96 protein-coding genes (2 of these 96 only partly in view) are annotated in these 115343 nt (G+C 65.2%); 37 read left to right on the top strand and 59 right to left on the bottom strand.

Going from position 1 to position 115343, the window contains the following annotated elements; all coding sequences use genetic code 11:
* Together KT882_RS15995 and KT882_RS15990 are read right to left on the bottom strand one after the other, a co-directional pair.
* Positions 1-2275 carry the 5' portion of an efflux RND transporter permease subunit gene (locus KT882_RS15995; RefSeq protein ID WP_228892479.1) on the bottom strand. It extends 812 nt beyond the left edge of the window, so 2275 of the gene's 3087 nt are visible here — the first part of the coding sequence; the start codon lies at positions 2273-2275; the stop codon falls past the left edge of the window.
* Positions 2272-3426, bottom strand: coding sequence for an efflux RND transporter periplasmic adaptor subunit (locus KT882_RS15990; RefSeq protein ID WP_228892478.1), 1155 nt, complete (start codon positions 3424-3426; stop codon positions 2272-2274). Before KT882_RS15990 ends, KT882_RS15995 begins: the two co-directional genes overlap by 4 nt.
* A 151-nt stretch (positions 3427-3577) precedes the next feature.
* Here KT882_RS15990 and hpnC point away from each other — a divergent pair, with 151 nt between their 5' ends.
* The 6 genes from hpnC (at position 3578) to KT882_RS15965 (ending at position 8653) form a co-directional block, all read left to right on the top strand.
* Positions 3578-4444: a squalene synthase HpnC gene (gene hpnC / locus KT882_RS15985; RefSeq protein ID WP_161073447.1), complete on the top strand. Its 867-nt coding sequence runs from the start codon at positions 3578-3580 to the stop codon at positions 4442-4444.
* Positions 4445-4478: 34 nt separating this feature from the next.
* Entirely contained in the window at positions 4479-5312 is an 834-nt protein-coding gene (hpnD, locus tag KT882_RS15980) for a presqualene diphosphate synthase HpnD (RefSeq protein ID WP_161073446.1), read from the top strand.
* Positions 5313-5315: 3 nt separating this feature from the next.
* Complete coding sequence (hpnE, locus tag KT882_RS15975; protein ID WP_228892477.1) at positions 5316-6728, top strand: hydroxysqualene dehydroxylase HpnE; 1413 nt, start codon at positions 5316-5318, stop codon at positions 6726-6728.
* 137 nt (positions 6729-6865) lie between these two features.
* A complete protein-coding gene (locus KT882_RS30660; RefSeq protein WP_260048834.1) occupies positions 6866-6991 on the top strand; it encodes a hypothetical protein in 126 nt (41 codons plus the stop codon).
* 15 nt (positions 6992-7006) lie between these two features.
* Positions 7007-7825 (top strand): DUF1700 domain-containing protein, encoded by an 819-nt coding sequence (locus KT882_RS15970; RefSeq protein ID WP_228892476.1) that lies wholly within the window; start codon positions 7007-7009, stop codon positions 7823-7825.
* A gap of 18 nt (positions 7826-7843) precedes the next feature.
* A complete protein-coding gene (locus tag KT882_RS15965) occupies positions 7844-8653 on the top strand; it encodes a head GIN domain-containing protein (RefSeq protein ID WP_228892475.1) in 810 nt (269 codons plus the stop codon).
* Here the strand turns inward: KT882_RS15965 and KT882_RS15960 are convergent.
* Complete coding sequence (locus KT882_RS15960) at positions 8647-9909, bottom strand: TIGR03862 family flavoprotein (protein WP_161073442.1); 1263 nt, start codon at positions 9907-9909, stop codon at positions 8647-8649. The genes KT882_RS15965 and KT882_RS15960 overlap by 7 nt on opposite strands.
* 79 nt (positions 9910-9988) lie before the next feature.
* On the opposite strand from KT882_RS15960, the gene KT882_RS15955 reads away from it, so the two are divergent.
* Positions 9989-10222, top strand: a complete 234-nt coding sequence (locus KT882_RS15955; protein WP_228892474.1) for a hypothetical protein — start codon at positions 9989-9991, stop codon at positions 10220-10222.
* Between the two features lie 101 nt (positions 10223-10323).
* Here the strand turns inward: KT882_RS15955 and moaD are convergent, their stop codons facing one another.
* From moaD to thrC, 3 genes are read right to left on the bottom strand one after another with little or no spacing between them, the layout of a single operon-like run.
* On the bottom strand, positions 10324-10581 hold the full coding sequence (gene moaD, locus KT882_RS15950) for a molybdopterin converting factor subunit 1 (protein WP_161073440.1): 258 nt from the start codon (positions 10579-10581) through the stop codon (positions 10324-10326).
* A gap of 4 nt (positions 10582-10585) precedes the next feature.
* Positions 10586-11794 (bottom strand): molybdopterin molybdotransferase MoeA, encoded by a 1209-nt coding sequence (locus tag KT882_RS15945; protein WP_228892473.1) that lies wholly within the window; start codon positions 11792-11794, stop codon positions 10586-10588.
* A gap of 3 nt (positions 11795-11797) precedes the next feature.
* Positions 11798-13273: a threonine synthase gene (gene thrC / locus KT882_RS15940; protein WP_228892472.1), complete on the bottom strand. Its 1476-nt coding sequence runs from the start codon at positions 13271-13273 to the stop codon at positions 11798-11800.
* A 159-nt stretch (positions 13274-13432) separates the two neighbouring features.
* Here thrC and KT882_RS15935 point away from each other — a divergent pair, with 159 nt between their 5' ends.
* Positions 13433-17863, top strand: a complete 4431-nt coding sequence (locus KT882_RS15935) for a DEAD/DEAH box helicase (protein WP_228892471.1) — start codon at positions 13433-13435, stop codon at positions 17861-17863.
* A 123-nt stretch (positions 17864-17986) separates the two neighbouring features.
* Positions 17987-18868, top strand: a complete 882-nt coding sequence (locus tag KT882_RS15930; protein ID WP_228892470.1) for a PEP-CTERM sorting domain-containing protein — start codon at positions 17987-17989, stop codon at positions 18866-18868.
* On the opposite strand, the gene KT882_RS15925 is transcribed toward KT882_RS15930, so the two are convergent.
* Genes KT882_RS15925 through kbl form a run of 3 tightly spaced genes read right to left on the bottom strand, consistent with a single transcriptional unit; the run spans position 18849 to position 22475 of the window.
* On the bottom strand, positions 18849-20228 hold the full coding sequence (locus KT882_RS15925; RefSeq protein ID WP_228892469.1) for an L-serine ammonia-lyase: 1380 nt from the start codon (positions 20226-20228) through the stop codon (positions 18849-18851). The two genes, KT882_RS15930 and KT882_RS15925, sit on opposite strands and share 20 nt — an antisense overlap.
* Before the next feature lie 56 nt (positions 20229-20284).
* On the bottom strand, positions 20285-21247 hold the full coding sequence (locus KT882_RS15920; RefSeq protein ID WP_228892468.1) for an NAD-dependent epimerase/dehydratase family protein: 963 nt from the start codon (positions 21245-21247) through the stop codon (positions 20285-20287).
* 22 nt (positions 21248-21269) lie between these two features.
* The gene (gene kbl / locus KT882_RS15915) at positions 21270-22475 is read right to left on the bottom strand and encodes a glycine C-acetyltransferase (RefSeq protein WP_228892467.1); all 1206 of its coding nucleotides are present in this window, start codon (positions 22473-22475) and stop codon (positions 21270-21272) included.
* A 174-nt stretch (positions 22476-22649) separates the two neighbouring features.
* On the opposite strand from kbl, the gene KT882_RS15910 reads away from it, so the two are divergent.
* On the top strand, positions 22650-23225 hold the full coding sequence (locus tag KT882_RS15910) for a helix-turn-helix domain-containing protein (RefSeq protein WP_161073435.1): 576 nt from the start codon (positions 22650-22652) through the stop codon (positions 23223-23225).
* Positions 23226-23249: 24 nt separating this feature from the next.
* On the opposite strand, the gene KT882_RS15905 is transcribed toward KT882_RS15910, so the two are convergent.
* Positions 23250-24743: a M20 family peptidase gene (locus KT882_RS15905; protein WP_228892466.1), complete on the bottom strand. Its 1494-nt coding sequence runs from the start codon at positions 24741-24743 to the stop codon at positions 23250-23252.
* Between the two features lie 13 nt (positions 24744-24756).
* Positions 24757-27201, bottom strand: coding sequence for a TonB-dependent receptor (locus KT882_RS15900; RefSeq protein WP_228892465.1), 2445 nt, complete (start codon positions 27199-27201; stop codon positions 24757-24759).
* A gap of 98 nt (positions 27202-27299) precedes the next feature.
* On the opposite strand from KT882_RS15900, the gene KT882_RS15895 reads away from it, so the two are divergent.
* A complete protein-coding gene (locus KT882_RS15895) occupies positions 27300-28364 on the top strand; it encodes a GlxA family transcriptional regulator (RefSeq protein ID WP_228892464.1) in 1065 nt (354 codons plus the stop codon).
* On the opposite strand, the gene KT882_RS15890 is transcribed toward KT882_RS15895, so the two are convergent.
* Complete coding sequence (locus KT882_RS15890; protein WP_228892463.1) at positions 28353-29555, bottom strand: ammonium transporter; 1203 nt, start codon at positions 29553-29555, stop codon at positions 28353-28355. The genes KT882_RS15895 and KT882_RS15890 overlap by 12 nt on opposite strands.
* Before the next feature lie 242 nt (positions 29556-29797).
* Between KT882_RS15890 and KT882_RS15885 the strand changes: the two genes are divergently transcribed.
* Complete coding sequence (locus KT882_RS15885) at positions 29798-31075, top strand: hypothetical protein (RefSeq protein ID WP_228892462.1); 1278 nt, start codon at positions 29798-29800, stop codon at positions 31073-31075.
* Between the two features lie 498 nt (positions 31076-31573).
* On the opposite strand, the gene KT882_RS15880 is transcribed toward KT882_RS15885, so the two are convergent.
* On the bottom strand, positions 31574-32293 hold the full coding sequence (locus KT882_RS15880; RefSeq protein WP_228892461.1) for a DsbC family protein: 720 nt from the start codon (positions 32291-32293) through the stop codon (positions 31574-31576).
* 60 nt (positions 32294-32353) lie between these two features.
* The gene (locus KT882_RS15875; RefSeq protein WP_228892460.1) at positions 32354-33178 is read right to left on the bottom strand and encodes a hypothetical protein; all 825 of its coding nucleotides are present in this window, start codon (positions 33176-33178) and stop codon (positions 32354-32356) included.
* Between the two features lie 633 nt (positions 33179-33811).
* On the opposite strand from KT882_RS15875, the gene KT882_RS30895 reads away from it, so the two are divergent.
* On the top strand, positions 33812-34255 hold the full coding sequence (locus tag KT882_RS30895) for a DUF5625 family protein (RefSeq protein ID WP_407682050.1): 444 nt from the start codon (positions 33812-33814) through the stop codon (positions 34253-34255).
* Positions 34256-34347: 92 nt separating this feature from the next.
* Here KT882_RS30895 and KT882_RS15865 read toward each other — a convergent pair whose 3' ends face one another.
* The 3 genes from KT882_RS15865 to KT882_RS15855 all read right to left on the bottom strand — a co-directional run bounded on the left by KT882_RS15865 (position 34348) and on the right by KT882_RS15855 (position 39695).
* Complete coding sequence (locus KT882_RS15865; RefSeq protein ID WP_228892458.1) at positions 34348-36519, bottom strand: prolyl oligopeptidase family serine peptidase; 2172 nt, start codon at positions 36517-36519, stop codon at positions 34348-34350.
* Between the two features lie 111 nt (positions 36520-36630).
* On the bottom strand, positions 36631-39042 hold the full coding sequence (locus KT882_RS15860) for a bifunctional diguanylate cyclase/phosphodiesterase (protein ID WP_161073427.1): 2412 nt from the start codon (positions 39040-39042) through the stop codon (positions 36631-36633).
* A gap of 8 nt (positions 39043-39050) precedes the next feature.
* Positions 39051-39695, bottom strand: coding sequence for a methylamine utilization protein (locus tag KT882_RS15855; protein WP_228892457.1), 645 nt, complete (start codon positions 39693-39695; stop codon positions 39051-39053).
* Between the two features lie 126 nt (positions 39696-39821).
* Between KT882_RS15855 and KT882_RS15850 the strand changes: the two genes are divergently transcribed.
* Positions 39822-41633, top strand: coding sequence for a GGDEF domain-containing protein (locus KT882_RS15850; protein WP_161073426.1), 1812 nt, complete (start codon positions 39822-39824; stop codon positions 41631-41633).
* Here the strand turns inward: KT882_RS15850 and KT882_RS15845 are convergent.
* From KT882_RS15845 to KT882_RS15835, 3 genes are all read right to left on the bottom strand, one after another.
* On the bottom strand, positions 41630-43033 hold the full coding sequence (locus tag KT882_RS15845; RefSeq protein WP_161073425.1) for an SEL1-like repeat protein: 1404 nt from the start codon (positions 43031-43033) through the stop codon (positions 41630-41632). The two genes, KT882_RS15850 and KT882_RS15845, sit on opposite strands and share 4 nt — an antisense overlap.
* Positions 43034-43159: 126 nt before the next feature.
* A complete protein-coding gene (locus KT882_RS15840; protein ID WP_228892456.1) occupies positions 43160-43786 on the bottom strand; it encodes a 3'-5' exonuclease in 627 nt (208 codons plus the stop codon).
* Entirely contained in the window at positions 43786-45042 is a 1257-nt protein-coding gene (locus KT882_RS15835) for an Hsp70 family protein (RefSeq protein ID WP_161073424.1), read from the bottom strand. Before KT882_RS15835 ends, KT882_RS15840 begins: the two co-directional genes overlap by 1 nt.
* Before the next feature lie 169 nt (positions 45043-45211).
* Here KT882_RS15835 and KT882_RS15830 point away from each other — a divergent pair, with 169 nt between their 5' ends.
* Entirely contained in the window at positions 45212-46306 is a 1095-nt protein-coding gene (locus KT882_RS15830) for a LacI family DNA-binding transcriptional regulator (RefSeq protein WP_161073423.1), read from the top strand.
* On the opposite strand, the gene KT882_RS15825 is transcribed toward KT882_RS15830, so the two are convergent.
* Positions 46292-46780, bottom strand: coding sequence for a hypothetical protein (locus tag KT882_RS15825; RefSeq protein WP_161073422.1), 489 nt, complete (start codon positions 46778-46780; stop codon positions 46292-46294). The two genes, KT882_RS15830 and KT882_RS15825, sit on opposite strands and share 15 nt — an antisense overlap.
* An 86-nt stretch (positions 46781-46866) precedes the next feature.
* Positions 46867-47223, bottom strand: coding sequence for an iron chaperone (locus KT882_RS15820; protein ID WP_228892455.1), 357 nt, complete (start codon positions 47221-47223; stop codon positions 46867-46869).
* 232 nt (positions 47224-47455) lie between these two features.
* Between KT882_RS15820 and KT882_RS15815 the strand changes: the two genes are divergently transcribed.
* Positions 47456-48472, top strand: coding sequence for an IS30 family transposase (locus tag KT882_RS15815; RefSeq protein ID WP_267478614.1), 1017 nt, complete (start codon positions 47456-47458; stop codon positions 48470-48472).
* A gap of 108 nt (positions 48473-48580) precedes the next feature.
* Here the strand turns inward: KT882_RS15815 and KT882_RS15810 are convergent, their stop codons facing one another.
* From KT882_RS15810 to KT882_RS15795, 4 genes are all read right to left on the bottom strand, one after another.
* Positions 48581-49165: a YdcF family protein gene (locus KT882_RS15810; RefSeq protein ID WP_161075265.1), complete on the bottom strand. Its 585-nt coding sequence runs from the start codon at positions 49163-49165 to the stop codon at positions 48581-48583.
* A gap of 11 nt (positions 49166-49176) precedes the next feature.
* Positions 49177-49536, bottom strand: coding sequence for an MmcQ/YjbR family DNA-binding protein (locus tag KT882_RS15805; RefSeq protein WP_161075266.1), 360 nt, complete (start codon positions 49534-49536; stop codon positions 49177-49179).
* A 122-nt stretch (positions 49537-49658) separates the two neighbouring features.
* Positions 49659-52229, bottom strand: coding sequence for a cyanophycin synthetase (gene cphA / locus KT882_RS15800; protein WP_161075267.1), 2571 nt, complete (start codon positions 52227-52229; stop codon positions 49659-49661).
* A 41-nt stretch (positions 52230-52270) separates the two neighbouring features.
* Positions 52271-54436 carry a cyanophycin synthetase gene (locus KT882_RS15795; protein ID WP_161075268.1) on the bottom strand — a complete coding sequence of 722 codons (2166 nt, stop codon included), beginning with the start codon at positions 54434-54436 and terminating at the stop codon, positions 52271-52273.
* A gap of 225 nt (positions 54437-54661) precedes the next feature.
* Here KT882_RS15795 and KT882_RS15790 point away from each other — a divergent pair, with 225 nt between their 5' ends.
* The 4 genes from KT882_RS15790 (at position 54662) to KT882_RS15775 (ending at position 58505) form a co-directional block, all read left to right on the top strand.
* Positions 54662-56944, top strand: a complete 2283-nt coding sequence (locus tag KT882_RS15790) for a cyanophycin metabolism-associated ABC transporter (RefSeq protein WP_161075269.1) — start codon at positions 54662-54664, stop codon at positions 56942-56944.
* Positions 56934-57419, top strand: a complete 486-nt coding sequence (locus KT882_RS15785) for a cyanophycin metabolism-associated DUF1854 family protein (protein WP_161075270.1) — start codon at positions 56934-56936, stop codon at positions 57417-57419. Before KT882_RS15790 ends, KT882_RS15785 begins: the two co-directional genes overlap by 11 nt.
* Complete coding sequence (locus tag KT882_RS15780) at positions 57419-57856, top strand: NUDIX domain-containing protein (protein ID WP_161075271.1); 438 nt, start codon at positions 57419-57421, stop codon at positions 57854-57856. Before KT882_RS15785 ends, KT882_RS15780 begins: the two co-directional genes overlap by 1 nt.
* A 151-nt stretch (positions 57857-58007) precedes the next feature.
* Positions 58008-58505 carry a hypothetical protein gene (locus KT882_RS15775; RefSeq protein ID WP_161075272.1) on the top strand — a complete coding sequence of 166 codons (498 nt, stop codon included), beginning with the start codon at positions 58008-58010 and terminating at the stop codon, positions 58503-58505.
* Positions 58506-58510: 5 nt separating this feature from the next.
* Here the strand turns inward: KT882_RS15775 and KT882_RS15770 are convergent, their stop codons facing one another.
* The 3 genes from KT882_RS15770 to KT882_RS15760 are packed head-to-tail and all read right to left on the bottom strand — an operon-like array spanning position 58511 to position 60932.
* Positions 58511-59266 carry a LytR/AlgR family response regulator transcription factor gene (locus tag KT882_RS15770; RefSeq protein ID WP_161075273.1) on the bottom strand — a complete coding sequence of 252 codons (756 nt, stop codon included), beginning with the start codon at positions 59264-59266 and terminating at the stop codon, positions 58511-58513.
* Positions 59263-60360, bottom strand: a complete 1098-nt coding sequence (locus tag KT882_RS15765) for a sensor histidine kinase (protein ID WP_228892453.1) — start codon at positions 60358-60360, stop codon at positions 59263-59265. The genes KT882_RS15770 and KT882_RS15765 overlap by 4 nt, the downstream gene beginning before the upstream one ends.
* Complete coding sequence (locus tag KT882_RS15760) at positions 60360-60932, bottom strand: transcriptional regulator (protein WP_228892452.1); 573 nt, start codon at positions 60930-60932, stop codon at positions 60360-60362. Before KT882_RS15760 ends, KT882_RS15765 begins: the two co-directional genes overlap by 1 nt.
* 161 nt (positions 60933-61093) lie before the next feature.
* Here KT882_RS15760 and KT882_RS15755 point away from each other — a divergent pair, with 161 nt between their 5' ends.
* Complete coding sequence (locus KT882_RS15755; protein ID WP_228892451.1) at positions 61094-62134, top strand: alpha/beta fold hydrolase; 1041 nt, start codon at positions 61094-61096, stop codon at positions 62132-62134.
* Between the two features lie 6 nt (positions 62135-62140).
* Here KT882_RS15755 and KT882_RS15750 read toward each other — a convergent pair whose 3' ends face one another.
* The 3 genes from KT882_RS15750 to KT882_RS15740 form a co-directional block, all read right to left on the bottom strand.
* Positions 62141-64270, bottom strand: a complete 2130-nt coding sequence (locus KT882_RS15750) for a TonB-dependent receptor plug domain-containing protein (protein ID WP_228892450.1) — start codon at positions 64268-64270, stop codon at positions 62141-62143.
* A 71-nt stretch (positions 64271-64341) separates the two neighbouring features.
* Positions 64342-65943, bottom strand: a complete 1602-nt coding sequence (locus KT882_RS15745; RefSeq protein WP_228892449.1) for a M56 family metallopeptidase — start codon at positions 65941-65943, stop codon at positions 64342-64344.
* 2 nt (positions 65944-65945) lie between these two features.
* Positions 65946-66320: a BlaI/MecI/CopY family transcriptional regulator gene (locus tag KT882_RS15740; protein WP_161075278.1), complete on the bottom strand. Its 375-nt coding sequence runs from the start codon at positions 66318-66320 to the stop codon at positions 65946-65948.
* Positions 66321-66507: 187 nt separating this feature from the next.
* On the opposite strand from KT882_RS15740, the gene KT882_RS15735 reads away from it, so the two are divergent.
* A complete protein-coding gene (locus KT882_RS15735; protein ID WP_228892448.1) occupies positions 66508-67002 on the top strand; it encodes a hemerythrin domain-containing protein in 495 nt (164 codons plus the stop codon).
* 33 nt (positions 67003-67035) lie between these two features.
* On the opposite strand, the gene KT882_RS15730 is transcribed toward KT882_RS15735, so the two are convergent.
* The gene (locus tag KT882_RS15730) at positions 67036-67458 is read right to left on the bottom strand and encodes a YbaN family protein (protein WP_228892447.1); all 423 of its coding nucleotides are present in this window, start codon (positions 67456-67458) and stop codon (positions 67036-67038) included.
* Between the two features lie 217 nt (positions 67459-67675).
* Between KT882_RS15730 and KT882_RS15725 the strand changes: the two genes are divergently transcribed.
* The 3 genes from KT882_RS15725 to KT882_RS15715 all read left to right on the top strand — a co-directional run bounded on the left by KT882_RS15725 (position 67676) and on the right by KT882_RS15715 (position 74467).
* Complete coding sequence (locus KT882_RS15725; protein ID WP_228892446.1) at positions 67676-68569, top strand: polysaccharide deacetylase family protein; 894 nt, start codon at positions 67676-67678, stop codon at positions 68567-68569.
* A 109-nt stretch (positions 68570-68678) separates the two neighbouring features.
* Positions 68679-71525 carry a glycosyl hydrolase 115 family protein gene (locus KT882_RS15720; RefSeq protein WP_228892445.1) on the top strand — a complete coding sequence of 949 codons (2847 nt, stop codon included), beginning with the start codon at positions 68679-68681 and terminating at the stop codon, positions 71523-71525.
* Positions 71522-74467, top strand: coding sequence for a glycoside hydrolase family 2 protein (locus KT882_RS15715; protein ID WP_228892444.1), 2946 nt, complete (start codon positions 71522-71524; stop codon positions 74465-74467). Before KT882_RS15720 ends, KT882_RS15715 begins: the two co-directional genes overlap by 4 nt.
* A gap of 98 nt (positions 74468-74565) precedes the next feature.
* Here the strand turns inward: KT882_RS15715 and KT882_RS15710 are convergent, their stop codons facing one another.
* Positions 74566-75270, bottom strand: a complete 705-nt coding sequence (locus KT882_RS15710; protein WP_161075283.1) for a GntR family transcriptional regulator — start codon at positions 75268-75270, stop codon at positions 74566-74568.
* A gap of 53 nt (positions 75271-75323) precedes the next feature.
* A complete protein-coding gene (locus KT882_RS15705; RefSeq protein WP_228892443.1) occupies positions 75324-77621 on the bottom strand; it encodes a TonB-dependent receptor domain-containing protein in 2298 nt (765 codons plus the stop codon).
* Positions 77622-77821: 200 nt separating this feature from the next.
* Between KT882_RS15705 and KT882_RS15700 the strand changes: the two genes are divergently transcribed.
* Together KT882_RS15700 and KT882_RS15695 are read left to right on the top strand one after the other, a co-directional pair.
* Positions 77822-79216 (top strand): hypothetical protein, encoded by a 1395-nt coding sequence (locus tag KT882_RS15700; RefSeq protein WP_228892442.1) that lies wholly within the window; start codon positions 77822-77824, stop codon positions 79214-79216.
* A 55-nt stretch (positions 79217-79271) separates the two neighbouring features.
* A complete protein-coding gene (locus KT882_RS15695; protein ID WP_161075286.1) occupies positions 79272-79784 on the top strand; it encodes a hypothetical protein in 513 nt (170 codons plus the stop codon).
* Between the two features lie 137 nt (positions 79785-79921).
* On the opposite strand, the gene KT882_RS15690 is transcribed toward KT882_RS15695, so the two are convergent.
* The 3 genes from KT882_RS15690 to KT882_RS15680 form a co-directional block, all read right to left on the bottom strand.
* Positions 79922-81493, bottom strand: coding sequence for a methyl-accepting chemotaxis protein (locus tag KT882_RS15690; RefSeq protein WP_228892441.1), 1572 nt, complete (start codon positions 81491-81493; stop codon positions 79922-79924).
* Between the two features lie 93 nt (positions 81494-81586).
* Complete coding sequence (locus KT882_RS15685) at positions 81587-82000, bottom strand: hemerythrin domain-containing protein (RefSeq protein WP_161074429.1); 414 nt, start codon at positions 81998-82000, stop codon at positions 81587-81589.
* 1 nt (position 82001) lies between these two features.
* Positions 82002-83222 (bottom strand): NnrS family protein, encoded by a 1221-nt coding sequence (locus tag KT882_RS15680; protein WP_228892440.1) that lies wholly within the window; start codon positions 83220-83222, stop codon positions 82002-82004.
* A 183-nt stretch (positions 83223-83405) separates the two neighbouring features.
* On the opposite strand from KT882_RS15680, the gene KT882_RS15675 reads away from it, so the two are divergent.
* Positions 83406-83657 carry a heavy-metal-associated domain-containing protein gene (locus tag KT882_RS15675; RefSeq protein WP_161074431.1) on the top strand — a complete coding sequence of 84 codons (252 nt, stop codon included), beginning with the start codon at positions 83406-83408 and terminating at the stop codon, positions 83655-83657.
* 16 nt (positions 83658-83673) lie between these two features.
* Here the strand turns inward: KT882_RS15675 and KT882_RS15670 are convergent, their stop codons facing one another.
* The 9 genes from KT882_RS15670 to KT882_RS15630 all read right to left on the bottom strand — a co-directional run bounded on the left by KT882_RS15670 (position 83674) and on the right by KT882_RS15630 (position 95445).
* Complete coding sequence (locus KT882_RS15670; RefSeq protein ID WP_161074432.1) at positions 83674-84336, bottom strand: response regulator; 663 nt, start codon at positions 84334-84336, stop codon at positions 83674-83676.
* A gap of 26 nt (positions 84337-84362) precedes the next feature.
* Positions 84363-86357 carry a type IV pili methyl-accepting chemotaxis transducer N-terminal domain-containing protein gene (locus KT882_RS15665; RefSeq protein ID WP_161074433.1) on the bottom strand — a complete coding sequence of 665 codons (1995 nt, stop codon included), beginning with the start codon at positions 86355-86357 and terminating at the stop codon, positions 84363-84365.
* Between the two features lie 60 nt (positions 86358-86417).
* Positions 86418-87392, bottom strand: coding sequence for a GTP 3',8-cyclase MoaA (gene moaA / locus KT882_RS15660; protein WP_161074486.1), 975 nt, complete (start codon positions 87390-87392; stop codon positions 86418-86420).
* A gap of 110 nt (positions 87393-87502) precedes the next feature.
* Positions 87503-88267 (bottom strand): peptidylprolyl isomerase, encoded by a 765-nt coding sequence (locus KT882_RS15655; protein ID WP_228892439.1) that lies wholly within the window; start codon positions 88265-88267, stop codon positions 87503-87505.
* Between the two features lie 12 nt (positions 88268-88279).
* A complete protein-coding gene (gene narI / locus KT882_RS15650) occupies positions 88280-88963 on the bottom strand; it encodes a respiratory nitrate reductase subunit gamma (RefSeq protein ID WP_161074435.1) in 684 nt (227 codons plus the stop codon).
* A 10-nt stretch (positions 88964-88973) separates the two neighbouring features.
* Positions 88974-89675, bottom strand: coding sequence for a nitrate reductase molybdenum cofactor assembly chaperone (gene narJ / locus KT882_RS15645; RefSeq protein WP_161074436.1), 702 nt, complete (start codon positions 89673-89675; stop codon positions 88974-88976).
* Entirely contained in the window at positions 89668-91224 is a 1557-nt protein-coding gene (narH, locus tag KT882_RS15640; RefSeq protein ID WP_161074437.1) for a nitrate reductase subunit beta, read from the bottom strand. The genes narJ and narH overlap by 8 nt, the downstream gene beginning before the upstream one ends.
* Entirely contained in the window at positions 91221-94928 is a 3708-nt protein-coding gene (locus KT882_RS15635) for a nitrate reductase subunit alpha (protein WP_228892438.1), read from the bottom strand. Before KT882_RS15635 ends, narH begins: the two co-directional genes overlap by 4 nt.
* A 154-nt stretch (positions 94929-95082) precedes the next feature.
* Positions 95083-95445 carry a hypothetical protein gene (locus KT882_RS15630; protein ID WP_228892437.1) on the bottom strand — a complete coding sequence of 121 codons (363 nt, stop codon included), beginning with the start codon at positions 95443-95445 and terminating at the stop codon, positions 95083-95085.
* Positions 95446-95666: 221 nt separating this feature from the next.
* Here KT882_RS15630 and KT882_RS15625 point away from each other — a divergent pair, with 221 nt between their 5' ends.
* Complete coding sequence (locus KT882_RS15625; RefSeq protein ID WP_161074440.1) at positions 95667-96056, top strand: hypothetical protein; 390 nt, start codon at positions 95667-95669, stop codon at positions 96054-96056.
* Here the strand turns inward: KT882_RS15625 and KT882_RS15620 are convergent.
* From KT882_RS15620 to KT882_RS15595, 6 genes are all read right to left on the bottom strand, one after another.
* Positions 96053-96700, bottom strand: coding sequence for a carbonic anhydrase (locus tag KT882_RS15620; protein ID WP_161074441.1), 648 nt, complete (start codon positions 96698-96700; stop codon positions 96053-96055). The two genes, KT882_RS15625 and KT882_RS15620, sit on opposite strands and share 4 nt — an antisense overlap.
* Positions 96701-96710: 10 nt before the next feature.
* Positions 96711-97397, bottom strand: coding sequence for a Crp/Fnr family transcriptional regulator (locus KT882_RS15615; protein ID WP_161074442.1), 687 nt, complete (start codon positions 97395-97397; stop codon positions 96711-96713).
* 18 nt (positions 97398-97415) lie between these two features.
* Positions 97416-98855 (bottom strand): oxygen-independent coproporphyrinogen III oxidase, encoded by a 1440-nt coding sequence (gene hemN, locus KT882_RS15610; protein WP_161074443.1) that lies wholly within the window; start codon positions 98853-98855, stop codon positions 97416-97418.
* Positions 98849-100234, bottom strand: a complete 1386-nt coding sequence (locus KT882_RS15605; protein WP_228892436.1) for a NarK family nitrate/nitrite MFS transporter — start codon at positions 100232-100234, stop codon at positions 98849-98851. The genes hemN and KT882_RS15605 overlap by 7 nt, the downstream gene beginning before the upstream one ends.
* 21 nt (positions 100235-100255) lie before the next feature.
* A complete protein-coding gene (locus KT882_RS15600) occupies positions 100256-101518 on the bottom strand; it encodes an MFS transporter (RefSeq protein WP_161074445.1) in 1263 nt (420 codons plus the stop codon).
* 75 nt (positions 101519-101593) lie between these two features.
* A complete protein-coding gene (locus KT882_RS15595) occupies positions 101594-102046 on the bottom strand; it encodes an RrF2 family transcriptional regulator (RefSeq protein ID WP_161074446.1) in 453 nt (150 codons plus the stop codon).
* Between the two features lie 149 nt (positions 102047-102195).
* Between KT882_RS15595 and KT882_RS15590 the strand changes: the two genes are divergently transcribed.
* The 6 genes from KT882_RS15590 (at position 102196) to KT882_RS15565 (ending at position 107975) form a co-directional block, all read left to right on the top strand.
* Positions 102196-104487 carry a nitric-oxide reductase large subunit gene (locus KT882_RS15590; protein ID WP_161074447.1) on the top strand — a complete coding sequence of 764 codons (2292 nt, stop codon included), beginning with the start codon at positions 102196-102198 and terminating at the stop codon, positions 104485-104487.
* A 26-nt stretch (positions 104488-104513) separates the two neighbouring features.
* Complete coding sequence (locus KT882_RS15585; protein WP_161074448.1) at positions 104514-104780, top strand: DUF2249 domain-containing protein; 267 nt, start codon at positions 104514-104516, stop codon at positions 104778-104780.
* Between the two features lie 19 nt (positions 104781-104799).
* Positions 104800-105177: a SirB2 family protein gene (locus KT882_RS15580; protein ID WP_228892435.1), complete on the top strand. Its 378-nt coding sequence runs from the start codon at positions 104800-104802 to the stop codon at positions 105175-105177.
* 119 nt (positions 105178-105296) lie between these two features.
* Positions 105297-107045, top strand: a complete 1749-nt coding sequence (locus KT882_RS15575; protein WP_161074487.1) for a ribonucleoside triphosphate reductase — start codon at positions 105297-105299, stop codon at positions 107043-107045.
* 35 nt (positions 107046-107080) lie between these two features.
* Positions 107081-107266 (top strand): anaerobic ribonucleoside-triphosphate reductase, encoded by a 186-nt coding sequence (nrdD, locus tag KT882_RS15570; protein WP_161074450.1) that lies wholly within the window; start codon positions 107081-107083, stop codon positions 107264-107266.
* Between the two features lies 1 nt (position 107267).
* A complete protein-coding gene (locus KT882_RS15565) occupies positions 107268-107975 on the top strand; it encodes an anaerobic ribonucleoside-triphosphate reductase activating protein (RefSeq protein ID WP_161074451.1) in 708 nt (235 codons plus the stop codon).
* A 107-nt stretch (positions 107976-108082) separates the two neighbouring features.
* Here KT882_RS15565 and ipdC read toward each other — a convergent pair whose 3' ends face one another.
* Genes ipdC through ubiU form a run of 5 tightly spaced genes read right to left on the bottom strand, consistent with a single transcriptional unit; the run spans position 108083 to position 112591 of the window.
* Positions 108083-109711 (bottom strand): indolepyruvate/phenylpyruvate decarboxylase, encoded by a 1629-nt coding sequence (gene ipdC, locus KT882_RS15560; protein ID WP_228892434.1) that lies wholly within the window; start codon positions 109709-109711, stop codon positions 108083-108085.
* Positions 109708-110103 carry a putative zinc-binding protein gene (locus tag KT882_RS15555; RefSeq protein WP_161074453.1) on the bottom strand — a complete coding sequence of 132 codons (396 nt, stop codon included), beginning with the start codon at positions 110101-110103 and terminating at the stop codon, positions 109708-109710. Before KT882_RS15555 ends, ipdC begins: the two co-directional genes overlap by 4 nt.
* 22 nt (positions 110104-110125) lie before the next feature.
* A complete protein-coding gene (gene ubiT, locus KT882_RS15550; protein WP_161074454.1) occupies positions 110126-110644 on the bottom strand; it encodes a ubiquinone anaerobic biosynthesis accessory factor UbiT in 519 nt (172 codons plus the stop codon).
* Complete coding sequence (locus KT882_RS15545; RefSeq protein WP_228892433.1) at positions 110641-111546, bottom strand: U32 family peptidase; 906 nt, start codon at positions 111544-111546, stop codon at positions 110641-110643. The genes ubiT and KT882_RS15545 overlap by 4 nt, the downstream gene beginning before the upstream one ends.
* Before the next feature lie 10 nt (positions 111547-111556).
* Positions 111557-112591 (bottom strand): ubiquinone anaerobic biosynthesis protein UbiU, encoded by a 1035-nt coding sequence (ubiU, locus tag KT882_RS15540; protein WP_161074456.1) that lies wholly within the window; start codon positions 112589-112591, stop codon positions 111557-111559.
* A gap of 152 nt (positions 112592-112743) precedes the next feature.
* Between ubiU and KT882_RS15535 the strand changes: the two genes are divergently transcribed.
* Complete coding sequence (locus KT882_RS15535; RefSeq protein ID WP_161074457.1) at positions 112744-113004, top strand: DUF2249 domain-containing protein; 261 nt, start codon at positions 112744-112746, stop codon at positions 113002-113004.
* 12 nt (positions 113005-113016) lie between these two features.
* Complete coding sequence (locus tag KT882_RS15530; RefSeq protein WP_228892432.1) at positions 113017-114330, top strand: permease; 1314 nt, start codon at positions 113017-113019, stop codon at positions 114328-114330.
* A 45-nt stretch (positions 114331-114375) separates the two neighbouring features.
* Here the strand turns inward: KT882_RS15530 and KT882_RS15525 are convergent, their stop codons facing one another.
* Positions 114376-115343 carry the 3' portion of an FAD:protein FMN transferase gene (locus KT882_RS15525; RefSeq protein ID WP_228892431.1) on the bottom strand. The gene runs 100 nt beyond the window's last position, so the window shows 968 of its 1068 coding nt (coding positions 101-1068); its start codon lies beyond the right edge, outside the window; it ends in the stop codon at positions 114376-114378.

Raw genomic sequence — 115343 nt, 5'->3', positions numbered from 1 at the left:
TGATGCCGTCGCGGAACTGGCCCACCGTGGTGCCGGACAGGATGGTGTTCGCCGCGCGCATCACCGTTTGCGAGGTCACGCCCAGCGCGCGCATCTTGTCCTGGTCCAGGTCCATGCGCAGCACTTTCACGGATTCGTTCCAGTTGTCGTTCACGCCCAGCGTGTTCGGATTGGTGCGCATGATGTCCTTCACCTGGTCGGCAATGGCGCGCACTTTCTCCACTTCGCCGCCGCTCACGCGGAACTGCACCGGATACGGCACGGGCGGGCCGTTAGGCAGCAGCTTCACGCGGCCGCGCACTTCGGGGAAGTCCACCTTGAACAGCTCGGTGATCTTCTGGCGCAGCGCCTCGCGCGCTTTCAGATCCTTGGGCAGCACCACGAATTGCGACACGTTCGTTTGCGGGAAGATCTGGTCCAGCGGCAGGTAGAAACGCGGGCTACCGGTGCCGACGTAGCTGGTCACGCTGACCACGCCTTCCTGCTTCTGGATATAGGCTTCGAATTTCTTGACCTGCTTTTCATTGGCGGCGAAGGACGTCCCCTCCGGCATCCAGATCTCGACCATCAACTCGGGGCGGCTGGAGTCCGGGAAGAACTGCTTCTCGATAAAGCCGAAGCCGTACACGCCCAGGAAGAAGATGGCAAGGGTGGCGGCGATGGTGGTCTTGCGCCAGTCCACGCACCAGTTCACCACGGCGCGGAATTTGCGGTAGCCGGGGGTATCGAACAGCTCGTGGTGGCCGTCGCCATGGGGCTGCACCTTCAGCAGCAGGTAGCCGATGTAGGGCGTGAAGATCACCGCCACGAACCAGGAAATGATCAGCGCCAGCGCGTTCACCGAAAACAGCGTGAAGGTGTACTCGCCCGCCGCCGATTTGGCCAGGCCGATGGGCAGGAAGCCCGCCACGGTAATCAGCGTGCCGGTCAGCATGGGCAGCGCGGTGGACGTGTAGGCGAAGGTGGCCGCGTCGAAGCGCGAGAAGCCCTCCTCCATTTTGCGCACCATCATTTCCACGGCGATGATGGCGTCATCCACCAGCAGGCCGAGGGCGATAATCAGCGCGCCCAGCGAAATCTTGTGCAGGTCGATGGAAAGCATGCGCATGAACAGGAAGGTCACGGCCAGCACCAGCGGTATGGTCAGCGCCACCACCAGGCCGGGACGCGCATCCAGGCGGAACTTGGGCTTGGTGTGCATGCCCAGCGAGACGAAGCTCACCGCCAGCACGATCAGCACCGCCTCGATCAGCGTATGCACGAACTCACCCACCGAGGCCTTGACCGCCTCCGGCTGATCGGACACGCGCTGCAGCTCGATACCGACCGGCAGCTTGGCCTTCATCTCGGCCACGGTCTTCTCCATGCTCTGGCCCATCTTGATGATGTTGCCGCCCTTCTCCATCGACACGCCCAGGCCTATCACTTCCTTGCCGTTGAAGCGCATCTTCTCGGTCGGAGGGTCGTCGTATTCGCGCTTGATGGTGGCGAAGTCGCCCAGGCGGAAGGTGGTGCCGTTGGCGCGCAGTTCCAGCTCCTCGAGATCCTTGACGGTCTTGAAGGCGCCGCTGACGCGCACTTGCAGGTTGTCGGTCGGCGTCACCAGCACGCCGGACGATTCGACCGTGTTCTGCGCGGCGATCTGGCTGACGATGGCCTCGAAAGGTATGCCCAGCTGGGCAAACTTCTTGTGCGAGAACTCGATATTGACCTTTTCGTCCTGCACGCCGAACAGTTCGACCTTGGACACCTGCGACACGCCCAGCAACTGCTGGCGAACGAAGTCCGCGTAGTCCTTCATTTCGGCGTAGGTGAAGCCGTCGCCGGACAGGGCGAAGATGGAACCGTAGGTGTCGCCGAATTCGTCGTTGAAGAACGGCCCCTGCACGCCTTGCGGCAAGGTGCCCTTGATGTCGCCTATCTTCTTGCGCACCTGGTACCAGGCCTCGGCCGTCTCGCTCGGCGGCGCGGACTCGCGCAGCTTCACCATGATCAGCGTTTCGCCGGGCTTGGAGTAGCTGCTGATTTCGTCGATATGCGGCGTTTCCTGGAGCTTCTTTTCCAGCTTGTCGGTCACCTGCTGCGCCATCTGCAGCGAGGTCGCGCCCGGCCAGAAAGCGCGCACCACCATCACGCGGAAGGTGAACGGCGGGTCTTCGTCCTGGCCCAGGTTGGCGTAGCTCAGCATGCCGCCCAGCAGCAGCACAGCCATCAGGTAGCGCGTCAGCGGAATGTGCTCAAGCGCCCAGCGTGAGAGGTTGAAGCCGTCCTTCATTTGGAAGCTCCGGCGGCCGCATTGGCCGCTACGGGCTTGCTCAACTCAGGCTTGCTCAATTCGTCGCCCAGTATCCGGACCTTCTGGCCCGGCTTGAGCACGTTCACACCCGCCGTCACCACGGTCTGGCCGGCCTTCACGCCGGAAGCCAGCACAATGTCGTTGCCCGCCACGCCGGCCGGTACCACCGGCACCAGCTTCACTGCGCCGTTCTCCACCACCCACACCGAGGTGGTGGATTTTTCATAATGCAGCGCCGTCAGCGGCACCTTGATCTGCGGTTGCGCGGTCTTGGAGGCGAATTGCACCACGGCGGTCATGCCCAGCTTGGCCTCGCCCAAGCTGGCGGGGATGGTGACTTTGACGGCGTAAGTGCGGGTGGCAGGGTCGGCGGCCGGCGAAATCTCGCGGATCTTGCCGGGCACCGCGTGCTGCGGGCTGGCCCACAAGCGCACCTGCACATCCGAAATGGCTTTCAGCGCATCGACCTTGTCTTCGGGGATGCCGATGACGATTTCCTTGTCGCCCGACTTCGCCACGCGCACAACCGGCGTGCCGGCCGCCACCACCTGGCCCGCTTCCGCGTCCACCGCCGTCACCACGCCGTCCACGTCGGACACCAGCGCTGCGTAGCCGGCCTGGTTGGCCTGCGCGCGGTACGCAGCCTGGGCCGCGTCGACATTGGCCTGCGCCGATTTATACGCCGAGTCCTTGCCGTCCAAAATGGTCTGGGCGACGAAATTCTGCGCCTTCAGGTCCTGGTAGCGCTTCAGCTCCGCCTTGGCGAAGTCGCGCGAGGTTTCCGCCGCCCGCAGCGCGGCCAGCGCCTGCGCCTGCGACAGCTTCAAATCCTGCGGGTCCAGCTGCATCAGCTGCTGGCCCTTCTTCACCACCGAACCCACGTCCACGCTGCGCGACACAATCTTACCCGGCACGCGGAAGCCCAGGCGCGACTCCACGCGCGCCCTCACCTCGCCGGAAAACTCGGCGTTCACATCGATGTCGCTGCTTTGCAGCACAATGGCGCGCACCGGGCGGATGTCTTCGGTCTTTTCGGCCGGCTTGCCACAGCCTGCCAGCAGGACGGCGGCGGCGCACAACGTGAGCCCGGCAAGGGCGTGGGAGGGACGCAATTTTTTCAGGGAGTACACAATAATTCCTTTTGCTGTGGATTGCGGTGATAGCACTTTGCCACTATGATGGTTCCGGCCAGAAAGTAAATGACTTTCCGTTAATTAAAATTATAAGCCGTGACACAATCTTTGCAAATGACTTTGGCGTCATTTACTTGAATATCCCACTATGTCAGTAGACCATTACGAGAACTTCCCCGTTGCATCCATCCTGCTGCCGCGCCGCCTGGCGCCGGCGGTGGAGGCGATTTACGCCTTCGCGCGCAGCGCCGACGACATCGCCGACGAAGGCGACGCCACGCCCGAACAGCGCCTGGCCGCGCTGGACGCCTACGAGCAGGCGCTGGACCGCATCGAGGCCGGGGAAGCCCATACCGACCCGATGTTCACCCGCCTGGCCGCGACCATCGCCCAGCACGACCTGCCGCTGCGGCCCTTCCGCGACCTGCTTTCCGCCTTCAAGCAGGACGTGAGCGTGACCCGCTACGCCACCTACGACAGCCTGCTGGACTATTGCGCCCGCTCGGCCAACCCGGTCGGCCTGCTGATGCTGTCGCTGTACGGCCAGGCGGACGAGGACAATGTGCGCGATTCGAACGCCATCTGTTCAGCATTACAGATTATCAACTTTTTGCAGGACGTGGCCATCGATCTGCATAAAGAGCGTATTTATTTGCCCATGGAAGACCTGGCGCGCTACGCGGTGTCGCCCGCCGCGCTGGACCACCCCGGCGGCACCGCCAAGTGGCGCGCGCTGATGAAGTTCGAGGTGACGCGCGCGCGCGCCCTGATGCTGTCCGGCGCGCCGCTGGCCGTGCGCCTGCGCGGCCGCATAGGCCTGGAGCTGCGCATGGTGGTGCAAGGCGGCTTGCGCATCCTGGAGTCGATCGAGGAAGTGGACTACGACGTGTTCCGCCGCCGCCCCAAGCTCACCCGCAAGGACTGGATGAAGGTGATCTGGCGCGGCCTGCGGATGAAGGCGCGCATGAAAGCGGCCATGAAAAGCCCCCCGGCTGCGGCGCTTCCCTTAGAATAGCGGCTTCGATCGCCTCACCCTTGCTTTTTTGACCATGTCACCAGACGAATACTGCCAGCAAAAAGCCGCCGCCAGCGGGTCCAGTTTCTACTACAGCTTCCTGTTCCTGCCGCAGGAACGGCGCCGCGCCATCATGGCGCTGTACGCTTTCTGCCGCGAAGTGGACGACACGGTGGACGAATGCACCGACGAATCCGTGGCGCGCGTGAAGCTGGCCTGGTGGCGCAAGGAGATCTCCGGCATGTACGAGGGCAAGCAGGCGCACCCGGTCACGCAGGCATTGCAGCCGCACCTGGCCACCTACAATCTGAAGCAGGAGCATCTGCAGGCCATTATCGATGGCATGGAGATGGACCTGAACCAGACCCGCTACCTCGATTACGTGGGCATGTCCAAATATTGCTGGCACGTGGCCAGCGTGGTCGGCATCCTGTCGGCCAGCATTTTCGGCATGAGCAATCCGCAGACCTTGCAGTTCGCCGAGAAACTGGGCCATGCCTTCCAGCTGACCAATATCATCCGCGACGTGGGCGAAGACGCGCGCAAAGGCCGCATCTACCTGCCGGTGAACGAGCTGCAGCAGTTCAACGTGACCGCCGCCGACCTGCTCAATGCGCGCCACAGCGAGAACTTCGAGAACCTGATGAAGTTCCAGATCGCCCGCGCGCAAAAGGCCTACGACGAGGCCTTCGCCCTGCTGCCGAAAGAAGACCGCCGCGCCCAGCGTCCCGGCCTGATGATGGCGGCCATCTACCGCACCCTGCTGACGGAGATCGAGAACGACGGCTACCATGTGCTGACCCAGCGCATCTCGCTGACGCCGCTGCGCAAGCTGTGGCTGGCCTGGAAAACCTACATCCGTGGGTAAAAAGTGAAGGCGCGCAGGGTTGCCGTCGCCGGCGGCGGCTGGGCTGGATGCGCAGCGGCCGTGGAGCTGGCGCGCGCCGGCTGCGAGGTGACGCTGCTGGAGTCCGCCCGCACCCTGGGCGGCCGCGCGCGCCGCGTGGAGCTGGATGGACGGCAGGTGGACAACGGCCAGCACATCATGCTGGGCGCGTATTCCGAATCGCTGCGCGTGATGAAACTGGCCGGCGTGGACATCCAGTCCGCCGTACTGTCGCTGCCGCTGCAGATGCGCTATGCGCCCGGCGCCGGCGGCATGGACTTCCTGGCGCCACGCCTGCCCGCGCCGCTGCATCTCCTGGGCGCGCTGCTGCGCGCATCAGGCCTCGAACGCGAGGACAAAATGGCGCTGGCGCGCTTTTCCACCACGGCGCGCTGGATGGACTGGCGCCTGAACACCGATTGCAGCGTGGACGAACTGCTGGCGCGCTTCGACCAGACGCCGCGCCTGATCCAGCTCATGTGGCGCCCGCTGTGCCTCGCCGCGCTGAACACCCCCACCGAGCGCGCCTCGGCGCAGGTATTCCTGAACGTGCTGCGCGACAGCCTGGGCTCGCGCCGCAAAGCGTCCGACATGCTGATACCCCGCGCCGACCTGAGCGCCCTGTTCCCCGACGCCGCCGCTGCTTACATCGCGCGCCACGGCGGCAAAGTACACACCGGCGCCAAAGTCACCGGCCTGGCGCCCCTGCCCGGCCAGCGCTGGCAGCTCACCGCTACCGGCAGTGCGCTTGGCGGCGCGTCCGCCGGCGCCGCCCAGTCCCCACGCGGCGCGCCCTGGACAGCCGAATTCGACGCCGTCATCCTGGCCCATGGCGCGCCCGCAACCGCCGCCCTGCTGCGCACCTTGCAGCTGGACGCGGCGGGCGAGCAGCTGGCAACGCAGCTGGAAGCGTTCACACCGGAAGCCATCACCACCTGCTATCTGCAATACGGCGCCGATGTGCGGCTCGACATTCCGTTTTACGCCCTGCTGGACAACCCGGCCACCGGGCACTGGGGCCAGTTCGTCTTCGACCGCGGCCAGCTGGACGCGAAGCAGGCTGGCCTGCTGGCAGTCGTCATCAGCGCCTCCGGCGCGGCGGCGGAGCTGGGCCAGGCAGCGCTGAGCGCGGCCATCGCCGCGCAACTGGCCGCCGTGCTGCGCCGCCCGGAACTGGCGCAGCCGTCCTGGAGCCGCGTCATCACCGAAAAGCGCGCCACCTATGCCTGCAGCCCCGGCCTGGCCCGCCCGGCCAACGCCCTGCCCGGCCAGAGCAGCCTGGCCGGCCTGTACCTGGCGGGCGACTACACCGCAGGCGACTACCCCGCCACGCTGGAAAGCGCCGTGCGCAGCGGCGTGGCAGCCGCCAAAACCTTGCTCGCCAGCAAACATGCCTGATTTGAAGCCAGTCCCCGGCTATCCCCGCATTGCGTCGTCTGCCCCGTCATTTATGCATCCTGTCGCACACCAGTGGTCTGTACAAGTTCGTTTGCGTACAGTTGCATCATCGGTAGTGACTCAATATGGAGCAGGAAATGACAATCGGACTGACTTTGAAAACCCTGGCAATCGTGGCGTTGGTAGCCGCCAGCACGGTCATCATCGTGCTGAACGAACATGCCGGCATGGCAATTTCCCTGTCGCAACACGCCGCGTTTTAACCGCAGGAGTTTTTAATGGATAAGCAGGCCTACCTGGACGCGCTGCACAAGGCCCTGGCGGGACTCCCGCCGGAGACGATCGCCAAGACGCTGGCCTACTACGAGCAGCGCTTTGTCGACGGCGCGATGAGCGGACGCACGGAGCAGGAGATCGCCTCCGAGCTGGGCGAGCCGCGCAAAATCGCCATGACGCTGCGCGCCAACGTCCACATGTCCGCCTTCGAGCAGAAGAAAACCCCGGTGAATGCGGCGCGGATGGCCGTGTCGCTGGTCGGCCTGGCCATCTTCAACCTGTTCATGGTGGTGCCGGCCATGGTCTACGCCGCGCTGCTGGGCACCATCTACGTGTGCGCATTCGCCTTCTACCTGAGCGGCATCGTGATCACCGCCAGCGGCCTGTCGGGCACCAATGAACTGGTGCTGGACGGCCCGCTGCGCGAAATGATCCAGTTCGACCACGACGATCACGACGGCCAGCGCACCCAGACCAAAGTCGCCATCGGCCACGACGGCATCCAGGTCTACCAGGAACCAATGGACGGCTACAATGCTCCGCCTACCGCCGACAACGCCGGCGAAGACCAGGACAACGGCGACGGCTCCAGCAGCCGCTCCGGCAAGATTATCGAGAAAGCCGAGCGCATGGCCAGCAGCACGGTGCACATCACCACGGAGCTGGACGGCGAATCGCGCACCACCCAGTCGGTGCTGGGCATGACGCTGGTGATCGTCGGCATCCTGCTAAGCCTGATCAGCCTGGTAGTCACCAAGTACACCATCATGGGCGTCAAGCGCTACATCCAGATGAACTTTTCCCTGTTGCGGGGCCGCTAAGGCGGACGGGAGCAAAACATGAAAGCCTTGTTCAAAGTCGGTATCAGCATGTTCCTGATGGCGTGCGTGCTGATCGCCATTTCCTACAGCATGCTGCGGGCGCACGGCGCCACCAACCCCTCCAGCGCGCAAGGCCGCGCGCCGGCCAGCGAAACGCGCGACATCGGCAACGGCATCACGTCGGTGGAGCTGAGCGGACCGATAGACCTGACCCTGCGCCAGGGCGATAAACCCTCCCTCAAAGTGCGCGGCGAGCAGCGCCTGCTGGGCAACGTGGAGACCGAGCAGGAAGGCGACACGCTGCACATCGGCACCAAGGGCATGCTGTTCCACCATCGCCGCCCCTTGCAGGTGGAGCTGGTGCTGCCATCGCTGTCCGGTATCGAAGTGCATGGCAGCGGCGACAGCACGGTGAACGGCTTTAGCGGCGAGAAGCTGTCGGTGCAGATACACGGGCCGGGCAATCTGAATTTCAACGGCCGCTTCAAGAAAGTCGAAGCCGGCGTGCATGGCAGCGGCGACCTGACGCTGAACACCGGCGCCAGTGAGGTTGTGACGCTGGAGATGGTGGGCTCGGGCCAGATCCGCAGCAGCGGCAGCTGCAAGACGCTGAACGCCGAGCTGTCCGGTTCGGGCGACCTCGATGCGCAGCATCTCGCGTCGGATCAGGTGGTGGTGAGTTTGCGCGGCTCGGGCACCACCAATGTGTTTGCCCGCAAATCGGCCGAGCTCACGCTGAACGGCAGCGGCGACATCCGCGTGTTCGGCAACCCGGACAACCGCAACGTGAGCCGCACCGGGTCAGGCGAAGTAAGCTGGGATCATTGAGGCGGCCGAGCGAGCCAGCGCAGCACATCCTCGCCCGCCTCCTGCCCGCTCGCCAGGCAAGCCGTCAGCAGATACCCGCCGGTGGGCGCCTCCCAATCCACCATCTCCCCCGCCACAAACACACCCGGCTTCGCCGCCAGCATCATCCCCTGCATGGCCTCAAACCGCACGCCGCCGCCGGTGCTGATGGCCTCGTCCACCGGCCTGGGCGCACGCAGGCGCACCGGCAGCATCTTCAGCACTTCCGCCAAACGCGCAGGATCTGCATACTGCTCCGCGCTGGCGCATTCTCGCAGCAACCCCGCCTTTACGCCCTTGATGCCCAAACGGCTTTGCAGATGGCTGGCCATGGAACGCGAACCGCGCGGCCGGCTGAGCTCATCCAGCACCCGCTCGGCGCTCAGGTCCGGCAGCAGATCCAGGTAAATCACCGCGCTGCCATCGGCCGCGATCTGATCGCGCAAGGCTGCGGACAGCGCATAAATCAGGCTGCCCTCGACCCCGCTCGCCGTCACCACAAACTGCCCCTGTTTGCGGAACGGCAGTCCGTCCGCGCCGGTGGAAGTAATGGCCACGGTAGTCAGCGGCTCGCCCGCATGCTTTGCGCTGAAATGCGCGCTCCAGTCCACGTCGAAGCCGCAATTGGCGGCCACCAGCGGCGCCACTTCCACACCCTGCCCCTCCAGCACCGGCACCCACGCACCGTCCGAGCCCAGACGTGCCCAGCTGGCCCCGCCCAGCGCCAGAATGGTGGCGTCGGCCTGCACGGCCAGTTCGCCGTCGGGCGTATCGAGCAGCAGCGCACCGTCCGCGCGCCAGCCGGTCCAGCGGTGCCGCTGGTGGAACTGCACGCCCAGCTCGCGCAGGCGGTGCAGCCAGGCGCGCAGCAGTGGCGCAGCCTTCATCTCGGTTGGGAACACGCGGCCCGAAGTACCGACAAAGGTTTCTATGCCCAGGCCACGCACCCAGTCGCGCACGTGCTGCGGGCCGAACGCGTCCAGCATGGGACGCAGCTCGGCGGCGCGCTTGCCGTAGCGCGTGACGAAAGTCTCGTATGGTTCGGCGTGGGTGATGTTCATGCCTCCGCGGCCGGCGAGCAGGAATTTGCGGCCCACCGAAGGCATGGCGTCGTAGACGTCGACCTGCAAGGTACTGTTGGCGGCGGCGTGCTGGGCCAGCGTCTGCGCGGCCATCAGGCCGGCCGGTCCGCCGCCGATGACGGCGACGCGGAAGCTATTTTTATTCTGAGACTGCATGGGGAATCCGGGTGAAATATTGAGGCAATCCGGCATTCTAGGGCATACTGGCACGCATAGACCAATTTGGGAGGCAGTCATGGGCGCAGCATTCTGGATCAAGCGGTATTTGCTGGCGGCGGTGCCGCTGTTCGCCATCCTGGCGATCGTGGAATACGTGAAGGGATCGACCGCAACGGCGGACTTCCTGAGCGCGGCCTTGTGGGCCGCGATTGCTGCCGGGATTTTTGTGTTCACGCAGTTCCGGCGCTACCGCAAGGGCCTGGAATGCGCGGCTTGCGATGCGGTGGGCAAAAACACCAAGCAGCCTTAGAGGCGAACTGGCGGGTTACGCCTACGGCTAACCCGCCCTACGGCCTGCGGCATTGACATTTCGTAGGGCGGGTTAGCGCGCAGCGCGTAACCCGCCAAACATCAACCGCCAGTCACCGGCGGAAAGAACGCCACCTCCGCACCATCCTGCACCGCAGTCTCCGGCTGGCACATCACCTGATTGCAGGCCATGCGCAAGGCACGGCCCTCGCCCAGCGCCTGCGCCCAGGCGCCGCCGCGCGCGACGAGCAGCGCGCGTATCGCCGCCACCGTCGCCACGCCTGCCGGCAATTCCAGCACTTCGGTGGAAGTACCCACCGCTTCGCGCACACTGGCGAAGAATTTCAGCGTTACATTCATATCGTCAAACCAATTCGGAAAACGGAATAAAGCGCACGACGTCGCCAGCCTGGATGGCCTGGCCGGGCGGATTGTCTATCAGCCCATCGCCCCAGACGGTGGACGTCAGCACGCCGGAGCTCTGGTTGCTGAACAGCTCCAGCCCGCCCTGCTGGTTCAGCCGCGCGCGCAGGAACTCATTGCGGCGGTCGGCCTTCGGCCAGTTGAAGTCGGCGCGCAGCTGGTAGGCCTTGGGCGCCAGCGCGGCCGGGTCGCCCACGCCTTGCAGGCGCAGGATAAACGGCCGCACGAACAGCAGGAAGGTGACAAAGCTCGACACCGGATTGCCCGGCAGTCCAAGGAAGAAAGCGTCCTTCACTTCGCCGAAGGCCAGCGGCTTGCCCGGCTTGACGGCGATCTGCCACATATTCAGCTTGCCCTCCGCCTCCACCGCAGGCTTGATATGGTCTTCCTCGCCGACGGACACGCCACCGGAGGTGATGATCAGGTCATTGCCCTCGGCGGCCTCGCGCAGCACCGAGCGGGTGGCGTCCAGCGAGTCCGGCACGATGCCGAAGTCGCTGATCTCGCAGCCCAGGTTTTCCAGCAGCGCGCGGATCGTGAAACGGTTGGAGTTGTAGATGGCGCCGGGCGCCAGCGGCTCGCCCGGCATGGCCAGTTCGTCGCCGGTGAAGAACACCGCCACGCGCAGCTTGCGCCGCACCGGCAGTTCGGCCAGGCCGACCGAAGCGGCCAGGCCCAGCTCCTGGCTGCGCAAGCGCGTGCCGGCCGGCAGGATCACACTGCCGTTGGTAATGTCCTCACCAGCGCGGCGTATCCACTCGCCGGACTTGGGTGTGTGCTTGACGGTGACAACGGTGCCGGCCAGTTCGCACTGCTCCTGCATCACCACCGCGTCCGCGCCCTCGGGAATCAGGGCGCCGGTGAAGATGCGCGCCGCCGTGCCGGGCAGCAGCGGCTGGCCGACATGGCCGGCCGGAATCCGCTGCGACACAGTCAGCGTGGCCGCGCCGCTGGCGCAGTCGGCCGCGCGCACGGCGTAGCCGTCCATCTGGGTGTTGTCGTGCGTCGGCACGTTCATGCCGGACACCTGCGCCTGCGCCAGCACGCGGCGGTTGGCCGCCAGCGTGGACAGCGTTTCAACCTCCGCCACGGGACGCGCGGCGGCCAGCATGAAGTCCAGCGCCTCGCGCACCGGCATGAGAGGTTTCATGGCTTACAGTCCCGTGTTGGTGGCGATGTAATCCTTCATCTTCGCCACGTCGGACGACATGACGACGAAACGCTGCGGCAGCGCTTCGATGTTCTCGAAACCGGCCGGACGCTCGGCGTCCTCGCCCAGCGCTTCCAGGATGGTTTCGTTGAACTTGGCCGCCAGCGCGGTTTCCAGCACGATCATGGTCACGCCCGGCTCCAGGTTCTCGCGCGCCACCTTGATGCCGTCTGCGGTGTGGGTGTCGATCACGATGCCATAGTCGTCGGCCACGTCACGGATGGTGTCGAGGCGGTCCTGGTGGGTGGACTTGCCGGACTTGAAGCCGTACTGAGCCACCTTGGTGAACTCGTCGCCGTCGCTGCCGGGGTAGCCGGACAGGTCGAAGCCGCCGTGGGTTTCCACCTTGGTGAACAGCGCGCGGGTGCGCTCTGCGTCGCGGCCCACCAGGTCGTAGATGAAGCGCTCGAAGTTGGAGGCCTTGGAGATATCCATCGACGGGCTGCTGGTGTGGTAGGTCTCGGCGGACTTGCGCACGCGGTACACGCCGGTGCGGAAGAATTCGTCCAGCACGTCGTTTTCATTGGTGGCGGCCACCAGTTTCGCGATCGGCAGGCCCATCATGCGGGCGATATGGCCGGCGCAGATATTGCCGAAATTGCCAGACGGGACGGTGAACGACACTTTCTGGTCGTTGCTGGTGGTGGCGGCCAGGTAGCCGCGGAAGTAGTACACCACCTGCGCCACGACGCGCGCCCAGTTGATGGAGTTGACGGTGCCGATCTTCTGTTTGGCCTTGAACGGCAGGTCGTTGGAGACGGCTTTGACCATGTCCTGGCAGTCGTCGAACACGCCTTCGACGGCGATGTTGAAGATGTTCGGATCCTGCAGGCTGAACATCTGCGCGGTCTGGAAGGCGCTCATCTTCTTGTGCGGCGACAGCATGAAGACGCGGATGCCCTTCTTGCCGCGCATGGCGTATTCGGCGGCGCTGCCGGTGTCGCCCGAGGTGGCGCCGAAAATGTTCAGCTCAGCGTCCTTCTTGGCCAGCGCGTATTCAAACAGGTTGCCCAGCAATTGCATGGCCATGTCCTTGAACGCCAGCGTGGGGCCGTTCGACAGCGCCTGCAGCACCAGCTTCTTGCCCTTGGACTCTTCCAGCACGCGCAGCGGCGTAATGTCGGCAGCGGCTTCGCCTTCGCGCGCGTTGCGGTACACATCGGCGGTGTAGGTCTTGGCGGTGAGCGCCTTCAGGTCCGCTTCCGGAATGTCGGTGGCGAACTTCTTCAGGATCTCGAAAGCCAGTTCCGCATAGGACAGCTTGCGCCATGCATCCAGCTCGGCGCCCGTCACTTGCGGGTATTCGGTGGGCAGATACAGGCCGCCGTCGGGGGCGAGGCCGCCCAGCAGGATATCGGAGAACTGTTGTGGAGACTGCGATGCGGCCGACGCTGCGGCGCGGGTAGACACATATTGCATAGATGAGAAAGTCCGGTTGGCGTGCGAAATCGAGCGTCTATTATAGTGCGGCTCGGGTATCGGTGTTATATCGCATTGTTTTATGTATATTTCGAATATAGGCGGCTCAGCGGGCGCTTGGCAAAAAGACCATCTGCTATGATCGGTTTTTGCAGCCGAATGCGGCCCGATTCCATGAACAAGCGCGCGCCCCTGAGCACTTTTGCCGGAGATTTCCACCCTGCCGTGGCGGCGTGGTTCGGCGCGGCCTTTCCGGCCGCCACCGAGGCGCAGCTGCGCGCCTGGCCGCTGATCCAGTCCGGCCGGCCCACGCTGGTGGCTGCCCCCACCGGCTCGGGCAAGACACTCACCGCCTTCCTGGCCGCCATCGACGCACTGGTGCGCGAAAGCAGCGCGGGGCCGCTGCCGGATGAAACCCGGGTGCTGTACGTGTCGCCGCTGAAGGCGCTGTCGAACGATATCCGCCTGAACCTGGAGGCGCCGCTCGAAGGCATAGGCGGGCAACTGGCGGCCATGGGCATGCCGCCGCACGGCATCCGCGCCGCCGTGCGCACCGGCGATACCACGCAGGCCGAACGCAACGCCATGCGCAAGCGGGCGCCGCACATTCTCGTCACCACGCCCGAATCGCTGTATGTGTTGCTCGGGTCGGACAGCGGGCGCGCCATGCTGGCGAGCGTGCGTACCGTGATCGTGGACGAGATCCACGCCGTAGCGGGCGGCAAGCGGGGCAGCCATCTTGCCCTCAGCCTGGAACGGCTGGACGCCTTGTGCGCGCAGCCGCCTGTGCGGGTAGGGTTATCGGCAACTCAGAAGCCCTTGTCCGCCGTTGCGGATTTCCTGGTCGGAGGCGGTGGCAAAGCCGGCGGCGCCGATTGCGCCGTAGTGGACGTGGGCCACGTTCGGGCGCGCGACCTCGCGCTGGAGCTGCCGCCGGTGCCGCTGGAAGCCGTGATGGCGAACGAGGTGTGGGACCGCGTTTACGACCGCATGGCCGAACTGGTGGTGCTGCACCGGACCACCCTCATTTTCGTCAACACGCGCCGCCTGTCCGAGCGCATTGCGCGCCACCTGGGCGACCGGCTCGGCGCGGAGCACGTGGCCGCGCACCACGGCAGCCTGGCCAAGGAATACCGCCTGGCCGCCGAACAGCGCCTCAAAAACGGCGAGCTGCGGGTGCTGATCGCCACCGCATCGCTGGAACTGGGCATAGACATAGGCGACGTGGACCTGGTCTGCCAGGTGGGTTCGCCGCGCAATATCGCGGCGCTGCTGCAGCGCGTGGGGCGCTCCGGCCACCATGTGGGCGGCGTGCCCAAGGGCCGCTTGTTCCCGACGTCGCGCGACGACCTGATTGAATGCGCGGCCTTGCTCGACTGCGTGCGGCGCGGAGAACTCGATGCGCTGCGCATACCGGTGGCGCCGCTGGACGTGCTGGCGCAGCAGATCGTGGCCGAGGTGGCGAGCCGGGAATGGGGCGAGGACGAGCTGTTTGCGCTGGTGCGCCGTGCGCAGCCCTATGCGCAACTGGAACGCAGCCGCTACGACGAGGTGCTGCGCATGCTGGCCGAGGGCTACACCACGCGCAACGGCGTGCGCGGCTCGTATCTGCACCGCGACGCGGCCAGCCGTTCGCTGCGCGGGCGGCGCGGCGGCAAGCTGGCCGCCGTCACCTCGGGCGGCACCATACCGGACAACGCGGACTACACCGTGCTGTTGGAGCCGCAGGGGCAATCCGTGGGCACCGTCAATGAGGACTTCGCGGTCGAAAGCCTGGCGGGGGACGTTTTCCAGCTTGGGAATACCTCCTACCGCATAATCAGGATCGAGGCGGGCAAGGTGCGGGTGGAGGATGCGCACGGCGCGGCGCCCAATATCCCGTTCTGGCTGGGCGAGGCGCCCGGCCGAAGCGACGAGCTGTCCGCCGGCGTCGCGCGGCTGCGCGGCGAGATAGGCAGGCAGTTGGCGGGGCCGGCCAATGCGGATGGCGAGGCAGGCGGGGATGGAGCCTTGGCGCTGGACCGCGCCGTGGCCTGGCTGGAGGAACATCTGGGCATGCACGATGCCGCCGCGCGCCAGATCGTGGACTATCTGGCGGTCGCGCGCGCCGCCCTGGGGGAGCTGCCGACGCAGGACACGCTGGTGATGGAGCGTTTCTTCGACGAGTCGGGCGGCATGCAGCTGGTCATCCACTCGCCCTACGGCAGCCGCGTGAACCGCGCCTGGGGGCTGGCGCTGCGCAAGCGCTTCTGCCGCACCTTCAACTTCGAGCTTCAGGCGGCAGCCACCGAGGACGCCATCATCCTCTCCCTATCCACCAGCCACAGCTTCCCGCTGGACGAAGTATGGCGCTATCTGCGCTCAGCCACCGCCGAGCCGATACTTGTGCAAGCCCTGCTGGACGCGCCGCTGTTCAATGTGCGCTGGCGCTGGAACGCGACCACTGCGCTGGCCCTGCCGCGCTTCACCGGCGGCCGCAAAGTCGCGCCGCAGCTGCAACGCATGAAAAGCGACGACCTGCTCGCATCCGTATTCCCGGACCAGGCGGCCTGCCTGGAAAACATTGTCGGCGAGCGCGAACTGCCCAGCCACCCGCTGGTGGACCAGACCCTGGACGACTGCCTGCACGACGCAATGGACAGCGAAGGCTGGCTGGCGCTGCTGCGGCGCATGGAGGCGGGGGACGTAAAGCTCATCGAGCGCGACCTGCCCGCGCCCTCGCCGCTCGCCATGGAAATCCTCAACGCGCGTCCCTACGCCTTCCTCGACGACGCGCCGCTGGAAGAGCGCCGCACGCAGGCCGTCATGGCGCGCCGCTGGACCGATCCCGCCTCCGCCGGCGACCTGGGAGCGCTCGACGCGGACGCCATCGCCGGCGTGGCCGATGAAGCCTGGCCCACCGCGCGCAACGAGGACGAACTCCAGGAAGCACTGGTGGCCCTGGCCTGCCTGAGCAACGAGGAAGCGCTGCGGCAGGAAGGCTGGCCCGCAATGCTCGCCGCGCTGGCCAAGCAAGGCCGCGCCACCCGCCTGCGTGCTGGCGGCGCCGACATCTGGGTCGCACTGGAGCGCCTGGACTGCCTGCAAGCGGCCTACCCCGGCGCCTCGGCATCCCCAGTCCTGGCCATCCCCGACAGCCATCGGGGCAACGGTGCGGAAGACTGGACGCGCGACGCCGCGCTGACCGAACTGATGCGCGCCCGCCTCACCGGCTTCGGCCCGCAGCCGCTGTCCGCCATCGCCCAGCCGCTGGCGCTGTCCGAAAGCACCGCCGCCATCGCCCTGGCGCAGCTGGAAAGCGAAGGCTACGTCATGCGCGGCCACTTCACGCCCGGCGTGGCGGACGAGGAATGGTGCGAACGCCACCTGCTGGCCCGCATCCACCGCTACACCATCAAACGCTTGCGGCGCGAGATCGAGCCCGTCGAACAGCAGGACTTCATGCGTTTCCTGTTCGACTGGCAGCACCTCACGGAAGACACGCAGTTGCAAGGCCAGGAGGCGCTGCCGCAAGTCCTGGCCCAGCTCGAAGGCTACGAGGCCGCTGCGGGCGCTTGGGAAAGCGACCTGCTGGCGCTGCGGATGCGCGACTACTCCATCCTGTGGCTGGACGACCTGTGCCGCGCGGGCAAAACGGTCTGGACCCGCGTGGGCGCCCCGCGCTCGGCGGCGAGCGGCCCTGTGCGCAGCACGCCCATCGTGCTGCTGCCGCGCAGGCAGACCGCGTTATGGCACGAGCTGGCCCCCGATACGGGCGCGCCCGAAATCTCCCCGCGCGCCGCCGACGTGCTGGCGCTGCTGCAGCGCCACGGCGCCATGTTCTTCGACGAATTGCAGCACGACGTGCGCATGCTGCCGGTGGAATTGGAGAACGCGCTGGGCGAGCTGGTGGCAACGGGCCTGGTCAATGCGGACAGCTTCGCCGGCATGCGCGCCATGCTGCTGCCCGCGTCCAAGCGCGCCAGCAACGACAAGCGCCGCCGCCGTGGCGCAGGCCCCACCATGGAAGAAGCCGGACGATGGGCGCTGGTGCGGCGCGGCAGTGCCGAACCGGCCAGCCCGCCAGTTCCAGCACCGGCCCCGGCGTCCGGCAAGCCGGCCCGCAAGCCGCGCACCGATCCGGCCACGCTGGAGCACGTGGCCATGACGCTGCTGCGCCGCTACGGGGTGATGTTCTGGCGCTTGCTGGAGCGCGAAGCGGCATGGCTGCCGTCGTGGCGGGAGCTGCTGCCGGTCTACCACCGGCTGGAGGCGCGCGGTGAAATCCGTGGCGGGCGCTTCGTGGCGGGCTATTCGGGCGAGCAATTCGCCCTGCCCGAAGCCATTCCGCTGCTGCGCGATGTGCGGCGCCGTCCGCACAGCGGCAGCCTCGTGTGCATTTCCGGCGTCGACCCGCTCAATCTGTGCGGCACGCTTCTGCCCGGCATTAAGGTGCCCGCCGTGGCTGGCAACCGCATCCTGTTCCGCGAAGGAGCCCCTGCCGCCACCATCGTCGCGGGCGAAATCAGCTACCTTTTCCCGCCCGGGGCCGAGCGCGAGCTATTGCACGGCCGTCTGGTCGGCAGATACCAGGGGCAGCTTTCATCATAGTAGTGTTGCAAGAAAGGCCAGTTCTATTGGTGATACAGCCATGCTTGTAGCCAAGATGCTAGAATCCGCCGACGCAGTTTGATGTCATTTTTACATCTGGAGGCATGCATGCGCCGTCTACTCTTGGCACTTCCCCTGTTGAGCGTACTGGGCATTGCTCCAGTACACGCCACCCCCACCCAAACCAGTTTTGCCGCAGACGGCTACTCCTCGACCTGGGACTGCCGCTACAGGGCGGACATGTCGCGGTGCAATCCCGTCAACCCAACGCTCAACGGCTCCACCACACACTGGCCGGGCGGCGCCAGTTCCAGCGCCGCCAGCGCGCGCGGCGAAGCCTGGTCGCTGGCGGTAGCGGACCCGGGCGCATACTTGCCGATCCTGAAAACCTACGCGTCCAGCAACCCGAACTATGTACCAGCCGCGCCGAATGGCGACACGTCCATGGCCGACGCCAACATTTGGGGCGTGCAAGGCTACCGCTACACCGGGGCGACACCGTTCGAACTGACGGTGAGCGTGACGCTGGACTCGCAGTTCTCGCCTGCTGTTTCCGGAGCAGGCTACAACCACTCGTTCTTCGCGGTGAGCCTCTTCGACACCGAAGGCTACACTTTCGACTACAACCTGAACGCACAAAGCGGCAGCAGTTGCCCTATCCTGCGAACCGCATCGGGACCGGGCTGCGCGAACCTGCCCGAGATCTTTGCGCGCGACCAGAGGTTCCTGTATGACACCGGTTCCGTGACCACCACGGTGTCGTACATGCTCCATCCCGGCCAGACCTTCTATGTCGGAGCTTACCTGGATGCGAACGTATGCTGCGGCGGCGTGGTGGATTCGTCGCATACACTGACCATGCGCTTCAACGACGCGGCCATGCTGGACAGTTTCGCGGTCGCCATGGTGCCGGAGCCCGGCCAATGGGCGCTGATGCTCACCGGCCTGGCGCTGCTCTCGGGCTTCGCCAGGCGCCCCTGCATTGTCAGCATGCGGCGTGGTTAACGGTCACCACGTGGATGGCGAGGCCGCCTAGCGAGGTTTCCTTGTATTTGGCCTGCATGTCCGCGCCGGTCTGGCGCATGGTTTCGATCACTTCGTCCAGGCTGACGAAATGGGTGCCGTCGCCTTTCAGCGCCAGCGACGCGGCGGTAATGGCCTTGACCGCGCCCATGCCGTTGCGCTCGATGCAGGGAATCTGCACCAGCCCGCCGATAGGATCGCAGGTCATGCCCAGATGGTGTTCGATGCCGATTTCGGCAGCGTTCTCGATCTGCAGATTGCTGCCGCCCAGCGCAGCCACCAGCCCCGCAGCAGCCATGGCGCACGCCACGCCCACTTCGCCCTGGCAGCCGATTTCCGCGCCCGAGATGGATGCGTTGCGCTTGCACAGCATGCCGATGGCGGCCGCCGTCAGCATGAATTCGCGCACGCCCTTCACCGGGTCGCTGGGATGGCAATCCTCGGCGTAGTAGCGCAGCACTGCGGGAATGATGCCGGCCGCGCCATTGGTCGGCGCCGTCACCACGCGGCCGCCGGCCGCGTTTTCCTCGTTGACCGCCATCGCGTACAGGCTCACCTGGTGCAAGGCGTCGTGCGGCAGTTCGTTGCTGCGGTCGCCGCCCTTGGCCTGGCGCCACAGGTCGGCCGCGCGGCGCTTTACTTTCAGGCCGCCCGGCAGCTGGCCCGCCGTTTCAAGGCCGTGCGTAATGCAGTCGCGCATGACATGCCAGATGCGGTCCACGCCTCCGTTCAGCTCTTCCTCCGATACGCGCATCAGCTCATTGGCGCGCAGCATTTGGGGAATGGTGAGGCCGGTGCGCTTGCCGTGTTCCAGCAGTTGCGCCATCGTGTCGAAGGGATACGGCATTTCAACCGGCGTCTTGCCGGCGATGCCGCCGGTTTCGCCTTCTTCGCGGATAAAGCCGCCGCCGATCGAGTAGTACACCTTGCTGAGCGTCGTTCCGTCGGCGCGCTTGAGCGTGAAGCGCATGCCGTTCGGGTGCTCGGGCAGCGTTTCGCTTTTGAAGAACAGCAGGTTGGCGGCCGCTGTGAACGGAACGGCGTGCGTGCCGAGCAGCTTCAGTTCCTTCTTGTCCTCGGCCGCAGCCAGCATGGCGTCCACCTGCGTGGGGACCACATGCTGCGGCGTTTCGCCCATCAGGCCCAGGATCACCGCCTTGTCGGTGGCGTGGCCAACGCCGGTCAGCGCCAGCGAGCCATACAGCGCGGCCTCCACGCCCACCACGTCATCCAGCGAACCGGCTTCGACCAGGAAACGGCGGGCCGCCACCATCGGTCCCACCGTGTGGGAACTGGATGGCCCTATGCCGATTTTAAACAGGTCGAAAACGCTCATGTCCATTGGATGTCTCTTTCTTTTTTATGTGGCGCAGGCTTGTGGCCCGCTTGATTGGCTATTTATGCCGCCTGGCCCAGGCTGACGTCGATGTTCGCCAGCATGTCCTTGACCATCTCTTCGGTATTGATGCGCGCCCTCCAGCCCCAGTCCGCCGTCGCGTGGCAGTCGTCCAGGCTGTGCGGCCAGGTGTCGGCAATCGCCTGGCGGCTGTCCGGCTTGTATTCGATTTTAAAGCCCGGCACGGCGCGCGTGATCGCTTCCGCCAGTTGCTCGGGATTGAACGACACGCCAGCCACATTGTACGAGGAACGCACTTTGATCTGCGAAGCAGGCGCTTCCATCAGTTCCACCGTGGCGCGGATGGCGTCCGGCATATAGATCATCGGTAGCGTGCTCTTCGGACCGAGGAAGCACTGGTAGGTCTCGCCGCGCAGCGCTGCGTGGAAGATGGCGATGGCGTAGTCGGTGGTGCCGCCGCCCGGAGGCGACTTGTAGCTGATGATGCCGGGGTAGCGGATGCTGCGCACGTCCACGCCGTACTTCAGGTAGTAGTACTCGCACAGGCGCTCGCCGGCCAGCTTGCTGATGCCGTAGATGGTGGTCGGGTCCATGACGGTCAGCTGCGGCGTGTCGTGCGCCGGCGTGTTCGGGCCGAAGGCGGCAATCGAGGATGGCCAGAACACGCGCAGCGGCTTGCCTTGCTCGCCGCGCACACGCGCCACCTCGAGGATGTTCAGCAGGCCGTCCATGTTCAGCGTCCAGGCCTTCAGCGGCGCCGCTTCGCCGGTGGCCGACAGCATGGCCGCCAGCTGGTACACCTGGGTGATGTTTTCGGAAGCGACCAGGGTCTCCAGGGCTTCCTTGTCCAATACGTTGAGCACCTGGTAGCGCGCCGCGTTGTAGACATTCTTGGCGCCGATGTCGGTGGCGATGACGTTTTGGGCGCCGTGTTTCTGCGCCAGCGCGTCCACCAGTTCACTGCCGATCTGGCCGTTGGCGCCAATTACTAAGATGCGTTCCATGCTGTTCTTTCAGTTCTTTGATTTAGTTCTTCAGCAAGCCAAGTTCACGGCCTGCCTGCTCGAATGCTGCGAGTACGGTGTCCAGCTGTTCGCGGGTGTGGGCGGCGGAGAGCTGCACACGGACGCGGGCCTGGCCCATCGGTACTACCGGGTAGAAGAAGCCGCTGAGCAAAACGCCCAGCTCATACATTCGTGCAGCGAACTTCTGCGCAACGGGCGCGTCGAACAGCATGACCGGCACCACGGGGTGGGTGCCCGGTTTGATGGTGAAACCGATACGCTCGATCTCCTTGCGGAAATGGGCGGTGTTTTCGTGCAGGCGGTCGCGCAGCTCGGTGGACGCGGACAGGCGCTTGAGCACTTCCAGCGACGCGCCGGCAATCGACGGCGCCAGCGTGTTGGAGAACAGATAAGGACGCGACTTCTGGCGCAGCGTGTCGATCACTTCCTTGCGGCCGGAGGTGAAGCCGCCCATGGCGCCGCCCAGGGCCTTGCCCAGCGTGCCGGTGATGATGTCGATCTTGCCCACTACATTGTGGTGCTCGTGCGTGCCGCGGCCGGTCTTGCCCATGAAGCCGGAGGCGTGGCATTCGTCGATCATCACCAGCGCGCCGTACTGCTCGGCCAGCGCCACGATCTTGTCCAGCTGGGCGATGGTGCCGTCCATGGAGAACACGCCGTCGGTCACGATGATCTTGTTGCGCTTGCCGGATGCGTCCTGCAGCTGCTTTTCCAGGTCGGCCATGTCGTTGTGGGCGTAGCGGAAGCGCGCGGCCTTGCACAGGCGGATGCCGTCGATGATGGAGGCGTGGTTCAGCGCGTCGGAGATGATGGCGTCGTTCTCGTCGAACAGGGGCTCGAACACGCCGCCGTTGGCGTCGAAAGCGGCCGCGTACAGGATCGTGTCTTCGGTGCCGAGGAAGGCGGAAATGGCTTGCTCCAGCTCTTTGTGCACCGTTTGCGTACCGCAGATGAAGCGCACCGAGGACAGGCCGTAACCGTATTTTTCGGTCGCAGCGATGGAAGCCTGGGCTACCCACTCTTCGCCGGACAGGCCCAGATAATTATTGGCGCACATATTAATCAGCGTGCGGCCGTCCTGCGCCACCACTTCGGCGCCCTGGCGGGAAGCAATCACGCGCTCCGGCTTGTACAGGCCTTGCTCGCGCAGGCTGTCCAGATTCTGCTGCAGGCCGGTGTAGAAAGCGTTTTTTGCTTGGTCGCTCATGATCTTCCTCTTTTGGTGGTGTAGGGTTATGCTGTGAGTGTCTTGGAGTTTACTCCACTTTTTTCACCGCACCACTCGAATCCGCTATTTCGAACTCAAGTTCAATATATCGAATCCTACCGGACTCCATTGAACATTGCAACACTTTGCACTATATCGAAGAATGAAAAACGCATGAAAGCAGCCTCCACGAATAACGCCCCGCCGGAAGTCGGCGCCGCCCTGCAACGCCTGCGCCTGGCGCGCGGGCTGACACTGGAAGACCTGTCGCGCATAGCGGGCGTGTCCAAGTCCATGCTGTCGCAGATAGAGCGCGAGAAAGCCAATCCCACCATCGCCATCACCTGGCGCCTGGCCAATGCGCTGGGCGTGCCGATCGGCGAGCTGTTGGACGAACCGGGGAAAACCGTCGAAACGATACGCGTGCTGGACGCGCACGAAACTCCCACCCTGCCCGGCGCGCACGCCGGTTACACGATGCGCATCCTGGGACCGATGGAGCTGGCTGGAAAATACGAGTGGTATGAATTGACGCTGGCGCCGGGAGGCGAGTTGGTGTCGCAGGCGCACGACCCGGGCACCACCGAGCATTTGACGGTGCTGCACGGCTCCATGGAGCTGGAAGTGGGCGGCACCAAGAAGAAGGTCAAGCTGGGCGGCACCGCCCGCTACCCGGGCGACCTCGATCACGCCATCCGCAACGCGGGCAAGACCGAGGCCAAGGCGCTGCTGGTCGTGATCCACCGTTAAAGGGCAGCCACGGCCAGGCGCGCCCTATTCCGCGCTGAGGCGCATCAAAGACTGGTAGAACGCGATCAGCTCACCGTAATTGGCAATCGAGATGCGTTCATCCGTGCCGTGGATGCGGGCGATGTCGGACGGCTTCATGCGCACCGGCAGGAAGCGGTAGGCGGCATCGCTCACGCGGCTGTAGTGGCGGCTGTCGGTACCGGCCACCACCAGGCCCGGCGTCACCAGGGCTTCCGGCGCAACCGCTGCCAGCGCGGCGGAGATCAACTGGTAACCGGGGCCATTGCGGTCCGCCACCGGCGACGCTTCGGCCGCCGTGGCGCCATCGACTGCCACCTTCACCAGCGGGTCCGCAATCGCCCGCACCACGTGGGCCTGCACCTTGGCCACCGTATCGCCCGGCGCGAGCCGGAAGTTCACTACTGCCTTGGCGTCGGCAGGAAGCACGTTGTCCTTCACGCCGCCGGAGATCATGGTCGGCGCGGTGGTGGTGCGTATCATGGCGTTGGTGGTATTGCTGGCAGCCAGCTGCCGCACCAGGACCGGTTCCAGCAGCCAGCTATTGGCCAGCCCCGCCCGCATGCTGAAAGGCAGCGCCGGCGCCAATGCCAGCAGGCCGGCGCCGCCCGGACCATCCAGGCTGGCGGCCATGGGCTGCTCCTCCAGGCGCGCCACCGCCCGGCTGACACGCCCCACCGCCGTGTAAGGCGGCGGCATGGACGAGTGGCCGCCGGCGGCGGTGGCGGTCAGTTGCAAGCTCACATAGCCTTTTTCCGACAGGCCGATGGGCGCCACCGGGCGCGCCATGCCGGGCACCAGCCCGTCCACGATCAGGGAGCCCTCGTCCAGCGAGAACCGCGCACGCACCTTGCGCTGCTCGAGCAAGTCCGCAATGCGCGCGGCGCCGTGGTGGCCGCCCAGCTCCTCGTCGTGCCCGAAGGCCAGCAAGATGGTCCGCTTGGGACGGAAACCGGCCGCCAGCAAATGCTCCACGCCTTCAAAGGTGGCCATGACCGCATGCTTCATGTCCAGTGTGCCCCTGCCCCAGACATAGCCGTCCGCGATATCGCCTGCGAACGGCGCGTGGCGCCATTTGTCCTCGGTGCCGGGTTCCACCGGCACCACGTCCATGTGCGCCGTCAGCAGTACCGGCTGCAAGGAAGGGTCGCTGCCCTGCCAGGTGTACAGCAGGCTGCTCCCGTCCACCACTTCGCGCCGCAACTGCGCATGGGTACGCGGAAAGCTGGTTTCCAGCAAGCGGTGCAGCTCGGGGAAACGGTTCACCGCTGCTTCGCCGCCTTCGCTGCCTTCGCCGCCGGACACGGTGGCAATCCGCACCGCCGCAGCCAAGCGCTCGCTGGCGGCGGCCAAGTCCGCAGGCGCGGCGGCGGTGACTTTGCCAACCGGCGGCAGCGACGGCACCCGCAGAACGTTCACCAGCATCGCCATGATCAGCAACAGCAGTAGAACGGCAACGCCGGCCAGCACGGCCCACAACAATTTGAGTTTATTGCGCATTAAAATCCCCGCCTCACAGTTTGACGCGCAGTTCCAGCGCCAGCGAACGCGGCCGCGTTACATAGACGTAGGGTGAGCCCACCGCCTCGCCCAGCGTGCTGACGTTGACATATTGCTTGTCCATCAGGTTGTTCGCCACCAGCCCCACTCCCCAGCGGCCGGACGGCGCCGTCCAGCCCAGGCGCAGGTCTACCCGCTCCTGCGCCTTGCCCGCGCCTACCGCGCTGTCGGGGCGGCACAGGCCCTGCTTGTAAGTATCGTCGTTGCAGCGGCGCTTGCCCATGTAGCCGTATTGCACGCTGAAATCGGCGTTGCCGTCCAGAGCCTGCCATTTCGCCGCCGCGCCCAGCGCTGCGCTGAAGTAAGGCGTGCCCGCCGCCTGGCCGCTGATATTCACACCAGTTGGCGAGACGTATTTGTCATAGGTCTGGTCGATGTATTCCAGCGAGCCGGTCAGGCGCCAGGTGCGGTTGATCTTCCATTGCACGTCCAGGTCCAGGCCGGTGGCGCCCTGGTCGCTGTTGGCGACCTGGTAGGACGGAATGCCGGTGGCGCCACTGTTCGGCACCAGCGTCAGGCTTTGCAGATTGGTAAAGTCGTACTGGAACAGCGCCGCGCCGTAGGTCAATCCGGCCGCGCGCCACTCACCTTTAGCGCCCAGCTCCATGCTGGTGACCAGTTCCTCCTCGTAGTGGCCGTTCACGCCCACCGCGTCGAAGCCGCCGGCCTGGTAGCCCTTGCTCCACGAGGCGTACACCATGTGGTCCGCGCCCAGGTGCTTGTCGAGCAGGACGCGCGGGCTGAAGTTGCTCCAGCTCTTGGACACGGCGTAAGGCGCGCTGGTCGAGCCCGGATTGTTGAACTGCACATTGCTCTGCACCAGCTTTTGCAGCAGGCCGGACTGCTGCGCGGTCAGCAGCTTCAGCGCCGTCGCGGTGGGGAAGAACTGGGCCTGGTTCAAGGTGGCCAGTTGCGCGTCCAGCGCGCTGGCGGTGCGAGCCGGGTTGTACCAGTTGAAAGCCTTGTGGTCCGCCGTGTAGCGGCCGCCCAGCGTCAGATTGGTGTCGTTGGCAGCGTGCCAGATCACGTCGCCATAAATAGCGAAGGCGCGGTAGCCGCCCACGTCGTTGATGCTTTCCTGCCACGGCAGGCCGGTCAGCTTCACGCCCTGCAGCGCGGCGTTGCCGGTGGCTTTGCCTATACCCTGCGCCAGCTGCGTCAGCGTGGCGTATGGCGACAGGCCGGCCGCATGCTGGAACAGCGTGTCGAGCGAGGTGGTGGTGACATTCACTTCCTGCCTTTGCGTGGCGCGCTCGCGGAAGGCGCTGGCGCCGGCCACCCAGTCAAACGGCCCGCTCTGGCCGTTAAGCTTGAATTCCTGCTGCCAGGTGCTGTTCGATTCCACGTTGCCGATGGCCAAATAGGCGGCCGGATTCGAGGTGCCGTCCATGTCCTGCCAGTTCTGGGTGTTGAAGTGGCGGTAGGCGGTGGTGCTGGTCAGCGTGGCGAACGGCAGCGCGCGCTCCACGCGCAGCGTTACGCCGTCGAAGGTGCGCGACTGGCGGTTAATAGCGGCGTCGTTGCTGAGCGGATTGTCCAACGGTGCGGTCCACACGTCCGGGCCGCCGAAGTTGACCTTGCCGCCGGTGACGGAATACGTGGCCGGGCCGGGGCCGCGCATTTTTTCATGTTCCCAGCTCAGCACGGCGGAGGTGTTGTCGTCCTGCCAGCGCAGGGCGGCCCGGCCGCCGCTGTCCCGGTCGCCGCCGGCGCGGCTGCCGTCGAAGGCGTTGCGGGTCCAGCCGTGGCTGCCCTGGTCCACTGCAGAAATGCGGAAGGCGAGATTGTCGGTGAGGGGCGTGTTGTACATCAGCTCCTCGTGGCGCAGGCCGTTTTCGCCCAGGCGCACCAGGCCGCTGCCCTCCACCCGGCCCACTGGATCGTTGCTGACGATGGAGATGGCGCCCGCCGCTGCATTGCGGCCGAACAGCGTGCCCTGCGGCCCTTTCAGCACTTCAATACGCTTGATGTCGTTAAAGTTGAGCAGCGAACCGCCGGTCTTGCCGGTGTACACGCCGTCCGTGTAAATGCCCACCGGCGAATCGGTGCCGATGCCGAAGTCCAGCGTGCCCACGCCGCGCAGGAAGATATTGGGGCGGGTGGGCTGGGAGGTGTCGATGGAAAGTCCGGGCACGAAGGAATCGATATCGCTCAGATTGGCCGCGCCCTGGTCCTTCAGCTGCTGGCCGGACATGGCGGTAACCGCGATGGGCACGCTCTGGATCTGCTGGCTGCGGCTCTGCGCGGTGACGATCACCTGGGCGGTGTCGGCCGGAGGCGCCTCCGGCTGCGGGGCGGGCTCGGCGGCGTGGGCGCCAGGAACGGCGAGGCTGGCGAGGGCAAGACTGACGGCGTGGGCTGCAAGACAGCGGCGCGGACGGGGTACGGACTGGCTCAAAATGATCTCCGGATGAATGTTTTTTTGAAAAAACGCATGGGCGTTCAAAAACATTCTACGGCTTGCCAGATCGTCAAAATATAGCCATTATCGCCATCATGATTACCGATATCGCCACCATTTCGCCGCTACACATAGAGATACTGTGCCCGCCCGAGGCGGCCATGGGCACGGTGTTCAGCACGGTGGACGTGCTGCGTTCGGCCACCAACCTGTTGCGCGCGCGCTACCCGGAGCAGCCCTCCCCGCTTACTTGGAATATCTACGTGCCGGAGGAATGCGGCCCGCTGTTCGACGCCTCCGCACCCGGCCTGTCCGCCTCGCCGCTGCGTCCGCTGGAAGGCACGCGCACCCTGCTCATGGCGCCCACGCTGATCGCCAGCACCGTGCCGGAACTACAGGAAATTGCGCAGCGCCACCCCTCGCTGCTGCGCAAGCTGAAAGCCCACGTGGAGGACGGCGGCATGGTGGCCGCGTCCGCATCCGGGCTGATCTACCCATCGATGATGGGCATGCTGGACGGCCTGCGGCTCGATACGCTCTGGGTGTCCAAACCGCTGTTCACGCGGATGCATCCCGAGTGCGATTTTTCCGCCACCGAGGCCATGAGTTTTAACGAGCGCCTGTACACCTGCGTTGCGCCCAGCCAACAGATCGAGTTCACGGCGGCGATTTTGAAACGGCTGCTCGACGCCAGCGTCGGCGAGAGCTGCGCCCAGCTGCTGCAATACCAGCCAGAACGGCAGCGGCTGGGCTACCAGCTGATCGAAGACGGCCAGATGCACCCTACCACGGACAGCCCCGTCTACCGCGTGCAGCAATGGCTGAAAGCCCATCTGCAGCAGCCCTACAGGCTCGACGAGCTGGCCGTGGTGGCGTCCACCAGCAGCCGCACGCTGCTGCGCCACTTCCAGACCGCAGTCGGCATGACGCCGCTGGACTATCTGCACCGCGTGCGCGTGGACCGCGCCAAGGTGCTGCTGGAGGTCACGCAGCAGAACCTGCACGCCATTGCGCTGGCCTGCGGCTACAGCGACGCCAGCTCGTTCAGCCGCATGTTCAGCAAGATCGCGGGCATCAGTCCCGGCGTGTACCGGCAGCGCTTCACCATGCGCAGCAAGCGCGTGCGCTGGCGCGCCGAGCCGCCGGAATCACCAGTTTGACTCGCGCTCCGGCGTGGAAGTGATGCGGTGCACTGACAGGTCGGCGCCCTGGAATTCCTGCTCGGGGTCCAGACGCAGGCCCATGGTGGCCCTCAGCGCGCCGTAGATGGCGAAGCCGGAAACGCCGGCAATGGCCACGCCCAGCAAGGTTCCCAGCAGCTGCGGCACGAAGGCCACGCCGCCCATGCCGCCCAGCCCTTTCAGCCCGAAGATGCCGGCCGCGATGCCGCCCCAGGCGCCGCACAAGCCATGCAGCGGCCAGACGCCCAGCACATCGTCGATCTTCCATTTGTTCTGGGCAAGCGTGAACATCCACACGAAGATGGCGCCCGCGATACCGCCGGTGACCAGCGCGCCCAGCGGATGCATCAGGTCGGAGCCGGCGCACACCGCCACCAGGCCGGCCAGCGGACCGTTGTAGGCGAAGCCGGGATCGTTCTTACCCATCAGCACAGCCACCAGGGTGCCGCCCACCATCGCCATCAGCGAGTTCACGGCCACCAGGCCATTCATCTTGTCCAGTGCCTGCGCGCTCATCACGTTGAAGCCGAACCAGCCCACGGTCAGTATCCACGCGCCCAGCGCCAGGAAAGGAATCGACGAAGGCGGATGCGCGGCGATGGCGCCGTTCTTCATATAGCGGCCACGGCGCGCGCCCAGCAGCAGCACGGCAGGCAGCGCAACCCAGCCGCCCATGGCGTGCACCACTACGGAACCGGCGAAGTCATGGAACTCGGCGCCGAAACTGTGCATCAGCCAGTCCTGGAAGCCGAAGCGGTGGTTCCACACCATGCCTTCAAAAAAGGGATACACAAAGCCCACCAGCAGCGCGGTGGCGATCAGCTGCGGATAAAACCGCGCGCGCTCGGCAATACCGCCGGAGATGATGGCCGGGATGGCTGCCGCGAACGTCAGCAGGAAGAAGAACTTCACCAGCTCGTAACCGTTTTTGGCCGCCAGCACGTCCGCGCTGGAAAAGAAATGCACGCCGTACGCTATGCCGTAGCCGATAAAGAAATACGCGATGGTCGAGACTGCGAAGTCCACCAGGATTTTCACCAGCGCGTTGACCTGGTTTTTCTTGCGCACCGTGCCCAGCTCAAGAAACGCAAACCCCGCATGCATCGCCAAAATCATGATGGCGCCAAGCAGGATAAACAGCGCGTCTGCACCAGAATTGTTACCAGCCATACCAGCCACTCCCCAAAAAGATGCATAGTCAAATAAAGAATATGCATACAAGCAAAACTCGTACCAATTTGGTGCGCTGCACTAAGTGCATGATTTTTATGAAATATGCTTACCACGGGCGAATCACCAGTATGGTGCAATCGCACTTAATTAGTGCGGCCGGGAGTGACTTTCATCATTGATATATCAGCAATCTTTTATTCTTGCTACTATGGACGGACCAGAAATGTTGGGAGCAATTTATGATGGGCAAATTCCCGTTTTACCACCGCGTGGCGGCCGCACTCGTACTCGTCGTGCCAGCTTTGCTCGCCGGTTGTGGCAGCTCAGACAGCACGCCAGCGCCACCGGTGATACAGCCTGCGGCGATCAGCACCCAGCCGGCCAGCGTCACAGTGATCGCCGGCGGCCCGGCTAATTTCGCGGTGACGGCTAGCGGCACGAATCTTACTTATCAATGGAAGCGCAACGGCGCGGACATACAGGGAGCGAACGCGGCAAGCTATGCATTGGCGACGACGCAACTCGGTGATACGAAGAGCAAATTCAGCGTCGTCGTCAGCAACGCCGCAGGCAGCGTGAGCAGCGCCGAGGCAGCGCTGACCGTCACCGGAATTGCTGTGGTCGCCGGGTCGCTGACGGAAAGCGGCTACGCTGACGGCGCCGGAAGCACCGCCAGAATGAGGGGGCCCAACTGCCTGACGCTAGACAGCGCCGGCAACGCCTACATCTGCGATCCGAACAACTACCGCGTCCGAAAAGTTACACCGGCAGGCGTTGTCAGCACTTACGCGGGCCGTGACAACGGAATCGATCTGCCACAGACCGGTCCAGCCGATAAGGTGCTGATGTACGCAGACTCCTTAGTGGTAGACAACGCAGGGAATGTGTATGTCGGCAGTGGAAGCCGACTGCTCCGCATTACCCCAACCCGGACAGTGGAGCTTGCCTATGATTTCCCTTTCAAGTCCCTCGATGGGCGCTCCCTTGGAGCGATCATTCCCTATGGCCTGACTGTCGATGGCGCTACCAACCTCTATCTGGCCAATAAACTCAGCCTGCGAAAGCTGTCTCCGGCCGGAAAAGTCACCATGCTGCAAGGGACGGAAGTGGCCCCCGACCTCCTTGGCACGGTGCAGCCAACGCGCACAGGATTGGCAGTCGACAGCGCAGGCAATATCTATTCCGCATACATGGGCAAGATAAGCAAGATTGCGCCCGATGGCACCGCTGTGAGCTTTGCGGGCAGCAGCGACGCCGGCACTGCCGTAGACGGCAAGGGAACGGCGGCCCGCTTCAGCAACAGCCTGTGGGTGTCGCTTGCGATTGATCCATCCGGCATTCTGTACATGCCTGACTATGAGAACAGCACGATCCGGAAGATTACGCCACAAGGCGACGTCACCACCGTCACTGCCGCCGGGCCACTGCCCGGCAAACCCATGGGCATAGCCATCGACGGCAGCGGCAACTTGTACACGCTCATAGGCAATGCGCTGGTCAAGATACAGCTGCAGTAAACGCAAACGCGCCCCCCCTGTGGGCGCGGCTTGCTGAGCGGAGGTGACGGCCACGACCGAACGCGGCATACTTGGCGCTCTGCAATCAAATGGAGTATCGCGCCGCCATGGGACCTCTCGCTTACATGCTTTGCCAAAAATCCGTCATCGGCGTGGGCATGTTTGTCACCGGCCTTTGCGCCTTCCCGCCGCTGATCCCGGACACGCCCCTGCCCCTCTCCACTGCGGCGCCCACGGTCACGGTGCCGTTCACTGTGCCGGTGGATAAGATGCGTATTTCGGCGGGTCATGGAGATACAGTTCGGCCCGAGCTAGACACTAAGGTCGAATCCTCATGGACAGTCAGATCGACTCGCTGGACATCAGAATACGGGAGGAATCTGGCTGACTTGAGGGCACTTCGGAAAACCTGGTTTTCTGAAAGTCGCGCCTTTACGAATAAACAGCTTACGAGGCCGGCAAAGCTGAGGAAGTAGGTTTTTCGAGGTGCCCTTGTGTTTAACGAGATGACTTGTACTCCTTCAAAGCGTCGAATTTTTTCTCCACAGCTGTCCGAGTCAGAAGCCCAACCACTCTAGATCCGTCTGCGAAGAAAGTAGACGGCGTACCTTTAATATTCAATCGTTTACCGAGCTTTAGCACTTCTGAGTTTGGAGACACACAACCAGCACTCGCAGTGGCTGGACGTATATCCTCTAGCATCCATTGCTGCCAGCTCCCTGCCTTGTCAGAACTACACCATACGTCCCGAGATATTTCTAAAGAGGACTCTGAAAGCACCCCATACATGTATACGTATATCGTAACATTGTCCAAATCCTTTAATTCCTTTTCCGTAACTTTGCAAAATTTGCAATTTGGATCGGTGAACAAAGCAATTTTCCTCGACCCATTTCCATTTTTTATAATTATTGCATCCCGAACTGGCAAAGTGGAAAAATCAATTGTATTTATTTTGGTTAATTGTTTTTTTGTAACGTTGGTTTTTGTTTCCAAGTCAACAATGGATCCAATAAATAAAAACCTACCAGTGGCGTCTGCATAAATTATTTTACCCTCCGAAGATATTTCGTATAGACCGTGAGCACCATAGGTGACATTTTCAATTTTTCTATCTGGAAACTTAGCTTGAATCTTTTCCTTAATAGTGTTCTCATCTGCACAATAAGCGACTCGAGACGCTAGGAGTAGAATGGCAATTAAGATAAATTTAAACATTTTTCCCTCAAATGCCACCACACAGATTTTGAAATAAGGCAGTGGCAACGAAAAGCTATATTAGAAACAGCTGCCAGTACTTGGGCAGCTCGCCTTACAATTCCCCTTCAATTTATCACTCGAGGCTGCACAAGCTACAGCTGCAGCGAGTGCCAATGGAGGAGCTTCAGCAAAAACTACGGCAAATACTATGCAGGCATAACCTCTTTTTTCACCCTCGTCATCGCATTTATCGCTGCACGCACCAGCGCGATCCACGCATTGAGCCGTGGTGGAAGTTGACGAATTCCAATTTGCGTATTCCAACTCCCATGATTCATACGCCTCTTCGTAATACGGTTCATTTTCCCCATCCCACCATTCTTCTTGACCGTACTCGTCTTGCCAGTCATCACGAACCTCAGGCCATTCGTCGCCTTCGTCACTCATAGGGGTCAATATGACATCCCCATTTTTTGAGAGCGCTGATGTACCTTGCATCGTACTCCTGCACGGGCGCAGACCGTGCCTTAATTTAGGCTTACTCTGCCCTCGTGCTTCATGCGATTGTGCATAAGAAAAGTCAGCAATGTTTTCAGAATTCCCGGTAACTTCATTTTTAATTGATAAGACTTTGCTTGGTAAGTTTTCATCATAAGTCGGAATGTAAGAAACGCCATTAATCTTCATTAGCGTTATCTGACCAATCTCATTTTTCTTAAAAAAGATTTCTTTTCCCAAGCGAGTGGAAATTTTCTGGGACTTGTTTTTTATCTCAGCGTATGCCACGCAATCCGGCTCTTGAGATTGCGCATTTTCCTGATTGCTGCGCTCTGAGGCATGAGTTCCACTCGCAATCAGAAAAGCAGAAAAAAAATATAACGCCAACTTAGCAATTTTCTTCATTCTAGTCCTTATTAATGCTTTGATCGGAATCCTTTAGTTGCACATATTCGACATTTCTTATGGAGAAATATCCCGCAACTATGAGAATGAGATATTTGTAAAAGCCCCCGTCTTCAATAAAATCCTTTGATATTTTATTTGCCACAACTATCAAGAAAAAAGCAAATGGAACCAAAAAATTGCTAAGTTTAAGCTTTATTTTTGATTTTTTGTTGCATTTTTCACATTGAATAATTCCCTTAAAAGGCGGAGCTATTTGCGACCATGGGGAAATCGTCAGATTCTCACAATGCGGGCATTTGTACATATGTCACCAAGGGTTATGAAATCACATCAATTGATTGTATTTTTGCAATCGCACGAATAGTAACTGATTCGTTACGCTGAGATTCTATCAAAATATCACAGATACAATTTGTTACATGAAAATTAACAATTATTTTGGTGTCGGCATTGATACTATAAATGAAGTAACTTCAGGCCCCAAAAGTATGGCTTCATGAACGCCACAACTTCACATTGCGAAGGCGTTGTTGCATAAATCAACTCCGACGTCAACGAGGCGACAGCCGTCGGCCGAGCAAAGGGACTACCTCTAATTTGTGAACGAATGCGCACCTTGCCGAACACAAGCTGTCCACGTCGTCGAATAGCCCGTCCAGTAACGCTGAAGTACGCAATAAGAGCTACGAGTTCGACCTAAGCTTCACGCCGCAGGCGAAGGACGACCTGCAGCGCATAGGCCAGATAGCGGGAACGCATTACGACGGCGAATACTGCGAGGGCAAGACCAGCTACGAAAACATCCCGCTGGCGCGGCGCGAAGGACTGGGGCAGCCCATACCGGTGCGTGTGGTGGTGCGGAGCCGGCCGGGCGGCGCGGTGGTGGTGGACCAGACCTTCATCTCGCTATGCAAGTTCGCCGCAGGCGGCGCCGACATGGCGGTACTGCGCAAGATAGGCCGCATCGACCTGGTGCGCGGCGACTACAGCGCCGAAGTATCCAGCCCCGGCACCGTGCCGGAACTGGCCGGCATCAAGACCTCATTCATGCTCGTATCCGGCCACGGAAAATAAGCGCAACTTACCTCAAAGACAAATCAGCCCTGACCCCATTTTTCTTCCAAAGAAAAAGGGGTCAGGGTTGATTTTGCGGTGGGGATTAGGGCTTATTGGCTGCCGCCGGAGACAGGGGCGGCTGGGGCGCCCATGTTCAGGGCGCGGGTCAGGAAGCCCCAGCGGTCGGCCACTTCTTCGATCTGTTTCGCGGTCGGCTTGCCGGCGCCGTGGCCGGCTTTGGTGTCGATGCGGATCAGGATGGGGTTGGCGCCCGCTTGCGCGGCTTGCGCTGCGGCGGCGAACTTGAAGCTGTGGGCCGGGACCACGCGGTCGTCATGGTCGGCGGTGGTGACCATGGTGGCCGGGTAGCAGCCGCCCGCTTTCAGGTTGTGCAGCGGCGAGTATTTGACCAGGGCCTTGAACTCTTCCGGATTGTCCGATGAGCCGTAGTCCGAGGTCCAGGCCCAGCCGATGGTGAACTTCTGGAAGCGCAGCATGTCCATCACGCCCACCGCCGGCAGGGCCGCAGCGAACAGTTCGGGGCGCTGCGTCATCGCCGCGCCCACCAGCAGGCCGCCGTTGCTGCCGCCGCCTATCGAGAGCTTGGCCGGCGAGGTGACCTTGTTGGCCACCAGCCATTCGGCCGCGCCGATGAAGTCGTCGAACACGTTCTGCTTCTGCAGCTTGGTGCCGGCCTTGTGCCAGGCTTCGCCGTATTCGCCGCCGCCGCGCAGGTTGGCCAGCACGTACACGCCGCCCATTTCCAGCCACGCCAGGTTGGCCACCGAGAACGACGGCGTCATGGAGGCGTTGAAGCCGCCGTAGCCGTACAGATAGGTCGGGTTGCTGCCGTCCAGCTTGATGCCTTTCTTGGCCACGATGAACATCGGCACCTTGGTGCCGTCGCGGCTGGTGTAGAACTGCTGGCGGGTCTCATACGCGGCCGGGTCGAAGTCGACTTTCGGCTGGCGGTACACGCTGCTCTTGCCGGACTTCATATCGTAGCGGTAAATGGTGGCCGGGGTGGTGAAGCTGGTGTAGGAGTAGAAGGTCTCCGCATCCGTAGCCTTGCCTAGGAAGCCGCTGGCCGAGCCGATGCCCGGCAGGTCCAGCGTGCGCACGGGCTTGCCTTTCAGGTCGAAAATCTTCACGGCGCTGTGCGCGTCGGTCAGGTAGTTCAGCACCAGTTGCTTGTTGATGATGTTGGCGGAGGTCAGCGTCTCGGCCGCTTCCGGCACCAATTCTTTCCACTGGTCCGGCGCAGGCTTGCGGATGTCGATGGCGATGATGCGCGACTTGGGTGCGTTCTTGTCGGTGCGGAAATAAAACACCGTGCCTTCGTTGGCGATGAAGTCGTAGGCCGCGTCGAACTGCTCCAGCAGGCCCACCACTTTGCTGTCCTTGCTGGCCAGGTCTTTGACGAAGACGCGGTTCTTGCGCTCGGTGCCATGGCTGCCGTTGATGATCAGGTAGCGGCCGTCGTCGGTCACTTCCGCGCCGAAGCCCCACTCTTTCTGGTCCGGGCGGTCGTACACCAGCGTATCCGCGCTTTGCGGCGTGCCGATCTTGTGGAAGTACAGCTTCTGGAAGTAGTTCACGCCGGCCAGCTTGGTGGCTTCGGTCGGCTCGTCGTAGCGGCTGTAGTAGAAGCCGCTGCCGTCATGGTTCCAGGCGGTGCGGGAGAACTTCACCCACTTGATATGGTCTTCGGTATCCTTGCCGCTGTCGATGGCGCGCACCTTGATCTCGTTCCAGTCCGAGCCGGAGGCGGCGGTGCTGTAAGCCAGCAGCTTGCCGTTCGGGCTGACGGCCGCGCCGGCCAGCGCCACCGTGCCGTCGGACGACAGGGTGTTCGGGTCCAGCAGCACGCGCGGCGTGTCGGCCAGGGTTTTCATGGTGTATAGCACGGACTGGTTCTGCAGGCCGTCGTTGCGGCTGTAGAAGTAGCGGCCGCCTTCTTTGTACGGCACGCCGTAGCGCTCGAAGTTCCACAGCTTGGTCAGGCGGGCCTTGATGGCCTCGCGCGCCGGGATCTGGCCCAGGTAGCCTTGCGTCAGCTTGTTCTGCGCGTCCACCCATTCCTTGGTTTCGGCGCTGTTGGCGTCTTCCAGCCAGCGGTAAGGATCGGCCACCGTGGTGCCGTGGTAGTTGTCCTGCTGGTCGACCTTTTTGCTGAGCGGGTAGCTCACTACCGCACCATTGCCGGGGCAGGTTTGCGCCAGCGCAGTGCCGCTGAATGCGGCGGCCAGTGCGAAGATCAGGGAAGCACGTCGTAATTGCATAGATTCGTCTCGTCCGGTTATTTGGGAAGGGCGCGGATGTGCCGCGCCTCTGACGATCATAGCGTGGAATATGACAAATTTGAAATGTTCCGAAACGCGGCGCAGCGCTTTTTATTCGGCCAGCGTGCTCTCGGCCACCACTGCGGGCGCCCCCGGCGGCTGCCATTTCTCCAGCCAGCCGGCCAGCTGCTCGGCCGGCATGGGGCGGCTCATGAAGTAGCCCTGGCCCTGGTCGCAGCCCATGCGCGCCAGCAATCGCCAGACGGCCTCGCTTTCTATGCCCTCGGCCACCACGCGCAGGCCCATGTTGTGGCCCAGGTCGATGGTGGAGCGCACGATCTTGCTGTCGCCGATGTCGTTCTCCATGTTCAGCACAAAAGACTTGTCGATCTTCAGCTCGTCCACCGGCAGCCGCTTCAGGTAGGCGAGCGAGGAGTAGCCGGTGCCGAAGTCGTCGATGGACAGTTCCATGCCCATGCCGTGCAGGCGCTCGAGCGTGTTCTGGGCCCGCACCGGGTCGTCCATGATGGCACTTTCGGTGATCTCCAGGCAGAAGGCGGACGGCTCGAGTTCGTGCCGCGCCAGCAGCTCGGCGAATTTCACCGGCAGGTCCTGGTCCATCAGGTCGCGCGTGGACAGGTTGACGGAAATCTTCAGCTTGATGTCCTGCGCGGCCAGCTGGCGGCACAGCACCGCCGACTGCTCCATCACCCAGCGCGTCAGCACGCGGATAAAGCCGGTCTGTTCGGCGAAGGGAATGAACTGGTCGGGGAAGACATTGCCGCGCTCGGGATGGACCCAGCGCACCAGCGCCTCGGCCCCCACAGCCTTGCCGCTGCCCAGCATGATCTTGGGTTGCACGAACAGGCGGAATTCGTTGCGTTCGACCGCGTTGCGCAGCTCGGTCAGCAGCGACAGGCTTTGCTCGCTGCTCTTGTCGATGGCCGCGTCGTACACCACGGCGCCGTCGTTGCGCTGCTTGGCCGTGTACATGGCCACCTCGGCCGCGCTCAGCAAGGACTCGGCGTTGTCGCCGTGCAGCGGGTAGCCGGCGATACCCAGGCCCGCGCCGATGTCCACCATCTGCTCGTCCAGCGAGAGCGGCGTTTCCAGCGCCGTCAGCACTTCGCGCGCGATCACCTGCGCCTGCTCCAGCGTGGTATCCGGCAGCAGCACCACGAATTCGTCACCGCCCAGGCGCGCCACCTGGGCCGAGGTGTTGCGGCGGTTGGCCAGCTGCACCTGCAGGCGCCCCGCCACCTGGCGCAGCAGCGCGTCGCCGAAGCTGTGGCCCATGACGTCGTTCACGTGCTTGAAGCGGTCCAGGTCCATCATCAGCACAAACACCGGCGTTTCGCGCTTGCGCGCCTCGGCGATGGAGTCGTTCAGGTGCAGCACGAACTGGGCGCGGTTGGGCAGGCCGGTCAGCGTGTCCCAGTACGCGAGGCGGCGGATTTCCTGCTCGCGCTTGGCGATACCGTCGCGCATGCTGTCGAAGGCCTGCGCCAGCGCGCCGATCTCATCCTCGCGCTTGAATTCAATCTGGCCCTTGTAGTCGCCGCGCTCGAGGCGCTTGGCGGTGTCGGCCAGCAGGGTCAGCGGCTGGGCGATGCGCTTGGCGGTGAACACGCTGGCGGCGGCCGAGATCAGGATGCCGGCCACGGCCAGGCCCAGCAGCCAGCGCTCCAGCCGCGCATATTCGGCGATGGCCTCGTCGATGGAGCGCACCAGCAGCACGCTCACGGCCTGCCCGGCGTCCTCGCCCAGCAGCAGCTGGCGCACGCTGTAGCGCGCGTCCTGCACCGTCACGTCGAATGACGCGTCCAGCCGCGCCGGCATGGTCTCGATGCTGTGCGTCAGGGCGGCAATCACCGGCGCCGGGAAGGTGGACGCCACAGGCAGCAGCCCGCCCTGCCGGTCGCGCGTCAGTATCGACGTGTGCAGTCCGCTCACGCTTTGCATTTCGCCGGCCAGCTGGCCGTCGATCGGGAAGGTCATGACGATGTAGCCGATGACGATGGGCGCCTTCACCGGCATCACCACCACCTGGTAGGGATAGCGGTCCACCATGGCGATGCCGTTGGCGCCGTCCGACGCTTCGGCCTGGTCCAGCATGCTCATGACCAGTTTTTCCAGGCCGGCCGACTGGCTTTCGCTGGTGGTGGCGGTGATCTTGCGCTCGGCCGACACCAGCATGGACGCGGTGGCCTTGATGCGGCGGCCGCTGTTGGCCAGCGCGGATTCGATGGTGGCGCGGTCGGACTCGTCGTTGTTGCCGATGGCGGCCACGAAGGCGGTGTCGCGCGCCAGCAGGCGGGCGCCGAAGCGCAGGCTCTGCGCATTCTGCTCGAGCAGGCGGCGGAACACCTTGGCGCCGTTGCCCAGCTCCACGCTGATGGAAGCGCGCGCATTGCTGTCGATGCCGCGCTGGATCAGCAGCAGCCCGGCCACCTGCACCGCGACGATCAGCAGCAGGAACAGCGTGACGATGCGGCTCTCCAGGCTGCGGAAGTGGAAGCGCATGCGGGCTCCTACAGCGCGTCGCCGCTGACGGGCGGCTTCATGGGCAGGCGGAAGCTGGCGGTGCCCAGCGCGTCGCCGGCCTTGACCACCACCGCCTGCTCGGCGGGCTGTCCGCCGGCCATATTGAAATGCCAGACCTTGAGCACGTATTTGCCGGCCGGCGCGTCGATGCGGCCCACGCCGGCCGCGTCGCCCTTCACAAGGTAAGGCGTGTCGACGATGCGCACATAGGCCACCATCTTGTCATGGATGTTGCATCCCAGCACAACAATGCCGGGTTTGTCGAAGATTTGCGGCGTGGCCGTGGTGCCCGAATACAGCTTCTGGTCGAACTTGTGCGCCGGCGAGAAGGAGTAGATGTGGTGGCGCACCTTGTCGTTGTTCGGGAAGTCGATGCGGGTGCCGGTCTGCACCACGGTCACCAACGGCATGAATTTCAAGCTCTTCTGCTCGATCTCGGCGGTTTTCAGCGCGCCCTTGGACACGGCCTGCCCGGCCTCGGCCTCCAGCCAGGCCACAGCGTCGGCCAGCGGCGTCCCGGTGCTGTCGTGCACCGCCACGGCAACGCCGGACGCGCGGGCGCCAGCCGCCAGCAAACAGAGGGTAGCGACGGCGGCCAGGCGGGGGAACGGTTTCGGCATCGGTGCGGGCATGAGTGCTGATAGAGGAAATCCTATTGTAGCGCCAGCAGCGGACAGCGTTAAGTAGTTTCCTGAATTCATCAACCTGTCACATTCCCTGCTTACCATCACACACTTGCTACTTCTTGCCTGCTTACCATGAACAATGTGGCCTATCTGCGCCCCGCACCCGACGACGACGCCTTGCTTCGCATGCAACTGAACGACATCATCGAGCGGCGCCAGCTGAACGCCCTGTTCCAGCCCATCGCCCGCATGCAGGATGGCGACATCATTGCCTACGAGGGACTGATACGCGGCCCGTCCGACAGCCCCCTGCACTCGCCGCTGAACCTGTTCAAGGCGGCCCGCGTGTGCGGACGCACGGTGGAGGTGGAGCATCTGTGCCGGCGCGTGGTGCTGGAGCGCTTCGCCGAACTCAAGCTGCCGGGCAAGCTCTTCCTCAACGTCAGCCCCGAATGCCTGTTGCTGCAGCCGGACGGCACGCGCGGCGAAACTTTGCAATACATACAACAGCTCGGCATCAATCCGGAGCGCGTGATTATCGAACTGACCGAAAATCAGCCCACCTATGATTACGAACTGATGCGCGAAGCGGTGCTGCATTATCGCAACATGGGCTTCCAGATCGCCATCGACGACCTGGGCGAAGGCTTCTCCAGCCTGCGCCTGTGGTCGGAACTGCGGCCCGAGTATGTCAAGATCGACATGCATTTCATCCAGGGCATCAACCACGACCCGGTGAAACTGCAGTTCGTGCGCTCCATCCAGGAGATCGCCGACAAGTCCGACACGCTGGTCATCGCCGAGGGCATAGAAACCCAGGCCGAGCTGCTGGTGCTGCGCGATATCGGCGTGGCCTACGGCCAGGGCTACCACCTTGGCCGGCCGCATCACGCGCCGGCGCGCGCCCTGCCGGCCGAAGTGGCCAAGGCGCTCAGCCGCAACGGCGTGGCCGTGTATCCGCAGCGCGGCGCCGAAAAGCAGGCCGCCAGCATCGCCAAGCTGCTGCACGAGGTAGCGGCGGTGCCGCCGTCCATGAGCAACAACGAGGTCTACGAGATCTTCATGGCCGAGCCCAAGCTGATGATTATCCCGGTGGTGGACGGCGGCGAGCCGCTCGGCCTGATCAGCCGTTTCGACATGATCGACCACTTTGCGCGCCCCTACCAGCGCGAGCTGTACGGCAAGAAGTCCTGCAAGGTCTTCATGGACCCCAAGCCGCTGATCGCCGACAAGGATACCAGCCTGCAGGACCTGTCCTACCGCATGGTGGAGTCGGCCGCGCACCACCTGTTCAACGGCTTCATCATCACCGAGCACGGGCGCTACCTGGGCATGGGCACCGGCCACGACCTGATGCGCGAAATCACGCAGATGCAGATCCACGCGGCGCGCTACGCCAACCCGCTGACCCAGCTGCCGGGCAACGTGCCCATCAACGAACATATAGACCGCCTGCTTGAAAGCGGCACGCGCTTCTGGGTCTGCTATTGCGACCTGGACCACTTCAAGCCCTTCAACGACGTGTACGGCTACCGCCGGGGCGACGACGTGATCCAGATGACGGCCCGCATCCTCAGCGGCCATTGCGATCCCGACCGCGACTTTATCGGCCATATCGGCGGCGACGACTTCATGCTGCTGTTCCAGAGCGAGGACTGGGAAACGCGCTGCCGCGCCATCCTGGCCGATTTCGAGAGCAGCGTGCTGGACTTCTACAGCCTGGAGGACCGCGACCGCGGTGGCTATATCAGCGAGGACAGGCAGGGGAAAAAAGTGTTCTATTCGCTGATGAGCCTGTCTCTAGGCACGATACGCGTGGAGCCGCACCAGTACTATTCCCACCACCAGATCGCCACCCAGGCTTCGGACGCCAAGAAGCAGGCCAAGAAGATCCACGGCAACAGCCTGTTCGCGGACCGCCGCCAGCACGTCCAGCCCGGCTAGGCGCCCGCCTGCTGGCAGGCCGGCTGTTCGCCGCTGGCGGGAAATTGCTCGGCCAGCGCGCACGCGGCGGCCAGCGCACCGGCCAGCTCGGCCTCGCTCAGTTTTCCGCGCATCTGCTCGCGCTGCGCCGCCGCGCAGGCGTTGCCGCCGGCGGCCGACACGGCAATCCAGATATACGCTTGCACCGGATCGCGCGCCACCCCGCGTCCGCTGTGATACATGCCGCCCAGGTTGTACTGCGCCAGCACATGGCCCTTGGCGGCGGCCTGGCGGTAGCAGGCCACCGCCGCCTCGTCGTCGCGCGCCACGCCCTGGCCGTTGGCGTACATCACCCCCAGGTTGTTCAGCGCGCTGGCGTCGCCCTGGGCCGCCGCAGCCTGGTACCAGGCCACGGCGCGCACCTCGTCGCGCTCCACGCCGTGGCCGTTGGCATACATGACTGCCGCGTTGAACTGGGCAGTGACGACGCCCTGCTCGGCCGCCTGGCAATACCACTCCAGCGCGCGCGCCGCGTCGGCGGCCACGCCGCGTCCCTGCGCATACATGGCGGCCAGCTTGGACTGCGCCTGCGCGTGGCCGGACTCGGCGGCGCGGCGATACCAGATCAGGGCCTCCGGCTCGTCGCGTTCCACGCCGTAGCCATTGGCCAGCAGCACGGCCAGGCTGAACTGGGCGTCGACGTCGTCCTGCGCGGCGGCGCGCGCCAGCCAGCTGTAGGCGCGGCGCTGGTCGGGCGCCACCCCGCGCCCCTCGGCGTAGGCGATGCCGACCAGACGCTGCGCGACCGCGTGGCCCTGCGCGGCGGCCTGCCGGAACCAGGCCAGCGCGGCGGCTTCGCTGGGCGGCACGCCCTGGCCGCGCTGGTGCATCCGGCCCAGGTTGAGCTGGGCGTCCGCGTCGCCCTGCAAGGCCGCCTTGCGCAGCCAGGCCAGCGCCAGCGGATCGCTGCGCCGCGTGCCCAGCCCCAGCAGATAAGCCTCGCCCACCAGCGCCTGCGCACTGGCCACGCCCTGCGCGGCGGCGCGGCTGAACCAGGCCAGCGCGGTGTCATCGCTGCGGGCCACGCCGCGCCCCTTGCGGTACATCTGGCCCAGGTTCTGCTGCGCGGAAGCTTCGCCCTGCTCGGCGGCCAGGCGGAACCAGAAGGCGGCCTCGGCGTCGCGGCAGGCCGTGCCGCGACCGTTGTAGTACATGGCGCCAAGATGATTTTGCGCAAACGCCAAGCCTTGCAGCGCGGCGAGGCGCATCCAGATGAAGGCCTTTTCGTCGTCGCGGCGCACGCCCTGGCCCTTCTTGTACAGCAGGGCCAGGTTGAACTGGGCGTAGGGATTGCCGCGCGCTGCAGCATCGCGGTACCAGGAGAAGATAGTGCTGTCGGCGGGGGAATAGCGATGGTCCATGATGACTCTTTGCGACGCGTGTGCACAAAGTTTAGTCAGTCAGGCCAGCATCCTTTTGATCGCGCTCAATCATGATTGCGAATTGATAGCCAGGCGGAAATTTTCGGCTAGCGGACCATCCGGCTCCTACTTGCCGGTCTGCTTGAGCAGATAAGCATGCACCTTGGCCGCCGCCAGCTTGTTTACCGACAGCAGCAGTTCCGGCTCAACCTGGGCAAGGCCGTAGGTATCGCCCAGGTGGCGTGCGATATGCAGCAGCACTTGCGCCGCCACTTCCGCGTCCGACTCGGCCCGGTGGGCCGCGCTCTTGAAGCGGATGCCGAGCTGGCCGGACAGCTGGCCCAGCTTATAGCTGCCCAGCGCGGGAAACACGCGCCGCGCCAGCTTCAGCGAACAGACCGTGCCCTGGTGCGCCGGCGCCAGGCCAAAGCGGCCCGCTTCCGCGCGCAAGAACTTCTCATCGAAGCTGGCGTTGTGCGCGGCCAGCGCGTCGGAACCGATAAAGTCCAGCAGCTCGGGCACCACCTCGTCCACCGGCGGCGCGCTGTCCACCATCTGCTGGGTGATGCCAGTGAGGCCGGTGATAAAGCTGGGTATGCGCACGCCGCAATTGATCAGCGAGACATAACGGTCGGTGATACGGCCGTCTTCGATGCGCAGCGCAGCCACCTCCGTGATGCGGTCGCCCATGTCCGGCGACAGCCCCGTGGTCTCGAAGTCGATCATCACGATGGGCTTGCTGTACACCGTCATTACGCGCCCCCGAACTTGCGCACCGCGTCCAGCGCCAGGCCGGCGCCGATGCTGCCGAACAGGTCGCCTTCCACCTTGCGCGCGGCAGGCAGCACCGCGCCGATGCGTTCGCGCAGCGACAGCACGCCGCTCGAGCCGCCGGTGAAGAACACCGTGTCCACCTGCTCCGGCTTGACGCCCGCGTCCGCCAGCATCTTCTGCACGGTCTGCTCGACCGAGCCGACCAGGTGGCCGATAGCGCTGTCGAAGCTGCTGCGGCTCAGGTCCAGCGTGACGGCGGGCGACAATCGGTCCAGCTCCAGCGCCACGTGCTCGGCGCCGGACAGGGCGATCTTGCCCTCCTCCACCTTCATCGCCAGCCAGTGGCCGGCGCGCTGGTCGATCAGCTTTTGCAGGCGGCTCAGCTTGTCCTGCTCGCGCGCGTCGCGCACCAGCTCCGACAGCTGCGTCCACATCTTCTTGGTGTAAGCCAGGTTGATGGTGTGCCAGGTGGCCAGGTTGAAGAAGTAGCTGGACGGCACTTCGCTATTGTTGTTCAGCTGGGTGCCGTAACCCAGCAGCGGCATCACCGCCGACAGGCTCAGGTATTTATCAAAGTCCGTTCCGCCGATGTGCACGCCGCCGGTGGCCAGGATGTCGTCGCGGCGCTCGGCCTTCCTGGCGCGCTCGGGCGACAGGCGCACCAGCGAGAAGTCCGACGTACCGCCGCCGATGTCGGCGATCAGCACCAGCTCTTCGCGGTCGATCTGCGACTCGTAGTCGAAAGCGGCGGCGATGGGCTCGAACTGGAACGCGATATCCTTGAAGCCCACCGAACGGGCGATCTCGGCCAGCGTATCCTCGGCCAGCTGGTCATTGGCGGCGTTATCGTCGATAAAGTGCACCGGGCGGCCGAACACGGCCGAGGTGAACTGGCGGCCGGATGCCTGCTCGGCGCGCTTCTTGACTTCGCCGATGAAGTTGGCCAGCAGCATGCGGAACGGCAGCGCGCGGCCACCCACTTCGGTCTGGCCGTCGATCAGGCTGGTGCCCAGCAGGCTTTTCAGCGAGCGCATCAGCCGGCCTTCGTAGCCGGCCAGGTATTCGCTCAGCGCGGCGCGGCCGAACGTGACTTCCTCGTCTTCGGCGTTGTAGAACACCACCGAGGGCAAGGTGGTTTTGCCGTCCTCCAGGGCCAGCATGGTGCCGTGGCCGGGACGCACCCAGCCCACCGTGGAATTGGACGTGCCAAAATCGACTCCGCAAGCTATGGCCATGTCTATCTTCCAGTAAATTCTAAGGGGCGGTAGTTTAGCAGAAACGGCCTGCCCTGCGCCTATTTAACGACACTTGCCAGCATTATTATCGCAGACTATTGCCATACGGTAAGACAATAAGATATCCTCAGGAAATAACTATAAACATGCAATGCCTGGCCCAACAGAGATGAGACCTACGAAAAACGCGCCGGCACCGAGCGCTGCGGAACACAAGGCAGCCATACTGCGCGACAACCGGCGCGTGACGTCCTACGACGTGGCGCTGGTGGCGGGCGTGTCGCAATCGGCCGTGTCGCGCTGCTTCAAACCGGGCGCCAGCGTGTCCAAGGACACGTTCAAGCGCGTGATGGAAGCGGCCAGCAGCCTGGAATACATCCCCAATGCAGCGGCGCGCAGCCTGATTACGCGGCGCAGCAACATGGTGGCGGTCATCATCTCCAACGCAGCCAATCTCTTCTACCCCGAAGCGCTGTCCGAACTGAGCAAGCAACTGGCGCGGCGCGGCAAGCGCGTGCTGCTGTTCACGCTGAACCGCGAAAGCGAGCTGGACGGCGTGATGAACGACGTCTGGCAATACCAGGTGGACGGTGTGATCGCCGCCGCCACGCTGAGCGAGGCGCAAGTGGCCGAGTTCGAGCGCCGCCGGGTGCCGCTGGTGGTCTTCAACCGCAACCTGCGCGGCCAGGCCGCCAACACCGTGGCCTGCGATCAGTACGAAGCGGGCCGCGCGCTGGCCTCGCGGCTGGCTGCGGCCGGGCACCGCGTGTTCGGCATCATCGACGGCGCGCAGGACAACGCCGTGGCCAGCGAACGCCGGCGCGGCGTCTGCGAACGGCTCGCCGAGCTCATGCTGCCGGAACCGCTGATCGTGCGCGGCAATTTCGACTACACCAGCGGCAAGCTGGGCCTGCGCGAAATCATCGCGCGCAGCAACGGCCGGGTACCGGACGCCGTCATCTGCGGCACCGACGTCATGGCCATAGGCTGCCTGGACTGCGCGCGCCACGAACTCGGGCTGAACGTGCCGGAGCAGCTGTCCGTGGCCGGCTTTGATGCGGTCGAGGCCTCCGAGTGGCTCAGCTACAACCTGACCACCCTGCGCCACCCCATGCAGCAAATGGCGGCAGCGGCGGCCGACCTGCTGCACAACCTAATCGACAACCCCGGTGGCGCCGCCGAGAAGCGCATGTTCGCCCCGCACTTCATCGAAGGCGCCACCGCCCGCCTCGCCCCGCTCGCGTCCGTTTCACTCGCTGCCTAAGGCGGTGCGCTCAGGCCTGGTTGACAGGGCCACCACCGCAGCACCGGCTATCACGATCAGCGCATCCTCAATCAGCCCGCTCCGGGTTTGCCCGATCTGCGCCATGGCCCGCTTGCGGGCAGCGAGCGTCGCGTAGGCAAGCGGCACGGCAGTTGCCACTGCGACTACAGCGCCAGCCTGCTCCCGGCCCTTGGGCGCCAGCGCCGCGCCGGCAATCCCGGCACTCAACACGCGCGCCAGCAGCCCAAGAAAGACAGTCCGGTCAGGTGCGGACTTCATCTTGTCACCGGCCAGCTCTCCGAGCCCCATGGCGAGCGCACCGTACTTGAACACCGGCCGATCCAGCAGGACCAGCTCTCCGCTTGTTTGGCGCTGCGCAAGGCGCGCCGCCGCGAGCGTGGCCATCGGCGTCATGGACCGCGCGCTGGCGACGGCGCCGATCAGAGTGGAAGAAATCAGGCTGCGAGTATTCATCTGTACTACCCCTATGCGAGTGGACGTGTAAGACTCCACCTTAGGGACTATTTCGCATTCCATCTGTTAGATGGGGCATACAAACGCTAGTCCAGCTCAGCCAGCCGGGCGCGCACGAAGTCTTTCACCAAGCCCTCGTCCATACTCCAGTCAACCGGGATATGAAAACAATTCTTAAAAACAACAAGACCCTGGAGCCTCGGCTTGAAAGTCTCCATCACGGAGGCGCTCCATGGAGCAAATGTCAGATGATTTTTGTAAGCAGCCAAGCCGGCCAGATACTTGCCGTTCCAGTGGATGTGCGGGACATTCCAGGCAAGCTTGGCTTTCAGCTCAGGAAACTCGCTGAGCACAAAAGTGATAATGGTGCGAAGTGTTTTCGCCTTTACACTATCCAATGACCCCAAATACTCCTCTACCGACGCAAACGCTTGTGTACCCAATTTGTGCTTTCCTCTACTGAAATCAACACCTCGCCTACCCCTAGGGAGATACAGTGGAATATGTCGTTTAGGCCAGGCTTTTGCCCCGAAGCTAACCATCACGTGGTTCAATATATCGGTGCGACTTGTCTGTGCGTTGCTGAGCAAGCCGACAAAAACCCTGAGCTACCACTTCGTTTGGGACGGTGTTCTCAAAGACCAAGTGCAACACCTTTTGCTGTAAGGTGCCGCCATGGCGAGAATCTACAAACATTTGACAACCCAGGAGCGCGCTGTCGTCATGACCATGCGCGACGACCAGTGCTCCACCCGATCCATTGCTAAACGCCTTTGTCGTTCTGCCAGCACGATCAGCCGCGAACTCAAGCGCACCAGCGGCGTCGGAGTCTATGACGCCGACGCCGCCCATGCACAGTGTCAAGCCCGGCGCGTGCTGCCACGCCGCCTGCCGAAACTGCATCCGGACGGCGTGTTATTCCAGGTGGTCCGGCATCACCTGAATCTTTTCTGGTCACCGCAGCAAATAGCGCGCAAACTCAAGGCCCTTTGGCCAGACGACCCTACCGCGACCGTGTCCCACGAGACTATCTACAACGCCATCTACGTGCATCCGCGCGGTGAACTCAAGCGCGAGTTGATCGCCTGTCTGCGCCACCACAATCAAGTCCGCAAACCCCGCAGCCGGGGCACTGACCGGCGCGGCCAAATCCCGGATATGCAAAGCATCCATATCCGTCCAGCAGAGGTTGAGGACAGGCTCATCCCTGGCCACTGGGAGGGCGACCTCATCAAAGGCGCCGCCAACCGCTCGTCGGTCGGCACGCTGGTCGAACGCACGACCGGCTTTGTGGTGCTCGCCAAGATGGACAACGCCACCACCAAGGCGGTCATCGACAGCTTCTCCGCTGTGCTCAACCGCGAGCCGGCGGCGATGCGCAAGACCATGACTTACAACCAGGGCCGCGAGATGCACGGCCATAAAATCCTTACCGCGCGCACCGGTGTCCAGATCTATTTCGCCGACCCGCACAGCCCTTGGCAGCGCGGCTCGAACGAGAACACCAATGGGCTGCTGCGCCAATACATGCCGAAGGGGTCCGACCTGTCGATCTACTCGCAGGACGAGCTCGACGCCATCGCCTTATCGCTCAATACGCGCCCCAGAGCAAGGCTCAATTACGAATCGCCACTCGTCGTTTATACTCAACACATCGAACTGCTACAACATCCAACTGACACTGTTAATTAACCCAGTGTTGCGCTTGGTATTTGAAACCGCCAAGACAATCCCAAGGCAGATTCAGGATAGCATGTTGCCCAAGTGGAAAAATCACGAATTGTCACTGGGGCCGCTGACTTAGCAGGGTGATCCTGCGCAGGCGTTAATCTCAGCAAGGAAGCCTTCGGCAAGGTAGCGCGGGATCTTGTCGAATTCGCTGAGCACGCGGGCGCGGAATTCTTCATGCTCGTGCCAGCACTCGGCGGGCACGCCAAAATAGTTGACGGGACTAAGGCACATGGTCAATCCGGGCCAGTGTTTTTGCAAGGTCATCAGATAGCGGCGGCTTGAGCATATTTTCCCGATGACGAGGACACTTTGAATCGCGGCGGGGTCCATCACCTCGGCCACCCTGGCGCGGCCGAAGCGGACGTTTTCGCCGGTGTTCGTGGCGGCGCTTTCCAGTATGAGAATGGATTCGGGTATGCCCAGCGCGATCAGCTGTTCGGCGATCATGTCCGCCTCCGCTATCGGCGATGATCCGGTGCAGCCTCCGGATATCAGCAAGCGCTTGAACATGCCCTTCTGCCACAATTCATGCGCCGCTTCGCAGAACTCTGGCACGCCGTGGCGGGTGCCGAAAAGGAATCCCAGGTCCGAAACCCGCGCGGGGAATGACGGCATTACGTAGTCGGCAATGCGTTGCAGATCGTCTTGTGTCATGGGGAAGCCGTTCAAGCTGCCAGCGCAGCCAGGCGCTTGGGCTTGCTCAGGGCGGATAACGCTTTGTCGTAGGACCATTGCAGCAGCTCGGCCAGGTAGTCTGCCGGGAAGTGCTGGACGTTGACGATGGTGACCCAGTGGAAGCGGCCCATGTAGCGGGCGGGTTTGACGCCGGGGACGCCGGTCAGTTCCACAAAGCGGTCGGGCGAAGCGCGGAAGCTGAAGCGCCAGCGCTCGGGCTCGCTGGTCTTGAAGTAGGCGAAGGTCTTGCCGCCTACCGCGTACACCAGGATGTTGCTGGGGGCGCCGTGCAGGGTCTCGGTGGCGCCGGGGAATCCGGCGCAGTGGGCTTTGAGCTGTTTGGTGTCCAATTGTTTGTTCTCCGACGGAGCTGGCGGGTTACGCAGCGGAGCTGCTAACCCGCCCTACGGGTCTCAGCGTCCCCAAAAAAATAAAACCCGCAGTGTGCGGGTTTTATAGAGTGCTGCCAGGCTTAGGCTTCGGCTACGCGTTTGGCGATGTGGGCCAGGGATTCTTCCACCTGGTCCACCAGCACCAGGCACAAGTCTCCCGGCTGCAGGCGCGCCAGCGCTTTGTCGATGGCGATGAACTCGCCATTGATTTCGTCGATGTGCGTGGTGCGCGGCGCGCCGGTCAGGCCCTGGCGCAGCAGCGCTACCACTTCGCCGTCGGCGCGGCCGCGCTGGCACTGGTCCTGGTACAGCAGCACGTCGTCGAAGGCTTTGCCGAGGATTTCGGTCTGCTGGCGGATGTCTTCGTCGCGGCGGTCGCCGGCGCCGGAGATCACCACCGAACGCCGCTTGCCCGGCAGCGCGTCCACGGCCTGCACCAGCGCCAGCATGGCATCCGGATTGTGGCCATAGTCGGCGATCACGGTGGCGCCTTTGTAATTGAACATATTGAAGCGGCCGGGCGCGTTGTCGCTGTCGTTGGCGAAGGTGGCCAGGCCCTTGCGGATCGACTCCCAGTCGATGCCTGCGCCCCACGCGGCGGCCACGGCGGCCATCACGTTCTCAACCTGGAAGCCAATGGCGCCGTTGCGCGTGATCGGCACTTCGGACAGCGGCACCGCTTCCGCGTGCTTGCCTTCGGCGGCGATCAACTGGCCGTCTTCGATGTAGACGGTGCGGCGGCCTTGCGCCAGATGCGTGGCGATAACCGGATGCTCGCGGTCGGCGCCAAAGAAGGTGACCTTGCCTTTGCAGGACGCGGCCATGCCGGCCACGATAGGGTCCATGGCGTTCAGCACGGCCACGCCGTTCTTGTCCACGTTCTGCACAATGACGCGCTTGAGCACCGCCAGGTCTTCCACGGTGGTGATGTAGTTCAGGCCCAGGTGGTCGCCCGCGCCGATGTTGGTCACCACGGCCACTTTGCAGCGGTCGAAGGCCAGGCCTTCGCGCAGCACGCCGCCGCGCGCGGTTTCAAACACGGCCGCGTCCACATCAGGATGCTGCAGCACGTTGCGCGCGCTGCGCGGGCCGGAGCAGTCGCCGCTGTCGGTGCGGCGGCCGTTGATGTAGACGCCGTCGGTATTGGTCATGCCCACGCGCAGGCCGCTGGAGGCCATCAGGTGCGCGATCAGGCGCACGGTCGTGGTCTTGCCGTTGGTGCCGGTCACCGCCACCACGGGAATGCGGCCGTCGTCGCCTTCGGGGAACATGGCCGAGATGATGGCTTCGCCCACCGGACGGCCCTTGCCGTAGGATGGCGTCAAATGCATGCGCAGGCCGGGCGCGGCGTTCACTTCCACCACGCCGCCCGCCTGGGCTTCGATAGGCTGCAGCAGGCTGTCGCACACCACGTCCACGCCGCAGATGTCCAGGCCTATCATCTGCGCCGCTTCCACCGCGCGCGCCGCTACTTCAGGGTGCACGTCGTCGGTCACGTCGGTGGCGCTGCCGCCGGTCGACAGGTTGGCGTTGTTGCGCAGGGTGACGCGCTGGCCTTTGGGCGGCACGGAGTCGGCTTCGTAGCCTTGCAGCGCCAGGCGGCCCAGCGCGATATCGTCAAAGCGGATCTTGGTCAGCGAGGTGGCGTGGCCGGAGCCGCGGCGCGGGTCCGCGTTCACCAGGTCCACCAGTTCGCGCACCGAATGCACGCCGTCGCCAACCACGTGCGGCGGGTCGCGGCGCGCAGCGGCGATCAGCTTGTTGCCGATCACCAGCAGGCGGAAGTCGTGGCCCGGCAGGAAACGTTCGACCAGGATGTCGTCGCGGAATTCGCGCGCGGCGTTGAAGGCCTTGGTCATCTGCTCCTGGGTGGTGACGTTGACCGTCACGCCCTTGCCCTGGTTGCCGTCCTTCGGTTTCACCACGACCGGCAGGCCGACTTCGTTGGCGGCGGCCCAGGCGTCGTCCGCGTCCACTACGGTGCGGCCGTGCGGGACCGGCACGCCGGCGGCGTCCAGCAGCTTCTTGGTCAGTTCCTTGTCCTGCGCGATGGTCTCGGCGATGGCGCCGGTGGAGTCCATTTCGGCAGCCTGGATGCGGCGCTGGCGCGAGCCCCAGCCGAACATCACCATGGAACCCTTGGTCATGCGCTTGAACGGAATGTTACGCACCACGGCCGCGTGCACGATGGCGCCGGTGCTCGGGCCCAGGCGCACGTCTTCGTCCAGGTCGCGCAGTTGGGCCAGCGCGCCGGGCAGGTCGAAGGGCTGGTCGTCCAGCGCGGCTCTCAGCAGCTGCTCGGCCAGTTCCACGGCCAGACGGCCCACTTCTTCTTCGGTGTACTCCACCACCATCTGGTAGATGCCGGTTTCCAGCGTCGCCGTGGTGCGGCTGAAGGTGACCGGGCAGCCCGCTTCGGCTTGCAGCGCCAGCGTGGCCACTTCCAGCACATGCGCCATCGGAATCGCGTCGTTGTGGCCGATGGGCTGCAGCGCCGCAATCCCAGGGAAGCGCGCACGCAGGCGCACTTCGAAACCGGGCAGCTTGTCGATGTTTTCCTCGTCGGGCGTGCAGGAGACGATGGCTTCAACCGCCGTGTGGTGGCTCCAAAGATTGGGACCGCGCAGCGCGCGGATGCGTATAACTTCCATTACCTGTGTCCTGTGTGGTGGTCTGCGTGATACGTGTTGTTTTAGTTGGCCTTGAAGGTGCGCAGCGCGGCGGCGATCAGGCTCGGCTCGAGCTCAAGCGCCCAGCCAGCCGCGATCGCGGCCAATACTGCTTCTTCGTTGCCCGCCTGGCCGGCCGGGATGCAGGACAGCGGCAGCATCGCCACCTCGTTGGCGCCGGCCGCCAGCACAAAGCCGGTCGGGCGCAGGAACACCGCGCGCTCGCCGTCCTGGCGGTGCTCGACGATGGCCGGCAGCTGCTCGTCCAGGCCGTAGAAGATCACGGAGCCGTCGCACAGCTCGGCCATTTCCACCACTTGCGGCTCGGCCGCGTTGAGCACGGCGGCGCCTTCCGGCAGCACCACGTCCACCTGGGTGCGCAGCACGCCGTACATGTCGTCTTCGTCGTTGATGTAGAACTCGGACAGTTCGCCATGGCCGCCGGTATCGGTGACGATGCCCACGGCGCATTTGTCGTAGGCCAGGCCTTCGCTCAGTATCATGCGGCTGCCGTTATGGAACACGGCCGCTTCCACGTTGCGGTTCAGCAGCAGGCGCTGGCCCGAATCCCAGGCCGACAGCGGGCCGCGCGGCACTTTGCGTCCGTTCAGGTAAATGCCTTCTTCGCAGCTCAGGCCCACCGACTTGCCGCTCACTTGCAGCAGCCAGGCGGTCAGGTTGGCGATCAGCGCGCTGTGGCGCTCGCCCGCCACACCCACCACGGGAATGCGGCCGGTGTCGTCCTGCGCGAACAGCTGGTCCACGATGGCCGCGCCCACCGGGCGGGGCTGGCCGCCTTCGGCCGGCTTCAGGTGGGCCAGCAGGCCGGGGCTGGCGTTGACTTCGATAATGGCGCCGCCCTGCTCTTCCAGTGGGCGCGAAATATCCTGCGCCACCAGGTCGATGCCGGCGATGTCCAGGCCAATCACGCGCGCGGCCAGGGTGGCCATTTCGGCGGTGTCCGGGTGCACCAGGTCGGTCACGTCCACCGCCACGTTGCCGTTCGGCTGGATCAGCACCTTGTGGTTGGCTGCCGGCACAGATTCGTGCGTCATGTTCTGGCGCTTCAGCTCCAGGATGATCTCGGCCGATACGTCCGGCTTGATCAGGCCCAGCGGGGAACCTTCGGTCTCGCCGCGGCGCGGGTCGATATTGATGTGCATATCGCACAGCTGCTTGATGGTGTGCTGGCCGTCGCCGGTAATCCACAGCGATTCGCCCTTGGCGGCGGCGATCAGCTTCTTGCCCACCACCAGCAGGCGGTGCTCGTCGCCGGCGATGAAGCGCTCGACGATCACGCTCTTGCTGCCGCCCTTGCGCGCGGCCAGCTCGTAAGCGGCGGCCACGTCGGCTTCGGTGGTCAGGTTCAGCGTGACGCCGCGGCCGTGGTTGCCGTCATAAGGCTTGACCACGACCGGCAGGCCGATGTCTTCGGCCGCTTCCCAGGCTTCCTCGGCGCTGCGCACCAGTTCGCCTTCCGGCACTGGCACGCCGGCCGAAGCCAGCAAGCTCTTGGTCAGGTCCTTGTCGCTGGCAATGCCTTCGGCGATGGCGCTGGTGGCGTCGGTCTCGGCGGTCCAGATGCGGCGCTGGCGCGAACCGTGGCCCAGCTGCACCAGGTTGCCGTCGGTCAGGCGGATGGAAGGAATCTTGCGGTCGGTGGCGGCGTCCACGATATTGGCCGTGCTTGGGCCAAGGCACAGGGACTCGACCATGTCGGTCAGCTCGGCCACGGTGGCGGCCAGATCATACGGACGGTCCTCGATGGCGGCCATCAGCAGCTCGCGGCCGGCGGCCAGCGCGGCGCGGCCCACCTGCTCCTGGCGCGTGCGGAAGGCCATCTTGTAGGTGACGCCGTGGTCCGAGGTCTGCCGGGTTTTGCCGAAACCGGTGCGCATGCCAGCCAGGTTCTGCAGCTCCAGCACCACGTGCTCAAGGATATGGCCGGCATAGGTGCCGTCGCGCAGGCGCTCGTTGAAGCCGCCGCGCTCGCCCACGCCGCAGCGATGTTCGACCAGGTGCGGCAGCAGCGCGGTCAACCGTTCGTACAGGCCCGGGATTTTATCGGAGGGGAAATTTTCGAGCTCGCCAATATCCAGCCAGGCCTCGATTACCGGGCGGTAGGTCCAGATATTAGGTCCGCGCAAGTGTGTTACACGGAGAAATTCAATGTCTTTCTTCTTTGTCATGTTTTTGCTCTTGTACCTCTTGCGGTATACTCCGCAAAAGCGAACCGCCGGCGGCGGTCACCCCTCTTTTATTTCGTCAAATGATGAATAACTGACAGAATACCGTAAATCGCTGCCAAGCCGCTGTTCGCTCTTGGCCTTGCTAATGACGATACTATCCGCTATTTTCCCACTGTTTCAATTTCCTTGCCACTTGGCAAAGCCCGCACTGGAGTATGTTGCACAATGATAACAAAACAGCTTTCTTCGGAACTCAGCCATACAGAACTACCAGAAGTATGGCGTGCCGAAGTGCAACAACAACTTTCCAACGGGGAAAACGTTTCAAGTGCGCTGGAGGTTGACCTCGACGCGCGCTTACATTTTTCCAAGGGCCTTGTGCTCGTCACCGAGCGCCGCATTATGGCACGCGCGCCGGGGGAAACGGTATGGCAATCTTGGCCTTACGGACAGGATTTGACGCTAAAACTGCATGACCATGCGGGCGTCGGCCACCTGGAGTTATTTAACCAACAAGGCCGATTGGCCAACTGGCGCTTCACCCTGGGCCAGAATCTGCTGGCCATCCGCTTGTCCGAAAAGTTCGCCGCGCTGCGCGAGAGCTTTGTCACCGGCCAGCCGATCGTGCGCGACGAGGAGCACATCTGCCCGTCCTGCAAAGCCCCGCTGGAGCCGGACCAGGACGAGTGCCCGATCTGCACCAAGGTGGTCTACACGCCGCCATCCACCTGGACCCTGTTCCGCCTGTGGCGCTTCGCCAAGCCTTACCAGTGGCCGCTGCTGGCCGGTTTCCTGCTGATGCTGCTGAGTACCGCCGCGCACATGATTCCGCCCTACCTGACCATGCCGCTGATGGACAATGTGCTGATTCCTTACCAGAGCGGCAAGCCGGTCGACAAGATGCTGGTGACCATGTACATGAGCGGCCTGCTCGCCTCGGCCGTGCTGGCGTGGATACTGGGCTGGGGCAAGACCTATGTGCTGGCCCTGGTGTCCGAGCGCATCGGCGCGGACCTGCGCACCACAACCTATGAACACCTGCTGCGCCTGTCGCTGGAATACTTCGGCGGCAAGCGCACCGGCGACCTGATGTCGCGCATCGGCAGCGAATCGGACCGCATCTGCGTGTTCCTGTCGCTGCACCTGCTGGACTTCGCCTCCGACGTGCTGATGATTATCATGACCGGCGTGATCCTGGTCTCCATCGACCCGTGGCTGGCCGCCATCACCCTGCTGCCGCTGCCCTTTATCGCTTGGCTGATCCACCTGGTGCGCGACCGCCTGCGCACCGGCTTTGAAAAAATCGACCGCGTGTGGGGTGAAGTGACCAATGTGTTGGCCGATACCATCCCCGGCATCCGCGTGGTGAAAGCCTTCGCCCAGGAGTCGCGCGAAGCGGGCCGCTTCCGCGTGGCCAACAAGCACAACCTGGCCGTGAACGACAAGCTGAACAAGGTGTGGTCGCTGTTTTCGCCCACCGTGTCTTTCCTGACCGAGCTGGGCCTGCTGGTGATCTGGGTGTTCGGCATCTACCAGGTATCGCAATCGCACATCACGGTCGGCGTGCTGAGCGCCTTCGTGGCTTACTCCAGCCGCTTCTACGGCCGCCTGGATTCAATGAGCCGCATCGTGTCCGTTACGCAAAAATCCGCCTCGGCCGCCAAGCGCATTTTCGACATCCTGGACCACGTATCGTCCGTGCCGGAGCCGTCCAACCCGGTCAAGATCGACAAGGTCAAAGGCAATATCGCGCTGCGCGAAGTGGGCTTCCGCTACGGCAACCGCGCCGTCAACCGCAACATCTCCATCAATATCAAGGCCGGCGAAATGGTGGGCCTGGTGGGCCACTCCGGTTCGGGCAAGAGCACGCTGGTCAACCTGATCTGCCGTTTCTACGACGTGACCGAAGGCGCCATCCTGCTGGACGGCGTGGACATCCGCGCGCTGGGCGTGTCGGACTACCGCCGCAACATCGGCCTGGTGCTGCAGGAACCCTTCCTCTTCTTCGGCACCATCGCCGAGAACATCGCCTACGGCAAGCCGGACGCCACCCGCGAGCAAATCATTGCCGCCGCGCGCGCCGCGCATGCGCATGAATTCATCCTGCGCCTGGCGCAAGGCTACGACTCCATGGTGGGCGAGCGCGGCCAGGGCCTGTCCGGCGGCGAGCGCCAGCGTATTTCAATCGCGCGCGCGCTGCTGATCGACCCGCCTATCCTGATACTGGATGAGGCAACCGCCTCGGTGGACTCGGAAACCGAGAAGGAAATCCAGAAAGCGCTGGACAACCTGGTGACCGGCCGCACCACCATCGCCATCGCGCACCGCCTGTCCACGCTGCAAAAGGCGGACCGCCTGGTGGTGCTGGACCGTGGCCGCGTGGTGGAAGAAGGCGGGCACGACGAACTGATGGCCGCCGAAGGCGCCTACTACCGCCTCTACATGGCGCAAGCGCGCAACGTCGATACCGACCTTGACGATTCTCCGGGAAAACGACATGACGACTAATCTCACCCTCAACACCAGCTTCACCCTGGCGCGCGACAGCTTCGGCCGCCTGAACCTGACCGACGCCGCCGGCGCCCTGCACGAAAACGTGTCGCCGGTGCGCGCCTTCCCCATCCAGGCGCCCGAACAGGGCATCTCCCTGGTGAGCACGGACGGCAAGGAAGTCGCGTGGATAGAAAGCCTGGGCGAGCTGTCCGGCGCCAACGCGGCGCTGGTGCGCGAGGAACTGCAGGGGCGCGAGTTCATGCCGGAAATCGCCCGCATCCTGTCCGTGACCAGCTATGCCACGCCGTGCACCTGGAGCGTGGACACCAACCGCGGCCCGACCGAGTTCGTGCTGCGCGGCGAGGAAGACATCCGCCGCATCGGCAGCGACACGCTGCTGGTGTCGGACAACCACGGCATCCACTTCCTGATCCGCAACCAGTACGAACTGGACAAGCACAGCAAGAAGATCCTGGACCGCTTCCTGTAATGAAGCAGAAATCGCTCTCGGCCGGCGCGGTCATCCTGCATGGCAGCGGCGAAGCGCGCCGCTACCTGCTGATGCGCTGCTTCCAGTACTGGGACTTCCCGAAAGGGATGGTCGAGCCGGGCGAATCGCCCTTCCTGGCCGCGCAGCGGGAAATCTACGAGGAAGCCACGCTGCGCGACCTGGCCTTCCCCTGGGGCGAGCAGTTCACGGAAACCGCGCCCTACGGCGACGGCAAGGTGGCGCGCTACTACCTGGCCGTGAGTCCCACGCGCGACGTGGTGCTGGGCGTAAGCGAGGAACTGGGCTTCCCAGAGCACGACGAATTCCGCTGGGTGGACGTGGACGAAGCGCGCTCCCTGCTGGGCGCCCGGGTGCGCGCCGTGCTGGAGTGGGCGCACCAGCTCAGCGCCACCCCCCCGGCCTCCCCGTCCGCCTGAGCACACCACGAAAGTAGTCAAAAAGCAACATCCTTTGCGCTGCCAGCCAGCACTAGGTGCTGCTTTTTGTTTACATTGTTTTCCCCCGGGTCTAGCATCATAGGCGTGGGCAATTTTGATTGCCTATGAAGAAACCACGCCGGAGACCGCCATGAGCCGCACCCCACTCGTCCGCCAACTTAGCCTGCTGCTGGCAGCCGGCTGGCTGGCTGCGGTGGCGCCGCAAGCCTGGGCCAGCGACGCCACACTCCCGTCAACCCCGTCCCAGTCTTCCGCAGCCCTCACCCAGCCCGCCGCCGCGTCCGCATTTGATGCGATCGAACAGCCAGACCCGCTGTCGCTGTCGGCCGCCAACAGCTTTACCCACGTCTACCTGACTCCCGCCGGCTTCTCGCGGACGCCAGCCAATGACAGCAACGGCAGCCGCCTGCACCTGCCGCGCCAGGACCCGGATCTGGACGCCATCGATCCCTATGGCGGCTCGCGCTACCCGGCCAGGCCGGACGACGAGATCAGTCCCGCCGCGCTGTGGATTTCCGGGCTGGGCCTGCTCACCGCCACCATTTCCGGCATTCTGCTCTATGCGCGCAACCCCATTTCGCGCAAGCGCAAGTACCGCAACCGGCCCGGCGAATCGCGCCGCAGGTAAAAGCCCTACATCCCCTTGAACCGATGCTGGAAACGCTGGCTCACCGGCAGGCGCGCCGCGTGGCCGCGCAGTGACAGCCACAGCGCCCCATCGCCATCCCTGACGGCGGCAGCGATACGCTTTACCGCCACCACATGGCTGCGGTGCACCTGCCAATAGCCCGCCTCGTCCAGCATCTCGGCCAGCTCCTTGAGCGGCGTGCGGATATGGGCCTCGAGCTTGTCCGTCACCACCCGCGTGTACTTCGCCTCCGCCGAAAAATAGACCACGTCCGCCAGGTCGATGAAATGGATGGTCTGGCCGACGGACGCCTGCAGCCAGGACGGCGCGGACGGTTTCGGCTGCAGCCGCGCCATCAGGCGCGTAAGGTCCGGCGGGGGCTGGTTCAGGCGGGCACGCACACGCTCAACGCAGCGCGCCAGCCGGGCCGGGTCGGCTGGCTTGAGTACATAGTCCACCGCGCCCTCGTCGAAAGCCGCCACCGCGTGTTCATGGAACGCGGTCACGAACACCACATGCGTGCGCAGGCCGAAGGTGCGCGCCAGTTCCAGCCCGCTGAGCCCCGGCATGCGGATATCGAGAAAGGCCACGTCCGGCGCCAGTTCCTGCGCCATGCGCAGCGCCTGGTAGCCATCCCCCGCCTCGCCCACCAGCTCGGCCTCGGGCCACAGCCGGCGCAGCGCCTCGGCCAATTCGGCGCGCAGCAAAGGCTCGTCGTCCGCAATCATCACGCGCGGACGCGCCGCCATAAATTCATTCATGCCACCGTCTCCGTCGATACAGCCGCCGCGCCGGCCCAGGACAGGGGCAGCCGAAGCTCGGCTTCCGTCCGCCCCTCGCCGCCAGTCCGCAGTTCAAATCCCGCGCTGTCGCCGAACTGGGCCGCCAGCCGCTCGCGTACATTGCGCAAACCCACGCCGCTGCCGAACACCGTTTGCGCCAGTCCAGCGCCGCTGTCGGCCACCAATATATGCAAAACCCCGCCTACCTGCGCAGCGCTGACGCTCACACGCACTTCGCCCGGCTTGGCCTCCACCCCGTGCCGCACCGCGTTTTCCACCAGCGACATCAGCATCAGCGGCGGCATGGCGGCCAGCTTCAGCTCCGCCGGGCAGGCCACGTCAAACGACATCCGCTCGCCGAACCGTATCGCCATCAGCGCCAGATAGTGCTCCGCCAGCTCGCACTCGCGTCCCAATGTGGATGAGGGCGTGCGCATATCGGGCAGCGCGGTGTGCAGATAGGCGATCAGATGGTCCAGCATGCGCACCGCCTTTTCCGGCTCATGCCGCGCCAGGTAGCGCGTGTTCGCCAGCGTGTTGTACAGGAAGTGCGGCTCGACCTGCGCCTGCAGGGACTTGAGCTCGGCCGCCAGCGCGGACTGCTTTAGCCCAGCCATTTGCAGCGCCTGTGATTGCCGCCGCAAAGCCGCCAGCGGGAACGCCAGCAGCAAAGCGCACAGCGCCAAAGCGCTACCGAAAATGCGGCCATCGCCCAAGCCGTCAATGCCAAGCCCAGCTTTCAGAACGCGATAAACCAGCACGGCGCCACCCGCCCCCGCAACCACGCCGGCTGCCAGGCCGGCCCACGCCCAGGCCCAGCCTTGGTCCTGGGCGGACTGCTGCGGCGGCAGTACCAGCCGCACCAGCAGCAGCAACGCGGCAGCGATGGCCAGCGCCGCCAGCAAGGCGCCGAACAACGCCAACCACGCCAGCGAATGCTTGTGCCACGCGGCCACCACCAACAGCAGCAATATGGCGGCGCTGGCCGCCGCCTGTTTTCCGCTACAGCCGGCCAGCCGCAGCAGGGCTGGCGCAGGCCCCAGTTCCGCCTCCGGAAATGCCGTACCCGCCATTACAGCGCAGGCTCCAATGGCAGCGTGCGGGTGCGCGCAAAGACATCAACCGGCACGTCTTTGCCTACTACCTCCACACTGATATTGTCGATCCACGTCTCGCCGGAACCCCGGCTGATCAGGCCAAGTGACACCATGCTCGCATCCTCAGCCACATCCAGCACCACGCTGCGGCGTTCCCATACCATGGTGCCTTTCATTGGCTTCTCCACGGTGTTGTAGAACGATGCCGAGTGCTTCCGCGGCGTATCAACCCGCATCCACAGGCCTGCATAGCCGCTCACCGCGTGGGTCATGACGTCCGCCTGCAGACGCAGCCTCTTGCCACGATAATTCTCGGCCGAGAACTGCTGCATGAGCGTTCCGAAGCTCGTACCGTCGCCCGAAACCATGCGCAGATACTTGGCGCCCCTGTTTCCGCTGGCGCTGCCGTCGAGATCCACGCCGGCTCGATACATTTCCGGCGACTTTCCTGAAACGAACCAAGGTTCTGGTACTGAGGAAGCCGGCTGCGCCAGCGCCAATACACAAGCTGCGGCCGACGCGGCAGTAAGTACAAAGTGAGGTTTCATAATGCATTTTCCCATGGCATGACCAAATTGTCATGCCGGCCACTTTGCCGAAACGGGAACCGTTTGGGGGCTCCGTGCGACAAGCGCGCCCCGGCACCGACCAGCGCACGCAAAGCGCGACGAATGCGTTACATTAGTGTTTTTTTAATTGACCAAAAACCATGCCGACCATGCCAGCCGGACGCATCCTGCTCTCCGCCCTCGTGTTCCTGCCGCTGCTTGCGCGCGCAGCCTGCACCTCGCCCACCCAGCCCCTGAACGAGGAAGGCTACGTGAAGATAGGCGGCATCGAGCAATGGGTGACGATCAAGGGCAGCAGCTGCGCCAACCCGGTGGTGCTGATTGTGCACGGCGGCCCCGGCAACCCCATGAGCCCTTATGCCGCCAAGCTCTATGGCCCATGGGAGAAGGACTACACCCTGGTGCAGTGGGACCAGCGCGGCGCAGGCCGCACCTACGCAAAAAGCCCGCCGGCGGAAGGCGAAACGCTCACGCTTGAACGCCTGGCCAGCGACGGCAACGAAGTGGCCAGCTACGTTTCCCGCCACCTGGGCAAACAAAAACTGATCCTCATGGGCAGCTCCTGGGGCTCCATCCTCGGCGTGCACATGCTCAAAGGGAGCCGGTCCCAATATGCGGCCTATGTCGGCACCGCCCAGGTGGTAAACGGCACCGGCACGCAGATCAGCAGCTATGCCGCCGTGATGGCGATCGCGCGCGCCACGCAGGACCAGGACGTGACAGCTAAGCTCGACGCCCTGGGCGCCCCGCCCTGGACCAACCCGCGCAACTTCGGCGTGCTGCGCCGCGCGGTACGGAAGTATGAAGGCCAGCGCACCGAGCCCGCACCGAAGGAGTGGTGGCAGCCCGAGGCGCAGTACGCAACGCCCCAAGCGCAAGCGGACTACGAGGCAGGCGAAGACTACTCCTTCGTACAGTTCGTCGGCATGAAAGGCGACGGCATGGCCTCCAAGGTGAACCTGCCCGCGCTGGGCACAAGCTTCCCCATGCCGGTCTTCATGGTGCAGGGAGCGGACGACTTGCTGACGCTCCCGCACGACACGCGCCGCTATTTCGACAGCATCAATGCGCCGCAAAAGGAATACATCACCGTTCCCCGCACCGGCCACGATCCCAACCAGCCCATGCTGGACGCCCAGTTCAAGCTACTGCAGGAGCGCGTGCGCAAGCTGGCGCTGTAGGCGCGCTTACCAGTTGCGCTCCAGGCCCACCCGCAGCGTTGGCGACGCTGCGGTGCGGGTCGCCAGCCGCTGCACGCCCTCCGCCACCAATACACTGTCCCAGCCCGTCATATCCCGCCGCAGCAGATTCAGCGCGCCTGCGCGCAGCCGCGTTGCGCCGTCCAGCTGCCACACTGCGTACAGATCCAGCTTGCGCACGCTGCCCGCCGCTGAAGCCTCCGTGGCCGACAACTGCGTGCGCGCGCCGCGCTCGTAGTTAAAGTCCGCGCCCATCTTCAAGGACGGCAAGGCCTGCCAGTCCGCGCCTGCATTCAAGCTGAACGGAGCCTGCCGGTCCAGGCGATTGTCCGGCCCAGGCACGTCAGCCACACGCGACCAGTTGCGCGCCAGGTTGCCCCGCAGCGACCATGCATCCGACAAAGCCGTCTTGGCCTCCAGCGCCACGCCGCGCGCATCCGCCCGTCCCGCATTCGACGGCATCCGTATCCACCGTCCGCCTTCCCTGAACAGCAGGGGCTGGGTGACAGCGTCTATCCTGCGCGCGTAGGCACTGGCGCTGAACAGGCCGTCCTTGCCGAAGTAATGGTCATAGCCCGCGTCCAGTCCCCACGCCAGCTCCGGCCGCAGCCGGGGATTGCCTTGCGTGTCCGGATTCGTGGCGCTGTTATTGTTGTCCGTCGTGTAGCGGCGCGGTATCAGTTCCGCCATCGTGGGCGCCTTGTAGGTACGGGCCAGGCCAAGGCGGAACTGCCGCTGCGCAGACAGCTTGTATAGCGATTGCAGCACAGGACTGAGCACCGGCGAACGCTGTACGATCGCGTCCGCAGGCTGCAGTGCGGACGCTGTGGCAACCGCCGTCTCCAGCGCCTCCCAGCGCACGCCGGCCGACAGCGACCAGCCGCGCCCCAGCTCCCATTCGTCCTGCGCATACAGCGCCACGCGCTTCACCACGCCGCGATGGCGCTCGTCGTAGGCCATGCCGCTTGTGTAGTCCTGCTCCTCGCGGGTTTGCGTGCGGCGCGTGTGTCCGCTGTCCCAGCCGATAGCCAGCGCGTGCCCTCCGCCCAATGGCAGCTGGTACTTGCCGCTGAAGGTGGCGGCCAGCTCGCCGATGTCCGCGTGCACCACCTTCAATGCCGGCGAACGCGCGCTGCCCGCCAGGGTATGGAAATCAAAGTCAGAACTGCGCGGGTTGACGGTGAAGCCCAGCTTCGCCTCCCAGCGCGCGCCCGATTCCAGCGCCCGCTGCCAGCTCAGGTCATTGCGCAGCAAGGCGCCGCGCAGCACCACCATGCGGTCGTGGCTGGGGTATTGGCTGGGCGCACCGGCCAGCACGGTCTCGTGCGCCTCCACCCCCATGCTGCGCTCGTACAGGTTCAGGAAGGACTGCACGCTGACCGTATCATCGCGCCGGTTCCAGCTCACGCGCGGCGCAATGCTGGCCGTACGCGACACGTTGGTGTCCCGCTGCGGACTCACGCGCGACAGCGGCAGCGCGCCGTCGGGCGCAGTCACCGTCTCGTACTCCACGCGCGAGACCGGCGCCGCCGAGCGGTTCGCCGTCGCCGCCACCGTGTAGCTGTAGCCGTCTCCCTTGTCCGATGCCTGCCAGGACACATTCGGCGACAGCTTCGGATACAGTCCGCCAGCCAGCGCGTCCAGCCCCAGCTTGCCCTCCTGCCGGGCGCGCGGCGCGCTCTTGCGCAGGACGATGTTGATAGTTCCCGCAATCGCCTGCGTTCCCAGTTCGGCGGACGCGCTGCGCAGTATCTCGACTTTTTCAATCAGCTCCGGGGCCAGGCTCTCCACGGCAAAGCCCTGCGGCGCGGCCACGCCGTTCAGCAGTATCTGCGTGTAGCCGTTGCCCAGCCCGCGCATGCGGATCTCGCTGCCCTTCCCGCCTCCCGTGCCGATGCTCACGCCGGCAACGCGTTTCAGCACATCGGCCAGCGTGCGGTCTCCCTGGCGCTGCAAGTCCCGCCCGGAAACGATGATGCTGGCCGCAGTCTCCTCGCGGCGCTGGTCCACCTTGGCGCCGGCCACTTCTATCTTCTGCATGTCCTGGGCCGCTGCGGGAAAAGCGAATGCAGCGAAAATAGCGGTGGCGAGCGCATGGGCGCAAATGCGTGGTTTCATGGTTATCCTTAAAAGCTGTGGACGTGCGAAGTCCTGCCGCGCAGGCATGGACTTCGTACAAACGGTGGGAATTAGTTGGCCAGTGCGGCCGAGCGGGCGCGTAGCGCCGAGGGAGACGCGTTGGCGTCCAGATTGGCGATGAGCTGCGCCGGGTCGACATGTTCGCCGCCGCGCAGCACTTCCAGATGCAAGTGCGGCCCGCTCACGCGCCCGGTGGCCCCGGACAACCCTATCGCCTGGCCGGCCGCCACCGTTTCGCCCGCACGCACAGAGCGCCGGTCCAGGTGCGCATACATGGAGCGCAGGCCTTTGCCATGGTCGATCACGATCACCTGGCCGTACTTCGGCTGCCCGTCATACAGCCCGGTCGACTCGACCACCGTGCCGGCGGCAGGCGCCAGGACGGCCGTGCCGCGCTTCGCCGCGAAGTCTATGCCGTGGTGGAAGCTGTCGCTCGAGGGCAGCGGCTTCTTGCGCGCGCCATAAAAACTGCTTACCCGCGCCGATTCCAGCGGCGCGCGCCATTGCGGCAGGCCAGCATCGCCAGGCTGCGCGCCGCTGCGCTGCGCAAGCGTGGAAGGCACATCGCCTGCCCGCCATGCAAATGCGGGCTGCAGCAGCACGCTTGCGGCCAGCAGCGCCACCGTGCCGGCGCCGAGCAAGGCCTTGCCCGCAATACCCAGCGCGCCGGCCCCGCCATCCCGAATCAGCTTGATGCGGTCGCCCAGCGCAGCCATCCCGGTTCCGCCGAATGCAGGCGTCGCATAAGCGCCGGACATCATCGCCCGCTGCAATTTCAGCTGCGCCACCAGCGCTGCCGCGTAGCTCTGCCGCTGCTGAGTAGGGCGGCCTGCCAGCACCTGCTGGTCGCAAGCCAGTTCCAGCGCCCAGTTCATCTTGATGCGCATCGAGCGCATCACGGGATTGAACCAGAACAGGGTCTCGAGCAGCAGGCTGGCGTGCAGCCATACGTGGTCGCGGCGGCGCCAGTGCGTCAGCTCGTGCGCCACGATCAGCTGCTGTTGCTGCGCATCGAACTGCGCCAGATGGCTGGGCAGCAGCAAGCGCGGCGCCACCAGGCCGACCAGCATGGGCGACACCGGCACCGGCGTCTCCATGACCGGCGGCCCGCGATAAGGCGACACGCCGTCAAACCCGGCATGCGCCCGCAAGGCCGCGCCGCTGATACGGTCGGCCGTGCGCAGCAGCGCCCGCAGCGCGCGCTGCGCCTGGACCCAGCGGGCAAGCGCATACAGCAGGCCGGCAGCGTAACAAGCCAGCCAGGCCAGCGACACGAGCGGCAGCCAGCGCGGCACGGCAGCCACCTCCTCGCGTGCTGTGCCCAACGCGCGCGCGGCGCCAGCTGAGCCCTTTGCGCCGGAAGCTCCGGCCTGCTCCGCATCATCCCCGCCACCGTCCAGCGCATCCCATACTGAAGCGCCATGCTCCGGCTCCGCCAGCACAATCGCCGGAAGCACGCTGATCTGCTCGCTGCGCGGCAGCAGCGCCAGCATGAACGACAGCGCAACCACCAGCTGCGCCAATAGCCAGACCGCGCGTTGCGCCGCGATCTCCGGCCACACCCGCTCCGCCAGCTTCAGCAGCACCCAGGCCAGCGCACCCGCCACCACGCAGCTTGCACTCGCCAATAAAAACAGGGAAACAGCCTGCATGCTCACTCCTTCTCGGCGGGCCAGTCCTGCAGCAGCTGGTCCAGCGCGGCCAGCTCCTGCTGATCCACCAGCTTGCTGCCGGTGAACATATTGACGGGCAGCGGCGCATCCATCTCCATCACGCGCTTGCCGAAGTCATGGGCGAAAGCGGCCAGCGTGGCCACCTTCTCCAGTGCCGCCGTGTACACGTTCACGCCATGCACGGACTGCTGCGCCACCATCTGCTTCTCCAGCATCCGGTCCAGCGTCTTGCGAGTGGACGAGTACGACCACTCCAGCTCATCCACCACCCGCTCATGGATCTCGCGCGCGCTCAGCGGCTGCTCCTTCCATAAACACTTCAACAAACTCAATTCCGTTACCGATGGCGTAGACATGGCGTCCCCTCTGTGACTAGAGACGCCATCATACGACAACTGTCGCACGGCCACAATGCTTTTATGCGACAACTGTCGCACCGGGCGTGCGGATACGGCACTTGGGTGAAGTGGCGCACCGAGCCGCAGCGTCTGCTGCCTCAAACTAGCCCTGTTTTAATTCACTCACCAGCCTGAGGAGGCCAGTATGCGTACCGATAAATCCCCAACCAAAGCCACTCCCAAACGTATCCCCACCGAACCCGGCGCCAGCGACGCCATCAGCCTGCTGGTGGAAGACCACGAACACGTGAAAGACATGTTCGAGCAGTTTGAAAGCATGACCGACCGCGCCGTGGTCGGCAAAAAGAAACTGGCCGACGAGATCTGCGCCGAGCTGACCAAGCACACCACCGTGGAGGAGGAAATCTTCTACCCGGCCGTGCGCGGCGCCGGCAAGGAGTTTGCGGACATGATAGACGAGGCCGTCGTTGAACACGCCTCCGCCAAGCAGCTGATCGCCGAGATCGAAGCCATGAACCCAGGCGACGACCTGTACGACGCGAAAGTGAAAGTACTGTCCGAGCTGATCGAACACCACGTGCGGGAAGAAGAAGACGAGCTGTTCCCCAAAGTGCGCAAAACCAAGCTGGACCTGGTGGCCCTGGGCGAACAGATGGCCGAGCGCAAAGCAGAGCTTTAAGCTATCCGCAGCGGCGGCGCGGCATTGCGTGACTTACGCAACCCGCCGCGCCGTCGGCAGCCGCAGCAGGTAGACCGTCACGCCGCAGGCAATCAGGAACAGCATCACCTTCAGCCCGATATAGGGCACGCGGTACATCGAATACGCCATCGAAGGCCACATCATCCCCAGCGCCAGCACCTTGCCGCGCAAGGGTATCCCCCGGCCGTCCTCAAAATCCGACAAATAGCGCCCCAGCGCGCCGTGGTTGCGCAGCCATTGATGCAGCCGCTCCGAACTGCGCGCAAAGCATGCCGACGCCAGCAGCAGGAACGGCGTGGTCGGCAGCAAGGGCAAAAACGCCCCCACCACAGCAAGCGCGAGGAAGATGCAGCCGAGGGCGATAAGGATGAGCTTCATGGTGGACGCAGTATAAACCAGCCCATCCATACCCTGCCCATCACGCATGCTGTTCATTGCAGTATTTTCTATGCGATACTCGCCAGCGCTCCAACAGGCAAACTCAACAACAAGTGCAAAACAATAATTTCGCAGAATTCACGTGAAGATAGCTTTCGAGTGCCCAGTTTGCCATTCTTTCGGCGGCGACCGTGGCAAGAACATCCCCGGGTTCCTGGGCGTTTGCCAGCATTTACGTGCTGGCGCGTCCGCTCTGGTTCAAATAAGGCTCGCCATGCTCAATTGCCGCCAACTGGCGCTGTGCGCCCTGCTGCTGCCGGCCCTGGCTGCGGCGCAGTCCTTCGACATTGCCATTACCGTGGACGACATGCCGGTGCACGGCCAGCTGCCGCGCGGCATGAGCTGGCTGGGCATTGCGGAAACCCATCTGAAAGTGTTCAAGGCCAACGGCGTGCCGGAGGCCTTCGGCTTTGTCAACGCCGGCAAGATCGCCGCCACGGCCGACGGCGAAGCGGTGCTCGACGCCTGGCGCGCCGCCGGCTACCCGCTGGGCAACCACACCTACAGCCATATGAATCTGTCGCGCGCGCCCACGCTGGACGCCTGGTACGCCGATGTGGTGGCCGGCGAGCCGCCCGTCGCGGCGCGCATGGCGGGTGCGGACTGGCGCTATCTGCGCTTTCCCAACCTGAGCACGGGCGGCGAGCGCCAGCAGGACGCGCTGGCCTATCTGCACGCACGCGGCTACAAGGTCGCCGACGTCAGCCTGGCCTTCAGCGACTGGGTCTACACGGACGCCTACGCCCGCTGCGTGGCCAAGGAAGACACGGCCGCCATCGCGGCCATGAAAACCGAGTACCTGGCCAATGTGGACAGCGCCATCGTCCGCATGAAAAACCAGTCGCAGCGCGTGTACGGCCGCGTGATTCCGCAAGTGCTGCTGACGCACCTGGGCGGCTGGAGCGCCGTCATGCTGCCGGACGTGATGTCGCGGCTGAATGCGGCCGGCGCCCGCTATGTCACGCTGGCGCAGGCCCAGTCCGACCCGGCCTACGGCCTGCCCGGCGGCGGTTCGGTCATTTCCCGCACCGCCAGCCAGAAGGGCATTCGCCTGCCGGACAGCAAACCGGCCGCGCCGCCGCTGGAAGTCGACAAGCTGTGCCGCTGATGGCCGCTGCGCTGGCGCGGGTGAAATAGTCATCCGCGTGAGCAGACGGGGCGGTTTTCCCGCCCATCTGCCATGCTAATATTTCAGTGCCCCATTTTCCGGCCCTGCCATGCTGACACTGAAATCCCTGCGATCCCCTTTCCTGGCCTGCGCCATGCTGAGCACACTGCTGGGCGCGCAGCCTGCCCACGCCGCGAGCGTGCGGCTGGCCGGGCCGGAAGGCGTGGCCGGCGTGCTGGCCGAGAGCAGCGCCACCATGGCCCTGGCTGCGGACCTGCTGCGGCGGGACGTGCAATCCGTCAGCGGCCAGGCGCCCCGGCGCGTGTCCACGCTGGACGAATGCCCGCGCGTGTGCGTGGTGATCGGCCGCCATGACAGCCCGCTGCTGCGCCAGCTCGCGCAGCGCGAGCACCTGGACTTCTCCTCGCTGGCCGGCCAGTGGGAACGCTATATCCGCGTCAGCCAGCCATCGCAAGGCAAGCCTGGCGTGCAGCTGCTCGTCATCGCCGGTTCGGACACGCGCGGCGCCGTGTATGGCGCGGTGGACCTGTCCCGTGAAATCGGCGTATCGGCCTGGGAATGGTGGGCGGACGCCCGCCCCGCCACGCGCAGCGCCGTCGATGTGCGCGCCGAACGCATCGCCTCCGAACGGCCCTCGGTGCAGTATCGCGGCATATTCCTGAACGACGAGGACTGGGGCTTGCAGCCCTGGGCCGCCAGGACCTACGACAGCAGCGGCGACATCGGTCCTGCCACGTATGCGCGCATCTTCGAACTGATGTGGCGCCTGAAGGCCAATATCATCTGGCCCGCCATGCACGACTCCACCAAGCCCTTCTACCAGATGGCGGGCAATGCGCAGATGGCGAACGACTACGCCATCGTGGTGGGCACCTCGCACGCCGAGCCCATGATGCGCAACAACGTGCGCGAATGGAAAAAGAGCGACGGCGCCTTCAACTTCTTCACCAACCGCGACGCGCTGGCGCGCTACTGGCAGCAGCGCGTGGATGAAGTCAAAGGATACGAGAACTTCTACTCCATGGGCATCCGTGGCGTGCACGACTCGGCCATGGAAGGGGCCTCCACGCTGGACGAGGCGCGCGACGGCGTGTCCAGCGTGATCGCCATGCAGCGCGCCATGCTCGCCAAGTCGCAAGGACGTCCCCTGCCCCAGATTCCGCAAGCGCTCACCGTGTACAAGGAAGTGCTGGACATCTATAACAGCGGCCTGCAGGTGCCGGACGACATCACGCTGATCTGGCCGGACGATAACTACGGCTATCTGCACCAGCTCAGCACCGCCAGGGAAGCGGGCCGCAGCGGCGGCGCGGGCCTGTACTACCACATCTCCTACTGGGGCCGGCCGCATGACTACCTGTGGCTGGGCACCACCCACCCCGGCCTGATACGGGACCAGCTGCAGCGCGCCATCAGCACCGGCGTGGAGAAGATCTGGGTGGTCAACGTGGGCGACATCAAGCCCGGTGAATACCTCACGCAGTACTTCCTGGACCTGGCTTTCGACAAGCGCCTGCTGGAGCACGGTACGAACGAGCATCTGCAAGCTTGGCTGGCGGCGCAGTTCGGCGCTGCGCAGGCGCCTGGCATCGCGTCCGTCATGCAGGAGTACTACGACCTGGCTTGGGAGCGGCGGCCCGAATTCATGGGCTTCAGCCAGACCGAGCCCACCACACCCACGCGGCAGAGCGACTACATGCAGTCCGGCGGCGAAGAGGCCGAGCAGCGGCTGGTGCGCTACCAGTCACTGGTGCTGCGCGCCCAGGCCCTGGGCGCCGCCCTCCCCGCCGCCAGCCAGGACGCCTATTTCCAGCTGGTTCTCTATCCGGTGCGCTCCAGCGCCAACCTCAATGCGCGCATCCTCAAGCTGGACCTGGCGGCGCAATATGCGCGCATGGGCCGTCCGGCGGCGCAGCTTTACGCACAGCAGGCGCAAGCCGCGCAGGCCGCCATCGTGGCCGACACGGCGCGCTACAACGCGCTTGGCGGCGGAAAGTGGCGCGGCATGATGGACGCCGCACCGCGCCGCCTGCCAGTGTTCGCCGCACCATCCTTCCCATCTTATAGCAGCGCGGGCCGCAGCGGCTGCGCACTGGCCTATCCAACACCGCTGTCGGCGCAAGGCGGCTCGCTGGCCTTCACGCGCGGCAGGCCGGAGACCAAAACCATCACGCTGGTCCAGTATGGCGCGCAGCAGCAGGCGTGGTCCGCCGCGTCCGTTCCGGCGGGCTTGCGCCTGTCTGCGGACAAGGGCACGCTCAACGAGGCCAACGGCTACGAACAGCGCATCGACGTAAGCTATGACGGGGCCAAAGACAGTGCCAAGACACCGCTGCGCTTCGCCTGCGGCAGCGAGCAGCTGCAAGCCAAATTGCAGATGGCGCCGGGGGCGGAAGACGGCGTGCCGACCGAGCATGAGCGCATCATCACCATTTCGGCTGCGGCGGGCAAAGCGGCAGGCATGGCGGCGGCTTCCGCATCTGGCTGGTCCGTAGTCGACCTGGGCAGCTTCGGCGCCAGCATGCGCTCCAGCTTCGCCCTGCCCTCGCGCGACCCGGCGCAAGCTGCGGCAGCGCCCTCGCTGGACTACCGCTTCCACAGCCATAGCGCCGGCGCGGCGCAACTGAAGATCATCGCGGTGCCTGTGCATCCGCTCACGTCCGCCAACAAGCTGCGCATCGCAGTCAGCCTGGACGGCCAGGCGCCCGTCGCGCTGGACTTTGCCACCCAAGGCCGCAGCGACGAATGGAAGAACAACGTGCTGAGCAACACCGCCGTGCGCACCATACAGCTGCCCGCGCTCCCGCCCGGACCGCACACGCTGAAGGTCCACGCGCTGGACCCCGGCTTTATCCTGGACCGCATCGAGATCTCCTTCGACGGCGCGCCAAAATACTATTCCCGCCCTCACCAATCAACAACAGGATCACGATGAACCTCCGCCTCATTCCGCTCGCCCTGATCGCCGCAGGCCTGATGCAGCCGGCGCACGCAGAACGCCAGTCCTACAACTTCAACCCGAACTGGAAACTGGCGGTGGCGGATCCTGCGGACGCCGCGCAGCGCGCCTTTGACGACAGCGCCTGGAAGGCCGTCACGCTGCCGCGCGCCTGGAACGAGGACGACGCGTTCAGCAAGGACATCGTGGACCTCACCACCGGCGTGGCCTGGTACCGCAAGCACTTCACCCTGCCCGCCACTGCTGCTGGCCAGAAGGTGTTCATTGAATTCGAGGGCGCGCGCCAGGCAGCCGAGGTGTACGTCAACGGCAAGCGCATCGGCCTGCACGAGAACGGAATCAACGCCTTCGGTTTCGACATCACCGCAGCCCTGCAGCCGGGGGACAACGTGGTGGCTGTCCGCACCGACAACAGCTGGGACTACCGCGAAAAAGCCACCAACCAGCGCTACCAGTGGTCCGACAAGAACTTCAACGCCAACTACGGCGGCCTGCCCAAGAACGTGCGCCTGCACGTGACGGACAAGCTGTACCAGACCTTGCCGCTGTATTCCACGCTGGGCACCACCGGCGTCTACGTCTACGCGCGCGAGTTCGACATTCCGGGCCGCCGCGCCACCATCGCCGCCGAATCCGAAGTGCGCAACGAGTATCCGGACGCGCGCACCTTCACCTATGAGGTCCAGGTCAAGGACCGCGAAGGCAAACAGGTGGCGCAGTTCTCCTCCCCGGCGCAGACCGTGGCGGCGGGCGCCACGGCCGTGGTCAAGGCCAGCGCGCCGGTGCAAGGGCTAAACTTCTGGAGCTGGGGCTACGGCTATCTGTACGACGTGGTCACCACGCTGAAGGTGGACGGCAAGGCGGTGGACAGCGTGACCACGCGTACCGGCTTCCGCAAAACCGAATTCGCCAACGGCATGGTCAAGCTGAACGACCGCGTAATCCAGATGAAGGGCTATGCGCAGCGCACCTCCAACGAGTGGCCCGCCGTGGGCATGTCCGTACCGGCCTGGCTGAGCGACTACAGCAACGGCCTGGCCGTGGAAAGCAACGCCAACCTGGTGCGCTGGATGCACATCACGCCGTGGAAGCAGGACGTGGAGTCGCTGGACCGCGTGGGCATGATGCAGGCCATGCCGGCCGGCGACTCGGAAGCCGACGTGACCGGCCGCCGCTGGGAGCAGCGCATCGACGCCATGCGCGACGCCATCATCTATAACCGAAACAGCCCGTCCATCGTGTTCTACGAGAGCGGCAACCGTGGCGTAAGCGAAGCGCACATGCTGGAAATGAAGGCGCTGCGCGACCAGTTCGACCCGCACGGCGGCCGCGCGTCCGGCAGCCGCGAAATGCTGAGCACCAAGCTGCAGCAGGTGGCCGAGTACGGCGGCGAAATGCTGTACATAAACAAGAGCGCGCGCATTCCGATGTGGGCCATGGAGTACTCGCGCGACGAAGGCGCCCGCATTTACTGGGACGAGTACACCGCGCCCTTCCACAAAAATGGCGACGGCCCGCCGCACAAGGGCCAGCCCGCGCCCACCTACAACCACAACCAGGACTCGCACGCCATCGAGAACGTGAAGCGCTGGTATGACTACTGGGAGCAGCGTCCGGGCACCGGTACGCGCGTGTCCAGCGGCGGCGTGAACATCATTTTCTCGGACTCGAACACCCACCATCGCGGCGCCAACAACTACCGCCGCAGCGGCGAGGTGGACGCCATGCGCATACCGAAGGACGGCTTCTACGCCCACCAGGTGATGTGGGACGGCTGGGTGGACGTGGAACGTCCGCGCGCCCACATCATCGGCCACTGGAACTATGCGCCGGGCACGGTCAAGACCGTGAGCGTGGTGTCCAGCGCGGAGCGCGTGGAGCTGTTCCTGAACGGGAAAAAGGTAGGCCAGGGACGGCAGAGCGAACGCTTCCTGTTCACCTTCGACGACGTGGCCTTCCAGCCGGGTGAGCTGAAAGCAGTGGGCTACGACGCCAAGGGCAAGGCCATCTGCATCTCGGTGCTGGCCACCGCCGGCGCACCGGCCAAGCTGCGCCTGACGTCCATCGCATCGCCCAAGGGCTTGCAGGCCGACGGCGCCGACCTGGCGCTGGTGCAGGTGGAGGTCGTGGACGCGAAGGGCCGCCGCAATCCGGTGGCGCTGAACAAGGTGGAGTTCGAGCTGCAAGGGCCGGCCGAATGGCGCGGCGGGATTGCGCAGGGACCGGACAACTATGTGCTGTCGCGCGCGCTGCCGGTTGAGGGCGGTGTGAACCGCGTGCTGCTGCGCACCGGCACGCAGGCGGGCAAGATCATCCTGCGCGCCAAGTCGGAGGGACTGGCTTCGGCGGAGCTGACGCTGGTGTCCAAGCCGGTGGCGGTCAAGGACGGTTTGTCGGCGCAGTTCCCGGCGGACGGCTTGCCGCTGCATTTGCAGCGCGGCGCGACGCCGGCCACGCCGTCGTTCAAGGTGTCGCGCGTGGCGGTGCCGGTGGCTTCGATTGAGGCGGCCAGCAATGCGGCGGACGCGGGCTTTACGGTGGATGACGATGAAACCACCAAGTGGTCCAGCAAGCCGGGCGAAGGGGTGATTACCTTCAAGCTGGCGCGCACGGCCAAGCTGAGTTCCGTGGTGCTGAAGCTGGCGGGCTGGCGCGAACGCAGCTATCCGCTGCAGATCCAGGTCGACGGCAAGCAGGTTTACGACGGCATGACGCCGAAGGGGCTGGGGTATGTCACCTTGCCGCTGGCAGGGACCGCAGGGCAGACCGTGCGCATTGCGCTGAACGGCATGGCCGATGAGACCAATGCCATCAAGCTGACCGAAGTGGCCAACCAGGCGATTGCCGACACTGGCGCGAACCAGACGCCAAAGGGCGTGCTGTCCATCGTCGAGGCGGAGTTCTACGAGTTGCCGTAAAGCGGCGGGTTACGCGCAAAAGCGCTAACCCGCCCTACGCGCCACCGCAGCACCGTGAATACCGTAGGGCGGGTTAGCGTAGAGTAACCCGCCAAAGCTCAAGCTATCGGCGGCATAAAACTCGGATACTTGAGCTTGAGCTGATCAAGCTCGGATAGCGTGCCGGAGAGGTGCTGGCGCACGCAGCCCTGCGCCGCCGCCGGGTCGCCTGCGCCGATGGCGCGGGCGATGGCGCTGTGTTCTTCCAATATCGATTGCGCCTTGCCGTTGAGCGGCAGGTGCAGGCGCCGCAGGCGGTCCAGATTGCCGCTGCCGCTGCGCATCGTGTGCCACAATTGCTCGAGCTGCGCGGCCTGGTAGAGCTGCTGGTGGAAAGCCAGGTCGATCTGGGTGAAGTTCTTCAGGTCGCCCGCTTCCAGGCAGGCGCGCTGGCGCTCCACCAGTTGCAGCAGGGTCTGCGCCAGCGCAGGCTCCGGCTTCTGCGACAGCGTACGCACAATTTCCAGTTCAACCGATAAACGCAGGAACTGCGCTTGCCGCGCGGACGCCAGGTCCACGCTGCGCACGCGCGTAACGTGCTGGGGGAAAATGTCCACCAATCCTTCGTCGCCCAGGCGCGTCAACGCGTCGCGGATGGGCGTGGCGGACAGGTTGAAGTAGCGCGTGAGGTCGTTACGCGGCAGTACGGCGCCCGGTTCGAGCGCCAGCGTGACGATCAGTTCGCGCAAATGCTCGAATACCTGCACCGTGGCGTTGCGGGACCGGTCCAGCTGGAAGGTCCCCGGGATAACTGCTGTTTCCATAGTGCCGCGCATGCTGATCTAAAGCTAAGATATTAGCATGGCAGCACATGGATTTAGAAGCCCGGGCCAGGACCCGGACCGTCGCCGCGTTGGCCGCCCGGCCCCTGGCCCGGACGCGGTCCCTGGAACTGCTCGCCCCTGCCCTCGCCTGCGCTCGATGCGCCGCCGATGCGGTACGACAGGCCGATGTAGAACACGCGGCTGTCGAAGCGGCGCGACGTGGTTTCCTTCAGCAGCGGCGTGTCGATCACGGTCGCCATCTTGGCCGAGGCCAGCGCGTCGGTCATATTCATCACCAGGCTCAGCTGCGGCGTCAGCGCGTGGCGCACGCTGAGATTCAGCATGTGGCTGGGCTCGCGGTAGCCCTGGCCGGTCAGTGTCTTGCCCTGCATTTGCAGCATGGCTTGCAGCTGGGTGGCGCTGTCGTACTGGTAGTTCAAACGCGCGCGGCCGCTCAGCGAGCTGGCGTTGCGGGTGATGTCCGCGCCGCTCAGGTCGCGCGAGGTCAGTTCGCTGCGCGCCAGGTTGCCGCTGGTGTTCAGGGTCAGCGTCGGCGTCAGCTTGCCGCTGACGGTGAACTCCAGGCCGCTCGAATGGCTGGCGCCGCCGTTTTCGCGCGTGGTCAGCAGCACGTTGTTGCCGATGTAGCTGCTGCGCTCAATGATGGTGTCCGATTCGTCGCGGAAATAGGCGCGCAGATTGGTTTCCAGCGTGCCGAACTTGGTTTCGTAGCCCACTTCGAAGGAGTCGGTCTTGGCCGGTTTCAGCATGGGGTTGCCGGACGAGACGTTGAACTCGTCGCGGTACACCACGTAGGGGTTCAGGTCGTTCGGCATCGGGCGGCGGATGCGGTGCGCGTAGCTGAAGCGCATATTGGCCGTCTCGTTCACCTTGTAGGTGGCGAAGAAGCTGGGGATGTAGCTGGTGTAGCTGTTCTTCGCCGAGATGCTGCTGGTGATCTGGTCGATATCCATCTCGGTGTGCTCGACCCGCATGCCGGCCAGCGCGCCCCAGTTGTCGTTCAGGCGCATCTGGTAGGAGCCGTACAGCGCCAGCGTGGTCTCGTCCAGGTTGAAGCGGTTGGTGCGCGCCGGATTGATGGTTTCGGCCAGCGTGGCGGGGTTGATGTCGGCATACAGCACGTCGAAGCTGCTCTTGGTTTCGGCCACCTTGTAGCCCAGCTTGGCCGAGCCGCCGCCGATATTGCGTTCATAGTCGCCGGTGAAATCGACAATGCGGGTGCCGGTGTCGCTGGACTGGCGGCTGCGCTCCGCCGGCGCGTTGATTGGACGGACGGTGTAGACATTGCTGTAGGCGCTGTCGTTGTCGTTGTCCGTGTGGGACACGCGCAAGTCCGTCTTCATGCTCTCGCCCGGCGCTTCACCCTTATGGTCCCAGCGCGCGCCCCAGCTGTAGCTCTTGGTGTCGCCCTCGCGCTGCGTGCTGCGCAGGTAGTCGCTGATGGTGGCGGCCCCGGCCGCGGTCGCATAGTGCTCGCTGACTTTCTGGTCGTTGCCGCGCGCGGTGTAATTGGCGCTCGCGGTCAGTGTGTCCTTGGCGCCGAGGTTGTAGCTGACGGTGCCGTTCAGGCCCACCGAATCGTTCAGGCCGTGCTGCACGCTGTCCTGGGTGCTGTGCTCGACCAGGCCGGTGAGCGGATTGGTGCGGTCGCGCACGGTATCGCCCACCGAGTTGCGGCCGTCGTGGCGCACGTTGATGCCGCCCTGGTAGCCCCACGCGCCCTCGTTGTAGCTGCCGGACACGGCGCTGTTATAGCGTCCGTCCTTGCCGGCGTTGGCGTTGACGGTGGCGAAGCCGCCCGGCTTGCGGTTGCGGCGCATCACCAGGTTCAGGATGGGGCCGCCGCCGCCCTCGTTGCCGAACTGCGCGCCGGGATTGTTGATGACCTCCACCGATTCGATATCGTCCGCCGCCATGGCGTTCAGCGTGGCGGCGCGGTTATCGCCCTGCATCATGGCGGACGGCTTGCCGTCGACCAGGATCTGCACGTTGCTGCTGCCGCGCAGCGTGACGGCGCCGTCCGGATCCACCGCCACGGACGGCACGTTGTTCAGCGCGTCCGCCGCCGTGCCGTTGGAGCTGCCGACGTCGGATTTCACGTCGTACACCTGGCGGTCGATGCGGTTGGTGGGGCGTTCGCCCGCCACCGTCACCGACGGCACCGGCACACCGGTCTCGGTCGACTTTTCGACGGGCTTGGGCTCTTTTTTGAGCGGGGCGCCCTTCACCACCACTTCCGGCGCGGCGGCTTGGGTTTGCGCGAAGGCGGCGCCGTCAACGTACATCACGGCGGTGCTGGCAACGCAGCAGGTCAGCAGAATTTTTTGCATTGGACAAGGCCTTTATAGGATGGTCGCATTCTATCCGCCTGCCACTTGCAAGACTATTGTCATTACGCAATTTTACATAGCCTAAACTTTACAGAAACATTTGCCGTTAAAGCAGCATGACTTCCATCTCCACGCTCTCAAATTGGCAGCCGGTCACCCCGCGCGCGCCGGCTTCCCCCCCCAAAGCCGCTACCCCGGCAATGGACTGGGCCTCCCCCTCCACCGTCGTTAAGCTGAGTTCGGCCGGCCTTGCCGCAGCCAGGCAAAGCGAAGCGGAGGAAATCACCCTGCCGCCCACCACCGCCATGCGCTTCAAGGACCTGGGCGCCGACATGCTGGGCCAGTTCAAGGCTGGCGCGGTCATCCCTGTCGAGCAGGCGGCCCTGCCCGAGACGGTGGACAACAAATTCAGCCTCAGCATCACCACCCGCAGCGGCGTAAAGGTGGACCTCACGCTGGCCAGCCTGGACGACGGCATGGCCTTGCAGGTGAGCGCCAGCGGCGAGCTGAACGACGACGAACGCAACGCGCTGTCCGGCCTGGCGGCGGGCTTCCAGGCCGCCATCGACGGCATGGCGCTGGACGACCCGCAGATACGCCTGGGTGGGCTAGCCGGCTTCGACAGCAAATTCCTGCAGTCGGTGGACTTCCACGCCGCCGTCAAGCAGAGCACCCTGCCCCCAAGCACGCAAACGCTGGACTTCCATGCGGACGGCACGCAGCGCAAGGTAAGCATAGGCGGCGCGGCCGGCAAGGCCGAGGTCAGCATCGACACCAGCAAGCTGGAGAGCCTGGGCACCAGGGAGCAGCAGAACAAGGCCATCAGCAGCTATCTGAAGGAATTCGACCAGGCCACCGCGCGCGGCCACGGCGACGCCAAGGTGATGACCATGTTCAAGGACGCTTTCTCGGACATGAGCCGCACTTCCACCCGCGAGGCGGAACAGGACCGTGGCCTTTCCCTGCCGGGCAAGTGGACGCTGGCGGCCGAAGACCACGCCGCGCTGACGGGGCTGGCCGACTTCAGCGCCTCCGTCACCCAGGCGCCGGCATGGAGCAATCCGCTTCGGCTGGGCGAGAAGGACAGCTTCAGCTACGAAGTGTCGCAGAACACCCGCACCGAAGGCGAACGCCGCGACGACCGCACCATCGCGCAGAGCCAGCAGTCGCACCTGAGCGCCCAGTTCCACGAGCCGCTGAAAAAAGGCGGCGCGCTGAAACTCGACACCACGCCACAATCGCAGAACTACGAGTACCACCTGATCGACGACACCGCCAGCAGCAATGTCGAGTTGGGCTACAAGGACGGCAAGCTGGTCAAGGCCAGCCTGCTGCAGACCGCCAGCCAGTCCGAACAGGTGCTGAAATTCATGATGGGCAAGCTCGCTTCGGACAAGACCACGCCCACCAGCCACACGCTGGCGCGCGACCTGATGGACTCGCTGGCCCTGTACCAGTCCGGCGCCCCCGCCCGAAGCGCGGACGAGACCAGCGAGGCGCGCGACGAGCGCCGCAAGCAGAGCCTGTCCGCGCTGAGCGGCAATATGTTCCTGCTCGCCACCCCCAGCGAACTGGCCGCCCGCGACAGCCTTTGACTGGCCTCAACCGCCAACCGTGGCGTGATTGACAGTGGCAGGCCGCAGGCCGATCATGCTTTTTATGAGCGCTGCCACTGACAAGGACTACATCGACGCCACGGTCCAGGCCGCCACGGCCAGGATGGAGAATGACGCCCAAAAAACGAACACCGAGCTGATTGTCACCTTGAAAGACTATCAAACCGAGTTCAGGCAGGCCAATGCCAAATTGACAGCCACATTAAGCGAATATCAAGCCGAGTTCAGGCAAGCAAACGCAGCGAATCACGCCCGTATGGACAGCATTGAACTGGCATTGAAATCCGGCCTTAAAAACATTGAGCAGGAAAACGCCATTCGAATTGCCCAATTCGAGGCCAATCTCCAGCGCGCACTGAGCGAAACGATCAAATGGGTCGCCGGCACCGTCATTGCAGGCGTGGCGGTCTCGACTTCGGTGACCGCGTTTTTGATCAGCAACTCTGGGCAGAAGTCGGCACCATTGCAGCCGATCGTCATCTACGCCGCGCCGGCCGCGGTCCCTGCCGCAGCGCCGCCTCCGGCCATCAGCGGCGCGCCCAAGTAAGGCGCTATTCTTTCAGCACCATGTCGATGCACATCACCGCCGACAGGTTTTGGGCGAAAACTGCGTGCATGGACATCCTCGTGCTTGTAGGAATACGCATTCTCGCCGATTTGCATGTGAGCAATGTTCACACAATGTCACAGCACCAGCGTCCGGCGCGGCACGAGCTGGAATGACTCCACCAGCTGCGCCAGCGCCCCGGCCTGGCCGCGCATATTCTCGGCCGCGCAAGCGGCTTGCTCAACCAGCGCGGCGTTCTGCTGCGTGGTGGCGTCGATCAGGCTGATGGCGTGGTTGAGCTGGTCGATGCCGGCGCGCTGCTCCTGGCTGGCGGTGCTGATGTCGGCCATCAAGGTCGCGGCCTGCTGCACCGAGTCCACCAGCGCCGACATGGTCCGCCCCGCGCCATCCGCCAGGCGGCTGCCGGTGGCGGCCTGTTCGACCGCGCCGCCGATCAGCGCCTTGATTTCCCGGGCCGCCGCCGCCGAACGCTGCGCCAGCTGCCGCACTTCGGACGCCACCACCGCGAAACCGCGCCCCTGCTCGCCCGCCCGCGCCGCCTCCACCGCCGCATTGAGCGCCAGGATATTGGTCTGGAAAGTGATGCCATCGATCACGCCGATAATGTCCGCAATCCGCCGCGAACCGGCTTCAATGGCGGCCATGGTCGCCACCACCTCCTGCACGGCGTAGCCGCCTGCCTGCGCGGTGCCGGCCGCCGCGTCCACCAGGCGGTGCGCCTCGTGTGCGTTGTCCGCATTCTGGCGCACCGTGGCGGCCAGCTCGGACATGGAAGATGCGGTCTCGCCCAGCGCGCCGGCCTGCGCCTCGGTGCGCCCGGACAGGTCCGCGTTGCCCCGGGCAATCTCCTCCGCGCCGCTGTTGACCACGCTGGTCACCTCCTTGATCTGGCCAACAAGCAGCTTGATATTGGTCTGCAGCACGCGCAAGCCTTCCGACACCGCCGCCACCTCGCCGCTGCCGCGCGCGTCGATACGCGCGCTCAGGTCGCCTGCGCTCATGTGCGCGATCGCATCCTGCATGGCGCGCAGCCGCTGTGCCAGCATGCGGTGCAGCAGCACGGCGCCCGCGCCGCTCAGCCCAACCGACAGCGCACCAAACAGCGCACAGCCAGCGGCACTGCCGGCATAGGACGCGCCCACGGCCAGCGCCGCCGGCAGCGCGCCGGCGGCGGCCATGGCGCCCAGGCGCGCGCCGACCGGCAAGTCCAGCCGCCGCCCCAGCGCAGCGAGCAAGCGCTGCGGCACGACGGCGCCATCGCGCACCCCCAGCCGCGAACCGCCGGTGCGGATGGCGCTGTAGGCTGCGTCCGCCGCTTCCACCTTGGCGCGCGCGGGCTTGACCCGTATGGACGTGTAGCCCACCACCCGGCCCCCTTCGATCAGGGGCGCGGCGTTCGCCTCCACCCAGTAGAAATCGCCGTTCTTGCAGCGGTTCTTCACCAGCCCGGTCCAGGCCTTGCCGGCACGGATGGTGCGCCACAGATCCGCAAACGCTTCCTTCGGCATGTCCGGATGCCGCACGATGCTCTGCGGCGCCCCCAGCAGCTCCTCGGCGGTAAAGCCGCTGATCTTGCAAAAGTCCAGGTTCACATAAGTGATATTGCCCCGCAAATCGGTCTTGGAGACGATCGTCTCGTCATCGCGCAAAACGTACTCGCGGCTGCCGCCAGGCTGAAGGTTACGCATACGATTCCTCATCAAAAAAGCAACGGAATTATCTGCGCGACAATAACAATTGTGAAGCCTCGATGAGTCTTTACTTAACCTGGATCAAGAAATTCACAAAAACAGTTTGCCCTGGGCGCTGCCCGCTCCATGCAGCGCCACGGCCAGCGCCATATCCGAGGTTTCCAGATGCCAGTGGAACCAGGCCGGCAGTTCGTCCAGCGCCGTGCGGCAGACGGCCTCGTCGCCGTGCAGCAAAGAACGCAGCCAGTGCAGCAGCGCATCGTGCTGCGCCGCGTGCTGATTGCGCGCCTTGCACTCGAGCACGCCCATCAAGCCCTCCTCCAACGCGAAGTCCGCTGCGAAGTCCTCGATCAGTTCGGCCAGGCCCGCCATCATCTTCGGACCGGAACGCTCTTGCAGCAGCGCCACCTGCTCCAGCAGCACATCGTGCACCTCCGCAAACAGGGCGATATCGGACGGCGCGTCGTCCGCCGTCTTGTCCAGCGTGGCGTGAGCGCGTCCCATGTCAGCCCTCCTTGCCGTCGATGCGGGCGCCCGCCAGATACGGCGCGTACACCAGCGCATACACGGCGAAAGCGGTGCTCCAGCCGGCCGCGCTCAGCAGCACCAGGGCGGCATGCAGCGGCCCCGCCCACGCAGCGTCCAGCAAGGCCGCCGCCACGCGAGCCAGCGCGCCCAGCTGGATCAGCACGAAGATCGCGCTTTCCGCCCGCCCCGCCTTGAGCATGCGGCCGGTATGGCCCAGCGTGGTGCGCGTCATCATGCCCAGGATCAGGCCCGCCATCGAGCCCACCGCCAGCGCGTGGAAAGCCGCGCCGGGCGCCGCCATGCCCAGCGCGGACAGGGCCAGCAGCAGCATGCCCACGCCTATCCAGGCGTAGGACAGATGCAGTATCCACAGCAGCGGCAAGCGCAGCGTGCGCTGCGGCTGCCAGCGCCATAGCCGCAACAGCGCCAGGACGCCTGCGGCGGCGGCCAGCGGCGCCAGCAGCCAGGCCGGGGCGCCCACCGTCCACGCCAGCGCGCTGGCCGCCAGCAGCGCGATCGACACCTGGTCGGTTCGCACATGGCTGGCAGGCGCGCTGCCCGGCGCGCCGTTGCGGGTGAACATGGGAATGACGCGGGTGCCGATGGCCGATTCCATCACCACGATCACCAGGATGGCCGCTTGCACCGATGCCGCCGGCGCCAGCGCCAGCCAGCCCAGCACTGCGGCGTGGTAGCAGGCATTGGCCGCAGCCAGCAGGCCCAGCAAGCCAACCAGGAAATAGTTGCGGCGGTTGCCGGCCCGGCGCATCACGCTGAACAGCGGCCAGGCTGCCACCGGCAGGAACAGCGTGTCCACCAGCGCCGCAAGCGCGGGCGGGGCCAGCAGCATGGCCGCCCTGCCCGCCAGCCACAGGCCCAGCAGCGCAGCCAGCCTGCCGCCGACCGGGGTCCACAGCCCGGTCCAGTTGCGGCCCGCCGTGTACAGGAAGCCGACGATGACGGCGCTGGCCATACCGAACACCATCTCATGCATATGCCAGGACAGCCCCACGTTGGCGGCGAGGGAGCCGTCCAGCCAGCCATACAGCCGGGCTACCCACAGTGGCACAGCCAGCGCGGCGAACAGCGCGGCGGCCAGGTAGAAGGGCCGGAAGCCCAGCCGCCACAAGGGATGGCTGCTGAAGTGGCCGGCGCTGTGCAGCGCTGCGGCAGGCTCGTCGATATGTAGCAGGCTCATGATTCTCGTGCTCCGTAAAACTTCATTTTCTGCCCGGGCGCAACGCTTGTGAAGCGCGGCGAAGGGCAAAGATGATCCATGTTAAGGAATGCGGAAATAAGGCTGCGACGCACACTTTTCTCATCGACCGCAGGCCGCGCTTGGCTTACGCTGGCGGCACTTATCGACATCGGGAGAACGAAAATGGAAAACGCAGTATTGCGCATCAACGGCATGAACGGCGAGGCTTGCGCCGACAAGGTGGCCAATGTCCTGGCCGGCATCGGCGGCGTGAGCGACGTGCGCGTCTCGCTGCTCAACAGCCTGGCCAGCGTACGGTACGACGCGGACAAAGCCACGCCGGCCTCGCTGGCCGGCAGCCTGGCCCAGGCGGGCTATCCGGCCGAACCGGCGGGTACCGGCGGCGGTTGCTGCGGGGGCTGCTGCGGCGGTTGAGTCCGCCCCCGCCCGCTCAGCGTTCGGACAGGCGGTGCTCCACCGCATACACGGCCGCTTGCACGCGGCTGTTCAGCTTGAGCTTCTTCAGCACGTTCTGCACGTGGATCTTCACCGTGCTTTCCGACAGCTCGAGCGAACGCGCGATCAGCTTGTTGCTCTCGCCGCGCGCCAGGCCGGCAATGATGTCGCGCTCGCGCGGCGTGAGCTTGTCCAGCTCCGACGCGGCCGGGGTGGCCGGCGCGCCGTGCAGCTGGGCCACCAGCTTGGCCGTCATCGCCTCCGCCACCACGGTCTGGCCATCGGCCGCGCGCCGTATCGCCCGCGTGAGCGCTTCGGTATCGATATTTTTCAGCAGATAGCCGGACGCGCCGGCCCGCAGCGCCACCGACAGGTCGGTCGCGTCCTCGGACACGGTGAGCATGACGATGGCGCTGTCCGGGCAGTCCTGCTGCATCAGCTGCAAGGTTTCCACGCCCGACATGCCGGGCATGTTCAGGTCCAGCAGCACCACCTGGGGCTGCAGCTGTTGGGCGCGCTTGATGCCCTCCACGCCGTCCGCCGCCTCGCCCACCACGACGAATTCCGGGTGCCGCTGCAGCAGGGACTTCACGCCGCTGCGGAACAGCGTGTGGTCGTCCACCAGCAGCACGGTGATCGGTTTATCGGCAGTTTGCATATCAAGACCTCTCTACAAAATTGGTTTCAGGCGGCGCGGCGCAGCGCCCGCGGCAGATGCAGCTCGACGCGGGTGCCCTCACCAGGGCGCGACTGCACGCTGAGCTGCGCGCCGATGCGCTGCGCCCGCTCGCGCATGATGTGGATGCCCACATGGCCTTCGCCGCGCGCGGGCAGCTCGTCCAGCACGAAGCCGGCCCCGTTGTCCTCGATGCTGAGGATGAAATCCTGGCGGTCGCTCAGGCTCACCTTCACCTTGCTGGCGCCCGCGTGCTTGCGCACATTGGACAGCGCCTCTTGCACGATGAACAGCAGTTGCAGCTGCTGCTCGCGCGGCAGCGGCGCGCCGTCGCTGTCGGCCGCCAGTTCCACCGGTATGCCGGTCTGGCGGCGGAATTTGTCCACCGTTTCCTGCAGCGAGGTGGCGATGCTCCCCTCCGGCAGCCGGGCGCGGAAGTTGTGCAGCAGCTCGCGCACGTCCTGATAGCTCTCCTCGACGCCCGCGCGCAGCGCCGGCACGATGGCGGCCGCCTCCTCCTGCTCGCCGGCGCGCAGCGACTGCTCCAGCATCTGCACCTGCAGGTGCAGGAAGTTCAGCCCCTGGGCGATGCTGTCATGCAGGCCCTGCGCCACCAGGTTGCGCTCTTCGGATATGGCCATCTCGCGTTCGCGCCCGGCCAGGCGGCGGTTCTCGATGGCGGTGCCGAGCAGCTGGCCCAGGGTGTCGAGCAAGGCGCGGCGACCTTCATCGATGACGGTGGGCTCGCGGAAATGCAGATTGAAAAAGCCCAGGTGCTGCTGCTGCGCGTAGATGTGGAACACGGACACGGTGGCGTAGCCTTCGCGGTGGCAGCGCAGCGACAGCGCCGGGTCGATGCGGCGCATGTCATGCACCACGGCCACCTTGCGCTCCACGGCGTCGCCGCACAGGCAGTCGCCCACCTTGATGCAGCGCTCGTCCTCCACCAGCTCGGGGGAAATGCCCTGGTGCACCAGCAGGTGCAGGTTGCCGCGCAGCGGGTCCAGCATGCGCACGGTGCCGCCGTCGGCGCCGAAATAGCTGATCAGGCGCTGCAGGAAACCTTCGCACAAGGCTTCGGCGGGCTGGGGCTGCTGCAGGAAGGCGGCACTGTCGTACAGCAGCGCCAGTTCGCGGTTCTGTCCCTCCAGCGCGGCGGTCTTGGTGCTGACCAGCTCGTTCAGCCCGCCGTACACGTGCTGCAGGCGGTCGGCCATCTGGTTGAAGCCGTTCGTGAGCTGGCCCAGTTCGTCCTGGCTGTCCACCGGCAGGCGCACCTCGAAGTCGCGCTCACGCATGCGCTCCATGCCGGCCTGCAAGCGCGTGACCGGCGTGACGATCATATTGAAGAACAGGTAGATGATGCTGACCGTGCCCACCATGGCCAGCGCCAGCAGCATCAGCTGAGAGCCGCGCAGCCAGAAGGTGCGCTCCTCGCTGTCGTGTTCGATCTGCTGCACCAGGGCGTCGGCGGCCGCCACGAAGCGGGCCGTTCGGCCTTCCAGCATGCGCGCGTCGGTGGCGCTCAGGCTTTGCTGGCGCAGCAGCGTGCCGGCCAGCGGCGCCAGTTCCTCGCGCCATTGGCGCTCCACCAGCTCGAAATTGCCACGGATGGCGGCGGCGGGCGGCAGGAACAGCGGGCGGCGCGGGTCGCCGTGGCGCAGCTGGGTCAGGGTGTCACTGATGAGTCCGGCTTGCAAACGCACTTCCTCGCGCGCGGCCGCCACGTCCGGCCGGGCCGGCATATTGGTCAGCAACATGCCCATACGGTAACTGTGCATGCGCAGGCTGCCCGTCACATTGATGGCGGCGGCGCTGCCCTCGAGCTGCCAGGACAGCAGCAGCGTGGCGCCTATCACCACCAGCGCCACGGCCAGGAAACTCAGCAGCACGCCGACGATGCGCGTCGACAGGCGCTGCCACGCCGCGAACAGGGGCGCGTGGCGCGGCGGGGCCGCCGCTTCCGCGGTGGCCAAAGTGCCTGCTCCCAAATCTGCTGCCATGCCGTTCCCCTTGTTGCGCCCTGCGAGCTTGCATGAAGTATACACGGCAGCGCTTGCTTGCTAGCCCCCGGTTTGCGACATGAAGCGGATGATCTTTTCCGGCTGGCGGCCGAAATCGTGCTGTTCCGGCTTCAGTTCGATGGCGGCGCGGATCGCCTGCTCCAGTTGGGCATCGCTGGCGCCGCCGCGCAGCAGGGGCCGCAGCTCGAATTTCTCCTCCTGCCCCAGGCACAGGTACAAAGTGCCGTCCACCGACAGCCGCACCCGGTTGCAGGTGGCGCAGAAGTGCTGCGACAGCGGCGTGATAAAGCCGATGCTGACCGCGCCGTCCGGCGTGCACAGGTAGCGCGCCGGTCCGCCGCCCAGTTCCAGCGCCTGCGGCCGCAGCCCGAAGCGCAGCTGCAGGCGGCGCTGCACCGGCGCCAGGTCCATGAAACTGCTGTCCTGCCCGGTGGCGCCCATGGGCATGACTTCGATCAGCCGCAGCATGAAGCGCTGCGCGATGCAGAATTCCACCATGGCATCGATCTGGCTGTCGTTCACGCCGCGCATGGCCACCATATTGATCTTGATCGGGTCGAAGCCCGCCTCCCTGGCGGCGGCCAGGCCTTCCAGGATGGACGGCAGGCTGTCGCGCCCGGTGATGCTGCACATGGCCTCGCGGTCCAGCGCATCCAGGCTCACGTTCAGGCGGGTTACGCCGGCCGCGCGCAGCGCCAGCGCGTGGCGCGCCAGCCGGGTGGCGTTGGTCGACAGCGACAAATCCGCCACGCCGGGCAAGGCGGCCAGGCTGGCCGCCAGCTGCGGCAGGCCGCGCCGCGTCAGCGGTTCGCCGCCGGTCAGGCGCACGCGGCGCGTGCCCAGGCGCGCAAAGGCGCCCACCACCCGACCGATTTCCTCGAAACTGAGCCAGTCCGGCGGCGGTTCGAAGCCTTTGAAATCCTTGGGCATGCAATACGTGCAACGCAAATCGCAGCGATCCGTCACCGACACCCGCAGGTAGTCGATGCTACGGCCAAACCGGTCGCTTAACATCGTCATGCTCCTTCACTCTCAATAAGGCCGATTGTAGCGGCGCGGCCGGCCCTTGCCATTGCCCATGAAGGACTAGGCGGACTAGGCCGAAATGACTAGTCCGCCCGCGTTCACTGCACCAGCGGCGAGTCCGCCCCTTCCAGTTCCACGCCTTCGATGGCGGCGCGGCCGGCCAGTATGCGCAGATACTGGTGCAGCGCGCGCTGCCAGGCCTGGCGGCCCAGCTCGTCCGCTATCTGCGCCGCCACCGCCTCGTAAGGCACCAGGTGGCCCGGATCGCTGCGCAGCGCCTGCACGATATGCAGGCCGAAGCGCGTTTCAAGCAGGCGCCCGGCCAGCTCGCCCGGCTGCAGGCGGAACAGCAGCGCCTCGAATTCCGGCACGCACTGACCCTTTTGCAGCTGGCCCAGGCTGCCGCCCACCGCGCCCGAGGGGCAGTTGGAATAGCTGCGCGCCAGTTCCTCGAAGCGCTCCGGTCTTTCCTGCAGCTCGGCCAGCAGCAGCTCGGCGGTCTGGCGCAGCAGCTCCAGCGGCGCCGCCGGCGTCACCTGGAACAGGATGTGGCGCGCTTCCACCATGGCGCCGGTGCGGTAGCGTTCCAGCCGGCCCTGGTAGTAGCGGCGGCACGCTTCGTCGTTGACCGGCGGCACGCGCAGCTCCAGCTCGAACAGCGCCTCGATCACGTCGTCCTCGCTGACGGCCTGGCCCTCCAGCCCGGCGCCCACGCCCAGCCGCGCCGCCTCCTGCAGCAGCAGCTGGCGCAGCACCACCTCATGCACCGCCTGCTTGAGCGGATTGGCGGCCTGCTGGTGGTGTGGCAGCTCGCTGGCGATCTGCGCATCCGTAATGTCGATACCGTTGACGGCTATACCCATGATGTCTCTCCTTTAGCGCGAACGCACCAGCTGGAAGGCGCGGTTCAGATAGCCGAGCGCGCCGAAGCCGCTCCACACATGCACCAGGCGGGTGAAGGGGAAGATGACGAACAGCGACATGCCCATGAACAGGTGCAGCTTGAACACCAGCGGCGCGTCCACGATGAAGCTGGCGGCGTCGCCGCGGAAGGTCACCACGTGCTGCGCCCAGCTCATCAGCAGCACCATCATGTGGCCGTCCAGATGCGAGGCCGAGGCGAAGATGGAGCTCAGGCCCAGCAGCAAGGTGGCCAGCAGCCACAGCAGCACGACCTTGTCCTTCAGGCTGGTGCCGTGGCGCACGCGGTCGTTGCTGAAACGGCGCGCCAGCAGCATCAGCAGGCCGACCAGGCACAGCGAACCCATCAGGCCGCCGGCCGCCATCGCCACCAGCTGCTTGGCGCCGTGGCTCACACCCAGCGCGTCCCATACCCACACCGGCGTCAGCAGGCCGGCCGCGTGGCCGCCCAGCAGGCCGATCACGCCCAGGTGGAACAGCGGGCTGCCCCAGCGCAGCAGGCCCGTGTGCAGCACCTGGCTGGACTCGGAACGCCAGCTGTACTGCTCGCGGTCGAAGCGTATCAGGCTGCCCAGCAGGAACACCGCCAGCGCGATATAGGGGTAGATCCCGAACAGAAATTGATGCAGATAATTCATGGTTTTCTCCTCAGGCTTGCGGCGCGGCGGCCGCGCGCGGGTAAAAATGGATGGCTTGCTGGCCGCCGGCGATGGGGCCGGCCGCGCCCATGGCGGCGCTGGCCAGCAGCGGCTCGACGCCGTCCGCGCCGGGGCCGAAGGTTTCCAGCGCCTCGTCCATGTCGCGCACCGGCGGCTCGCTCAACTCCTCGGGCGCCACCGGGCTCAGCGTTTCAACCAGGTCGAACACGCAGGCATAGGGGCTGGCCGAAGCGCGCAGCTTGCGGCCCAGGTGGGCCAGCACGTGGATGGCGTCGCCCAGCAGGGGCAGCGCCGTGGCCTCGTCCTGCTGCGACAGGAACTCCAGGAACAGCGGCACGTAGTCCGGCAGGTCGTCGCCCACCATTTGCAGGCCGTGCTTGCTGTACTCGGCCAGCAGGTCCACCATGGCCTGGCCACGGTCGCGCGATTCGCCGTGGATGTGCTCGAACAGGTGCAGCGAATGCGACGGGCTGCGGTCGAAGGTCTGCACATACTCCTGCTGCAGCGCGATCAGCGGCGTGCCGCCCAGGTGGGCGAACAGCGGCTGCAGGCGCGCCTGCCAATAAGGCTGGCCGTCCAGCGCCGCGCGCAGCTCCGGCAGCGCCTCCAGCATTTCCGCTTCCGGGTAGAGCAGCAGCGCGGACAGCACTCGCAGGCCGCGCATGCCTTCATGGGTGTTCATCTCAGACATCGAGCGCCTCCTTTTTCTTGCGCGACTTGGGCATGGACATGAAGATGGCCGAGCCGTGCTTGCGCTTGCCGAACAGGCTGGAGTCGCTCACGCCGTCCGAGCAACCGTTGCCGAAGCTGAAGCCGCAGCTGCCCTTGTCGTTGAAGCTGTCCTCGGCCATTTCCTTGTGGCTGCTCGGAATGACGAAGCGGTCCTCGTAATTCGCGATGGCCATGATGTGGTACATATCCTCCACCGTGGCCTTGTCCAGCCCCACCTGCTTCAGCACGTCCAGCAGCTCCACGCCCTCCACGCTCTTGCCGCGCATATAGGCGCGCATGGCCAGCATGCGGTCCAGCGCCTTGAGCACCGGCGCCTGGTCGCCCGCCGTCAGCAGATTGGCCAGGTATTGCACCGGGATGCGCAGGCTTTGCGTGTCCGGCAGGATGCCGTTCTTGCCCAGCTTGCCCGACTCGGCCGCCGCCTGGATGGGCGACAGCGGCGGGATGTACCACACCATGGGCAGCGTGCGGTATTCCGGATGCAGCGGGAAAGCCACCTTCCACTCCACCGCCATCTTGTACACCGGCGAACGCTTGGCCGATTCCAGCCACGCGTCCGGGATGCCCTGGCGGCGCGCTTCCTCGATGATGGCCGGGTCGTGCGGGTCCAGGAACAGGCCGAGCTGCGAAGGATACAGGTCGCGCTCGTCGGCCACCGAGGCCGCCGCTTCGATGCGGTCCGCGTCGTACAGCAGCACGCCCAGGTAGCGGATGCGGCCCACGCAGGTTTCCGAGCACACCGTGGGCTGGCCCGCCTCGATGCGCGGGTAGCAGAAGGTGCACTTCTCGGCCTTGCCGGAAGACCAGTTGTAGTAGATCTTCTTGTACGGGCAGCCGGAGATGCACATGCGCCAGCCGCGGCACTTGTCCTGGTCGATCAGCACGATGCCGTCGTCCTCGCGCTTGTACACCGAACCGGACGGGCAGGACGCCACGCAGGTCGGGTTCAGGCAATGCTCGCACAGGCGAGGCAGATACATCATGAAGGTGTTCTCGAAGGTGCCGTACATCTCCTTCTGCATATTGTCGAACAGCTTGTCCTGGCTGCGCTGGGCGAATTCGCCGCCCAGGTCATCTTCCCAATTCGGCCCCCACTCGATCTTGTCCATCTTCTTCCCGGTCAGCACCGAGATGGGCCGCGCGGTGGGCGGCGTCTCCGACAACGGCGCGTTCTGCAGGCGCTCGTAGTCGTAGGTGAAGGGCTCGTAGTACTCGTCGATCTGCGGCAGATTGGGATTGGCGAAGATATTGGCCAGGATCTTCAGGCGGCTGCCCTGGCGCGGCTCGATCTTGCCCGCGTCCGTGCGGCGCCAGCCGCCGTTCCACTTGTCCTGGTTCTCCCACTGCTTGGGATAGCCGATACCTGGCTTGGTCTCCACGTTGTTGAACCAGGCGTACTCCACGCCGTCGCGGCTGGTCCACACGTTCTTGCACGTGACCGAGCAGGTATGGCAGCCGATGCACTTGTCCAGGTTTAGCACCATGCCGATTTGTGCGCGTATTTTCATGCCATGCTCCCTTGTTTTTCCACCAGCGGGCCTTCCAGCCAGTCAACCTTGTTCATCTTGCGCACCAGGACGAATTCGTCGCGGTTCGATCCCACGGTGCCGTAGTAGTTAAAGCCCCACGACAGCTGCGCGTAGCCGCCTATCATGTGGGTCGGCTTGGTCACGGCACGGGTGACCGAGTTGTGTATGCCGCCACGCTTGCCCGACATTTCCGCGCCCGGCGTGTTGACGATTTTTTCCTGTGCGTGGTACATCAGCGTCATGCCCTCGGGGACGCGCTGGCTGACGATGGCGCGCGCCGTCAGCGTGCCGTTCACGTTGAACACCTCGATCCAGTCGTTGTCGACGATGCCGGCCGACTTGGCGTCGGTCTCGGACAGCCACACGTGCGGGCCGCCGCGCGACAGGGTCAGCATGCGCAGGTTGTCCGAATAGGTGGAGTGGATGCCCCACTTCTGATGCGGCGTGATGAAGTTCAGCGCAATTTCCTTGTTGCCGTTCGGTTTGGCGCCCAGCGTGGCCGCCGTGGTCTTGGTGTTGATGGCCGGCTTGTACACGCACAGGCCCTCGCCGAAGTCGCGCATCCAGCGGTGGTCCTGGTAGAACTGCTGGCGGCCGGTCAGCGTGCGCCACGGGATCAGTTCGTGCACATTGGTGTAGCAGGCGTTGTAGCTCACCTCTTCCGATTCCAGGCCGGACCAGGTGGGCGAGGAAATGATCTTGCGCGGCTGCGCCTGCACGTCGCGGAAGCGGATGCTGTCATGCTCGCGCGGCAGCGCCAGGTGGGTGTGGTCGCGGCCCGTAATCTTCGACAGCGCCTCCCAGGCCTTGACCGCCACGTGGCCGTTGGTTTCCGGCGCCAGCGACAAAATCATCTCGGCCGCGTCGATGGCGGTGTCCAGGCGGGGCTGGCCCTGGCTCACGCCCTCGGCCAGCACCGTGCGGTTGATACCGCGCAGCACCTCGACCTCGTGGCCGGTTTTCCAGCCTATGCCCTTGCCGCCGTTGCCCAGTTTTTCCAGCAGCGGGCCGATGGAGGTGAACTTCTTGTAGATCTGCGTGTAGTCGCGCTCCACCAGCGTGAAGTTGGGCATGGTCTTGCCCGGCAGCGGCTCGCACTCGCCTGCGCGCCAGTCCTTGGGATCGAAAGGCTGGCCCAGTTCGCCGGGGGTGTCGTGCATCAGCGGCGTGAGCACCAGGTCCTGCTGGGTGCCGAGGTAGGGGCCGGCGATTTCCTCGAACTTCTTGGCCAGACCCTTGTAGATCTCCCAGTCCGAACGCGACTGCCACAGCGGCTGCACGGCCTCGGACAGCGGGTGGATGAAGGGGTGCATGTCGGACGTGTTCAGGTCGTCCTTCTCGTACCAGGTGGCGGTGGGCAGCACGATGTCGCCGTACAGGCAGGTGGTGGACATGCGGAAGTCCAGCACCACCAGCAGGTCCAGCTTGCCCTCGGCGGCGGGACGGACCTTCACGTCGCGCGGCTTGATGCAATGGTCCTCGTCGCTCATCAGCGCGTTCTGCGTGCCCAGCAAATACTTCAGGAAGTACTCGTGGCCCTTGCCCGAGCTGCCCAGGATGTTGGAGCGCCACACAAACATATTGCGCGGGAAGTTGGCGGGATTGTCCGGATCGTCGCAGGAGAAATTCAGCTTGCCTTCCTTGATCTGCTGCACCGCATACTCGGCCGGCGCCATGCCGGCTTCCGCAGCGGCGCGCGTCACTTGCAGCGGATTGGTTTCCAGCTGCGGCGCGGAAGGCAGCCAGCCCAGGCGCTCGGCCTTGGCGTTGTAGTCCAGCAGCGTCATCGGCGCCACGTCGCCGCCCGCCAGCGGCGAAGCGATCTCGTCGGTGTGCAGCTTCTCATGGCGCCACTGGCTGGTGTGGGCGTAGAAGAAGGAGGTGCCGTTCATCTGGCGCATGGGACGGTTCCAGTCCTGCGCGAAAGCCAGCGGAGTCCAGCCGGTTTGCGGACGCAGCTTCTCCTGGCCCACGTAATGCGCCCAGCCGCCGCCGGACTGGCCGATGCAGCCGCACATCATCAGCATATTGATGATGCCGCGATAGGTCATGTCCATGTGGTACCAGTGGTTCAGCGCGGCGCCCACGATGACCATGCTCTTGCCGCGCGTCTGGTCCGCGTTCTCGGCGAACTGGCGCGCCACGGTGATGACGTCGGCCGCCTTCACGCCGGTGTGCTTGACCTGCCAGGCCGGCGTGTAGGGCACGTCGTCCGCGTAGCTGGACGCCACGTTGCCGCCGCCCAGGCCGCGGTCCACGCCGTAGTTGGCCATGGTCAGGTCGAACACGGTGGCCACCAGCGCGGTGCTGCCGTCCGCCAGCGCCAGGCGCTTGACGGGCACGTTGCGCAGCAGGATGTCGGAAGCGTCCTTGCCGCCGAAGTAAGGGAAGGCCACCGGCAGCACTTCGTCGCAAGCGCCCAGCAGGGACAGCTGCGGATCGACAGGCTGGCCGTTGCCGCCCTGCTTCATCTCCAGGTTCCACTTGCCGGACTCGCCCCAGCGGAAGCCGATGGAGCCGGCAGGCGCCACGATGGCGCCGCTCGTTTCATCAATGACCAGCGTTTTCCACTCGGGGTTGTTGGTCTCGTCCAGGCTCTTGTCCAGGTGCGAGGCGCGCAGGAAGTAGTCCGGCGCCAGGTGGCCGTTGTGTTCCTTGAGCAGCACCAGCATGGGGAAGTCGGTGTACTGCTTGGCGTATTCCTTGAAGTATTTGGACTGGCCTTCGGTGTGGAATTCCTTCAGGATGACGTGGCCCATGGCCATGGCCAGTGCGGCGTCCGTGCCTTGCTTGGGCGCCAGCCAGATGTCGCCGAACTTGGCCATCTCGCCGAAGTCGGACGACACGGCCACCGTCTTGGTGCCCTTGTAGCGCACCTCGGTGTAGAAGTGGGCGTCGGGCGTGCGCGTCATGGGCACGTTGGAGCCCCACACCATCAGGTAGGTGGAGTTGTACCAGTCGGCCGATTCTGGCACGTCGGTCTGCTCGCCCCATACCTGCGGGCTGGCCGGCGGCAGGTCGCAGTACCAGTCGTAGAAGCTCAGCGCCACGCCGCCTATCAGCGACAGGTAGCGCGTGCCGGCTGCGTAGCTGACCATGGACATGGCGGGAATCGGCGAGAAGCCGACGATGCGGTCCGGGCCGTATTTCTTGATGGTGAGCGCGTTGGCGGCGGCGATCATCTCGTTGGCGTCGTCCCACGAGGCGCGCACGAAGCCGCCCAGGCCGCGCACCGATTTGTAGCTGGCGGCGCGGGCGGGGTTCTGGCTGATGTATTCCCAGGCGGTGATGGGGTCCATGGTGCGGCGCGCATCGCGCCACATGTCCATCAGGCGGCCGCGCACCATGGGGTACTTCACGCGCTGGGCCGAATACACATACCAGGAATAGCTGGCGCCGCGCGGGCAGCCGCGCGGCTCGTGGTTGGGCAGGTCCGGGCGCGTACGGGGGTAATCGGTCTGCTGGGTTTCCCAGGTAATCAGCCCGTTCTTCACATACACCTTCCAGCTGCAGGAGCCGGTGCAGTTAACGCCGTGCGTGGAGCGCACGATCTTGTCGTGCTGCCAACGCTGGCGGTAGGCGTTTTCCCAGGTGCGGTCCTCGTCCACCACGGCGCCGTGGCCGTTGGAAAAGGTCGACCTGGCCTTGCTGAAGAAATTCAGGCGATCCAAAAAATGACTCATGCTGGCTCCTCGCTGGCGCCTTGGCGGCGCCGGGATATAAACACCGCTCCATGCAACATGCATGGAGCCGTCGATGGAAGCCAGTCTACGAAGACGGCGCGTCCTTGGAAATCGGCAATAAGTGCGTTCGACGCGGCGAGAAGGAGTAGCAAGCCTAGTCCTTTGTGACTAGGGACGCGCGCCGGGCAGCCACCATCAAGGTGCGCTGGTCCAGCCAGCGCCAGGACGCGGAAGGTGCAGCGGCGCCATCCCCCGCGCGCACATAGACCGCGCGCACGAAGCCCGGCTGATCCGGCGCGGCCAGCGCCGCCAGCATGGCCTCCTGGCTGGCGTAGCAGGCCGTGGCGCCATCCTGGTAGCGTATCTGCGCCGCCGCAGCGTCCTGCGCGCTTCCGCAGGCGGCGGGCGGCAGCGGCTGTTCGCGCGCCTGGGCCAGCAGCAGCCCCGCCAGCAGTGCCAGCGTGCCGGCCTGCACTGCCGGGGACAGCGGCGCGCGTGTCTGTGATCTGAACATCATTCCTCCATGTGGACGGGCTTTCCCCGCGCGGCCATTTTCTGCAGCGCGCGGCCGCAGCGCCTTGATGTGCATCAAGCGCGGCCGGACGGCACGGTCTCTCGTGCGGAATGCCTAGTTCCCCTCATGCCGACCGCCTATATGCGACGGACGCCGCCTGCGCTATACCTATGGCATGGCCGCAACGCGCGGCTGCAACCTCAAACAACCGACAAGGAAAACAGATGAATATCGCCAGTTTTGAAGACCTGCTAGCCGCTGCCGCCGCGCAGGAACAGCCACAGCGCCTGCTGTTCGCGTTCAGCATGGCCGAATCCGCGCCCGGCCACGTGGGCCAGGACGCGCCGCAGACGCTGGTGCCCGTGATGTGCGCGGACAAGCCGTCCGGCGAGGTGGAAAGCTTCGGCCAGCTGGCCGGCGAAGCCGCCGAGATCGGCGCCCAGTGGGATATGGTGATGGTGAGCGCCCTTGCCGGCGAGGCCGGCGCGCAGCCTGCGGCGGCCACGGTAGAACAGGCGCTGCGCCGCATGCTGCGCGCCATCCGGGAAGGCCAGCTGGAGTGGATGCTGGCCTTCGACCGCCAGGGCCGCCTGCTGCGGCCCGAACCCGCCTAAGGCCGCGTCAGCGGACAGACCAGCGGCAGGAACTGCTGGCGGCGTGCCGAGTAGGCCATCAGCGCGCCGCTTTCAATGTCGAAGTACCAGCCGTGCAGCTTGAGCTTGCCCTCGTCCACGCGGCGCTTGATCCACGGATAGGTCAGCAGGTTGTCCAGCGAATGCAGGATGCTGGCCATCTCGCAGGCCTTGTGCTGCTCGTCCAGCCCGCGGTGACCCAGCGTGCCGCGCACCTGGCGCGCCACCGGCTCGGCTATCTTCATCCAGCGCCCAACAAAGTCGGTCTCCCCCTGCGGCTGGCGCGGCCCCATCAAAGCGCGGATGCCGCCGCAGCGCGCGTGGCCCAGCACAATCACCCGCTCCACCTCCAGATTGCAGACCGCGAACTCGATGGCCGAACTCACGCCGGGCGGCGCGTCCGGCGTGCAAGGCGGCACCAGGTTGGCGATATTGCGCACCACGAACAGGTCGCCCGGGTCGCTGCCGGTCAGCAGCATGGGATCGACCCGCGAATCGCAGCAGCCTATCAGCAGCGTGCCCGGGGTCTGCCGCGCGCGCAGGCTGTCGTACAGCGCATGGGTGTCGCCAAAGTAGCGCTGCTGGAAGCGGCCGAATCCCTGCACGAATTTTTCTATGTCTTGCATGCTCCCTCCTTCATCCCGCGCACTGCTGCAGCGCATCCTGGTTCAGAATCGCCACCTTGCGGCCCTTGAACGCGATCAGATGGCGCGCGCTCAATTCGGCCATGATGCGAGAGAAATGCTCGGGCGTGAGGCTCAGGCGCGAAGCCAGCACCGCTTTTGAAACGGGCAGCGTGATCGTGGTCTCGCCGGCGGCGGCCTGCGCCGGCTGCTTGAGCAGGAAGGCCGCCACCCGCTCGGTGCCGCTGCGCAGCGCGTAGGACTCCAGGTCGCACATCAGGCCGTGCATGCGCTGGCTCAGGCCAGCTAGCATCTTGCAGGCGAAGGACGGCGCATTTTCAATCTCGCGGAAGATCGCCGGCTTGGCCACGTGCAGCAGCAGGCTGTCCTCGGTCGCCTGCGCGGTGACGATGTAGGGGCTGCCCATGAACATCAGCGCCTCGCCAAAGCTGTGGCCCGGGCCTATCAGCTCGATCACCTTCTCGGCGCCCTGGGCCGAATGGAAGGCCAGCTTGACGCGGCCGTACAGCACCACGTGGAAGCCGTTGCACGGGTCGCCGCGCTTGAAGATCAGGTCTCCGCGCGCCACCCGCAGCTCGGTGCAGCCCAGCGCGATGCGGTCCAGCTCCTCCTCCTGCAGCGAGTTAAACAGCGGCACGCGCGATAAAAAGGTCTGCGGCTTGATTTTGTTTCGGTCCATATTGTTCTCCAGCGCGGCTCAGATGGTCGCGGAATACCGCCTCGGCGGCGGGCCGGTCTCGGCCTGTTGATGCAGGTAGCGGTCGAACACCATGCAGATATTGCGTATCAGCAGGCGCCCGCGCAGCTTCACTTTCACGCCCTTGCTGCCCAGGCACAGCAAGCCCTGCTCCTCCAGCGGGCGCAGGCGCTCCAGCTCGGGCGCGAAATAGGCCGCCGCGCCGCCCGGCCCGGCCAGCGCATCGAGCGAGGCGAAATCGAGTTCGAAATCGCACATCAGTTTTCCTATCGCGGTGCGGCGCAGCACATCGTCCGCGTCCAGCGTCACGCCGCGCGCCACCGGCAGCCGGCCCTGGTCCAGCCGCGCGTAGTAGGCCTGCAGCGATTTTTCGTTCTGGCTGTAGCAGCCGCCCACCGCGCTGATGGCCGATACGCCCAGCGCCACCATGTCGCTCTCGGCGTGGGTGGAATAGCCCTGGAAGTTGCGGTGCAGCCGCCCTTCACGCTGGCTGCGCGCCAGGTCGTCCTCCGGCAGCGCGAAATGGTCCATGCCGATGTAGATGTAGCCCGCCGCCGTAAGGCGTTCTATGCACAGGGCCAGCATGGCGAGCTTGGTTTCCGGGTCCGGCAGGGACGCCGCGTCGATCAGGTTCTGGGACTTGAACAGGTGCGGCAGATGCGCGTAGTTGTACAGGGCTATCCGGTCCGGCAGCATGGCGATCACCTGCCCCAGCGTGACGGTGATGCTGGCAGGGCTCTGGCACGGCAGGCCGTAGATCAGGTCCACGCTGACGGAGCGGAAGCCCGCCGCCCGCGCCGAATCCAGCACGGCTGCAGTCTGCTCGTAGGGCTGGATGCGGTTGACGGCGCGCTGCACCGCCGGGTCGAAGTCCTGGATGCCCAGGCTCACGCGGTTGAAACCCTGCCGCCGCAGCACGTGCATGCGCTCCGGCGTGACGGTGCGCGGGTCGATCTCGACCGAGAACTCGCCGTCCTCATCGGAGGCGAAGTCGAAATGGCTGCGCAGGGAGGCCAGCAAGCCGTCCATCTGCGCGTCGTCCAGATAGGTGGGCGTGCCGCCGCCGAAATGCAGCTGCTGCACGCGGTTCATGCCCGCGAACAGGGCGCCCTGCATGGCGGTCTCGCGTTCCAGGTAGTCCAGGTACTGCACCGCCTTGCTGCGGTCCTGCGTGATGATCTTGTTGCAGCCGCAGTAGTAGCACAGCGACTGGCAGAACGGAATGTGCACATACAGCGACAGGCCGCGCGCCGGGCCGCCGGCCAGCGCCTCTCGGCGTCCGGCCACCGCGCCGCGGTAGTCCTCCTCGCCGAAGCCGGACGAGAAGCGGTCCGCGCTCGGATAGGAGGTGTAGCGCGGGCCGGACTGGCTGAGGCGGCGCACCAGCTCCGCGTCGAACTCCACCGACGGCGCAATCGGGATTGTCCTGGCGTTCAGCATGGCATGGCCGCATTTTTGCGCGCGTAGCACCACCAGGTCAGCGCGATGCAGCTGACGTAGAAGCCGATGAAGCACCACAGCGCGGCGCCGGGGCCGCCGGTCAGGGCGATCGAGGTGCCGTAGCTTTTCGGGATGAAGAAGGCGCCATACGCGGCCACGGCCGAGGTGAAGCCCAGCACCGCAGCGCCTTCCTTGTTGGCGTCGATGATGGCCTGCTCCTGCACTGCCTTGGGCTGGCCCGCCGCCGCGCGCTGGCGCTCGGTGAGGAAGATCACCGGTATCATGCGGAAGGTGGAGGCGTTGCCCACGCCGGTGCCGGCGAACAGCAGCATGAACATCCAGAAGAAGCCGTTGAAGCTGCCGGCCACGCCGTCATGCGGCAGGAACTGCAGCACGCCGAAGACAGCCAGTATCATGCCTGCGAAGGTCCACACGGTCACGCGGGCGCCGCCCAGCTTGTCGGCGATGATGCCGCCCGCCACGCGCGCCAGCGCGCCCACCAGGGGGCCGAGGAAGGCGTACTGCAGGGGATTCACGTCCGGGAACTGGGTCTTGATCAGCAGCGGGAAGCCGGCCGAATAGCCAATGAAGGAACCAAAGCTGCCGGTGTAGAGCCAGCACATCAGCCAGTTGTGCTTGCGCTTGAAGATCACCGCCTGGTCGGCGAAGGAAGCCTTGGCCGAGGCCAGGTCGTTCATGCCGAACCACGCCAGCAGGCTGCTGACGGCGATGAAAGGCACCCAGATGAAGCCTGCGTTCTGCAGCCACAGCGTGGTGGTCTGGCCGGCCTTGACGGCGGTTTGCGGTTCGCCGCCCAGCGTGCCGAACACGCCCATGGTGATCACCAGCGGCACCACGAACTGCACCGCCGACACGCCCAGGTTGCCCAGGCCCGCGTTCATGCCCAGCGCATAGCCCTTCTGCGCCTTGGGGAAGAAAAAGCTGATGTTGGCCATCGACGAGGCGAAGTTGCCGCCGCCGAAGCCGCACAGCAGCGCCAGGACCAGCATGGTCGGGAAGCCGGTGTTCACGTCCTGCACCGCGTAGCCGATGCCGATGGCCGGTATCAGCAGCGAGGCGGTGGAGATGGTGGTCCATTTGCGCCCGCCGAAGATGGGCACCATGAAGGAGTAGAAGATGCGCAGCGTGGCGCCGGACAGGCCGGGCAGCGCGGTCAGCCAGAACAGCTGGTTGGTGCTGTACTGGAAGCCGATGGCGGGCAGGTTGACCACCACCACGCTCCACACCATCCACACCGCAAAGGCCAGCGCCAGCGCGGGAATGGAGATCCACAGGTTGCGGTTGGCGGTGTCGCGCCCGCCGGCGCGCCAGAATGTGGGGGTTTCGGGCTCCCAGGTATTGATTAGGTATTTGCTCATGATATCTCCTGAAAACGAGGATTAAGCGGCTTGGGCTAAAGGTGGGTTGGCGGCGGCCGGACTGCCGGCGCGTCCGAACGAGAAGTGCATGGACACCAGCGACACGCACACGGTGCCGTACAGCAGCATGAAGGCGCTCGAACGCACGCCGGTCAGATCCAGCAGCGCGCCGAACATAATCGGCAGCACAAAGCCGCCCAGGCCGCCGGCCAGGCCGACCACGCCGGACACGGCGCCGATGTTGTCGGCGAATTCGTCGCCGATGAATTTGAATACCGAGGCTTTGCCGACCGCCATGGCGATGCCGACGATGAACAGCAGGCCGGTGAACATCCACGGCGTGAGCGCCAGGTCCATTTGCAGCGGGCCGTTGACGGTCTTGACGACCATGGACGTGGGCGGATAGGACAGCAGGAAGAAGCACACCCAGCACACCCACATGACCGACCAGGTGACTTTATAGGCGCCGTAGCGGTCCGAGATCCAGCCGCCCAGCGCGCGCAGCACGCCGCCCGGCAGCGAGAAGCAGGCCGCCAGCAGCGCCGCCAGTTTCAGGTCGAAACCGTATTCGGCCACATAGTATTTGGTCATCCACAGCGCCAGGCCCACATAGCCGCCGAACACCACCGAGTAGTACTGGCAGTAGCGCCACACGCGCCTGTCCTTCAGCACTTTCATCTGCTCGGCGAAGCTGACGGTGCCGGCCACGTTGTGCGAGGGATCGGTGGCGCTGAACAGCCAGAATGCGATGGCCGTCAGCAGCATGGCGGCCGCGTACACGGTGGGCAGCGCTTGCCAGCCCCAGGCCGCGATGATGGCCGGGGCCACAAACTTGGTGAGCGCCGAGCCGGAATTGCCCGCGCCGAAAATGCCCATGGCCAGGCCGCGCCGCTCTTTCGGGAACCAGCGCGCCACGTAGGGCGTGCCGACCGAGAACGAGCCGCCGGCCAGGCCGACGAACAGGCCCAGGGCCAGGAACTGCCAGTAGGCGGTGGCCAGGCCGATCAGATAGATGGCGGGCACGGTGGCCAGCATCAGCAGGAAGAACACGATGCGGCCGCCGTAGCGGTCGCACCAGATGCCGAGCGGCACCCGCACCAGCGAGCCGCTGAGCACCGGCATGGCGGCCAGCAGGCCAAACTGGGTTTCATTGAGGCCCAGAGACTTCTTGATGGGGATGCCCAGCACCGCGAACATCATCCACACCGCAAAGCAGATGGTGAATGCGAACGTGCTGCTGGCGAGGACGCGGACCGCTGTACTCCCCTTGTTATTGATTGCCACTTTGCTTCTCCCTGACAGACTATCGGATGACGTCAGGGTACGCGGCGGCGGACCGCGCCGATATTGGCCGGAGGGTTATCCGCCCAAGGCAAAAAGGCTATAGTCATCGTCCGAAATAACTAGTGCGGGGCCGGGCGCAAGGTCGGCCAACGAGAGCGCGTCCAGCCGCGCCAGGTAGGCAGCGGTGGCCGCTTCCAGCACCGCCTTCAGTCCGCAGCAGCCCTGGTGCGCGCAGACGCGGTCCGTGGCGTTGAAGCAGGCCGCCATGTCGAAGCCGGTCTCGGTGCCGCGCACCACGGCGCCGATGTTGATGCGCTCGGGCTCCCGCCCCAGCACGATGCCGCCGCCGCGTCCGCGCGTGGTGCGCACCAGGCCGTCCCGCGCCAGGTCCATCACCACTTTTCCCAGGTGGTGGCGCGACAGGCCGTGCAGCTCGGCGATGTCCAGGATGGTGGCGGGCCGGCCCGCGCGGCCCGCCAGGAAGATCAGCGTGCGCAGGGTGTAGTCGGTATAGGCGCTCAGTTTCATGGCGAAGCTCCGGTTGGTATGCCGCCATTATTCCTCCGCCCGCCGCAGCCTGACATAAGCCAGATCAAGAAAAGCTGTATTTATTTTGCGTGTTTATGCCAAGTGGCTAAGAATCGCCCTGTTCCAATCAACCACTCCAAGGAGATACCATGCACGCCACGCGCAAACTATGGACCTGGCTCGCAGTCATCTGCGCCCTGTCCTTTGCCGTCCTGGGCTGGGTGGGCGCCGAGATTTACCTGGCCGCCCCGCCCATTCCGCAACAAATCATCAGCACCGAGGGCAAGGTGCTCTATACCGAAGGCCAGGTGCAGCGCGGCCAGCAGGCCTGGCTGGCGGCCGGCGGCCAGCAGCTGGGCACCGTCTGGGGCCACGGCAGCTACGTGGCGCCGGACTGGTCGGCCGACTGGCTGCACCGGGAAGCGCTGGCGCTGCGCCAGATCTGGGCCTTGCGCGAACACGGCGCATCCTACGACACGCTGGCCAAGCCCGCGCAAGCCGCGCTGGACGCGCGCGTGCAGGAGGAAATGCGCCGCAATACCTATGACGCGGCGCGCGGCGCCATCGTGCTGTCCACGGACCGCGCCGAAGCGGTGCGGGAAGTGGCGCGCCACTACACCGGCCTGTTCGGCGACGAGCGCTCGCTGGACGCGCTGCGCACCCAGTACGCCATGACGGCCAACTCCGTCACCAATCCGGCCGAACTGGCGGCGCTGCCCGCCTTCGTGTTCTGGTCCTCCTGGGCGGCCGCCACCGACCGTCCCGGCGAAGCGGGTCTGAGCTACACCAGCAACTGGCCGCACGAACCGCTGGTGGGCAACCGTCCCGGAGCGGGCGCCGGCATCTGGTCGATCGCCAGCATCGTGCTCATGCTGGGCGCCATCGCCGCCATGATCATGTTCCATGCGCGCAGCAGCGAGGAGGCCGATCCGGCCGCGCCCAAGGCCGATCCCCTGTTCAAGCTGGCGGCCACGCCGTCCATGCGCGCCACCCGCAAATACTTCTTCGTGGTGATTGCGCTGATCCTGGCGCAAGTGGGCATGGGCGTGATCACGGCCCACTACGCGGTCGAGGGCCAGAGCTTCTTCGGCCTGCCGCTCGCGGACGTGCTGCCCTTCGTGGTCAGCCGCACCATCCACACCCAGTTCGCCGTGCTGTGGATAGCCACCGCCTGGCTGGCCACCGGCCTGTATATCGCGCCGGCCATCTCCGGCCACGAACCGCGCTTCCAGAAGCTGGGCGTGAACGTGCTGTTCTACGCGCTGCTGTTCATCGTGGCCGGTTCCACCGCCTGCGGCTGGCTGGGCACCCTGCAGCACAAGGGCAGCGCTTTCGCCTTCTGGCTGGGCAACCAGGGCCTGGAATTCACCAGCATGGGCCGCATCTGGCAGATACTGCTGTTCGTGGGCCTGCTGTTCTGGGTGACGCTGCTGGGCCGCGCATTGTGGCCCGCGCTGAAAAAGCCGTCCGAAAGCCGTGGGCTGATCGTCATGGTGTTCCTGTCCGCGCTGTGCATAGGCGGCTTCTACGCCACCTCGCTCACCTGGGGACGCAGCACCCACTACTCGATGGTGGAATACTGGCGCTGGTGGCTGGTGCACCTGTGGGTTGAGGGCTTCTTCGAAGTGTTCGCCACCGCCGTTATCGCACTGCTGTTCGTGCGCCTGGGCCTGATACGCGCCGCCGCCGCCAACAGCGCCATCGTGCTGGAGACCATTGTGTTCCTGTTCGGCGGCATCCTGGGCACGCTGCACCACTTGTATTTCACCGGCACGCCGACCTTCGTCATCGCCATCGGCGCCATGTTCTCGGCGCTGGAAGTGGTGCCGCTGTCCATGCTGGGCATCGAGGCCTGGCGCAACTACCAGCGCAGCAAGGCCGCGCCCTGGGTGGCGAACTACCGCTGGTCCATCCTGTGCTTTATCGCCGTGGGCTTCTGGAACACGGTGGGCGCGGGCCTGCTGGGCTTCTCCATCAATACCCCCATCGCGTTGTACTACATGCAGGGCCTGAACATGACGGCCGCGCACGGCCACGCCGCGCTGTTCGGCGTGTACGGCATGCTGGGCATAGGCCTGCTGCTGTTCTGCCTGCGCGGCATGAGCGAGCGCGCCGCCTGGTCGGACCGCCTGCTGCGGCCGATGTTCTGGTGCCTGAACATCGGCCTGGCCATGATGGTGTTCCTGTCGCTGGCGCCCGCCGGCATTTACCAGGCCTGGGCCAGCATCAGCACCGGCATGTGGTTCGCCCGCTCGCCGGAAGTGGTGCATTCGCCGCTGATGGAAACCCTGGTATGGATGCGCGTACCCGGCGACGTGGTCTTCGCCGCCGGCACGCTGTTCCTGGCCCTGTTCGCCTGGCGCCTGCTGCGCGCCGGCCAGCCGCGCGCTGCCGCAGCCGCCGCAAACGCCGCTGCAAATTCCGCCGCTCAAAAAGCCTGACCCCTCACCCGAAAAGGAGATTCACCATGCCTCACGATTGTTCCGCCCCTACCGCCGTCGCCGGCATCTATCCCTTCGACGCGCGCGGCATCTCGAAGCGCTTCCGCCACGCCGCCATCTTCGGCGCGCTGCAGGCGCTGCAGCCCGGCGAGACCATGCGCTTCTGTAACGACCACGATCCGGTGCCGCTGCTGCACCAAATCAGCCAGGCGTTCGGTCCCCGCGTGCGCGCCGCTTATGTGTCGCGCACGCCGGGCGAGGTGCTGATAGACTTCCTCATCGTTCCCGAGTGAGGTTTTAATGGAATACCACATGCTCAAGATGGTCCACGTGACCTGCGCAAGCGCCAGCGTCAGCCTGTTCGTGCTGCGCGGCGCGGGCATGTGGTACGGCGCTAGCTGGACGGCGCGGCGCTGGACCCGCGCCGTGCCACCGATTATCGACACGCTGCTGCTGGCCAGCGCCCTCATGCTCGCCGTCAGCACCGGCCAGTCGCCGCTGGTCCAGCCCTGGCTGGCCGCCAAGCTCACCGCCGTGGTGGTCTACATCGTCCTGGGCACGCTGGCCCTCAAACGCGCGCGCACCCACACCGGACAGCGCGCGGCGTTTCTGGCCGCCCTGGCCACCCTGGCCTATATCATCGCCGTCGCCATCAGCAAGCAGCCCTGGCCTTTGCTGGGGCGTTTGTAGGAGCAAATCCCGGCCATATCAAGAAAAGCAAAAACACAGGCCGGAACCGTTGACCACACTATATCCAGTGTCTAATCTTGGAAGCTACACCATATTTAGTAGCCAAGGAGAGCACTGTGATCCAAGCAGCACCCCATAACAACATCAAACCCGCCGGCCTGGCCACGGACCGCAGCTCGCTGGTGGACGTCGTCAGCTCCGTCAACGAATACCTGAACCGGCAGGACTGGCGCGTGAACGCCAACGCCAACCAGGGCTACTCGCTGGGCGGCCTGATACTGAACGTATCGGGCAAGGTGATCGCCAACTACTGGCTCGAACACGTCTACCCGCCGCCCATCGGCCGCGCCCACCGCGAAGCCGCGCTGCACATCCACGACCTGGACATGCTGGCCGGCTACTGCGCCGGATGGTCGCTGCGCACGCTGCTGGCCGAAGGCCTGAACGGCGTGCCGGGCAAGGTGGAATCCGGCCCGCCGCGCCACATGTCCAGCGCCATCGGGCAGATCGTCAACTTCCTGGGAACGCTGCAAAACGAATGGGCGGGCGCGCAGGCCTTCAGCTCCTTCGACACCTATATGGCGCCGTATGTGCGCAACGACGGGCTGGATTACGCGGCCGTCCGCCAGGCCATGCAGGAACTGATCTACAACCTGAACGTGCCCTCGCGCTGGGGCACGCAGACGCCCTTCACGAACCTGACCTTCGACTGGGTGTGCCCGGAAGACCTGCGCGATCAGATTCCGCACATCGCCGGCCAGCCCATGCCGTTCAGCTACGGCGAGCTGCAGGCGGAGATGGACATGATCAACCGCGCCTATATCGAAGTGATGATGGCGGGCGACGCCAAGGGCCGCGCCTTCACCTTCCCCATCCCGACCTACAACATCACGCCGGACTTCGACTGGCACAGCCCGAACGCCGAACTGCTGTTCGAAATGACGGCGCGCTACGGCCTGCCCTACTTCCAGAACTTCATCAACTCGGAGCTGAAGCCGAACATGATACGGTCCATGTGCTGCCGCCTGCAGCTGGACCTGCGCGAGCTGCTCAAGCGCGGCAACGGCCTATTCGGATCGGCCGAGCAGACCGGGTCGCTGGGCGTGGTCACCATCAACTGCGCGCGCCTGGGCCATCTGCACCGGGGCGACGAGCCGGCGCTGCTGGCGGCGCTGGACGACCTGCTGGAGCTGGGCAAGCAAAGCCTGGAGATCAAGCGCGAGGTCATCCAGCGCCATATGGACAACGGCCTGTTCCCCTACACCAAGCGCTATCTGGGTACACTGCGCAACCATTTTTCGACGCTGGGCGTGAACGGCATCAATGAAATGATACGCAATTTCAGCCGGGACGAATACGACATCACCTCGGTGCGCGGGCGCGACTTTGCGCTGCGCCTGCTGGACCACGTGCGCGCCCGCATGCTGGCCTTCCAGGAGGAAACCGGCCATATGTACAACCTGGAGGCCACGCCGGCCGAAGGCACGACCTACCGCTTCGCCCGAGAGGACCGCAAGCGCTATCCGGACATCCTGCAGGCGGGCACGCTGGACATGCCCTACTACACCAACTCCTCGCAGCTGCCGGTCGGCTACACGGACGACCCGTTCGAGGCGCTGGAACAGCAGGACGCGCTGCAACGCAAATACACGGGCGGCACGGTGCTGCACCTGTATATGACGGAAGCGCTGTCCAGCGCGGACGCCTGCCGCACGCTGGTGCAGCGCTCGCTGAGCCGTTTCGGCCTGCCCTACATCACGGTGACACCCACGTTCTCGATCTGTCCCAAGCACGGCTATCTGAGCGGACGCCATCCCTTCTGTCCCAAGTGCGACGATGAACTGATCGCGCGCAAACTGGCCGCCTGAGGCCCCGATTTTCCCACCCACCGTAAAGGCATATCATGCAAGCAGCAAGCAAAGGCATCATCACCACCTCCCGCGCCCTTGTTCTGGACGACAGCGAACGCCAGCCATGCGAAATCTGGACCCGCGTCATGGGCTACCACCGTCCGCTATCGTCGTTCAACATCGGCAAGCAGGGCGAGTTCCACGAGCGCCAGTACTTCAACGAAGCGGCGGCGCACTAGGATGGACGGCGGACAGCTGAACGTCGGCGGCTACACGCCGTTCTCGGCCACCGACTATCCCGGCCGGCTGGCCGCCGTGGTCTTCGTGCAGGGATGCGCCTGGCGCTGCGGATACTGCCATAATCCTGAGCTGCAGGCGCGCCCCCGCACCAGCCCTCTTTCGTGGCCACGGCTGCTGGAGCGGCTGGCTGCGCGCGCCGGGCTGCTGGACGCGGTGGTCTTCAGCGGCGGCGAGCCAACCACGGATCCGGCGCTGCCGGCCGCCATCGGCCAGGTGCGCGCGCTGGGATTCAAGGTGGGGCTGCATACGGCCTGCATATATCCGGACCGCCTCAAGCGCGTGCTCCCGCTGCTGGACTGGGTGGGGTTCGACGTGAAGGCGCCGTTCGAACACTACGCTACGGTGACCGGCGTGCCAGGCAGCGGACGGCAGGCGGAGGAATGCGTGCGCGCGATACTGGCCAGCGGCGTGTCCTACGAATGCCGCACCACGGCGCATTCGGCGCTGCTGCCGCCTGCGTCCCTGGAACGGCTGGCGGCAACGCTGGCGGAGATGGGGGTAAGGAATTATGTGCTGCAGCAGTTCCGCGCCACCGGCTGTGGGGACACTGCGCTCAACTGCTGCGCGGCGCCGGGATATCCGGACGAGGTGCTGGCCGCAGGCATGGCGCCGCTGTTTCCGCGCTTTATGCTGAGGCAAGCGTATTAGGCGCAGACGCGCTGCGGCGGGTTACGCGCCTTGCGCTAACCCGCCCTACGATACTTCGTTATTTCGTAGGGCGGGTGAGCCGAAGGCGTAACCCGCCATGCGCGCGTTCACGCAGCTGCCTGCAAACGCTTCACGCCCGCCACAAACCGCGCCAGCGTGTCGGACTGCGCGCCGCGCGGCAGCATGGCTTCTATCAGCTGGAAGCGTCCGCGCGTGGCAAGCGCCTTGTCCAGCGCCTGCCTGAGCTGCGCGCGCGTGTTCACCCGGTAGCCGTCGCCGCCCAGCGCGGCCGCCATGTCGGCAAACTTCCAATCGCTCGAGTCGTTGTACTTCGCCTCCGGCTGGAACGCGCGCAGCATCTCCCAGCCGCAGTTATTAAACACGATCACCACCGGGTCCCAGCCGTAGCGTTGGCAATTGCCCAGCTCCCAGCCCGTCATTTGAAACGCGCCGTCGCCGGCCAGTATCAGCGGCCGCTTGCCGCTGGAGGCCTGCAATCCCAGCCCGGCCGGGACGCCATAGCCCATCGTCGCGTAATAGCCCGGCGCCAGCAGCCCGCCGCCACCGTCGATATCCAGCGCCGTGAAGAAGCAGTCCCCGATATCGGACACCACAGGCATGGCGCCCTTGGCGGCCAGCGCGTCGTTTACGGCGCGCGCGATATCCATGGGCGCCACCGGCTCCCCATCGGCCCGCAGCTCGCGCGGATAACGCACCCGCTGCGGCTCCGGTGCCTGCAGCGCCATCGATACGCCGTCCTCCAGCATGGCGTCCAGCAGCGCCTCCAGCGGAATATCCGGATAGACGTGATGGCCCAGCACCACCTGGCCGTCCAGCGCCTGGATGCTGCCGCGCATATCGATCTTGCGCGCGGAGACGCCGAAATTGGTATCCGACAGCAGCACGCCCAGCATCAGCAGCGCATCGGCCTCCTCCACCGCGCGCGTCACGGCGGGGTCGCCCGCCACGCCGAGGTAGGTGCCCAGCAGCGGCGCATCCTCCCCTGCAAGCAGACCGCGCCCCATGATCGTGGTGGCGACAGGCACGCGCAGCAGGCGCGCCAGCTGCGCCACCTTGTGTTCTATCCCGTAGCGGCGTATCTCTATGCCGACCAGCAGCAGCGGACGGTAGGCCCGTCCCAGCCTGCGCAGTACTTCGGCCGCGCAGGCGCGCACGGCGTCCGGGTCCGGCTTGCGTGGGGCGACCATGCGCACTTCCCCGCACGGCGCCGCCGCCATGTCACGCGGCAGCTCGATATAGACGGGCCGCGACTGGGCCAGGCAATTGCCCAGCGCGCGCGCAATCAGCGCCGGGGCGTCGGCGGCGTTGTCCAGCACCACCTGGTCGCAGGTGATCTCGCGGAAGATGGCAAGCTGCGAATCCAGGCTGCGGGTCTGGTGGTGCAGAAGGAAGCCGTTACTGCGCTCCAGCGCGCCGGGGGCGCCGGAGATGACGACCAGCGGCACTTTCTCGGCGTAGGACGCGGCCACGGCATTGACCATGTTGAGCGCGCCGGCGCCATAAGTCACGACCGCCACGCCCAGGCCGCCGCCGTAGCGCGCGGCAGCATCGGCGGCGAAGCCGACTCCGGGTTCGTGGCTGAGGGTGTACAGCGGCAGCGCGGCGGATTGCTCCGCCTGCTGAAAGAACGGCAGCACGAAGTCGCCCGGCAGGCCAAACAGTTCGCGCGCGCCATGCGCCTTGAGCGCATGCAGCAATGCGGTGGAGAGATTCATACAGTGGTTTCCTTGAGAGTCTGGCGGGCAGGATGGGTCAGCGCCTCCACGGCCTGCACCACTTCGGCGACCTGCTGCGGGTCGTAGCGGGTGTGGTACTTCTTCTTTACGCCCAGTTGCGGCAGCAGTACATGATGGGTGGGGGCGATGCCGTGCTGCGCCAGGCACTGGCGCGCGCAGGCCAGCGCGCAGCCGTCGATGGCGACGATGGTGCGGCCCGACTGCGCCAGGCGCACCAGCGGCGCAACGCCGCCGCCCACCCCGGCGATGCAGGACATCTGCGCGCTGCCCCGGCTGTCCAGCTCCAGCGCGGCGGCGTTGGCTGTCTGCGCCGCGCTGGAGCAGCCGGAACACGAATACACCAGCGGCAGCGCCGCGTCCTTGTGGTTCATGATGCCCTCCTGATGGTCGAAATTACTTCTTCTGATGCCCCGGCCGCCGCGTGCGCGCAGGCGCGAGGCCACGCAGCCAGGCCAGCACGGCCTGCCGCGCTGCTTCCGGCAGCGGCGTGTCGATCGCATCGAGCGTGTTCTTGACGAGCAGTCCCAGTTCCGTGTCGCCCGACATGGCCAGGCGGCGGCTGAAGAACAGCGTATCCGGATCTTCCTCGCGCCGCGCCAGGGCCAGCAAGTCGCGCGCGCTGGCGGCGATTTCCAGGTCGGCCGCGCCGCCGCGCGCTATGCCGGCGAAGCGCTCGCCGCGCCATTCAAAATCGAAGGACAGCGCGGCGTCGGTGACGGTCAGGCGCAGGCGGCGGCCCAGCATGCTGGCGCGCACGTCGTCCGGCAGATAAGGCCGCAGCGCCAGGTTGAGCGCGGCGGCGAACAGGCGGGAGCCCGGCAGCGGCGGCAGCTTGCCCAGCACGGCCGCCAGGCCGGGCGGCAGCGTGGCGGGAGGCGATAGCAGCGATGACGGCGGAAGCGTGCGGTTCATGCTGCCTCCGCATGGTGCTGCGCCAGGCCGGCCACGCCGTGCCAGTAGCCGTTGCAGGCCGCGCCCGCCGCCAGCGGCAGCAGGCTGCCGGGTGCGGCTTCGGCTCCGCGCCGCAGCGCATCGAAGGCGTCCAGCACCGCCGCCGTTCCCTGCGACTGGGGACTGATGCGCACCACGTCCACGCCCAAGTCCGCCAGTTCGTCCAGCTCCCCCGCCAGGCTGTAGTGCTGGGCCGACTGGGTCTGCGTACCGTTCAGCACCAGGAAGGGCTGCTGTTCGCGCGTATGCATCAGCAGGCCGTCCGGGTGTTCCAGGCAGCTGAACTGACAATTGTCCTTGGGCAGATTGCGGTTGCGCGCAGTGAAGCAGCGCGCCGAGAAGGCCAGCGGCATGCGGCCATAGGCAAACACCTCCGTCTGCATGCCGGATGGGCGGCCCTGCTGCATGGAGGCCAGGCCGGAGCGGCCCATCTCCAGCGGCATCACCCAGCGCCGCGCGCCCAAGCCATGCAGCAGCTCCAGCGTGGGCACGTTGTAGACATTGAGCTGCGGCCCGGCCACGAAACCGCCGGCGGGGGCATCAGCGCCGCACAGCAGATTGACCGCGCCCATGTCGCCCGCCTCGACCGGGTAATGGTTGTTGGCGGCGATGCGGCGCAACGCCGTCACGTCCGCGCTGGATTCAAGCAGCACCAGCGTGGACAGCACGACTTCCTTGCCGGCCGCCTCCAGCCGCGCCGCTATGGCCAGCCAGTCGGACAGGCGCAGTTCGTGGCGCCGCGAGCAAACCGTCTCGCCCAGGTAGACGATGTCGGCCGGACCTGCGGCCACTTCCTCGTAGAAGGCCTGCACGGTATGCTTGGGCCAGTAGTACAGCAGCGGCCCCAGTGCGAGTTTCAACATTCTGTTCCTTTCATTTCCATGCGCGGTGGTAGGCGCCCAGCGTGTGCTGCTGGCCTTCCGCCACCTTGTCCAGTTCCGCCATCCAGGCGGGTTTGACCGAATAGCGGGCCGACTGGGCGCCGCACTGGTCTATCGCCTCGCGCCACACGCGCGTTACTTGCGCCACGTAGGCCGGGCTGCGCTGACGTCCTTCAATCTTCACCGCGCGCACGCCCATCGCCAGCAGCTTGGGCAGCAGCTCCAGGGTATTCAGGCTGGTGGGTTCCTCCACAGCGTAATAGGTCTCTCCAGAGACGTCGAAGCGGCCCTTGCACAGCGTGGGATAGCTGGCGTTTTCGTCGGCCTGGTAGCGGTCGATCAGCACGCCGTTCAGGCGCGCCTCCAGTCCCTGCGGCGCCTGCTGCCAGCGAACCGCCTTGGCGGGCGAACAGACGCCATGCGTATTGGGCGACTCGCCGGTGACGTAGGAAGACAGCGCGCAGCGTCCCTCCACCATCACGCACAGGCTGCCGAAACCAAATACCTCGATCTCCACGCCGGTGTTTTCAATCACATGCTCGACCTGTGCCAGCGACAGCACGCGCGGCAGCACGGCGCGCGCCACGCCGAACTGGCGCTGGTAGAAGTTGATCGCCTCGGCATTGGTGGCCGAGCCTTGCACCGAAAGGTGCAGGCGCAGGTCCGGATAGTTGTCGGCGGCGTAGCGCATCAGCCCCGGATCGGCCAGGATCACCGCGTCGATGCCGGCCTGCGCTGCGCGCGCAATGGCGCCGCGCCACAAGCCGGTGGCGCCGGGCTGGGGATAGGTGTTCAGGGCCAGCAGCACTTTGCGGCCGCGCTGGTGCGCGTAGGCGATGCCTTGCGCGATGGCGGCGTCGTCGAAATTAAGGCCGGCGAAATTGCGCGCGTTGGTGGCGTCGCGAAAGCCGAGGTAGACACAGTCGGCGCCGTTGTCCACGGCGGCTTTGAGCGCGGGCAGACTGCCCGCAGGGCAAACCAGCTCGATGCCCGCCGCAGCGGCATCGGGTACAGCAGTATGAATCATGGTGTTCGCTTGGTCAGTGAAAAAACCCGCAGCTAGGCGCGGTGCTGCCGCACTGTAACGCGGGGGCAAGGCGGTAATCCTTGATCTGTATCAAGGAAGAACGACTTGCGGGAATGTGACAATCGCCCTACTCACTACTGCGGAAAGAAGCCATGAACACCAAGCCTGTCCAGTCTCCCTATTCCCCTTCCGGCAAGGATGTGCCGCTGGACTTGCGCGGACTGCCGCCGCCCCAACCCATGGAGCGCATCATGGAGGCGCTCGATACGCTCAAGGCCGGCGATGCGCTGCAAGTACAGATGGACCGCGAACCGCATCCGCTGTTCGGCATGCTGGAGCGCGGCGGCTACCGCCATCACGGCGACTGGAGCAGCGACGCCTACGTGCTGCGCATTTGGCAGCGTGCGGACTGACGGAGCGCGGCCATGCAACGCGCACTGAATTTCGAACACAACCCCGCGCTGTCGCTGCCGCTGCGCTTTCTGCTCTGCGCGCCGCTGTTCGCGGCGCTGGCTGCCGCCGTGCTGCTGTGGCAAGGCGCGGACGCCTTCGCCAGCCGCTGGACTCCCGCCATGCTGGCCGCCACCCATCTGCTCACGCTGGGCTGCGTGAGCATGTCCATCATCGGCGCGCTGCTGCAGCTGCTGCCTGCGGTGGCCGGCATCGCCCTGCCGCAAGCCTGGGGCCGCACGGTGCACGCGGGCCTGTGCGGGGGCACGCTGCTGCTGGCGGCGGGCTTTCTGTCGGGCCGGCCGGCGCTGTTCGCGCTGGCGTTGGCGCTGCTGATCCCGTCGCTGCTGGTGGTGCTGGCGCGCTGCGCGGTGGGCCTGTGGCGGCAGCACGCCGCCGGCGCCAGCGCCATGATGGCAGCCATCCGCGTGGCGCTGGCCGCGCTGGCCGTCACCACCGTGCTGGGCGCGCTGCTTGGCAGCCAGTTCGCCTGGCCCGGCGGCGCGGCATTACGGGCCCTTCCGCTGATACCGCTGACCGACCTGCATGCCATATGGGGTTTGCTGGGCTGGGCTGGACTGATGGTGATAGGCGTGGCCTACCAGGTGGTGCCCATGTTCCAGGTGACGGAGACCTATCCCGACTGGCTCACGCGCGGGCTCACGACCTGGCTGTTCCTGCTGCTGGTGGCGGTGTCCATCGCCAGCCGCCTGGAGGAGACGCCGGCACGCCATTTCACGCAGGCTGCAATGGCGCTCGGCGCCGCGGGCTACGGGGCGTTCGCCGCCGTCACCATCGCGCTGCTGCTGCACCGCAAGCGCCCGCGCAGCGAACCCGCAACCCAATTCTGGTACGCGTCCGTGGGAAGCTTGCTGGCGGGCTGTCTCGTGGCGCTGCTGCCGTGGGAGGCTGCGGAACCGGCACTGCCGCTGACGCTGGGCGTGCTGCTGCTTGCGGGCTTCGGACTATCCGTCATCAACGGCATGCTGTACCAGATCGTGCCCTTCCTGCTGTGGTATCACCTGCAAACCACGCTGCCCGGCGGCTGCCGCTCGGTGCCCGGCGTGCGCAAGATCATTCCGGAAGCATGGGCGCAGCGCCAGTTCGGCCTGCACCTGGCCGCGCTAGCGCTGCTGCTGGCCGCCTGCCAACGGCCTGAGCTGCTGGCGCGCCCCGCAGCGGGCATGATGCTGGCCTCGTGCCTGGCGCTGGCTTTCAATCTCGGATACGCGCTGCGCCTGTACCGGCGCCTGCGCGGTGCCATTCCGGACGCGGCGCAGGCTGCGTAACAGGCCGCGCCCGGCCGCGCGCCGGCTTGTCCCTGCGGCCTTGTCTCAGGCCAGACCGGACACGCGGCGGCGCATGGCGGAAGTCATTGCCATGCCGCCCTCGCCCTCCACCAGCAAGGCCTGCGGCAGGTCCAGCCTGCCCGCCATGTTTTCCCACTTCAGCGCACCTGCAATGAACAGCGGCTTGCTATTGCCGTCCGAACGCAGGCCCGCGTCCGCGCCGCCGCTGGCCAGCACCGTCACCGACGCCGTGCCCAGCGCCGGCATGCCGGTGCGCGGATCGATGATGTGCGGCCTGCGCAGGCCGCCTTCCAGCACAAAGCGCTCGTAGTCCCCGCTGGTGCCTATCGCTTCGTTGTCGAATAGCGGAATGGTGCACAGCGTATTGCCCGCCGCAGCCGGCGCGCGCGGATTGCGTATGCCTACCTGCCACGGCCTCCCGCCGGGCTGCCCTATCGCCAGCACATTGCCGCCGATATTCACCAGCGCCGCTTCCACCCGCGCCGCGCGCAGTATCGCGGCGGCGCGGTCCAGCGCATAGCCCTTGGCGTAGCCGCCCAGGTCCAACCGCACGGCGGGATTCACGCTGCTGATGGCCGTATCGTGGAAGCGCAAGTCAGACATGCGCGGATTGGCGGCCACCCAATGCCGCAGCTCCGCGCGGTCCGGCGCGGCGCGCGGGCCGCCGCCCTGGAAACCCCAGAGCCGCAGCAAGTGGCCGATGGCCGGATTGAAAAGATGGTCCGAGCGTTCCGCCAGCCGCGCGGCGGACTGCAGCAGCCCCGCCATTTCAGCGTCGGTGCGCAGCGGCAGGCCGCGCGCGATGCGCTGGTTCAGCTCCGTCAGCATGCCCGGCTGCCAGGCGTGGAATTTGTGGTGCAGGCGGTCGAATTCCGCCAGTACGGCGGCGCCCAGTTCCTGCGCGCGCTGCGTTGACGCGCCGTGGATGGTGATACTGACCGTGGTGCCGAATACATGGCCCCAGGTGTGGTGATTGCCGGCGGCTGGGCCGC

The sequence above is a fragment of the Pseudoduganella aquatica genome (assembly GCF_020865585.1).
Classification (GTDB): Bacteria; Pseudomonadota; Gammaproteobacteria; order Burkholderiales; family Burkholderiaceae_D; genus Rugamonas; species Rugamonas aquatica_A.
Note: the sequence above shows the minus strand (reverse complement) of the source record. Positions and strands in the feature narration are given on the sequence as shown.

Bases quoted from the DNA above. Each gene is read 5' to 3' on its own strand.
- KT882_RS15555 (WP_161074453.1), bottom strand. From the start codon at position 110,103: ATGAACCACAAGGACGCGGCGCTGCCGCTGGTGTATTCGTGTTCCGGC.
- KT882_RS15790 (WP_161075269.1), top strand. From the start codon at position 54,662: ATGATAACAAAACAGCTTTCTTCGGAACTCAGCCATACAGAACTACCA.
- KT882_RS15535 (WP_161074457.1), top strand. From the start codon at position 112,744: ATGAACACCAAGCCTGTCCAGTCTCCCTATTCCCCTTCCGGCAAGGAT.
- KT882_RS15580 (WP_228892435.1), top strand. From the start codon at position 104,800: ATGCTCAAGATGGTCCACGTGACCTGCGCAAGCGCCAGCGTCAGCCTG.
- narH (WP_161074437.1), bottom strand. From the start codon at position 91,224: ATGAAAATACGCGCACAAATCGGCATGGTGCTAAACCTGGACAAGTGC.
- KT882_RS15615 (WP_161074442.1), bottom strand. From the start codon at position 97,397: ATGGACCGAAACAAAATCAAGCCGCAGACCTTTTTATCGCGCGTGCCG.
- KT882_RS15705 (WP_228892443.1), bottom strand. From the start codon at position 77,621: ATGCAAAAAATTCTGCTGACCTGCTGCGTTGCCAGCACCGCCGTGATG.
- KT882_RS15765 (WP_228892453.1), bottom strand. From the start codon at position 60,360: ATGGCGGGTACGGCATTTCCGGAGGCGGAACTGGGGCCTGCGCCAGCC.
- KT882_RS15850 (WP_161073426.1), top strand. From the start codon at position 39,822: ATGAACAATGTGGCCTATCTGCGCCCCGCACCCGACGACGACGCCTTG.
- KT882_RS15680 (WP_228892440.1), bottom strand. From the start codon at position 83,222: ATGAGCCTGCTACATATCGACGAGCCTGCCGCAGCGCTGCACAGCGCC.
- KT882_RS15590 (WP_161074447.1), top strand. From the start codon at position 102,196: ATGCACGCCACGCGCAAACTATGGACCTGGCTCGCAGTCATCTGCGCC.
- KT882_RS15585 (WP_161074448.1), top strand. From the start codon at position 104,514: ATGCCTCACGATTGTTCCGCCCCTACCGCCGTCGCCGGCATCTATCCC.
- KT882_RS15775 (WP_161075272.1), top strand. From the start codon at position 58,008: ATGAGCCGCACCCCACTCGTCCGCCAACTTAGCCTGCTGCTGGCAGCC.
- KT882_RS15835 (WP_161073424.1), bottom strand. From the start codon at position 45,042: ATGGCCATAGCTTGCGGAGTCGATTTTGGCACGTCCAATTCCACGGTG.
- KT882_RS15665 (WP_161074433.1), bottom strand. From the start codon at position 86,357: ATGGCAGCAGATTTGGGAGCAGGCACTTTGGCCACCGCGGAAGCGGCG.
- KT882_RS15910 (WP_161073435.1), top strand. From the start codon at position 22,650: ATGAAAGCAGCCTCCACGAATAACGCCCCGCCGGAAGTCGGCGCCGCC.
- KT882_RS15755 (WP_228892451.1), top strand. From the start codon at position 61,094: ATGCCGACCATGCCAGCCGGACGCATCCTGCTCTCCGCCCTCGTGTTC.
- KT882_RS15945 (WP_228892473.1), bottom strand. From the start codon at position 11,794: ATGAAACCTCTCATGCCGGTGCGCGAGGCGCTGGACTTCATGCTGGCC.
- hemN (WP_161074443.1), bottom strand. From the start codon at position 98,855: ATGCTGAACGCCAGGACAATCCCGATTGCGCCGTCGGTGGAGTTCGAC.
- KT882_RS15625 (WP_161074440.1), top strand. From the start codon at position 95,667: ATGAATATCGCCAGTTTTGAAGACCTGCTAGCCGCTGCCGCCGCGCAG.
- hpnD (WP_161073446.1), top strand. From the start codon at position 4,479: ATGTCACCAGACGAATACTGCCAGCAAAAAGCCGCCGCCAGCGGGTCC.
- cphA (WP_161075267.1), bottom strand. From the start codon at position 52,229: ATGGAAGTTATACGCATCCGCGCGCTGCGCGGTCCCAATCTTTGGAGC.
- KT882_RS15885 (WP_228892462.1), top strand. From the start codon at position 29,798: ATGATGGGCAAATTCCCGTTTTACCACCGCGTGGCGGCCGCACTCGTA.
- KT882_RS15685 (WP_161074429.1), bottom strand. From the start codon at position 82,000: ATGGGACGCGCTCACGCCACGCTGGACAAGACGGCGGACGACGCGCCG.
- KT882_RS15630 (WP_228892437.1), bottom strand. From the start codon at position 95,445: ATGATGTTCAGATCACAGACACGCGCGCCGCTGTCCCCGGCAGTGCAG.
- KT882_RS15695 (WP_161075286.1), top strand. From the start codon at position 79,272: ATGCTTTTTATGAGCGCTGCCACTGACAAGGACTACATCGACGCCACG.
- KT882_RS15620 (WP_161074441.1), bottom strand. From the start codon at position 96,700: ATGCAAGACATAGAAAAATTCGTGCAGGGATTCGGCCGCTTCCAGCAG.
- KT882_RS15675 (WP_161074431.1), top strand. From the start codon at position 83,406: ATGGAAAACGCAGTATTGCGCATCAACGGCATGAACGGCGAGGCTTGC.
- KT882_RS15670 (WP_161074432.1), bottom strand. From the start codon at position 84,336: ATGCAAACTGCCGATAAACCGATCACCGTGCTGCTGGTGGACGACCAC.
- KT882_RS15925 (WP_228892469.1), bottom strand. From the start codon at position 20,228: ATGGACATGAGCGTTTTCGACCTGTTTAAAATCGGCATAGGGCCATCC.
- kbl (WP_228892467.1), bottom strand. From the start codon at position 22,475: ATGAGCGACCAAGCAAAAAACGCTTTCTACACCGGCCTGCAGCAGAAT.
- KT882_RS15700 (WP_228892442.1), top strand. From the start codon at position 77,822: ATGGACTGGGCCTCCCCCTCCACCGTCGTTAAGCTGAGTTCGGCCGGC.
- nrdD (WP_161074450.1), top strand. From the start codon at position 107,081: ATGCAAGCAGCAAGCAAAGGCATCATCACCACCTCCCGCGCCCTTGTT.
- moaD (WP_161073440.1), bottom strand. From the start codon at position 10,581: ATGAATGTAACGCTGAAATTCTTCGCCAGTGTGCGCGAAGCGGTGGGT.
- KT882_RS15880 (WP_228892461.1), bottom strand. From the start codon at position 32,293: ATGTTTAAATTTATCTTAATTGCCATTCTACTCCTAGCGTCTCGAGTC.
- narI (WP_161074435.1), bottom strand. From the start codon at position 88,963: ATGAATTATCTGCATCAATTTCTGTTCGGGATCTACCCCTATATCGCG.
- KT882_RS15920 (WP_228892468.1), bottom strand. From the start codon at position 21,247: ATGGAACGCATCTTAGTAATTGGCGCCAACGGCCAGATCGGCAGTGAA.
- KT882_RS15830 (WP_161073423.1), top strand. From the start codon at position 45,212: ATGAGACCTACGAAAAACGCGCCGGCACCGAGCGCTGCGGAACACAAG.
- KT882_RS15655 (WP_228892439.1), bottom strand. From the start codon at position 88,267: ATGGGTATAGCCGTCAACGGTATCGACATTACGGATGCGCAGATCGCC.
- KT882_RS15845 (WP_161073425.1), bottom strand. From the start codon at position 43,033: ATGGACCATCGCTATTCCCCCGCCGACAGCACTATCTTCTCCTGGTAC.
- KT882_RS15760 (WP_228892452.1), bottom strand. From the start codon at position 60,932: ATGAAACCTCACTTTGTACTTACTGCCGCGTCGGCCGCAGCTTGTGTA.
- ipdC (WP_228892434.1), bottom strand. From the start codon at position 109,711: ATGAATCTCTCCACCGCATTGCTGCATGCGCTCAAGGCGCATGGCGCG.
- KT882_RS15970 (WP_228892476.1), top strand. From the start codon at position 7,007: ATGGATAAGCAGGCCTACCTGGACGCGCTGCACAAGGCCCTGGCGGGA.
- KT882_RS15635 (WP_228892438.1), bottom strand. From the start codon at position 94,928: ATGAGTCATTTTTTGGATCGCCTGAATTTCTTCAGCAAGGCCAGGTCG.
- KT882_RS15965 (WP_228892475.1), top strand. From the start codon at position 7,844: ATGAAAGCCTTGTTCAAAGTCGGTATCAGCATGTTCCTGATGGCGTGC.
- thrC (WP_228892472.1), bottom strand. From the start codon at position 13,273: ATGCAATATGTGTCTACCCGCGCCGCAGCGTCGGCCGCATCGCAGTCT.
- KT882_RS15595 (WP_161074446.1), bottom strand. From the start codon at position 102,046: ATGAAACTGAGCGCCTATACCGACTACACCCTGCGCACGCTGATCTTC.
- KT882_RS15745 (WP_228892449.1), bottom strand. From the start codon at position 65,943: ATGCAGGCTGTTTCCCTGTTTTTATTGGCGAGTGCAAGCTGCGTGGTG.
- KT882_RS15955 (WP_228892474.1), top strand. From the start codon at position 9,989: ATGGGCGCAGCATTCTGGATCAAGCGGTATTTGCTGGCGGCGGTGCCG.
- KT882_RS15770 (WP_161075273.1), bottom strand. From the start codon at position 59,266: ATGAATGAATTTATGGCGGCGCGTCCGCGCGTGATGATTGCGGACGAC.
- KT882_RS15875 (WP_228892460.1), bottom strand. From the start codon at position 33,178: ATGAAGAAAATTGCTAAGTTGGCGTTATATTTTTTTTCTGCTTTTCTG.
- narJ (WP_161074436.1), bottom strand. From the start codon at position 89,675: ATGTCTGAGATGAACACCCATGAAGGCATGCGCGGCCTGCGAGTGCTG.
- ubiU (WP_161074456.1), bottom strand. From the start codon at position 112,591: ATGATTCATACTGCTGTACCCGATGCCGCTGCGGCGGGCATCGAGCTG.
- KT882_RS15840 (WP_228892456.1), bottom strand. From the start codon at position 43,786: ATGACGGTGTACAGCAAGCCCATCGTGATGATCGACTTCGAGACCACG.
- KT882_RS15735 (WP_228892448.1), top strand. From the start codon at position 66,508: ATGCGTACCGATAAATCCCCAACCAAAGCCACTCCCAAACGTATCCCC.
- KT882_RS15715 (WP_228892444.1), top strand. From the start codon at position 71,522: ATGAACCTCCGCCTCATTCCGCTCGCCCTGATCGCCGCAGGCCTGATG.
- KT882_RS15905 (WP_228892466.1), bottom strand. From the start codon at position 24,743: ATGCGCAATAAACTCAAATTGTTGTGGGCCGTGCTGGCCGGCGTTGCC.
- KT882_RS15960 (WP_161073442.1), bottom strand. From the start codon at position 9,909: ATGCAGTCTCAGAATAAAAATAGCTTCCGCGTCGCCGTCATCGGCGGC.
- KT882_RS15780 (WP_161075271.1), top strand. From the start codon at position 57,419: ATGAAGCAGAAATCGCTCTCGGCCGGCGCGGTCATCCTGCATGGCAGC.
- KT882_RS15825 (WP_161073422.1), bottom strand. From the start codon at position 46,780: ATGAATACTCGCAGCCTGATTTCTTCCACTCTGATCGGCGCCGTCGCC.
- moaA (WP_161074486.1), bottom strand. From the start codon at position 87,392: ATGTTAAGCGACCGGTTTGGCCGTAGCATCGACTACCTGCGGGTGTCG.
- KT882_RS15815 (WP_267478614.1), top strand. From the start codon at position 47,456: ATGGCGAGAATCTACAAACATTTGACAACCCAGGAGCGCGCTGTCGTC.
- KT882_RS15810 (WP_161075265.1), bottom strand. From the start codon at position 49,165: ATGACACAAGACGATCTGCAACGCATTGCCGACTACGTAATGCCGTCA.
- KT882_RS15935 (WP_228892471.1), top strand. From the start codon at position 13,433: ATGCGGCCCGATTCCATGAACAAGCGCGCGCCCCTGAGCACTTTTGCC.
- KT882_RS15785 (WP_161075270.1), top strand. From the start codon at position 56,934: ATGACGACTAATCTCACCCTCAACACCAGCTTCACCCTGGCGCGCGAC.
- KT882_RS15750 (WP_228892450.1), bottom strand. From the start codon at position 64,270: ATGAAACCACGCATTTGCGCCCATGCGCTCGCCACCGCTATTTTCGCT.
- KT882_RS15730 (WP_228892447.1), bottom strand. From the start codon at position 67,458: ATGAACAGCATGCGTGATGGGCAGGGTATGGATGGGCTGGTTTATACT.
- KT882_RS15710 (WP_161075283.1), bottom strand. From the start codon at position 75,270: ATGGAAACAGCAGTTATCCCGGGGACCTTCCAGCTGGACCGGTCCCGC.
- KT882_RS15565 (WP_161074451.1), top strand. From the start codon at position 107,268: ATGGACGGCGGACAGCTGAACGTCGGCGGCTACACGCCGTTCTCGGCC.
- KT882_RS15690 (WP_228892441.1), bottom strand. From the start codon at position 81,493: ATGCGTAACCTTCAGCCTGGCGGCAGCCGCGAGTACGTTTTGCGCGAT.
- KT882_RS15605 (WP_228892436.1), bottom strand. From the start codon at position 100,234: ATGAGCAAATACCTAATCAATACCTGGGAGCCCGAAACCCCCACATTC.
- KT882_RS15740 (WP_161075278.1), bottom strand. From the start codon at position 66,320: ATGTCTACGCCATCGGTAACGGAATTGAGTTTGTTGAAGTGTTTATGG.
- KT882_RS15720 (WP_228892445.1), top strand. From the start codon at position 68,679: ATGCTGACACTGAAATCCCTGCGATCCCCTTTCCTGGCCTGCGCCATG.
- ubiT (WP_161074454.1), bottom strand. From the start codon at position 110,644: ATGAACCGCACGCTTCCGCCGTCATCGCTGCTATCGCCTCCCGCCACG.
- KT882_RS15725 (WP_228892446.1), top strand. From the start codon at position 67,676: ATGCTCAATTGCCGCCAACTGGCGCTGTGCGCCCTGCTGCTGCCGGCC.
- KT882_RS15895 (WP_228892464.1), top strand. From the start codon at position 27,300: ATGATTACCGATATCGCCACCATTTCGCCGCTACACATAGAGATACTG.
- KT882_RS15865 (WP_228892458.1), bottom strand. From the start codon at position 36,519: ATGCAATTACGACGTGCTTCCCTGATCTTCGCACTGGCCGCCGCATTC.
- KT882_RS15795 (WP_161075268.1), bottom strand. From the start codon at position 54,436: ATGACAAAGAAGAAAGACATTGAATTTCTCCGTGTAACACACTTGCGC.
- hpnC (WP_161073447.1), top strand. From the start codon at position 3,578: ATGTCAGTAGACCATTACGAGAACTTCCCCGTTGCATCCATCCTGCTG.
- KT882_RS15530 (WP_228892432.1), top strand. From the start codon at position 113,017: ATGCAACGCGCACTGAATTTCGAACACAACCCCGCGCTGTCGCTGCCG.
- KT882_RS15855 (WP_228892457.1), bottom strand. From the start codon at position 39,695: ATGCCCGCACCGATGCCGAAACCGTTCCCCCGCCTGGCCGCCGTCGCT.
- KT882_RS30660 (WP_260048834.1), top strand. From the start codon at position 6,866: ATGACAATCGGACTGACTTTGAAAACCCTGGCAATCGTGGCGTTGGTA.
- KT882_RS15860 (WP_161073427.1), bottom strand. From the start codon at position 39,042: ATGCGCTTCCACTTCCGCAGCCTGGAGAGCCGCATCGTCACGCTGTTC.
- KT882_RS15545 (WP_228892433.1), bottom strand. From the start codon at position 111,546: ATGTTGAAACTCGCACTGGGGCCGCTGCTGTACTACTGGCCCAAGCAT.
- KT882_RS15890 (WP_228892463.1), bottom strand. From the start codon at position 29,555: ATGGCTGGTAACAATTCTGGTGCAGACGCGCTGTTTATCCTGCTTGGC.